Source organism: Symbioplanes lichenis (genome assembly GCF_030709675.1).
Classification (GTDB): domain Bacteria; phylum Actinomycetota; class Actinomycetes; order Mycobacteriales; family Micromonosporaceae; genus Actinoplanes; species Actinoplanes lichenis.
Window position 1 is genome coordinate 1 of sequence record NZ_JAUZQD010000007.1, and the last position, 115,343, is coordinate 115,343.

Annotated in this window: 99 protein-coding genes (1 of these 99 running past the window's edge); 63 read left to right on the plus strand and 36 right to left on the minus strand. The window is 71.8% G+C overall.

All coding sequences use genetic code 11. The features are described 5' to 3' along the window. The 3 genes from RAN62_RS17645 to RAN62_RS17655 form a co-directional block, all read right to left on the minus strand. The coding region (locus RAN62_RS17645) for a WXG100-like domain-containing protein (RefSeq protein WP_305785764.1) at positions 1–558 on the minus strand (558 nt) is incomplete at its 3' end. A gap of 9 nt (positions 559–567) precedes the next feature. After that, a complete protein-coding gene (locus RAN62_RS17650; RefSeq protein ID WP_305785765.1) occupies positions 568–1,821 on the minus strand; it encodes a hypothetical protein in 1,254 nt (417 codons plus the stop codon). Continuing rightward, positions 1,818–2,234, minus strand: coding sequence for a YbaB/EbfC family nucleoid-associated protein (locus RAN62_RS17655; protein WP_305785766.1), 417 nt, complete (start codon positions 2,232–2,234; stop codon positions 1,818–1,820). Before RAN62_RS17655 ends, RAN62_RS17650 begins: the two co-directional genes overlap by 4 nt. A gap of 324 nt (positions 2,235–2,558) precedes the next feature. Between RAN62_RS17655 and RAN62_RS17660 the strand changes: the two genes are divergently transcribed. The 11 genes from RAN62_RS17660 to RAN62_RS17710 all read left to right on the plus strand — a co-directional run bounded on the left by RAN62_RS17660 (position 2,559) and on the right by RAN62_RS17710 (position 22,671). After that, the gene (locus RAN62_RS17660; protein ID WP_305785767.1) at positions 2,559–2,879 is read left to right on the plus strand and encodes a WXG100 family type VII secretion target; all 321 of its coding nucleotides are present in this window, start codon (positions 2,559–2,561) and stop codon (positions 2,877–2,879) included. An 86-nt stretch (positions 2,880–2,965) separates the two neighbouring features. Beyond that, complete coding sequence (locus RAN62_RS17665; RefSeq protein ID WP_305785768.1) at positions 2,966–3,268, plus strand: WXG100 family type VII secretion target; 303 nt, start codon at positions 2,966–2,968, stop codon at positions 3,266–3,268. Between the two features lie 281 nt (positions 3,269–3,549). Beyond that, entirely contained in the window at positions 3,550–4,371 is an 822-nt protein-coding gene (locus tag RAN62_RS17670; RefSeq protein ID WP_305785769.1) for a hypothetical protein, read from the plus strand. A 59-nt stretch (positions 4,372–4,430) separates the two neighbouring features. Beyond that, positions 4,431–8,363, plus strand: coding sequence for a hypothetical protein (locus RAN62_RS17675; protein WP_305785770.1), 3,933 nt, complete (start codon positions 4,431–4,433; stop codon positions 8,361–8,363). Next, positions 8,360–8,719 (plus strand): hypothetical protein, encoded by a 360-nt coding sequence (locus tag RAN62_RS17680; RefSeq protein ID WP_438874520.1) that lies wholly within the window; start codon positions 8,360–8,362, stop codon positions 8,717–8,719. The genes RAN62_RS17675 and RAN62_RS17680 overlap by 4 nt, the downstream gene beginning before the upstream one ends. Then, positions 8,680–12,687, plus strand: a complete 4,008-nt coding sequence (gene eccCa / locus RAN62_RS17685) for a type VII secretion protein EccCa (protein WP_438874521.1) — start codon at positions 8,680–8,682, stop codon at positions 12,685–12,687. Before RAN62_RS17680 ends, eccCa begins: the two co-directional genes overlap by 40 nt. After that, entirely contained in the window at positions 12,684–14,090 is a 1,407-nt protein-coding gene (gene eccD, locus RAN62_RS17690; protein WP_305785773.1) for a type VII secretion integral membrane protein EccD, read from the plus strand. The genes eccCa and eccD overlap by 4 nt, the downstream gene beginning before the upstream one ends. Before the next feature lie 6 nt (positions 14,091–14,096). Then, entirely contained in the window at positions 14,097–15,470 is a 1,374-nt protein-coding gene (gene eccB, locus RAN62_RS17695) for a type VII secretion protein EccB (RefSeq protein WP_305785774.1), read from the plus strand. An 8-nt stretch (positions 15,471–15,478) separates the two neighbouring features. Further along, entirely contained in the window at positions 15,479–19,021 is a 3,543-nt protein-coding gene (locus tag RAN62_RS17700; protein ID WP_305785775.1) for a hypothetical protein, read from the plus strand. Then, a complete protein-coding gene (locus RAN62_RS17705) occupies positions 19,018–22,305 on the plus strand; it encodes a right-handed parallel beta-helix repeat-containing protein (RefSeq protein ID WP_305785776.1) in 3,288 nt (1,095 codons plus the stop codon). The genes RAN62_RS17700 and RAN62_RS17705 overlap by 4 nt, the downstream gene beginning before the upstream one ends. Before the next feature lie 42 nt (positions 22,306–22,347). Then, on the plus strand, positions 22,348–22,671 hold the full coding sequence (locus RAN62_RS17710; protein WP_305785777.1) for a YbaB/EbfC family nucleoid-associated protein: 324 nt from the start codon (positions 22,348–22,350) through the stop codon (positions 22,669–22,671). On the opposite strand, the gene RAN62_RS17715 is transcribed toward RAN62_RS17710, so the two are convergent. Together RAN62_RS17715 and RAN62_RS17720 are read right to left on the minus strand one after the other, a co-directional pair. Continuing rightward, the gene (locus RAN62_RS17715; RefSeq protein ID WP_305785778.1) at positions 22,658–26,113 is read right to left on the minus strand and encodes an ATP-binding protein; all 3,456 of its coding nucleotides are present in this window, start codon (positions 26,111–26,113) and stop codon (positions 22,658–22,660) included. The two genes, RAN62_RS17710 and RAN62_RS17715, sit on opposite strands and share 14 nt — an antisense overlap. Positions 26,114–26,168: 55 nt before the next feature. After that, positions 26,169–28,436, minus strand: a complete 2,268-nt coding sequence (locus RAN62_RS17720) for an ATP-binding protein (protein WP_305785779.1) — start codon at positions 28,434–28,436, stop codon at positions 26,169–26,171. A 411-nt stretch (positions 28,437–28,847) separates the two neighbouring features. Here RAN62_RS17720 and RAN62_RS17725 point away from each other — a divergent pair, with 411 nt between their 5' ends. The 4 genes from RAN62_RS17725 to RAN62_RS17740 all read left to right on the plus strand — a co-directional run bounded on the left by RAN62_RS17725 (position 28,848) and on the right by RAN62_RS17740 (position 32,782). Further along, positions 28,848–29,177: a hypothetical protein gene (locus RAN62_RS17725; protein ID WP_305785780.1), complete on the plus strand. Its 330-nt coding sequence runs from the start codon at positions 28,848–28,850 to the stop codon at positions 29,175–29,177. Positions 29,178–29,326: 149 nt separating this feature from the next. Beyond that, positions 29,327–29,950, plus strand: coding sequence for a helix-turn-helix transcriptional regulator (locus RAN62_RS17730; RefSeq protein WP_305785781.1), 624 nt, complete (start codon positions 29,327–29,329; stop codon positions 29,948–29,950). Positions 29,951–29,954: 4 nt separating this feature from the next. After that, entirely contained in the window at positions 29,955–32,372 is a 2,418-nt protein-coding gene (locus RAN62_RS17735) for a hypothetical protein (RefSeq protein WP_305785782.1), read from the plus strand. Next, positions 32,360–32,782, plus strand: coding sequence for a CAP domain-containing protein (locus tag RAN62_RS17740; protein ID WP_305785783.1), 423 nt, complete (start codon positions 32,360–32,362; stop codon positions 32,780–32,782). The genes RAN62_RS17735 and RAN62_RS17740 overlap by 13 nt, the downstream gene beginning before the upstream one ends. A gap of 58 nt (positions 32,783–32,840) precedes the next feature. On the opposite strand, the gene RAN62_RS17745 is transcribed toward RAN62_RS17740, so the two are convergent. After that, a complete protein-coding gene (locus tag RAN62_RS17745) occupies positions 32,841–33,872 on the minus strand; it encodes a S66 family peptidase (protein WP_305785784.1) in 1,032 nt (343 codons plus the stop codon). Positions 33,873–33,927: 55 nt separating this feature from the next. After that, on the minus strand, positions 33,928–35,355 hold the full coding sequence (locus tag RAN62_RS17750) for a DHA2 family efflux MFS transporter permease subunit (protein ID WP_305785785.1): 1,428 nt from the start codon (positions 35,353–35,355) through the stop codon (positions 33,928–33,930). 210 nt (positions 35,356–35,565) lie between these two features. Here RAN62_RS17750 and RAN62_RS17755 point away from each other — a divergent pair, with 210 nt between their 5' ends. Then, a complete protein-coding gene (locus RAN62_RS17755; protein WP_305785786.1) occupies positions 35,566–36,285 on the plus strand; it encodes a TetR/AcrR family transcriptional regulator in 720 nt (239 codons plus the stop codon). 173 nt (positions 36,286–36,458) lie between these two features. On the opposite strand, the gene RAN62_RS17760 is transcribed toward RAN62_RS17755, so the two are convergent. Next, entirely contained in the window at positions 36,459–37,967 is a 1,509-nt protein-coding gene (locus RAN62_RS17760) for a DHA2 family efflux MFS transporter permease subunit (RefSeq protein ID WP_305785787.1), read from the minus strand. Between the two features lie 54 nt (positions 37,968–38,021). Beyond that, positions 38,022–38,483, minus strand: a complete 462-nt coding sequence (locus RAN62_RS17765; protein ID WP_305785788.1) for a response regulator transcription factor — start codon at positions 38,481–38,483, stop codon at positions 38,022–38,024. An 89-nt stretch (positions 38,484–38,572) separates the two neighbouring features. On the opposite strand from RAN62_RS17765, the gene RAN62_RS17770 reads away from it, so the two are divergent. Next, positions 38,573–40,813 (plus strand): putative bifunctional diguanylate cyclase/phosphodiesterase, encoded by a 2,241-nt coding sequence (locus RAN62_RS17770; RefSeq protein ID WP_305785789.1) that lies wholly within the window; start codon positions 38,573–38,575, stop codon positions 40,811–40,813. Between the two features lie 93 nt (positions 40,814–40,906). Here the strand turns inward: RAN62_RS17770 and RAN62_RS17775 are convergent, their stop codons facing one another. The 7 genes from RAN62_RS17775 to pseB all read right to left on the minus strand — a co-directional run bounded on the left by RAN62_RS17775 (position 40,907) and on the right by pseB (position 47,710). Then, a complete protein-coding gene (locus tag RAN62_RS17775) occupies positions 40,907–41,506 on the minus strand; it encodes a hypothetical protein (RefSeq protein WP_305785790.1) in 600 nt (199 codons plus the stop codon). 120 nt (positions 41,507–41,626) lie between these two features. Further along, positions 41,627–42,664 (minus strand): PseG/SpsG family protein, encoded by a 1,038-nt coding sequence (locus RAN62_RS17780; RefSeq protein ID WP_305785791.1) that lies wholly within the window; start codon positions 42,662–42,664, stop codon positions 41,627–41,629. Continuing rightward, a complete protein-coding gene (locus RAN62_RS17785; protein ID WP_305785792.1) occupies positions 42,661–43,398 on the minus strand; it encodes a cytidylyltransferase domain-containing protein in 738 nt (245 codons plus the stop codon). The genes RAN62_RS17780 and RAN62_RS17785 overlap by 4 nt, the downstream gene beginning before the upstream one ends. Beyond that, positions 43,395–44,804 carry a class I SAM-dependent methyltransferase gene (locus tag RAN62_RS17790; protein WP_305785793.1) on the minus strand — a complete coding sequence of 470 codons (1,410 nt, stop codon included), beginning with the start codon at positions 44,802–44,804 and terminating at the stop codon, positions 43,395–43,397. Before RAN62_RS17790 ends, RAN62_RS17785 begins: the two co-directional genes overlap by 4 nt. Further along, positions 44,801–45,607: a hypothetical protein gene (locus tag RAN62_RS17795; protein WP_305785794.1), complete on the minus strand. Its 807-nt coding sequence runs from the start codon at positions 45,605–45,607 to the stop codon at positions 44,801–44,803. The genes RAN62_RS17790 and RAN62_RS17795 overlap by 4 nt, the downstream gene beginning before the upstream one ends. Before the next feature lie 4 nt (positions 45,608–45,611). After that, positions 45,612–46,736: a DegT/DnrJ/EryC1/StrS family aminotransferase gene (locus RAN62_RS17800; RefSeq protein WP_305785795.1), complete on the minus strand. Its 1,125-nt coding sequence runs from the start codon at positions 46,734–46,736 to the stop codon at positions 45,612–45,614. Next, positions 46,736–47,710, minus strand: coding sequence for a UDP-N-acetylglucosamine 4,6-dehydratase (inverting) (pseB, locus tag RAN62_RS17805; RefSeq protein WP_305786181.1), 975 nt, complete (start codon positions 47,708–47,710; stop codon positions 46,736–46,738). The genes RAN62_RS17800 and pseB overlap by 1 nt, the downstream gene beginning before the upstream one ends. Positions 47,711–47,919: 209 nt before the next feature. Here pseB and RAN62_RS17810 point away from each other — a divergent pair, with 209 nt between their 5' ends. The 8 genes from RAN62_RS17810 to RAN62_RS17845 all read left to right on the plus strand — a co-directional run bounded on the left by RAN62_RS17810 (position 47,920) and on the right by RAN62_RS17845 (position 58,399). Beyond that, positions 47,920–48,162, plus strand: a complete 243-nt coding sequence (locus RAN62_RS17810; RefSeq protein WP_372338996.1) for an acyl carrier protein — start codon at positions 47,920–47,922, stop codon at positions 48,160–48,162. Beyond that, positions 48,155–48,892 (plus strand): SDR family NAD(P)-dependent oxidoreductase, encoded by a 738-nt coding sequence (locus RAN62_RS17815; RefSeq protein ID WP_305785797.1) that lies wholly within the window; start codon positions 48,155–48,157, stop codon positions 48,890–48,892. Before RAN62_RS17810 ends, RAN62_RS17815 begins: the two co-directional genes overlap by 8 nt. Then, complete coding sequence (locus RAN62_RS17820; protein WP_305785798.1) at positions 48,889–50,220, plus strand: AMP-binding protein; 1,332 nt, start codon at positions 48,889–48,891, stop codon at positions 50,218–50,220. Before RAN62_RS17815 ends, RAN62_RS17820 begins: the two co-directional genes overlap by 4 nt. Then, on the plus strand, positions 50,217–51,254 hold the full coding sequence (locus tag RAN62_RS17825) for a LuxE/PaaK family acyltransferase (protein WP_305785799.1): 1,038 nt from the start codon (positions 50,217–50,219) through the stop codon (positions 51,252–51,254). Before RAN62_RS17820 ends, RAN62_RS17825 begins: the two co-directional genes overlap by 4 nt. Before the next feature lies 1 nt (position 51,255). Next, positions 51,256–52,434: an acyl-CoA reductase gene (locus RAN62_RS17830; protein ID WP_305785800.1), complete on the plus strand. Its 1,179-nt coding sequence runs from the start codon at positions 51,256–51,258 to the stop codon at positions 52,432–52,434. Between the two features lie 10 nt (positions 52,435–52,444). Next, positions 52,445–53,446: a glycosyltransferase family 2 protein gene (locus RAN62_RS17835; RefSeq protein ID WP_305785801.1), complete on the plus strand. Its 1,002-nt coding sequence runs from the start codon at positions 52,445–52,447 to the stop codon at positions 53,444–53,446. Further along, positions 53,443–55,851, plus strand: a complete 2,409-nt coding sequence (locus RAN62_RS17840; RefSeq protein WP_305785802.1) for a hypothetical protein — start codon at positions 53,443–53,445, stop codon at positions 55,849–55,851. Before RAN62_RS17835 ends, RAN62_RS17840 begins: the two co-directional genes overlap by 4 nt. A 2,053-nt stretch (positions 55,852–57,904) precedes the next feature. After that, entirely contained in the window at positions 57,905–58,399 is a 495-nt protein-coding gene (locus RAN62_RS17845) for a MarR family winged helix-turn-helix transcriptional regulator (protein ID WP_305785803.1), read from the plus strand. Between the two features lie 140 nt (positions 58,400–58,539). On the opposite strand, the gene RAN62_RS17850 is transcribed toward RAN62_RS17845, so the two are convergent. After that, positions 58,540–59,673, minus strand: coding sequence for a serine hydrolase domain-containing protein (locus RAN62_RS17850; RefSeq protein ID WP_305785804.1), 1,134 nt, complete (start codon positions 59,671–59,673; stop codon positions 58,540–58,542). 123 nt (positions 59,674–59,796) lie between these two features. On the opposite strand from RAN62_RS17850, the gene RAN62_RS17855 reads away from it, so the two are divergent. The 3 genes from RAN62_RS17855 (at position 59,797) to RAN62_RS17865 (ending at position 64,120) form a co-directional block, all read left to right on the plus strand. Next, entirely contained in the window at positions 59,797–61,071 is a 1,275-nt protein-coding gene (locus tag RAN62_RS17855; RefSeq protein WP_305785805.1) for a sensor histidine kinase, read from the plus strand. A 148-nt stretch (positions 61,072–61,219) separates the two neighbouring features. Beyond that, positions 61,220–61,873, plus strand: coding sequence for a LuxR C-terminal-related transcriptional regulator (locus RAN62_RS17860; RefSeq protein ID WP_305785806.1), 654 nt, complete (start codon positions 61,220–61,222; stop codon positions 61,871–61,873). A gap of 72 nt (positions 61,874–61,945) precedes the next feature. Continuing rightward, positions 61,946–64,120 (plus strand): MMPL family transporter, encoded by a 2,175-nt coding sequence (locus RAN62_RS17865; RefSeq protein ID WP_305785807.1) that lies wholly within the window; start codon positions 61,946–61,948, stop codon positions 64,118–64,120. A 56-nt stretch (positions 64,121–64,176) separates the two neighbouring features. Here RAN62_RS17865 and RAN62_RS17870 read toward each other — a convergent pair whose 3' ends face one another. Beyond that, positions 64,177–64,350 (minus strand): CsbD family protein, encoded by a 174-nt coding sequence (locus RAN62_RS17870; protein ID WP_305785808.1) that lies wholly within the window; start codon positions 64,348–64,350, stop codon positions 64,177–64,179. Between the two features lie 26 nt (positions 64,351–64,376). Continuing rightward, positions 64,377–66,641, minus strand: a complete 2,265-nt coding sequence (locus tag RAN62_RS17875) for a putative bifunctional diguanylate cyclase/phosphodiesterase (protein WP_305785809.1) — start codon at positions 66,639–66,641, stop codon at positions 64,377–64,379. 120 nt (positions 66,642–66,761) lie between these two features. Between RAN62_RS17875 and RAN62_RS17880 the strand changes: the two genes are divergently transcribed. From RAN62_RS17880 to crcB, 8 genes are read left to right on the plus strand one after another with little or no spacing between them, the layout of a single operon-like run. Beyond that, positions 66,762–67,805, plus strand: coding sequence for a glycosyltransferase family 2 protein (locus tag RAN62_RS17880; protein ID WP_305785810.1), 1,044 nt, complete (start codon positions 66,762–66,764; stop codon positions 67,803–67,805). Beyond that, positions 67,802–68,278, plus strand: a complete 477-nt coding sequence (locus tag RAN62_RS17885; protein WP_438874516.1) for a GNAT family N-acetyltransferase — start codon at positions 67,802–67,804, stop codon at positions 68,276–68,278. Before RAN62_RS17880 ends, RAN62_RS17885 begins: the two co-directional genes overlap by 4 nt. Next, the gene (pseI, locus tag RAN62_RS17890) at positions 68,275–69,315 is read left to right on the plus strand and encodes a pseudaminic acid synthase (RefSeq protein ID WP_305785812.1); all 1,041 of its coding nucleotides are present in this window, start codon (positions 68,275–68,277) and stop codon (positions 69,313–69,315) included. The genes RAN62_RS17885 and pseI overlap by 4 nt, the downstream gene beginning before the upstream one ends. An 18-nt stretch (positions 69,316–69,333) precedes the next feature. After that, positions 69,334–70,917: a hypothetical protein gene (locus RAN62_RS17895; RefSeq protein ID WP_305785813.1), complete on the plus strand. Its 1,584-nt coding sequence runs from the start codon at positions 69,334–69,336 to the stop codon at positions 70,915–70,917. Beyond that, positions 70,914–71,882: a hypothetical protein gene (locus tag RAN62_RS17900; protein WP_305785814.1), complete on the plus strand. Its 969-nt coding sequence runs from the start codon at positions 70,914–70,916 to the stop codon at positions 71,880–71,882. The genes RAN62_RS17895 and RAN62_RS17900 overlap by 4 nt, the downstream gene beginning before the upstream one ends. Then, complete coding sequence (locus RAN62_RS17905) at positions 71,879–72,892, plus strand: hypothetical protein (RefSeq protein WP_305785815.1); 1,014 nt, start codon at positions 71,879–71,881, stop codon at positions 72,890–72,892. The genes RAN62_RS17900 and RAN62_RS17905 overlap by 4 nt, the downstream gene beginning before the upstream one ends. 4 nt (positions 72,893–72,896) lie before the next feature. Next, positions 72,897–73,226, plus strand: coding sequence for a fluoride efflux transporter FluC (locus RAN62_RS17910; protein WP_305785816.1), 330 nt, complete (start codon positions 72,897–72,899; stop codon positions 73,224–73,226). After that, positions 73,223–73,576: a fluoride efflux transporter CrcB gene (gene crcB, locus RAN62_RS17915; RefSeq protein ID WP_305785817.1), complete on the plus strand. Its 354-nt coding sequence runs from the start codon at positions 73,223–73,225 to the stop codon at positions 73,574–73,576. The genes RAN62_RS17910 and crcB overlap by 4 nt, the downstream gene beginning before the upstream one ends. A 2-nt stretch (positions 73,577–73,578) precedes the next feature. Here the strand turns inward: crcB and RAN62_RS17920 are convergent, their stop codons facing one another. Next, a complete protein-coding gene (locus RAN62_RS17920; protein WP_305785818.1) occupies positions 73,579–74,340 on the minus strand; it encodes a class I SAM-dependent methyltransferase in 762 nt (253 codons plus the stop codon). A 225-nt stretch (positions 74,341–74,565) separates the two neighbouring features. Here RAN62_RS17920 and RAN62_RS17925 point away from each other — a divergent pair, with 225 nt between their 5' ends. After that, positions 74,566–75,567: a hypothetical protein gene (locus RAN62_RS17925; protein ID WP_305785819.1), complete on the plus strand. Its 1,002-nt coding sequence runs from the start codon at positions 74,566–74,568 to the stop codon at positions 75,565–75,567. On the opposite strand, the gene RAN62_RS17930 is transcribed toward RAN62_RS17925, so the two are convergent. Then, complete coding sequence (locus tag RAN62_RS17930) at positions 75,551–77,797, minus strand: putative bifunctional diguanylate cyclase/phosphodiesterase (RefSeq protein WP_305785820.1); 2,247 nt, start codon at positions 77,795–77,797, stop codon at positions 75,551–75,553. The genes RAN62_RS17925 and RAN62_RS17930 overlap by 17 nt on opposite strands. 337 nt (positions 77,798–78,134) lie before the next feature. Between RAN62_RS17930 and RAN62_RS17935 the strand changes: the two genes are divergently transcribed. The 5 genes from RAN62_RS17935 to RAN62_RS17955 all read left to right on the plus strand — a co-directional run bounded on the left by RAN62_RS17935 (position 78,135) and on the right by RAN62_RS17955 (position 83,146). Continuing rightward, positions 78,135–78,896: a DeoR/GlpR family DNA-binding transcription regulator gene (locus RAN62_RS17935; RefSeq protein ID WP_305785821.1), complete on the plus strand. Its 762-nt coding sequence runs from the start codon at positions 78,135–78,137 to the stop codon at positions 78,894–78,896. 76 nt (positions 78,897–78,972) lie between these two features. Then, positions 78,973–80,337 (plus strand): ABC transporter substrate-binding protein, encoded by a 1,365-nt coding sequence (locus tag RAN62_RS17940; RefSeq protein ID WP_305785822.1) that lies wholly within the window; start codon positions 78,973–78,975, stop codon positions 80,335–80,337. Between the two features lie 54 nt (positions 80,338–80,391). Next, on the plus strand, positions 80,392–81,321 hold the full coding sequence (locus RAN62_RS17945; protein WP_305785823.1) for a carbohydrate ABC transporter permease: 930 nt from the start codon (positions 80,392–80,394) through the stop codon (positions 81,319–81,321). Continuing rightward, positions 81,318–82,160, plus strand: a complete 843-nt coding sequence (locus RAN62_RS17950; RefSeq protein ID WP_305785824.1) for a carbohydrate ABC transporter permease — start codon at positions 81,318–81,320, stop codon at positions 82,158–82,160. The genes RAN62_RS17945 and RAN62_RS17950 overlap by 4 nt, the downstream gene beginning before the upstream one ends. Positions 82,161–82,204: 44 nt before the next feature. Continuing rightward, positions 82,205–83,146, plus strand: a complete 942-nt coding sequence (locus RAN62_RS17955) for a zinc-dependent alcohol dehydrogenase family protein (RefSeq protein WP_305785825.1) — start codon at positions 82,205–82,207, stop codon at positions 83,144–83,146. Between the two features lie 106 nt (positions 83,147–83,252). Here the strand turns inward: RAN62_RS17955 and RAN62_RS17960 are convergent, their stop codons facing one another. From RAN62_RS17960 to RAN62_RS17970, 3 genes are all read right to left on the minus strand, one after another. Beyond that, positions 83,253–83,402 (minus strand): hypothetical protein, encoded by a 150-nt coding sequence (locus RAN62_RS17960; RefSeq protein WP_305785826.1) that lies wholly within the window; start codon positions 83,400–83,402, stop codon positions 83,253–83,255. Positions 83,403–83,606: 204 nt separating this feature from the next. Beyond that, positions 83,607–84,308 carry a DUF3800 domain-containing protein gene (locus RAN62_RS17965; RefSeq protein ID WP_305785827.1) on the minus strand — a complete coding sequence of 234 codons (702 nt, stop codon included), beginning with the start codon at positions 84,306–84,308 and terminating at the stop codon, positions 83,607–83,609. A gap of 51 nt (positions 84,309–84,359) precedes the next feature. Next, the gene (locus RAN62_RS17970) at positions 84,360–84,797 is read right to left on the minus strand and encodes a MerR family transcriptional regulator (RefSeq protein WP_305785828.1); all 438 of its coding nucleotides are present in this window, start codon (positions 84,795–84,797) and stop codon (positions 84,360–84,362) included. 58 nt (positions 84,798–84,855) lie between these two features. Here RAN62_RS17970 and RAN62_RS17975 point away from each other — a divergent pair, with 58 nt between their 5' ends. Next, positions 84,856–85,683 carry an SDR family oxidoreductase gene (locus RAN62_RS17975; protein WP_305785829.1) on the plus strand — a complete coding sequence of 276 codons (828 nt, stop codon included), beginning with the start codon at positions 84,856–84,858 and terminating at the stop codon, positions 85,681–85,683. A 63-nt stretch (positions 85,684–85,746) separates the two neighbouring features. Beyond that, a complete protein-coding gene (locus RAN62_RS17980; RefSeq protein WP_305785830.1) occupies positions 85,747–87,033 on the plus strand; it encodes an APC family permease in 1,287 nt (428 codons plus the stop codon). Here RAN62_RS17980 and RAN62_RS17985 read toward each other — a convergent pair. Further along, entirely contained in the window at positions 86,990–87,481 is a 492-nt protein-coding gene (locus tag RAN62_RS17985) for a hypothetical protein (protein WP_305785831.1), read from the minus strand. The genes RAN62_RS17980 and RAN62_RS17985 overlap by 44 nt on opposite strands. 71 nt (positions 87,482–87,552) lie before the next feature. After that, complete coding sequence (locus RAN62_RS17990; RefSeq protein WP_305785832.1) at positions 87,553–88,125, minus strand: TetR/AcrR family transcriptional regulator; 573 nt, start codon at positions 88,123–88,125, stop codon at positions 87,553–87,555. 82 nt (positions 88,126–88,207) lie between these two features. Between RAN62_RS17990 and RAN62_RS17995 the strand changes: the two genes are divergently transcribed. Together RAN62_RS17995 and RAN62_RS18000 are read left to right on the plus strand one after the other, a co-directional pair. Further along, a complete protein-coding gene (locus RAN62_RS17995) occupies positions 88,208–89,410 on the plus strand; it encodes an MFS transporter (RefSeq protein ID WP_305785833.1) in 1,203 nt (400 codons plus the stop codon). 97 nt (positions 89,411–89,507) lie between these two features. Next, a complete protein-coding gene (locus RAN62_RS18000) occupies positions 89,508–91,067 on the plus strand; it encodes an alpha/beta hydrolase (protein WP_305785834.1) in 1,560 nt (519 codons plus the stop codon). Positions 91,068–91,122: 55 nt separating this feature from the next. Here the strand turns inward: RAN62_RS18000 and RAN62_RS18005 are convergent, their stop codons facing one another. The 3 genes from RAN62_RS18005 to RAN62_RS18015 are packed head-to-tail and all read right to left on the minus strand — an operon-like array spanning position 91,123 to position 92,573. After that, positions 91,123–91,455 (minus strand): type II toxin-antitoxin system PemK/MazF family toxin, encoded by a 333-nt coding sequence (locus RAN62_RS18005; protein WP_305785835.1) that lies wholly within the window; start codon positions 91,453–91,455, stop codon positions 91,123–91,125. After that, positions 91,452–91,844, minus strand: a complete 393-nt coding sequence (locus tag RAN62_RS18010; RefSeq protein WP_305785836.1) for a hypothetical protein — start codon at positions 91,842–91,844, stop codon at positions 91,452–91,454. Before RAN62_RS18010 ends, RAN62_RS18005 begins: the two co-directional genes overlap by 4 nt. Before the next feature lie 33 nt (positions 91,845–91,877). Continuing rightward, positions 91,878–92,573, minus strand: a complete 696-nt coding sequence (locus RAN62_RS18015) for an NAD(+)/NADH kinase (protein ID WP_305785837.1) — start codon at positions 92,571–92,573, stop codon at positions 91,878–91,880. A 352-nt stretch (positions 92,574–92,925) separates the two neighbouring features. Between RAN62_RS18015 and RAN62_RS18020 the strand changes: the two genes are divergently transcribed. The 3 genes from RAN62_RS18020 to RAN62_RS18030 all read left to right on the plus strand — a co-directional run bounded on the left by RAN62_RS18020 (position 92,926) and on the right by RAN62_RS18030 (position 95,281). Then, positions 92,926–93,513: a TMEM165/GDT1 family protein gene (locus RAN62_RS18020; RefSeq protein WP_305785838.1), complete on the plus strand. Its 588-nt coding sequence runs from the start codon at positions 92,926–92,928 to the stop codon at positions 93,511–93,513. A 14-nt stretch (positions 93,514–93,527) separates the two neighbouring features. Continuing rightward, positions 93,528–94,484 carry a cyclase family protein gene (locus tag RAN62_RS18025; protein WP_305785839.1) on the plus strand — a complete coding sequence of 319 codons (957 nt, stop codon included), beginning with the start codon at positions 93,528–93,530 and terminating at the stop codon, positions 94,482–94,484. Positions 94,485–94,567: 83 nt separating this feature from the next. Then, positions 94,568–95,281: a tetratricopeptide repeat protein gene (locus RAN62_RS18030; protein WP_305785840.1), complete on the plus strand. Its 714-nt coding sequence runs from the start codon at positions 94,568–94,570 to the stop codon at positions 95,279–95,281. On the opposite strand, the gene RAN62_RS18035 is transcribed toward RAN62_RS18030, so the two are convergent. Beyond that, positions 95,178–96,251: a lysylphosphatidylglycerol synthase transmembrane domain-containing protein gene (locus RAN62_RS18035; RefSeq protein ID WP_305785841.1), complete on the minus strand. Its 1,074-nt coding sequence runs from the start codon at positions 96,249–96,251 to the stop codon at positions 95,178–95,180. The two genes, RAN62_RS18030 and RAN62_RS18035, sit on opposite strands and share 104 nt — an antisense overlap. Positions 96,252–96,357: 106 nt before the next feature. Between RAN62_RS18035 and RAN62_RS18040 the strand changes: the two genes are divergently transcribed. The 6 genes from RAN62_RS18040 to RAN62_RS18065 all read left to right on the plus strand — a co-directional run bounded on the left by RAN62_RS18040 (position 96,358) and on the right by RAN62_RS18065 (position 100,959). Beyond that, positions 96,358–97,425: a PTS transporter subunit EIIC gene (locus tag RAN62_RS18040; protein WP_305785842.1), complete on the plus strand. Its 1,068-nt coding sequence runs from the start codon at positions 96,358–96,360 to the stop codon at positions 97,423–97,425. Between the two features lies 1 nt (position 97,426). Then, positions 97,427–97,747, plus strand: coding sequence for a PTS lactose transporter subunit IIB (locus tag RAN62_RS18045; protein WP_305786182.1), 321 nt, complete (start codon positions 97,427–97,429; stop codon positions 97,745–97,747). A 14-nt stretch (positions 97,748–97,761) separates the two neighbouring features. After that, positions 97,762–98,496, plus strand: coding sequence for a magnesium transporter MgtE N-terminal domain-containing protein (locus RAN62_RS18050; protein WP_305785843.1), 735 nt, complete (start codon positions 97,762–97,764; stop codon positions 98,494–98,496). Next, on the plus strand, positions 98,493–98,942 hold the full coding sequence (locus tag RAN62_RS18055; RefSeq protein ID WP_305785844.1) for a PTS mannitol transporter subunit IIA: 450 nt from the start codon (positions 98,493–98,495) through the stop codon (positions 98,940–98,942). Before RAN62_RS18050 ends, RAN62_RS18055 begins: the two co-directional genes overlap by 4 nt. Further along, on the plus strand, positions 98,939–99,211 hold the full coding sequence (locus tag RAN62_RS18060; RefSeq protein WP_305785845.1) for an HPr family phosphocarrier protein: 273 nt from the start codon (positions 98,939–98,941) through the stop codon (positions 99,209–99,211). Before RAN62_RS18055 ends, RAN62_RS18060 begins: the two co-directional genes overlap by 4 nt. A 131-nt stretch (positions 99,212–99,342) precedes the next feature. Then, complete coding sequence (locus tag RAN62_RS18065; RefSeq protein WP_305786183.1) at positions 99,343–100,959, plus strand: putative PEP-binding protein; 1,617 nt, start codon at positions 99,343–99,345, stop codon at positions 100,957–100,959. A gap of 284 nt (positions 100,960–101,243) precedes the next feature. Here the strand turns inward: RAN62_RS18065 and RAN62_RS18070 are convergent, their stop codons facing one another. The 3 genes from RAN62_RS18070 to RAN62_RS18080 are packed head-to-tail and all read right to left on the minus strand — an operon-like array spanning position 101,244 to position 103,087. Beyond that, positions 101,244–101,450 (minus strand): tautomerase family protein, encoded by a 207-nt coding sequence (locus tag RAN62_RS18070; protein ID WP_305785846.1) that lies wholly within the window; start codon positions 101,448–101,450, stop codon positions 101,244–101,246. Between the two features lie 15 nt (positions 101,451–101,465). Beyond that, positions 101,466–102,362 carry an SDR family oxidoreductase gene (locus RAN62_RS18075; RefSeq protein WP_305785847.1) on the minus strand — a complete coding sequence of 299 codons (897 nt, stop codon included), beginning with the start codon at positions 102,360–102,362 and terminating at the stop codon, positions 101,466–101,468. Continuing rightward, positions 102,362–103,087, minus strand: a complete 726-nt coding sequence (locus RAN62_RS18080) for an SDR family oxidoreductase (RefSeq protein WP_305785848.1) — start codon at positions 103,085–103,087, stop codon at positions 102,362–102,364. The genes RAN62_RS18075 and RAN62_RS18080 overlap by 1 nt, the downstream gene beginning before the upstream one ends. A gap of 80 nt (positions 103,088–103,167) precedes the next feature. Between RAN62_RS18080 and RAN62_RS18085 the strand changes: the two genes are divergently transcribed. The 3 genes from RAN62_RS18085 to RAN62_RS18095 are packed head-to-tail and all read left to right on the plus strand — an operon-like array spanning position 103,168 to position 106,333. Next, positions 103,168–103,875, plus strand: coding sequence for a TetR/AcrR family transcriptional regulator (locus RAN62_RS18085; protein WP_305785849.1), 708 nt, complete (start codon positions 103,168–103,170; stop codon positions 103,873–103,875). A gap of 9 nt (positions 103,876–103,884) precedes the next feature. Then, the gene (locus RAN62_RS18090) at positions 103,885–105,198 is read left to right on the plus strand and encodes a hemolysin family protein (RefSeq protein WP_305785850.1); all 1,314 of its coding nucleotides are present in this window, start codon (positions 103,885–103,887) and stop codon (positions 105,196–105,198) included. 10 nt (positions 105,199–105,208) lie between these two features. Beyond that, complete coding sequence (locus RAN62_RS18095) at positions 105,209–106,333, plus strand: sporulation protein (protein ID WP_305785851.1); 1,125 nt, start codon at positions 105,209–105,211, stop codon at positions 106,331–106,333. 646 nt (positions 106,334–106,979) lie between these two features. On the opposite strand, the gene RAN62_RS18100 is transcribed toward RAN62_RS18095, so the two are convergent. Further along, positions 106,980–107,867, minus strand: coding sequence for a CPBP family intramembrane glutamic endopeptidase (locus RAN62_RS18100; RefSeq protein WP_305785852.1), 888 nt, complete (start codon positions 107,865–107,867; stop codon positions 106,980–106,982). Positions 107,868–108,068: 201 nt separating this feature from the next. Between RAN62_RS18100 and RAN62_RS18105 the strand changes: the two genes are divergently transcribed. The 3 genes from RAN62_RS18105 to RAN62_RS18115 all read left to right on the plus strand — a co-directional run bounded on the left by RAN62_RS18105 (position 108,069) and on the right by RAN62_RS18115 (position 112,099). Continuing rightward, the gene (locus tag RAN62_RS18105) at positions 108,069–109,403 is read left to right on the plus strand and encodes an NAD(P)/FAD-dependent oxidoreductase (protein WP_305785853.1); all 1,335 of its coding nucleotides are present in this window, start codon (positions 108,069–108,071) and stop codon (positions 109,401–109,403) included. Between the two features lie 110 nt (positions 109,404–109,513). Continuing rightward, on the plus strand, positions 109,514–111,016 hold the full coding sequence (locus tag RAN62_RS18110) for a DHA2 family efflux MFS transporter permease subunit (RefSeq protein WP_305785854.1): 1,503 nt from the start codon (positions 109,514–109,516) through the stop codon (positions 111,014–111,016). A 51-nt stretch (positions 111,017–111,067) separates the two neighbouring features. Continuing rightward, complete coding sequence (locus RAN62_RS18115; protein ID WP_305785855.1) at positions 111,068–112,099, plus strand: LamG-like jellyroll fold domain-containing protein; 1,032 nt, start codon at positions 111,068–111,070, stop codon at positions 112,097–112,099. 190 nt (positions 112,100–112,289) lie between these two features. Here the strand turns inward: RAN62_RS18115 and RAN62_RS18120 are convergent, their stop codons facing one another. Together RAN62_RS18120 and RAN62_RS18125 are read right to left on the minus strand one after the other, a co-directional pair. Further along, the gene (locus tag RAN62_RS18120) at positions 112,290–112,991 is read right to left on the minus strand and encodes a hypothetical protein (protein ID WP_305785856.1); all 702 of its coding nucleotides are present in this window, start codon (positions 112,989–112,991) and stop codon (positions 112,290–112,292) included. Positions 112,992–113,064: 73 nt separating this feature from the next. After that, the gene (locus tag RAN62_RS18125) at positions 113,065–114,027 is read right to left on the minus strand and encodes a Dyp-type peroxidase (RefSeq protein ID WP_305785857.1); all 963 of its coding nucleotides are present in this window, start codon (positions 114,025–114,027) and stop codon (positions 113,065–113,067) included. A gap of 117 nt (positions 114,028–114,144) precedes the next feature. On the opposite strand from RAN62_RS18125, the gene RAN62_RS18130 reads away from it, so the two are divergent. Further along, on the plus strand, positions 114,145–115,101 hold the full coding sequence (locus RAN62_RS18130; RefSeq protein ID WP_305785858.1) for an ATP-binding cassette domain-containing protein: 957 nt from the start codon (positions 114,145–114,147) through the stop codon (positions 115,099–115,101). Positions 115,102–115,205: 104 nt separating this feature from the next. Continuing rightward, on the plus strand, positions 115,206–115,343 hold the start of the coding sequence (locus RAN62_RS18135; RefSeq protein WP_305785859.1) for an ABC transporter permease. 588 nt of this gene lie beyond the right edge of the window; only the first 138 of its 726 coding nucleotides appear in the window; it begins with the start codon at positions 115,206–115,208; its stop codon lies beyond the right edge, outside the window.

Genomic DNA, 115,343 nt, shown 5'->3' on the forward strand with positions numbered 1-115,343 from the left:
TTGGGCGGCGGCGCTTTGCCAGAGTTCTTCCAGGCCTTCCTGGATGCCTTCCCACATCAGCCGCATCAGTTGGTTACGCAGGCGTTGGCGCAGGAAGTCGATGAGGGCTTTGACGATCTCCTGACCGATTTTGATGAGTCCTGGGACCGCGGCCGCGCCGAAGCCGGTGGACAGGGCGATGGCGATTTCGACGACCTGGGTGAACGCCGCGATGACGATGTTGTACTGCGTGTTCTCCGAGTCCAGGGCGAAGTTGTACGCCGCGTCACCCAGGGCGTTGGAGATCGTGCCGCCGTCAGGCAGGGGGCGGGTGATGATCTGCTGGAACTCGTTGAACGCGTCAGCCGCCGGGCCTTGCAGGTGCCCGGACAGGGCGAAACCCAGGTTCTGCGTCGAGGCCTGACCGTTGAGCAGCGTACTGGTCAGGGTGTAGAGCTCGTCGCCCATCGCGCGCAGGGCGGTCGGGTCGGCCTCCGGGAAGTCTTCACCCGTGGTGTAGAGGATGGCGTCGTACGCCCACTGCCATTCGGGGTCGTTGGGGATATGGAAATCGACCATGAAGGAGGCTCAGAACAGCGGATTGGGCGTGCCGTCCGCCGTGTACGACAGGATGAGCGGCTGGTATCCGGGCGCGGTGGCGTCGGCGGCGGGGTTCTCCTTGACCACGAAGAAGTGCCGGCCCTCGGGGTCGAGGGGCGTGCCGTCGGCGGCGGTGACCGGGGTGCCGGCCAGCGGGGTGATGGACTCGTAGAGGTTGGCGTCGACCCGGCTGGTGCCGTCCTCGAAGGTGTTGAGCGCCTCCAGCCGATAGCCCTCGGGCAGCGGCTGGCCGCCCACGTACGCCGTGGCGTACTCGGGCTTCATCATGTACGACGAGATCGCGGGCATCGCCGGGGTGGCCGCACTGAACTGCGCGGGGATGCCGGGCTCGACCGGCGACGCGGGCACGCCCGGGATGGTCGGCTGCAGCGCCTCCATGGGCTCGATCGTGCGGCCCTGGGCGAGGCGGCCGCGCAGCATCGGCGTGGCCTCCTCGGTCGGGATGCCCGGCTCGGCCTCGATCAGCTTGCCCATGCGCCGCTCGGCCCGGACGAAGGTCTGCGGCTCGGTGGTCTCGCCTTCGGTCACGCGGGCGTTGGCGAGCTGGCGGGTCATGAGCGGCTCGGTGACCTCGCCCTCGACCGGACGGGCGTTGGCGAGGCGGCCGGCCACGAGCGGCTCGGTGACTTCGCCCTCGACCGGACGGGCGACGGCCAGGCGGCGAGCCATGAGAGGCTGCATGGGCTCGATCGGCTCGCCCTCGGCCCGTACGCGGCTGGCGGTGAACCCCGTCGGCTCCAGGCGCTTGCCCTCGACGGCCATGGCGCGCCGCAGCTTGGGCGTGCCCTCCTCGGCCGGGAGCAGCGGGCTGAAGGCCGCCTCCTGCGCGGGCTCCGTGACCCGGGCGGCCGCGCGGGTGCGGGCCAGCGGCATCTGGGACAGGTTCTCGTCGAAGTCGCGCGACATCTTCTCGCCGACCTCGTGCGCCTCGTCGTCGACCTGGCGGTAGAGCAGGCCGCTCTCGCGCAGGCCCTCGGAGGTGTACTTGAGGGTGCCGCGGACGCTGCCGATCAGGGACTCGAGGTTGTCCATGCCCTGGAGGAACTTCTCGGAGAACTCCTTGCCCATGTCGTCGTCGCCCCAGGCGGCCTGGCCGCGCGCGCGGAGCGAGGCGAGCTGGCTGAGGTACTGGTCGTAGAGGGCCATTTCTTGCGCGTACGCGTCGCCGACCGAGACGACGCCCTCGGGGTTGACCCAGAGCTGCCCGCCGGGGTTGGTCACTGCTCGGCCCGCCCCATCTTGAGGATCTCGCGGACGCTCGTGGCCATCCGCGGCTCCTTGGGCAGGAAGGCGTCGGTGCCCGCCGTGCCGCGCACCAGGGCCTGCGCGTCCATGCCGTCCGGCAGCATCGGGGCGAGCGTGGCGGCGGCCTGCTGGGTGACGTCCTCCTTGGCCTCGTTGTACGTGGCCAGGATGAGCTCGGTGAGGTCGGCGGGCGTGAGCCGCTTGTGCGCGCCGGACGGGAACTTGATGTCGGTCAGGACGCCGTTCTGGCCGACCGTGACGGTGACTTCACGCCTCGGAGAGGTGGCGGAGGCCGTGAGCGACCGCATCTTCTCCTGCATCTCGGTCAGGCTGTTGCGCTGCCGCTGATATTCCTCGAAGAGGCTCTCGATGCGTTCGTTGAAGTTCATCCGGGCTTTCCCTCCGCGTCGATGGACCAGTAAAAGGCCCCGCATTGCCGACGGAAAGAGCCACCGGCATTCCGGGGCAGAAACGTGCAGCGAGTTTTCCCCTGTCCCCTCGCGGTCGGGGTCCGTGGGGCGCGCCGATCGGGAAGCCCGTGCACTCTTGGCCCGACATTCGGACATCCGCGCCGATTCGAGTGAGCCGGAACGGTCGTCGTCCTCGAAACTTTTCTCGGCCCGCCGTAGCCGGTTCCACGCCCGCCGGCGGCACACGACAGCGCCGGACGGCATCGGCCGAGCCGGCGGCAACCCGACGTGAGGAGTACCGCAATGACGATGCCCCAAGTGCAAACCAGCGAAGAGGGCATGCAGCGTGCTGGTCAGGAGTTCTCCGACAAGGCGACGGAGTTCACCGGTCAGCTTCAGGCCGTGAACAGCCAGATGGCCACCCTCCAGGCGTCCTGGACCGGTCAGGCCTCGGCCGGCTTCAACCAGGCCATGGACAGCTGGGAGGCCTCCTTCCAGACCGTCATCAACGAGCTGATCAACATGCTCGAGGTCATGGGCGTGACCACCAAGGGCTACACCGCGGCCGAGGACGACGCCGCCAGCACCGCCGCCTCCTTCGGCTCGGCGCTCCCGGGTATCTGATCCGTCCCGGTCAGGTCGCCTGACCGTTCCCTTCGCCCGGTGGCACCCTCCGTCGCCGGCGATCCCTCTGGCAGGAAAGGGCTGAAGTGTCCAACTACACGTTCAACTTCCAGCAGGCCGATGCCGTGCTGCACGACATGAACTCCATCAACGGCAAGATCAAGGCCGCGCTGGAGCAGATGGAGCACACCGTCGAGGCCAGCCTCGCGGACTGGACCGGTGCGGCCCAGCAGCAGTACTACGTCTCGAAGGCGGCCTGGAACAACTCGGCCAACAACATGACGGTCTACCTGGAGCAGGCCCGGCTCACGCTGCTGCAGATCTCCGACAACTACGGCACCACCGAGCAGCGCCACGCGCAGATCTGGAACGACGTCCGCGGCGGCTGACCAACCTAGGGCGCGTCTGGTGGGTCACGACGGCCTGCGGCGGGCCCAGCTTCCGCCTCGCTGCGCGGGGCGAACGGACGAATACCAACCCGGTATTCGACCGTCCGCCCCGCTTGCGACGCGAAACCTGGACCTCGCCTCGGCGGCGCCGTGACCCACCAGACCCGCCCTGGCCGGCTGCCGTGTCCTGCGACGACGCGGTGGCCGGCTGCTGTGCGTCCCGGCCCGGATCATCCCGCCGGGACGGATGAGTTTCCCGACCCGGTGAGGAGTAGGACGTCATGGCCATCAGCTACGACTACCCGAACAAGGAAGCCATCGACGCGATGGGCATCCTGACGAAGTACGACAAGGACCACGGCGAGGAGAGCGGCTGGGCCCGCTCGGTGATCGACAAGATCCAGAACGACATCTCCAGCCACACCAACCCGCGTACCGGCATGTCGACCTGGGACCGCGGCGACTACAGCAAGGAAGAGCTCGCGGTCTACGACTGGTACAAGAGCGACGTCATCGAGAAGGACCACTGGGACAAGCTCGTCGAGAACTACCAGGGCGAGCACAAGCCGGAGGATGTCCACTACAAGGAGGCGCCGCCCAGCTACACGCCTCCCAAGGACTCGGACTTCAAGGCGCCGGAGACGTCGACCTACACCGGTGGCGACAACAACCCGAACAATGAGATGGCGATCAGCACCGAGGCGATCGATCACCTGATCAAGCAGATCGACACGCACATCGTCACCGGCGAGCACGACGGCATCCTGCTCAAGGTGGCCAAGGAGCTCGAGGGCAAGCACATGAAGCCGGGCGGCTTCGCCAAGGCCGAGATCATGCGGCAGAAGATCGACGGGGTCAACGGCCAGGACGCCGGTCTGCGCGGCGACGCCATCGGCCTGCTCGGTACCTTGCACGCGGCTCTCTTCGAGATCCGCGAGGGCCTGAGCAACATGAAAGAGGAATACAAGAAGGCCGAGGACTTCAACGCGATGACCAGCGAGCAGCTGGCGAAGACGCTGGAGGACGCGTGGTCGGAGATCAACGCGCTCGGCAACTACGGCAAGACCAGTGGCACGAACACCGGCGGGGCCAACACCGCCTGAGCCGACCCGCGGATCCGGGCGAGGCAGGCGCTGTTCAGGGGTAGGGAAAGGGCCACGGCATGGCGGATTGGAAGAACCCGGTCGAGAAGGACGCCACCTTCATTCCCTCGACCATCGACACCTCCGACCCGCTCGACTACCAGAAGTGGGTCGAGGAGGACCGCGGCTGGCGCAAGCTGCGGGCCGCGGTGCTGGGCGGCTCCGCGCTGGCCACCGACGCGGGCCGGGCGGAGGCGGCGAAGCTCGTCAACGCGCAGTCCGTGATGGACTCCGCCGGCGCCTTCCACCAGGTCGTGGAGAGCCTGAACTGGCTGAAGGACTTCGTCCGCCTGCAGTCCCAGGCGATCGCCGGCCCCGACCGGGCCTGGCAGGGCAAGGCAGCCGATGCCTTCCTGGCCAAGATGGAGCATCTCGCCGACTACATCGGCAAGCACGCCGAGCGCATCAACGGCGGCGAGAGCGCGGGCCCGCACTCCATCCCCAACCAGCTGTACACCAGCGCCTACTACCTGCAGTGGGCGCAGGAGCAGATGCAATACCTCGACACGTCGTGGGCCGCGATCGCCCGGGCGAACGGTGTCGGTGAGCCCGAGGGCAACGTCCCGATCAGCGGCACCGAGTACGAGAAGCCGATGGCCCGCCAGATGGGCCAGGTCCTCGACACCCTCGCCACGCAGTACAACTTCACGTACGACGCGGTGAAGCCGCCGCCGGGCAACGGTGCTCCGCCCACGCCCGACCCCAACGTCCCGAAGCCGCCGCCCAACAACCCGACGCCGCCGCCGAACCCCAATCCGACGCCGCCACCCAACCCGAACCCCACGCCGCCTCCCGTCACGACGCCGCCGCCCACGACGACGCCGCCTCCGACCACGACACCCCCGCCGACGAGCACGCCGCCGCCGGCGTTCAAGTCGACCCCGCCGCCGACCACCACGCCGCCTCCGAACAACGCCAAGGTGCCGGAGGTCAGCAACCCCAACTTCAACCCGTCGGGCGCCGGCGGGAACGGTCCCAGCGCGAAGAGCTTCGAACAGCCGAACGTGACGCCCCCGACCAGCGGTCCGGGCCTGGGCGGCGGTCCGACCGGCGCCGGTGGGGGACTGCCCGGCCTGAACGGTCCGACGGCGGGCACCAACGGACCGGGCACAGGGGTCAAGTCGGTCGTGCCCCCGGCGCTCAGCAACCCTCCGGCCGGCGCTGGTGGCTTCGGCGGCAACACGCCGGGCGTCGTGCCGCCCACCGTCGGCAACGCCCCGGGCGCGAACGGCGGGCTGGGCACCGGCGGCAAGACCGGCAGCGTGACCCCGCCGTCGATCAAGAGCCCGACCGGTGGGGCCGGTGGGCTCGGCGCCGGCAACGGGACCGGACTGGACACCAAGAAGCCCGGCTTCACCGCACCCTCCATCACTCCGCCCACCGCGGGCGCGGGCGGCGGCCTGGGTACGGGCACCGGCGGCATCGACGTCCCCGGCCTGACCGGTCCCAGCGCCAACGGCGGTCTCGGCACGGGCGGCAGCGGCTCCGGCATGCCGATGATGCCGGGTTCGCCCGGCTCGGGCGGTGGCCTGGGCGGTGGCGCCGGCGGTGCCGGGATCCCCGACGCGCCCGACGCGGGCGGCCTGCTCGAGGGCGACCAGGACGACTGGAAGTCGCCGGCCATCGGCGGCCTCGACGTGCCCGGCGCCCCCGGTGGTGCCAACCCCGGCGGCAGTGGCTTGACCTCGCCCATGATGCCGGGCATGCCCGGTGGCGGTGGTGGCTTGGGCAGCGGCGGCGCCGGTGCCGGGATCCCCGACGCGCCCGACGCCGGTGGCCTGGTCGCCGGTGACCTCGATGACTGGCAGTCGCCGGGCATCGGCGGCATCGACGGTCCGAGTGCCCCCGGTGGTGCCAACCCCGGCGGCAGTGGTTTGACTTCGCCGATGATGCCGGGCATGCCCGGTGGCGGCGGTGGTTTGGGCAATGGTGCGGGCGGTGCCGGGATTCCCGAGGCGCCCGACGCCGGTGGCCTGGTCGAAGGCGACGCGAGCGATTGGCAGGCCCCCGGCATCGGTGACGTGGACGGTCCGAGTGCCCCCGGTGGTGCCAACCCCGGCGGCTCCGGTCTGACCTCGCCGATGATGCCCGGCATGCCCGGCAGCGGCGGCGGTCTCGGCAACGGCGCCGGTGGCTCCGGCAACCCGGAGGCCCCGGACTCGCAGGGTCTCGTCGTCGGCGACCCGGACGCCTGGCAGCCGAGCGGCCTCGACTACGAGATGCCCGGTGCGCCGGGCGGTGCGTCGGCGGGCGGCGCGGGCCTGACGGTCCCCGGCGCGGGTGCCGGCGTCACCGCTCCCGAGCTGGGTGCCGGCCTCACGGTGCCCGACGTGGAGATGCCCGAGACGCCGGGTACGAGCACCGAGCAGCCGGGCGCCACCGCGGGCACCGGTGTGCCCGCCACCGGCATGCCGCCCATGATGCCGGGCGGTGGACAGGGTGCCGGGCAGCCGGGTGCCGGCAGCGGCATCCCGGAAGCTCCCGACGCGCAGGGCCTGGTCGACGCGGACATCGCCGACTGGCAGCCCTCCGGCGGCACCCCGGGCGACCCGAGCGCGCCGCTGGGCACCAACCCGGGCGGCGCGGGCCTGGAGACGGGACCCGGCACGACGGCGGAAGCCGGGACGACCACCCCGGCCGCCCTGCCGGGCGCGATGCCGATGATGCCGGGCATGCCGGGCAGCACGGCCGCGCCGGGCGACGCGTCCACCCCGGACGCCACCGACGCGTCCAGCCTGATCGACCCGGAGACCGCCGACTGGCAACCCTCCGAGACCCCGACCATGCCGTACGCCCCGGACGGCGCCTCCGCGGGCGGTGCGGGCCTGCAGACCGCCGACGTGCCGTCCCCGCCTGCCGCGGTCCCGGTGGAATCGGTGGTCGGCTTCCCGGGCGGGGAGACGATCGAAGGACCGGGCACCTCCACGAGTACGGACCCCAGCCCCGCCCCGGCCGTCCCCGCGGACGTGGAAGCCCCGGCCACCCCCGTCGACGTGGAGCCGCCGACGGCCCCTGTCGACGTGGAGCCACCGACGGCCCCCGTAGACGTGGACGCACCGACGGCGCCCGTGGACGTGGAAGCCCCGACGGCCCCCGTCGACGTGGAGCCGCCGGTCGAGACTCCGACGGCCGAGGTTCCGGCTGTCGAGGCCCCGACGGCCGAGGTTCCGGCTGTCGAGGCCCCGACGGTCGAGGTCCCGGTCGCCGAGGTCCCGCCGGTCGAGCCGCCGGCAACCGAGGTCCCGGTGGACGAGCCGCCGACGGCCGAAATCCCGGTGGACGAGGCTCCCACGGCCGACGTTCCGGCGGTCGAGACACCGGCCGCCGAGACGCCGGCCACCGCCGAAGGCGTCGCGGCCCCGGTCGCGCCGCCGATGGTCGACGCGGTCGTCCCGGCGCACAACAACGGCGTGCCCGGCACCCCGGTCGACGCCCCGCAGCACCGCCGCCCCGGCGCGCCCCTGGCGGGCGACCTTGCCGGGGACGCCGGCGCCGACCCGGGTCAGGCGGGCGGCGAGGCACTCCAGCCCTCCGAGCCGGGCGCCGCCACGGAGGACGCGGTGCAGCAGGCCGCCCCTCCGGTCGTACTCAGCATGCCCTCGGCCCCGACGGTGCCGGCGGCGCCGTCCGCAGCTCCTGTCCCGGCGCGCGACGCGGTTCTTTCCGGTACGGTCGCTGCCGATCCGCGCGCCGCAGCCGATCCGCGGACGGCCGGTGCGGTGACGGGACACGTGCCGGACCCGGAGGAGCGGGAGGCGGCGGAGCGTCCGGAGTCGGCCGAGCTGCTCGAGGAGCGGACCGGTGCCTGGGACGCCGCGGCGCCGCCGCCGGAGGCCCCTCCGGGGGAGGACTTCGTGCCGGTGGTGTCGCCGGACGACGAGGACGACACGTCCGGCTGGGACGACCTCGACGGGTCGTCGTGGCTGACGGAGACGAGCGGGACGGGACGATGACCATGCCGGAGATGCCCCGGGCGGTGTGGCGCCGGGCGGCGGCCGCGGAGCCGCGGGAGTCCGCCGTGGACGCCGAGCCGGCGGTGTGCGGCGGCCGGGAGCTGAGCGTGGACGAGCGCTACGAGCTCATGAAGGAGCGCCGCCGCCTGCGCAAGGAGGCGGAGGCGAAGGAGCGCGAGGAGGCGGAGGCCAAGGAGTCGGGCCGCCACCGGTCCCGGCAGTCCTCCCCGGACGACGACGAGGACGAGGACAAGGCGGCCGAGCGGTTCCGCAACGACCGCTACTCCGTCAAATTGCTCAAGCAGGACACGTCCGCCTGGGGTGGCGGCGGGGCCGGGTCGGGAGACATCGGATGAGCACGGTCACCGTCAAGCGGCCGCCCCGCGCGGCGGGCCCCGAGGCGCCCGAGGGGCAGATCGAGCTGCAGGAGCCGCCGCTGATGGCGGAGGAGGCGCCGCTCGACTTCCGGTCCTTCGCGATGATCGTGCCGATGGGCCTGGGCATGGGCGCCATGATGGCGATGTTCGGCCTCTACAGCCGGGCCCCGATCATGTACGTCATGGGCGGCGCGATGGCCGGCGGCATGCTGCTCATGGGCGTCATGCAGATCGGCAAGGCGGCCTCGGAGCGCAAGCGCAAGATGCGGGGCGAGCGCCGCGACTTCCTGCGCTACATCGCCCAGCTGCGCAAGCAGGCCCGCAAGGCGGCGGACGACCAGCGGCAGTTCGTGCTCTGGAACAACCCCCAGCCCAACTGGCTGTGGTCGGTCGCGATGGGCAGCCGGCTGTGGGAGCGCCGGCCCAGCCACGACGACTTCGGCCGGGTGCGCATCGGGCTCGGCCGGCAGAACGCCATGCTCAAGTTCACCCCGCCCTCGACCAAGCCGATCGAGGACCTGGAACCGCTGTCGTCCATCTCGCTGCGGCGCTTCTCCGAGACCTACCGTACGGTCTCGGGCATCCCGATCTCGGTCAGCCTGCGCAGCTTCACCAGCGTCGAGTTCGAGGGCCCGGCCGACCCGGCCATCGATCTGGCCCGGGCGATGGTCGCGCAGCTGGTCACCTTTCACGCGCCGGACGAGCTGCGGGTCGCCGTGCTCGCCGCCGAGGTGCACCGCGGCCCGTGGGACTGGGTCAAGTGGCTGCCGCACAACGCGCACCCGACCGCCGTCGACGGCGCCGGTCCGGTGCGCCTCTTCGCGGGTACGCACGACGACCTGATGGACCTGCTCGGCTCGGAGGTCACCGACCGCGGCGACCACGACCGCAACTCCCGGCCCTCGGCCACCGAGCCGCTGATCGTCGTCGTCGCGCACCTGGTCGACCTGCCGGACAGCTCCCGGCTGCTCGGCGCCGGCATGCGCAACGTGGTGCTGCTCGACCTGACCGGCAACATGCCCGGTGGCCCGAAGGTGCTGCGCCTGACGGTCAAGGACGACGTCGTCGAGTTCCCGGCCAACGAGGCCGTCGGCACGGCCACCCGCGACGCCCTCGACGGGGTGCAGGCCGAGGCGCTGGCGCGGGTCATCGCCCCCAAGCGGACCTCGGGCACGCTCGACGTGGTCGAGGAGCCGATGGAGTCGAGCTTCGAGCTGACCACGCTGCTGGGCATCCGGGACGCGCACACGTTCGACGTACAGAATCTGTGGCGGTCGCGTCAGCCGCAGCGCAACCGGCTCACCGTGCCGATCGGTGTCACCGAGGACGGCGAGGTCATCGAGCTGGACCTCAAGGAGTCGGCGCAGGGCGGCATGGGCCCGCACGGCCTGCTCATCGGTGCGACCGGCTCCGGCAAATCAGAGCTTCTGCGTACGCTCGTCTGCGCGCTCGCGGCGACGCACAGCTCCGAGATCCTCAACCTGGTGCTGGTCGACTTCAAGGGCGGCGCGACCTTCATCGGCATGGAGAAGCTGCCTCACACGTCGGCGGTCATCACCAACCTGGCCGACGAGCTGCCCCTGGTCGACCGCATGCAGGACGCGCTCAACGGCGAGATGACCCGGCGCCAGGAGATGCTGCGCGCCTCGGGCTACGCGAGCCTGTTCGACTACGAGAAGGCGCGGGCGGCCGGTGCCCAGCTGGTGCCGTTCCCGGTGCTGCTCATCATCGTCGACGAGTTCAGCGAGCTGCTGTCGAGCAAGGCCGAGTTCATGGACCTGTTCGTCTCGATCGGTCGCCTGGGCCGGTCGCTCGGCGTGCACCTGCTGCTCGCGTCGCAACGCCTCGACGAGGGCCGGATCAACCGGGTCGAGGGCCACCTGTCGTACCGGATCGCCCTGCGCACCTTCTCGTCGATGGAGTCGCGCTCGGTCATCGGTGTCGGCAAGGCCTACGAGCTGCCGTCCGAGCCCGGCAACGGCTACCTGAAGCTGGACACCACCAACCTGGTGCGCTTCAAGTCCGCGTACGTGTCCGGGGCCTACAGCGGCCGCGGCCCGGTGGCCGTGGAGTACGACGAGCTGCCCACCGAGCACGACATCGTCCCGTTCATCACCAAGCAGGTCGCCGCCCGCACCGATCCGGGCCGGGACCGCGCCGCCGAGGTGCTCGCGGCCGTCACGCCCGAGGAACCCGAGACCGCGACCGGGCCCAGCCTCGCCGACGTGCTGCTCGACCGGCTGGCCGGCTCCGGCCCGCCGGCACGCCAGGTGTGGCTGCCGCCGCTGTCCACCGCCCCCAGCCTCGACTCGCTGCTGCCCAGCGTGGTGCCGGACCCGATCCGCGGCATGACCGTGGACGACCCGGCGGCGCAGGGCCGGCTGCGGGTGCCCGTCGGCATCGTGGACCGCCCGGCCGAGCAGCTGCGCGAGCTCCTCATCGCCGACCTCGGCGGCGCGGACGGCCACGTCGGCATCGCCGGCGCCCCGCAGAGCGGCAAGTCGACCCTGCTGCGCAGCCTGATCCTCGGGCTCGCCCTGGCCAACACCCCGGAGGAGGTCCAGTTCTACGGGCTGGACTTCGGCGGCGGCGGTCTGAGCTCGATCGCCGGGCTCCCGCACATCGGCTCGATCGCCACCCGCATGGAGCGCGACCGGGTCACCCGCACCATCCAGGAGATCGTCGGCATCATGGAGCGGCGCGAGGCGATCTTCGCCGAGCGCGGGCTCGACTCGATGACGTCCTACCTGGCGGCCCGCCGGCGCGGCGAGATCGACGACCCGTTCGGGCACGTGTTCCTGGTCATCGACGGCTGGTACACGATGAAGAACGACTTCACCGAGCTGGAGACCCGGTTCCAGGAGCTGGCCTCGCGCGGTCTGTCGTTCGGCATCCACGTGATCGCCACGGCGACCCGCTGGTCGGAGATGCGCACCTGGCTGCGCGACCTGCTCGGCACCAAGCTGGAGCTGCGGCTGGGCGACTCGATGGAGTCCGAGGTCGGCTCGCGCAAGGCGGCCACCGTGCCCAACCAGATCGGCCGCGGCCTCACCTCCGACGGGCTGCACTTCCTCGGGGCGCTGCCCCGGATGGACGGCAGCTCCGAGGTGGAGGATCTCGCCGAGGCGACCAAGGCGGCGACCGAGGAGATCAGCACCTTCTGGACCGGGCCGATCGCGCCGGCCGTACGGATGCTGCCGACCGTGCTGCCGGTCACCCAGCTGCCGGAGCCGGAGCCGGAGTTCAAGGTCTGCCTCGGCCAGGACGAGCAGCGCCTCGCCCCGGTCTGGCACGACTTCATGGCGACCCCGCACCTGCTGGTGCTGGGCGACAACGAGACCGGCAAGTCGAACGTGCTGCGCCTGGTGCTGCGGGCCATCCAGCAGCGCTACACCTCCGACCAGGCCAAGGTCGTGCTCGGCGACTCGCGGCGCGACCTGGACACCGCGCTGCCGCCGGAGTACCAGGTCGGCTTCGGCTTCACCGGCGACAAGCTCTACGAGCTGGCCGGCCAGGCCTCGGTCTCGATGAACCGCCGGGTGCCCGGCCCGGAGATCTCGTCGGAGCGGATGCGCCGCCGCGACTGGTGGGAGGGCCCGGAGCTGTTCGTCGTGGTCGACGACTACGACCTGATGACCCGCGGCGGCATGGGCTCCACGCTGGACCCGCTGCTGCCGCTGCTGGCCCAGGGCGCCTCGATCGGCCTGCACGTGATCATCGCGCGCAGCACCTCGGGCGCCATGCGGGCGATGATGGAGCCGGTGATCCGCCGGATGTGGGAGCTGGGCACGCCCGCGACGCTCCTGTCGTACCCGAAGGAAGAGGGCAAGTTCCTCGGTGAGGCCGCGCCGCGGCGCCTCCCGGCGGGACGGGCCCAGTTGGTGACCCGGCGTGGCGTCTCCCTGATGCAGACCGGATTCGTGGCGCCGAAGGGAGACCGCGGATGAGCACCGCGTTGGACAGAGAGCTGTGCCGGATCACCGTGATCGGCCCGGACCGCAAGATCGACCTGGCCGTGCCGTCGGCGACGCCGGTGGCCAACCTGCTGCCGGTGCTGCTGCAGCACACCTCGTCGGGGCGCCGGCTGGAGGGCGACGACCCGGAGGGCGCCTGGGTGCTCCAGCGCCTGGGCCAGCATCCCTTCGAGCTCTCCGGCACGCCCGAGACCCTGGACTGGCTCGAGGGCGAGGAGCTCTATCTGCGCCGGGCCGAGGACCCGCTGCCCGAGCTGGACTTCGACGACGTCGCCGAGGGCATCGCCACCATCGTCAACCGGCGCTCGGACCGGTGGCAGCCGGAGTACCGGCGGGTGATGTTCCTGGTCCTGTCGATCGTGGCGATGGGCGCGCTCGCCGCGGTGCTCACCGACCGGGGCCCGGTGCTGCCGCAGGTCGTCGGGGCCGGGGTGCTGGCCGCCGCGTTCTTCAGCGCCGCCCTGGTCTATGCCCGCCGGGTCACCGACGGGGCGTTCTCCCTGCTCTTCGGCTGCGGCGCGGCGGCCTTCGCGGCGCTCGCCGCCGCCAGTGCGGTCGACGGCGACCCGGAAAGCATCGTGCTCAACGGGCCGGCGATGCTCGCGGGCGCGGTCGGCATCGCGGTGGTCGCCGCGATCCTGCTGATCCTGCAGCGCACGGTCACCCCGCACCTGCCCTTCGCCCCGATGCTGGTCATCGGCGTGACGGCGCTGGTCGCGGCCTGCATCCTGCTCATGCAGAGCGGCTCCGGCATGACGAGCCAGCGGGCCGCGGCGACCGCCGTGGCGCTCCTCCTCGCCGTGATCATCGTGGCCCCCCGGGCGGCGGTGAAGTTCGCCCGGCTGCGCGGGCCGCAGCTGCCCAAGACGGGCGCCGACATGTCGTACGACATCGAGCCCGCCCCCTCCGACGAGGTGCGCGACCGCGCCGGTCTCGCCGACACCTACCTGACCGTGGCGATGGTCACGTCCGCGCTGGTGCTGCCGGTGCTGTTCCACTACACGATCCAGACCCCCGGCTGGGCGGGCTGGACCTTCGTGGCCGTGGTTGCCAGTGCAATCCTGTTGCGCGCCCGTACCTTCTTCGGCGTCTGGCAGCGGGTCGCGCTCGCCGCCGCCGGTACCGTCGGCTACCTCATGGTCATCATGCGGCTCTCCCAGATGCTCCCCGCCGGTGGGCGGTGGGTGCTGCTCAGCGGCCTGCTGGCGCTGGTCGTGCCGTTGGTCATGGCCGCGATGCGGCCCTGGCCCCGGCGCATGCTGCCCTTCTGGGAATACGCCGCCACCTTCCTCGACGTCGCCACCGGCGTGGCCGTGCTGCCCCTGCTCGGGCAGATCCTCGGCCTCTACGTGTGGGCGCGCGGGCTCTTCGGGTAGGCAACCGTGCAGACTCAGCGGGACCACGTCCACGCCCACACCTTCATGATGGGCCGGCTCAGCTCGGCCCTGGTCGAGGGCGACCCGACCGGGGCCGAGATCCCCGGCCACCGGGCCCAGACCGGGCTCCTGGTCGGCGTCCTGCTGTCGATCCTGGTGGTGGGCGGCTTCGCGGTGTACGGCTGGATCGTCCCCGGCGGCAGCAAGGCCTACAAGCAGGCCGGCACGATCATCGTCGAGAAGGAGAGCGGCAACCGCTTCGTCTACATCGACGGGGCGCTGCACCCGGTGCCCGACCTCACCTCGGCCATGCTGATCCAGGGCGGCAAGTCGACCGTCAAGCTGGTGTCGCGCAACTCGCTCAAGGACGTGCCGCGCGGCATCCCGCTCGGGGTCGCCGGGGCGCCGCAGCAGCTGCCCACCGCCGACGCGCTCACCGACGGCCCGTGGCTGACCTGCCTGCCCGGCTCGGTGGCGACCGGCCGCAAGGTGTCGGGCCTGGGCGTCAACCTCGAGCCGGACGTCCCGGTCACACTGCTCCCGGAGAAGAAGTTCCTCGTCGTGGAGGACGAGCAGGGGCAGCCCTATCTGCTCGCCAACTACGTGAAATACAAGATCACCGACGAGTCGGTCCTGGTGGCCCTCGGCGCGGCCGCGACCCGGCCCGCCCCGGCGCCGGACATGTGGCTCGGCTGGCTCGGCGACGGCGTGGACCTCGGACCGGCGAAGATCCCGGGTGAGGGCTCGACCGGGCCGCGCGTCGGCGGGCGTACGCACAAGGTGGGCACGCTCTTCCGCCAGGGCGAGGACCAGCTCTTCGTGCTGCGCAAGGACGGGCTCGCGCCGGTCAGCCGCACCGAGTTCCTGATCCTGGACGCGGCGGACCGCCGGGCCCCGGTCGACCTCGACCCGGCCGACCTGGTGGCCGCCGAGCGCTCCACCGACCGGACGCTGCTCGACCGGCTGCCCGACCTCGCCTCGCTCCAGCTGCAGGACACCAGCGGCCAGGCCGTGTGCCAGCAGCAGCGGCCGGTCGATCCGGAAAATTACACCAGCGTCGTCGCGCTGGCTCCACAGTGGGCCTCCGGGGTCTATGCCGACGGCAAGACGACCGTCATCGTCCGACAGGGCTCCGGCATGGCCGTGACCCCGGTGGCGTCCGTCACCGACGCGTCGGCGGCCACGTCCGCGTCGGCCGCCAAGAAGGTCGCCTTCGTCTCCGACGAGGGCATGGCCTACAACCTGGCCGACACGACGACGGTGGCCTCGCTGAAGCTCAACACCGTGACACCCGTACCGTTCCCGAGGGAGTTGCTGGCGGCGCTGCCGCAGGGTCCCGTGTTGAGCCGCAAAGCCGTCACCAGCCTGGCGAGAGGGTAGGAGTACGCATGGCATCCGTGATCCGCAGCATGCTGCGTGGCCGGCCGGAGGGTCCCGGCGGGGTCGTCCAGCACACCGTGGGTAACGCGCTGGTCCTGCATGCCGCGGACTCGATCAGTGCCGAGGCGCAGTCCCTGGCGCTGACCGTCGTCGAGGACGCCGAGAACGACGTCGTGGTGCTCGACCTGGGCGAGGGCATGCCGATCGGCTCGTGGGAGTCCATGGCCGGCGTGCTGCCCCGCCGCCGCCGGGGCATCCGGCTGATGGCCTGCGGGGACCACCGCAACGCCGCGGCCATGGCCGGTCAGTGGCTGTCCGAGCGCCTCAACCGTACGGTCATCGCGCCCGACGGCGACCTCATCCGCGGCGCCGCCGGAGGCTTGTTCGTCCACTCCGTGCCGGGCAGCGGCTGGGTGCGCTTCCGCCCCGGCAAGCCGCCGACGTGGGACGCCAAGCGCTACCCGACCCCGCTGTGGGACAAGGCCGTCACCGACAAGCGCCCCTCCAGCTCGACCGGCGAGATCGAGCCCCTGCCGGGTGGCGTGTGGATCCATGACGTACGCCAGCCGGAGATCGTCGCCGAGCACCGCGAACGCCTCGTGGCCGACGTGCCGTGCCAGCCCGAGGTGATGACGGTGCTGCTCGGCTGTCCCGGCACCGCGCCGCTGTCGCTCGACGACGTCGTCCGCTTCTGGCGCGAGCTCGACGCGGAGAGCCGCATGCGGGCCCGCTTCGTGCAGTACGGCGACATCCGCCTGCCCGAGGGCGAGGCCTTCGGTCAAGCCCTCGCCGACCTGCTCGGCACCGGCGTCGTCTGCTACTCCGGCGTGCCGGTGGGCGCCCCCGCCAAGTACGAGATCCGCACCGTCCGCGGCGACGGCGTGCTCGGCTGGCCCCCGTTCGCCCTGGAGCTCGGCTACGCCCCGCGCGCCCACCCCAACTCGAAGGCCCGCCGCCCCGCCGTCCTCAGCCACCGCGGCCCGCTGCGGGGCCCGGAGGAGGTCGCGCCGCGCGTCTACTGGTACGCCCCCGACGCCGTCGTCGAAGTCGTCCAGGCCGGCCTCTGGGTCCGCCCGGCCGAGGAGCCCCCGAACGCCGAACGGGTCCGCGCGACGCCGCTCGACCCCGAGGGCAGCACGCTCATCTTCGACGACACCGTCGCCGAGCGGACCGAGCGCATGCGCGAGCTGGCCGAGGACCTCGCCGCCCGCGTCGACCCCAGTGTCGGTCAGGACACCGCTCTGTTCCCGGCCTCGGTGCTGGTGCCCGGGCAGAAGCCGGCCGGTCGCGCCGAGGCTGTGCTGCGGGCGTCGGAGCCTTCGCAGGCGCCCGCCCCGGCTCCGGAGGTGCAGACGGCCGTCGAGGCGCCCGCGCCGGCTGCCTTCATGCCGCCGGCCGCCTACATGCCGCCGGCCGTCGAAGCCGTCGTCGTGGAGCCGGTCGTTGCCCAGCCGGTCACCCAGCGCGCTGTGCCGGCGGAGCCCTTTGCCCAGCGTGCGGAGCCGTTTGCTCCGCGTGCCGTTCCGGCGCCGCCCACGGGGGAGCCGTTCGCCCAGCGCGGGATCCCGGTGCAGCCGTTCGGCCCACCGGCCGTCCCGGCGCCACCGGCCGCCGTCGAGCCCGCCGTGCCGCAGGACCGGCTGGCGGACCGGGTGACCAGGGCGTACTCGCGGGCCGAGCTGTTCCCGTCGCCGGCCGAGCCCGTGGTCGCCAAGTCCCCGGTCGTCCCGGCACCCGCTGCCCCGACGGCTCCGACGGCCCCGGTCGACCAGGTGGCTCCGGTCGCGCCGCCCGCTGCCCCGATCGCCGCCGCGCCGATCGCCGCCGCGCCGATCGCCGCCGCGCCGATCGCCGCTTCGCCTTTCGCGGAGCCGGTTGCGCCGCCCGCCGCGCCGCCCGCCGCGCCGCCCGCTGCGTCGTCCTTCGTCACTTCGTCCTTCGCCGAGCCCGTGGCGCCCGCGCCCGTGCCCGTACCCGCGGAGTTGGTCGATCCGGTCGCTCCCATCGAGATCGCCGCTTCCGCCGGTCCGGTGGACATCGCCGCTTCCGCCGGCCCGGTGGACATCACCACGCCGACGGACGACACCGCGCCTACCGAGCCGGTCGAGATCGCCCCGCCGGTGGAGATCGGGCAGCCGGTGGAGATCGCGCCGCCGGTCGAGCCTGTCGCTCCGCCCGTCGAGCCGGTGGCCGCCCCGGTCGAGCCCGTCGAGATGCCCGCCCCGGTCGAGTCCATCGCGTCCGCGCTGATGGGCAACGTCGGCCCGGTCACCCCCTTCGCCCCGGCGCCCACCCCGCCGGTCGAGCCGGTGACCGCGTCGATCGAGCCTGCCGACGTGGCCGCGCCGGTCGAGCCCACCGATGTGACCGCGCCGGTCGAGCCCACCGATGTGACCGCGCCGGTCGAGCCGGCGACCGTGGCGCTGCCCGTGGAGAGCGCCGAGCCCGCCGCCGCGATGGCGCCGCCCGTCGAGTTCGTCGGGGCCGTCGAGATCCCCGAGCCGGTCGCCCCGACGGCCGCGCCAGGAGAGGCGGTCCACCCGGTGGAAGCCCAGCCGGCGGAGGTTCAGCCGGTGGAGGCACACCGAGCGGCGGAGGCACAGCAGCCGATCGAGGCGTACCAGCCGGCGGCTACGGCCCAGCCCGTGACCGAGCGGGAGACGCGGCAGAAGGCCGAGGACACGCGCCTCCAGCCGATCCCCTCGGCGGCCGCCTCGGCGCTCCTGCCCCGCAAGCGCTCGCTCGACGACGAGCGGGCCTGGCTGCGCCGTACGCTCAGCCGGGATTTCGACACCATGGCCAGCTCGGTCTCGCGAATCATGTCCGAGCACCCGGGTCTGCAGAGCGCCGGTGGCGTCAGCGCGGCCGACATCCTCGCCGACTCGGTGGCCGTACGCCTGTATCTGTCCGGCCGGGGCACCGGGATCGACGCCGGGCTGCGGTCCGGGGCGACGGGCCCGCACGTGCCGTTCGCGCGATGCGCGGTCTCGGGGCTGTCGCGGCTGCCGTCGTTCCGGGGGACCACGATCTACCGGACGACGCCGACCGAGGCGGAGTGGGCGCACTACCGGGACCGCCGGCTGGTGACCGACTGGTCGTTCGTCAACGTGCTGACCGGCCCGTGCGAGACCCAGGACGGCGACACCGACGTGCTGGTCTGGTCGATGACCGCGCGGCGGACCAACCTGCTCGAGCCGGAGGGCGACGAGCGCGTGGACGACCGGGTGCTGTTCCTGCCCGGTACCCACTACAAGATCCTGGAGCTGCGGGAGCCGTCCGGCTCGGAGCGCGGCGCGATTCTGATGCGTGAGATCGGGGCGAACGAGGTCGGTACGGACGGCCGCGTCGACTCGAACCGGGTGTCGCTGGACGAGCTGGCGGTGACGTCGCTGCGCCGCAGCACCGAGCGGTGGGCGGGCGCGGACCCCCGCCGGCGCATCGGCAAGGGCGCCGCGGGCCGCTTCGGCGTGCTCCCGGGCCTCGACCGGCGGCTGGCGGGAGAAGCCGGCGGCACCGGAGAAGCGGAGAAGGCGGAGGTGAGCGGCCGATGACCAGGCAGGTTCTGACGGTCGGCGGCGGGAAGCCCGGCGCGTACCCGACGATCGGCGCCGCGCTGGCCCGGGCGGAGGCGGGGGCGACGATCACCGTCCACCCCGGCCGGTACGTCGAGAAGCTCGTCGTCGGCAACCGCATCACGATCAGCGCCGCCGAGGGCGGGCCGGTCGAGGTGCGGGTCGAGGAGGGCAGCGTCCTGGTCGTGCAGGGCGAGGGCGCGCAGCTGCGAGGGATCACCCTGGCCAGCGCCGACCCGAAGCTCGCCGCCGTGGACGTCTACTCGGGCGAGGTGGCGCTGGACAACTGCGTGATCTCCGGCGCCTCGTGGGTGACGTTGCTGTCCCGGCTGCAGGGCTCGCTGGCCCTGCGCGGCTGCACCGTGCACAACTCGGTGGGCGCCGGGATCGTGGTCACCTCGGCCGCCCCGAGCACCATCGAGGACACGAAGATCACGGACGTGGCGACCTCGGGCATCGTGGTCGCCGATCAGGGCGTACTGACGCTGCGGCGCTGCCAGGTCCGGGACACCGGGGCGAACAGCCTCTGCGTCAACGGCGACGGCCGGTTGACCGTCGAGCAGGTCGAGATCGACAAGGCCGGCAAGCCCGCCGTCGTGGTGGAGCAGCGCGGCTGGGCCCGAATGCAGCGGCTGACCGTCAGCGACAGCGGCAACGTGGACCTCTTCCTGCGCGGCGAGATCGACGTCGTGATCAGTGACTCACGCTTCTCCGGGGCGGCACTGCAGGCGGCGCACGTCGCCGACCGGGCCGCTCCGCGCTTCGAGCGCTGCACCTTCTCCGGTGCCGGGCACACCGCGGCGCACGTGACCGGCGGCGCCCGGCCCACCTTCGCCGACTGCACCTTCGCCGACTCCCCGGTGGGCGTCACGGTCGAGGCCGAGTCGGCGCCCCGGCTCGAGGGCGCCACGATCCGCGGCACCCGGGACCACCTGGTCGTCGTCGGCGGGTCCGGCTCGGCGGTGGTCGAGCGGCTGCGCGCGTCGGTCGGCACCGGCGCCGGCCTGCTGGTCAAGGGCGGATCGACGCTGGACGGCACCGACCTGGCGGTGGAGGCCGGTGCCCTCGTCGCGCTCGAGCTCGCCGAGGGCTCACGCGGCACGGTCCGGGAGGCCCGCTTCACCGGTACGGCCCCCGCGACGGTCGTGGTCGGCGGCGGCTCGGACCTCGAGCTCAACTCGTCGCTCCTGCGCGGCACGGGCGTGACCGTGGGCGAGGGGCAGCTGCGCCTGCGCGACAGCGAGATCGTCGAGGCCCCTGGCGACGGTGTGGCGATCGGCACCGGTGGCAGCGCCACGGCCACGCAGACCCGGGTCCGCCGGGCCCGCCGCCACGGCATCGCGCTGTCGCCGGGCAGCCGGGGCGACTTCACCGAGTGCGAGGTGCTCGGCAGCGGTTCGGCCGGCTTCGACGTGGACACCTCCGAGCCCGTGTCGATCGTCCGGTGCACCGTGCAGGAAAGCGGCGGCGAGGACATTCGCAAGACCGGTGACGCGCAGCTGACCGTCGAGTCGCTGAGCTCCGGACGTCCGGCGCAGCCGGTTTCGCCCGCGCCCGCGTACTCGGCAAGCCCGGTCTCGCCCGCACCAGCCGGCAGCGAGCCGGTGGAGGAGCCGGAGGGCGAGCTGAGCGGCCCGCTGCGCGAGCTGAACAGCCTGATCGGTCTGCGCGGGGTGAAGCAGGAGGTCACCGCGCTCATCAACCTGATCAAGATGAGCCAGGTACGCCTCCAGATGGGCCTGCCGATGCCCCCGATGAGCCGTCACCTCGTCTTCGCCGGCCCGCCCGGCACGGGTAAGACGACGGTGGCCCGGCTCTACGGCTCGGTGCTCAAGGAGCTCGGCATCCTGAGCAAGGGCCACATGATCGAGGCCGCCCGCGCGGATCTCGTCGGCCAGTACATCGGTGCGACCGCCATCAAGACCACCGAGCTGGTCACCAAGGCGATCGGCGGGGTGCTCTTCATCGACGAGGCGTACACGCTGTCGGCCGGGTCCGGTGGCTCGGGGCCCGACTTCGGTCAGGAGGCCATCGACGCGCTGATGAAGATGATGGAGGACCACCGCGACGAGCTCGTGGTGATCGTCGCCGGGTATTCGGAGCTGATGGAGCAGTTCCTCGCCTCGAACCCCGGTATGGCCTCCCGCTTCACGCGCACGATCGAGTTCCCGAACTACTCGGTCGAGGAGCTCGTGACGATCACCTCGAACCTGTGCAGCAAGCACTACTACGAGCTGACCGACGACGCGGTGGACGCGCTGGGCACGTACTTCACGCGGGTGCCGAAGAACTCGACGTTCGGTAACGGTCGTGTCGCCCGCAAGCTCTTCGAGGCGATGATCAACAACCAGGCGTCGCGCCTGGCCACGACCCCGCCGACCAAGGACACCGAGCTCAACCGGCTGACCGCCCTGGACCTGGCGCCCGAGCTGGATCTGCTGGAGGACCTGCCGGTCGAGCAGACCACGGCGCCGGACGCGGCGAGCAACCCGGCCGGGGCCATCAACGCGACCCGCAGCTGGCAGCGCGTCTGCGGGCTGGTCGGCGCCACGCCGGTCCGCGAGGCGATCGGGTCGACGCTGCTGCAGCTGTGCGAGCTGCGCAACCGCCGCCGGGCGTACGGGAAACACGCCAACGTGATGATCACGGGCCCCGCCGGCAGTGGCCGCAGCGAGTTCGCCCGTCTCTACGCCGCCGGCCTGTCCGAATTGGATCTCGTGCCGGTGGGGCAGCTGATCCGGGTGAGCACCGGCCAGGAGCTGGCGCCGCAGTGGGAGGGCCAGGCGGGCAGTCTCGTGCGGGCCGCGCTGTCCGACGCCGAGGGCGGTGTGCTGCTGGTCGACTACGCCGAGGACGCCGCCGGGGCCGGGCTGGAGATCGTGCAGCAGCTGGTCGCCGAGATGCGCCGCTCGCCGGCCGACCCGGTGGTGGTGCTGACCAGTGAGCAGCCGGTCCCGGGCCTGGCCGAGGTCTTCGGCCAGCACTGGGCGATGCCCGCCTACGCCACGAACGAGCTGGCCGAGATCGTGGTGCGGCACCTGGTGCGGCGCGGCCACGAGGTGCCCGACGAGGTCCGGGCGGCGCTCGTCGACCTGGCCGCCGGGCTGCCCGAGCGTACGGTCCGGGCGGCGCACCTCTTCTCGTGGGGGCTGACCCGCACGGCCGCCTCCCGCACCCTCGCCCTCGCCGACCTCAACGGGCTGGCGGACCGCACCACGGCCCGCACCGGGGCCCGCACCGGTGGCTTCGCCGCCGTCGGCTGAGCAAGCCGCCGGCTGACCAGAACCAACGACAGGAGCAGGTCGATGACCCAGGGACCCATGGACATGGGCAAGCTGAACTTCGCGGAGTTCCTCGACAGCGCGGAAGCCTTCGAGACGTCGATGCGCAACGCGCAGTCCGACCTCGAGAAGGCCATCGTCACCGGCCGCTCCGCCGACAACACCGTCGTGGTGATGGCCAGCGGGCTGGGCAAGCTCAAGGCCGTCCGGGTGGACCCGAAGGTGTTCGACGCGCGCGACGCCGAGGGCCTGCAGACCGCGATCGCCCAGGCCATCCAGGCCGCGGCGGACAACGCCGGCAAGCTGGCTCAGCAGAAGATGGGCCCGATCGAGATCACGCTTCACTGAGGATCTGGGCGGGGCTGCCCGCGCGGGCGGGCTCGACGCCGTACTCAGCGAGGCGGGACCGTAGCCGCCGCAGGTCCCAGCGGGCGCCGAGCACCGTGTAGAGCTCGGCGGCCGCGCCTCCCTCGCGAGCGGCCTCGTGCGGGCGCCTGTTCGCGGCGAGGAGCACGGCGGCGTCCTCCAGGGCGGCGGCCAGCTCGGGGACGCGGCCGACCGAGCGGTAGTGCGCGGCGGCGGCCAGTGCCGGTGCGGGGTCCCCGGTGATCAGCGCGCGGCAGCGCTCGGCGGCGGCGTAGGCGCGGGCCGGGCGTACCTCCTTCTCGGCCTCGCCGGCGCAGATGGCCGCGGCCCGCTCGGCCAGCTCGCGCCGGTCCTGGCTCAGCGCGAGCCGGACGGCGTCCGGGAGCCACTGATGGCGCAGCATGAGCGGGGCGTACTCCGGGACGAGCAGCGGCTCGAGCAGCTCCAGCGCCTCGCCCGGGCGGTCCTGCTGCTCGGCGACCAGCGCCCGCGCCACCAGCAGGAAGTCGCAGCTCTCCCGTTCGGCGTCGGTGGCCGGCAGGATCTCCGAGGCGTCCAGATGACCGGTCGCCAGCGCCGGGTCGTCGCGGTGGGCGGCGATCAGGGCGGCGACGCCGTGCAGCAGCATCGACACCGCGCCCGGCTCGCGGGTGCCCAGGAAGGTGATGCCCGGGGCGTCGTCGGTGACCGAGCTGATCTCGGCCAGGGCGTCGTCCCAGCGGCCCAGCCAGTAATACTGCACAGCCGACGCGACTTGCAGCCCGGACGGCAGCCGATGCCGGATGGCGAAGAGGGCGGCCTCGCGCAGGGTCCGCTCGGCCTCGTCGAGCCGGTCGAGGTTCTGCAGCGTGAACATGCGGTTGTCGAGCAGGTCGAAGTACATGCCCGCGAAGCCCGGGTTGTCGCGCATGATGTCCAGCGCGCGGTCGACGTACTCCAGGGCGCGCTCGTGGTCACGGCGGATCGAGTGCGTCAGCCAGACGGTCTGCAGGGCGAAGGCCGCCTCGTACGGCTGCCCGGCCGCGATGGCCTCGTCGTGCACCTCCGCGGCCGTACGGTCGGCGCGGTCCAGGTCGTCCAGGCTCCCGCGCCGGAAGTTCGCCAGCAGCACCCGGTGCCGCGTCCGCCAGATCTCCGGGACGTCCGGGTCGTCGACCGAGTCGCGCAGCGTGCGGATCGCGGTCTCGGCGTCGCCGCGGCGGAACGTCATCGCGGCGAAGAGCTGGCGCATCTCGGCCCGGTCGGCCGGGTCGGCGGCCAGGGTGGCGGCCTCCCGCGCCTCCTCGATCGGCCAGCGCTCGTGCCGGAAGTCGAGTTTGACCAGGGCGACGAGCAGGGCGGCGCGCCGGTCGGGGTCCGGCAGCTCCGACTCGAGGACCAGGCGCAGCAGCCGGCCGGTGATCTCGGGCACCCGCCGCGCCGCCTCGGAGTGGTGCCGGCTCAGCCAGGACACCACCCACGCGTCGATCACCGGGGTCTCCGCCGCGAGCTGCTCGGCCACCCGGGTCACCGAGCTGCCGCCGCGGTCGAGCACCTCGGCGGTGTGCCGGTGCAGGGCGGCGCGGGCCGGCGCCGGGATGCTCTCGTAGAGCGCCTGCCGCAGGAACGGATGCCGGAACGCCAGATCCTTGCCGGCGTCCACGACGACGTTCGCGCTCAGGGCCTCCTCCAGGTTGGCGACCAGGTCGAACGGCGAGCGCCCGGTGACCGCCACCACGTCGTCGACCGCGAACTGCGCCCCGAGCAGCGCGGCCATCCGCAGCACCTCCTGGGTGTCCGCGGAGAGGAAGTCCAGAGTGGCCCGTACGACGGCCAGCAGCGACCGTGGCGCCTCGACCGGCACCGACGCGTCGATGTCGGCCCGGCCGTCCACCGTCCGGACGGCTCCCTGCCGGATCAGCGCGGTCGTCATCTCCCGGGCGCACAGCGGGTTGCCGCCGGAGCGGGGCACGACCTGCGCCAGGTACGGCCCGATCGGCGCCCCGACCAGCCGCGTGACCAGCTCCCGGATGGCCTCGTCGGGCAGCCCGCGCAGCAGGAGCAGGTGACCCTGCCGGGCTTGCACGCCGCGGCGCAGCTGGGCCAGCGACCGGCCGTTGGGCTCGGGCCGCGCCGCGGCGACCAGCAGCAGCGGCATCCGGCGCGTGGCGGCCACCAGCCGGTCCCAGAAGAGCACACTGGACTCGTCGGCCCACTGCAGGTCGTCGACGACCAGGATCAGCGGCGCGATCGACGTGGCGGCCCGGACATAGGCGAGCACCCGGTCGGCTACGGCGGCCGGCCCGTCCTCGTTGCGGGCGCTGCCGTGCAGCTTGGCGGCGACCGAGGCCACCCGGGCGTCGGCCGACGTGGTCTCCAGCCCCAGCGCCCGCGTCACCACCTGCAGCGGCACGTGCTGGTCGAGCTCGTCCGCGACGCCCCACGCCACCTGACAGCCCTGCTCGCCCGCGTCGGCGAGGGCGGCCGTGAGCAGCTCGCTCTTGCCGATGCCGGGCTCGCCCTCGATCCAGACGGCGGCCCCGCGCCCGCCGGCGACCGCCCGGACCAGGCCGCGCAGCAGGGCGAGGTCGTCGTCCCGCCCCACGAGCACCCGGCTCTCCAGCCCGTCGTGCAGGGCCCGGGCCACCTGCGGCGGCAGCACCGGCGGCACCGGCAGCTCGGTGGGCGCGCTGCCCTCGGCCGTTCCGGCCTGCACCCGCTCGTAGAGGGTGGTCAGGGCGGGCCCGGGCTCCACGCCCAGCTCGGTGAGGAAGGTGCGGCGGGCGGCCCGGTAGACGTCGAGGGCCTCGGCGCGGCGGCCGGTGCGGTGCAGGGCGAGCATCAGCAACTCGTGCAGGGGCTCGTGCAGCGGGTGGTCGCGGACGAGCCCGGCCAGCTCCGCCACGACGCCGTCGTCGCCCAGGTCCAGCACGATGCGGGCGCGCTGCTCGATGGCGGTGAGCCGGCGCTCGGCCAGGTGGGTGCGCTCGACCTCCAGGCGGTGCCCGCTCAGTCCCGCGTACGCCTCCCCGTGCCACAACCGCAGCGCCGCCTCGAACCGCGCCGCGGCGGCCACCGGCTCCCCGGCCTCACGCAACTGAGCGGCCTCGTCGCAGAGCGTGGCGAACCGGGTGCTGTCCAGCTCCTGCGGGTCGAGCCGCAACGCGTAGCCGGCCGGACCGGAGGTCAGCAGCTCATGCCCGAGCACGCGCCGCAGCCCCGAGATGTAGGTGTAGACGCTGCCCGCGGCCGTGGCGGGCGGGTTCGCGCCCCAGACGCCCTCGATCAGCTCGTCGCGGGCGACCACCCGGCCCCCGGCGGCGGCTAGCACGGCGAACAGGGCCCGTTGCCGGGCGGGCCCGAGCGTCAGCTCCCGGTCACCCCGCCAGGCCCGGACCGGGCCCAGCACCTCGACGCGCAAGCGGTCCTCCGGTGTCGTCGACACGTTTCCTCCGTTGTCGCAGGTGCAGTGACCCCCGGTGAGGAGACCGGCATGCGGGTCAGCGAATAACGGAAACCTCTGTATTGATCATGGCCGAGCGGCTGAGATGCGGCATGGTCGGGTTGCCCGGCAGGTGCGGACGGATCCGGCTGAGCAGGGTACGGAACCGATCCGACCAGGTCAGCGTGATGCGCTGCTCCCGCAGGGCCGCCCGGGCGATCTCGGCGGCGGCCTCGTACTCGCCCCGGATCTCGTGCGAGGTCGCGGCCAGCCAGCGCATCTCGCCCTCGAGGTCGGGGTCGGTGGTGCGGGCCGCGACCCAGCCGGCCTCCGCCGCGGCGTTGCGGCCCTGCCCCGCCAGCAGCCGGGCCAGCCAGGCGGTGAGGATCAGCCGCCGGGCCGGGTCGAGGTCGTACTGGGCGCGGGCCCGCTGCAACACGGTGACCGCGATCTGCGGTGCGCGACCGGCCAGTTGCTCGGCGTGCTCGGCGAGCCAGGCGCCGATGCTGCCGCCCAGCGGGACGTCGCCCGCGAGCAGCTGCGCCACGACCTGCTCGGGCGGCCCGCCCGTCGCGGCGATCCGCTCGGCGAACGACCGGTGCAGCGTGGTCCGGAGCCCGGCGGGCGTGCTCTCGTGCAGGACGCGCGCGACGACCCGGTGCCGGAAGGCGACGTGCACGTCAGCGGCCACCAGCAGCCCGCCCGCCAGGGCCGGGGCGAGCGCCCGGACGAGGTCGGCCGGCGGCCGGTCGGTCACCGCGGCGAGCTCGGAGATCGTGCAGCCGGGCGGCCGCTCGCCGGGGGCGTGGAGCTCGTGGGCGCTCAGGAAGGCGACCGCGCGCAGGATCTGCCGGGTCTCCTCGGACAAGGGCGCGAGGTGCGCCCCGACCGCCGTGCTGAGACTCGCTCCCGGCTCCGCGGCGGCGAGATGCCGGAGATAGTACGGATTGCCGCCCGCCTCGGCGAGCATGCGCTGCAGGGCCCGGGGGTCGGGCGGCTCGGGTGCCACGGCCCGGACCAGCGCGGCCGACGCGTCGCCGGACAGCGGGCGCAGCTCGATCAGCTCGTCGGCGGGCAGCCCGCGCACCTGCTCCGAGCCATGCCGGGTGGCCGCGACGAGCAGCAGGGGCAGCCGGGTGGCCTGGCGGCTCAGCTCGGCCCAGACGCCCAGGGTGATCGGGTCGGCCCACTGCAGGTCATCCGCGACCAGGATCAGCGGCGCCCGGTCGGCGGCCTGATGGACCAGCTCGGCGGCCCGCGCGACGGTGTCGCCGGTGGGCCCGTCCAGGGCGTCGGCGGCGATCGCGAAGAGCTGTGTGACCAGGGCGCGGGAGGCGTCGTCGGCCATCGCGGACTCGATGCACTCCAGCAGGACCCCGAGCGGCATGCGCTGGGAGACCTCGTCGCCCACGGCCCAGCCGATGCGGCAGCCGGCCGGGGCCGCGCCGCGCAGGGCCACCGTGAGCAGGGCGGACCGGCCCAGGCCCGGAGTGCCCTCGATCCGGATGCTGCGGCCGTGCCCGATCGCCGCCTCGGCCGCGGCCCGGCGCAGCAGGCGGATCTCGCCCTCCCGCCCGATGAGCGCGGCGCGGTCGGCCGGTCGGGGACGCTCCGGTGCGGGCGCCGGCGGTGCCGGCTCGGCCGTGGCGCGTACGCCCGCCGCCTCGGCGCCCCGGCCCGCGGCGGCCAGGGCGGTGGCCAGCATGTGGCGCAGATTCTCCTGCAGCGGATAGGTCGTCACCAGGCCGCGCAGCACGTGCACCGCCTCCTCGTGCCGGCCGGTCTCGACCAGCAGGGCGGCGTGCCGCTCGGCCGTCGCCAGCCGCAGCTCGGTCAGCCGCAGCCGCTGGGCCTCGGCGAACGGGCCCGGCACGCCGGCCAGAGCGTCGCCGTGCCAGAGCCGCAGGGCCGACTCGAGGGCGGCCAGCTCGGCGGCGGGATGCCCGGCCGCCCGGTGCCGCCGGCTCTCCTCGCGCAGCGCCTCGAAGCGGAAGACGTCCACATCGGCCGGGGCGACGTGCAGCTGATAGGTGCCGCCGCCGGAGGTGAGCAGCTGCCCGGCCGCCCAGCGGTCGCGGGCCGGCTCCAGCAGCTGGCGCAGGGCGGAGACATAGGTGTAGACGTTGCCGGTGGCGCTGGCCGGGGCGTCGTCACCCCAGACCGCGGCGACCAGCTGCTCGCGGGACACCGGGTGACCGGCGTGCAGGGCGAGGACGCAGAAGACCGCGGTGCGGCGCGCGGAGCCCAGCGTCAGCTCGGCCCCGTCCCGCCAGGCCCGCACCGGGCCCAGCAGCCGGAGGTCGATCCCCGCGTGCACTGCCGGCATGGCTCCCAACCTCGTCGTCGTGGGATTGCTCCCGCTGTAGGCGGTTGAACTTGCAAGCTTTCGCCCGCCGCCCCTCGACCCCCGTGTCAGGTGCTGATGCTCGTTTCCGCCACTTTGTGTAATGGCGTCGTCGCTATTCTCCGGCTGCCCCGGTCACGCGCGCGAAAGCGTCCGGGGCACCACCATAGCGCTGCCCCGCATCATTTTTACCGGGCTCGTTCATGTTTGCCAGCCGGGCCCGGCCGACCGTCATCGAGTTGCCGCCTGGAATTCGCCTGAACGCCGCCGGAGGTGCCCGGACGCAGGCAGGGGCAAACAAGACGGCCAGCGGGGCAGCGAAGGGGTGCAAGTCTTCCCGCGCTCCGGCCGCTCTGCTGGACTCGACGCGTGCCGGCCCAACCCGATGCCTCCGTGAGCCCGTTCGCCGGCGAGCTGTTCCTGCGGCTCGCCTCCGAGGGCCGGCTGGTCGTGGAGGAGACCCGGGCCGACGAGGTCATCGCGGGCCTGGAGCGCACCTTGTCCTCGGTGCGGGCCCGCTTGCGGCTCATCCGGCTCTGGCAGCAGGACCCTACGCCGCGGGTCGGCGAGCTGCCCGAGGAGCTGGCCCGCGACGTGGTCGACGCCGTCTTCGCCGACCAGCTCGCCCCGGGGCGGCTGGAGCAGGCCGCGGCCGACCTGCCCAAGTACATCGAGGCGATGCGGCTGGCCCGGGCCGCGCACACCCGGCCACCGGCCGCCTGAAAATGTGAAGATCTTTTGCCTATTGGCAATTGCCTGCGTCGATGTGTGAACCTTCACGCCGCGTCCGGAGGGCGTGAAGACGGCATGGAGATTTTCTGAAGACCCTTTCTCCACACTTGCCGCGTCCCGACGACAAGGCGGAGGTTTCAGTGGAACAGGTTCGGGTGGTCCTGCAGGCGTCGGATCCGCTCAGCCACGCGGGACTCGCGGCCTTCCTGCAGGCGAGTCCCGACGTGACGCTGCTGCGCGGAGCCGACCGGGCCGGGGCCAAGGTCCTGGTGGTCTCCTGCGAGCGGCTCACCACCGACGTGGTCGCGATGCTGCGCCGCTCGGCGGCCGAGTCCGGCATCCCGGTCGTGCTCGTCGTCGGCGAGATCACCGAGACCGAGCTGCTGACCGCCGTGGAGTGCCGGGTCGTCGCGATCCTGCCGCGCGCCGCCGTCACCGGCGACCGGCTCATGCACAGCGTGCTCGCCGCGGCCAACGGCGGCGGGGTCATGCCGCCCAACCTGGTCGGCGAGCTCCTCAAGCACATCGAGCGGCTGCAGCGCGACGTGCTCACCCCGAACGGGCTCAACGCCTCCGGGCTCACCCCGCGCGAGATCGACGTGCTGCGCCTGATGGCCGACGGCATGGACACCAACGAGATCGCCGGCGAGCTCTGCTACTCCGAGCGGACCGTGAAGAACGTCATCTACGGCGTCACGCACCGGCTCAAGCTGCGCAACCGCTCGCACGCGGTCGCGTACGCGCTGCGCGCCGGCATGATCTGAGCGCATGCGCAGCTCCGCGCCCACCCCGGTGATGGGCCGGCACACCATCGGCAACGCGCTGGTCGTGCACGCCCGGGACCGGATCAGCTCCGAGGCGCAGGCCCTGGCGCTGGCCGTGGCCGAGGACGGCGACAACGACATCGTCGTCCTCGACCTGCACGACGGCCTGCCGATGGGCTCGTGGGAAGCGGTGGCGGGGGCGCTGCCGCGGAGCCGCCGGGGCATCCGGCTGCTCGTCTGCGGCGCCGGGCTCGACATCGCGACCCTGGCCGGCCAGTGGCTGTCGGACCGGCTCGGGCGCTCGGTGGTGGTCCCGTACGGGCACCTGCTGCGCGGCGCGTCGGGTGCCCTCTTCGTCCACGCCGAGCACGACAGCGGCTGGGTGCGGCACCGCCCCGGCCGCGGCCCGGCGTGGGACGGCAAGCGCTGGCCCCGCCCGGCCTGGGACGGCGCCGCCGCCGAATACCTGCCGACCAGCGCGTTCGGGGTGGCGGAGCCGTTGCCGGGCGGCGTCTGGATCCGCGACACCCGCGACGACGCGGCGGTCACCGAACACTGGCAGTGGCTCGCGTCGGCCGTACCGTGTCAGCCGCAGGCCTTCACGATCGTGCTCGGCTGTCCCGGCACCGCGCCGCTGCCGCTCGACGACGTCGCCCGCTTCTGGCGCGACCTCGGCGACGACGGCCGGCAGCACGCGCGCTTCGTCCACTACGGACCCGTCCGCGTGCCCGAGGGCGAGACGGTCGGCCAGGCGCTGGCCGACGTCCTCGAGAGCCCGGTCGTCTGCTTCACGGGCGTGCCCGTCGGCCGGCCCGACCGGCCTCGCATGCACACGGTCGCCCCGGACGGGCGGCTCGGCTGGCAGGTGTACGCCCGGGAGCTCGCCTATCAGCCCCGGCCCCGCCCCACCGTGCGCGCCGAGGTCCCGCGCATCCTCAGCTACCGGGCGCCCATGGTCCTCGGCGAGATGGTCGCGCCCATGGTCTACCGCTACGCCGACGACGCGGTCGTGGAGATCGTCCAGTCCGGCCTCTGGATCCGCCCGCCCGAGCCACCCCGCCACGCCGAGCGCATCCGGGCCCGCGCCGCCGACCCGGCCGGCCACGCCGTCGTGGTGGACGACACCGAGCCCGCCCTCGTCCCGCGTCTCCGCGAGCTCGCCGACGACCTGGTCGCCCGGCTCGACGACGCGACCAAGGAGCGGAGCACGCTGCAGCTGGCCTCCGCGGTCGCCGTCTCGGGCAACCGGGTGCCGCAGCCGGCCGGGGGAGTGCTGCCGGACGGGCTGACCTACCGCTTCACCGCCGCCGACCTGATGCTCGACGCGCTGATCGAGGAGGTGCCGGCGGCCGCCGAGCTGGCGGGGCTGGCCGTGCCGGCGGTGCCCGCGGTGCTCGGTTCGGGTCGCCCCGGCGTCGCCGGCGGCGATCTGACGAAGGAGCCTGTGGCCGCCCCGGCGCCGTCCCGGGCCTTTGTCGCGCCGCCCCCCGTTGCTCTCGCTGCGACGTCTTTGCCCGAGGCGCCGATCGTCGAGCTGCCGTCGCGGGTGGACAGTCCGCGGCTCATTCACACGCCGGCGCGGGCCGAGGCGGCGCTCACCGAGGAGGACGCCGCGCGGGTGCTGGAGTCGTTGCGGCGGGCGGAGGGCGTACGTTTCTCCCGGGTGCCGCCGCCCGAAGCGCAAGGTGTTCCCGGGCCGGGCGGTCTCACGGCCGAGCGGGAATGGTTGCGCGACACGCTGTCCCGGGAGTTCGACGCGGCGGCCAGCTCGGTGTCGCGGATCCTGGCCGAGCACCCCGGCTTCCACGCCGGGCCGGACACGATGACCGACGCCGTGGCGGTGCGGCTCTACCTGTCGCCGGTGGGTGACGGGCTGGACGAGGCGCTGCGGACGGGCAACCGGGGCCCGCAGGTGCCGTTCGCCCGGTGCGTGACCGCCGGCCTGACCCGGCTGCCGTCCCACCGTGGCCTGGCCCTGCTGCGCGCCGACCTGACCGGCGCCGATCTGCGCGCCGTCGAGGAGCAGCGCGTGCTGACCGAGTGGTCCTTCACCAACGCGCTGACCGAGCCGGTGGGCGGGCTGCCCGGGACGGTCGACGTGCTTGTGTGGTCGATGACCGGGCGGCGTACGCGTCTGCTGGAGCTGGAGGACGGCACCGGCGTCCCCGCGCGTGTGCTCTTCCGGCCCGGCACCTCGTTCAAGGTCCTCGAGACGATGCCGCCGGTGGGTGAACGGCGCGGGCGACTGTTGTTGCGCGAGCTGCCGCCGGACGAGCCCGACCGGGGCCACGTACCCTTCGACGACCTGGCCCTCTCCTCCCTGCACCGCGCGGCCGAGCAGTGGGCCGTCGCCGGCCCGCCCGCGATGGCGCTGCCCGCGGCCGCCGTGCCCCGCTTCGCCCGGGTGCCGTGCCTCGGCTGACGATGCGGCCACTCGTCCAGGCCAACCTCGAGAAGCGGGTGCTCAGCCTGGTCAACGAGGAGCGCCGCCGCGCGGGGCAGTCCCGGCTGGACACCGATCCGCTGCTCGGCGAGGCGGCCCGGGCGCACTCGGCGGACATGGCGAAGCGCAACTACTACAGCCACGTGTCCCCGGAGGGCACGACGGTCGGGGACCGGGTGGTCGTGGTGGCGGGCGACGCCTTCGCGGCCGTGGGGGAGAACATCGCCTGGGGCCAGGAGAACCCGATCCAGGTGGTGACCGCCTGGATGCGCAGCCCCGGTCACCGGGCGAACATCCTCCACACCAGCTACACCCACCTGGGCGTGGGCGTCGCCACCGCCCGGCGCGGTGCCCTCGTCTGGACCCAGAACTTCGGCATCCGTCACTAGCGCTGCCCGGTCTCGGCAGTGCGCCGCCCCTTGGCGCTTCTTGTCCCGGCGTTCGGTCTCAGTAGTGCGCCGTTATCCGCCGAGCGGGCCCGTCGACCGTGATGCGGCCGCCGTACGGCAGGATCCACTGCGGCGACGTGTGTCCGAAATCGACACCGAAAACGATCATCGCCTCGGGGTGGTAGGTGGCGAACGCCTTCAGCACTGCTTCGCGCTGCTGCTCGCGATATTCCGTACGGGCGGGCACCGGCCGCTCGTCGCCGATCGCGGTGCCTTTGGCCTGCGCGAACAGCACGGCCGGGAACTGCTCGAGCAGCCCGCGCTCCCCGAAGTTGCGCAGAATCCGGAAGACCTTCTCCGCCGACGGCAGCTCCTCGGAGGTCTCCAGCAGCAGCACACACCCCGAGTAGTCCTCGACCGGCCGCACCCACCGGCTCACGGCCGCCGTCCAGCTCAGGATCTCGAGGCTGCCGCCCCAGGCCGGGGCGCTGACGACCCGGTCCGGCTGGTGCCAGGTCCAGCCCGGGCTCGCGTACGGGGGAACCGAGCGCTCCAGCGACGCCGGATCGGCCCAGTTCAACTCCTCGTCGCTGAACTCCGCAACCGGATGAACCTCCACATCGCCCCCGGTGAACAGGGCCGCCCGCAACGACTTCTCGTGCACCGGATCGATCCCGCCGCCCTGCGCGAGATACACCATCGTCGACCCGCCGTGATACCCGGCGACGCCGTGGTACCACAGCCAATTGAGCAGGTTCGTGTTGTCCGAGTAGCCGAAGAAAGGCTTCGGATCGGCCCGGAAAACCTCGGGGTCAAGATGCCGTAGCACCGTGATCTGATCGTCCCCGCCGATCGTGGCCATGACCGCCCGAATGCCCGGATCTCCCCACGCCGCCATCAGATCCCGGGCCCGCTCCGCAGCCGACCCGCCCCGCCGCGTCGTCGGAAACTCCACCGGCACCAGCCCGATCTGCTCCCGTAGCCGCCGCAACCCCAGCTCATGCACCGCCGGAAACACGGCCGGCGCCGGAGCCGCGAGCGAAAGAACAGCCACCCGATCCCCGGGCACCACCTTGGGCGGAATCCTCATCCGCGCATTGAACCAAAGCCCCGCCCCCGAGTCGCCCCGTTTCCCGGCCGGGGTGTCAGTGCGCCGGCGCGGCCTCCTCGTTCAGGTCGATGGTGCCGGATCGGAAGGTGGCGGCGGTGATGACTGCTCCGACGACGAAGACGCCGATGGCAACCCAGAACACGGCGTGGTAGCTCGCCAGCGCGGCGAGCGCTTGCGCCTGCTGGCCGCCGTGGCCGGAGAGATATCGGTCGGTCGCGGTCGCGCTGACATAGGTGAACAGCGCCAGGCCGATCGCGCCTCCCACCTGTTGCATCGTGTTGACCAGGGCGGACGCCACACCCGAGCGGGAGCTGGCGACCCCCGAGGTGGCGACGTTCTGAGCGGATCCGAAGATCAGGCCGGTGCCGAACCCGGCGAGGAGGATGGCGGGGAGCACGCCGGTCACGTACTCGGTGTCGAGGTTGATGCGGGTGAGCAGCAGCAAGGACGCGGCACTGGCCAGGCAGCCCGCGGGGATGATCGGGCGCGGCCCGAAGCGGGGTAGCAGCGCGGACCCGGAGATTCCCGCGCCGATGACCAATGCTCCGGCGAAGGGCAGGAACGCGAAGCCTGCGGCTGTGGCGGAGTAGCCCAGCGCCTGCTGAAGGAAGTACGACAAGTAGAGGAAGACGGCGAACGAGCCGACACCCGAGATCGCGATGCCCAGGTAGGCGGCGCCGCGGTTGCGGTCCAGGATCACCGAGAGCGGCATGAGTGGGTGCTCGGCCCGCATCTCGCGGGCCACGAACGCGGCGATGAGCAGGCCTCCTCCGAGCACCGGCAGCCAGGTGGCCGGTGCCTCCCATCCGTCGACGGCGGAGTTGCCCAGGCCGAAGACAATGCCTCCGAGCCCTCCGGCGATGAGCACAGCCCCGGCAAAGTCGATCGACCTGGACGACGAGTCGCCCGGCACACCCCCGCGGTCTCGGACGAACAGCAGTGTGCCCAGAACGGCCACGGCCGCGATGGCGACGTTGATGTACAGGCACCAGCGCCAGGACAGCTGGTCGGTGAGCACGCCGCCCGCGGTCAACCCGATCGCTCCGCCCATCCCGGAGACTGCTCCGAAGACCGCGAACGCCTTACCCCGCTCCGACGGGTTGTTCGCGAAGGTCACCGAGACCAAGGACAACGCCGCGGGCGCCAGCGCTGCTGCGAACAGGCCCTGACCGATCCGAGCCGACAACAGCATCTCGAAGCTGGTAGCCGCGCCACCGACGGCAGAGGACACGGCGAAGCCGGTAAGGCCGACGAAGAGAAGTCTCAGCCGGCCGAAGCGGTCGGCCAGGCGGCCGCCGAAGAGAAGGAGGCTGCCGTAGGTGAGGGCATACCCGGTGACCAGCCACTCGCGGTTGTCCTGGGTGAAACCCAGCTCGGCCTGGGCGCTCGGCAGGGCGATGTTGATGATCGTCCCGTCGAGGACGTCCATCAGCTGAACGAGGCTCAGCACGAGCAGAGCCACCCATCGGCTCTTGTCTGTCCTCCTGTCAGGGGGGCTCAAGACAGGGTCGGTCATCTCGCACACTCCGGGCTCGAGTTGTCGTTGTCGGGCGGTCCGGGGCTCGATCGACCCGCCCGGCAGAACATTACACTCGGTGTAAGAATTTTCCTACACTGAATGTAAGTTATCGTCGTCATCACGCCGATCGACCGATGAGGTGACGACCGAACGATGAGCGGTGACGAGCAGCGCCCGGCCGGGACACGTGAGCGCAAGCGACAAGCGCTCCGGCGCAGGCTGTCCGACACGGCTACGGCGATGTTCCTGGCCGACGGGTTCGATGCGGTCCGGGTGTCGGACATCGCCGAGGCGTGCGGAGTGTCGACCAAGACCGTCTGGAATCATTTCCCCACCAAGGAATCGCTCATCCACGACAGAGGCGAGCGGCTTGCCATCGAGCTCGACAAGGCGGCGGAGGATCGGCGGGAGCCGATCGGCGGGCTGCACGTCCTCGACGTCGTCGTGTCCTGCATCAAGAGCGAGCTCGCGCTGCTCGAGGACGAACCGGCCGAGGCCGGCCGCGACAGTGAGGTCGTCGGGGCGGTCCGTGCGTTCGCGCTGCTCGTAGGGGCGAACCCCGGCCTCCGTGCCGCTACCGCCGAGCGCCAGGAGTCCCTTACGAACTCAGCGATGAGGGCGGTCGCGCACCAGGCTCGGCTGCCTGTCGACTCGCCCCACGTCCACATCCTCGCAGGGGCGCTGATCAGCCTCTGGCGACTTCACTTGAGCGGGCTCCTGCGGCTGGCCGACGGCATCCGGACCACGCACGACATTCGCGAGCACGTCCTCCGGGACCTCGAGGCCGGCGCGTCCCTCGTGCGCAGCCTCTTCCGGGAGACTGCGCTCGCTGACCCGACGGCGCCCGATCCACGCCCCTCCACCGGCCGATGACCCGCGCGTGCGGCTCGGCGGATGGAACGCCGAGAGGTCGTGGGGCGCATTCGGGGCGCCGGTGAGGTCGAGGTGGTGCAGGGGCGTCGACGTCTCCAGCAATAGCACGGCGAGCAGGGTGCGCACCTTGGTGCCCCGGCGCTCGGCGGCGGAGCGTGACCTCGGCGCGGGGGTCAGGCGGGTGTGCCGGCGGCACCGGTTTCTTGGCGGGCCGCGTCGGTGCGGGCGCGGACGGGTGGGCCTGCCACGTCGCAGAAGGAGCGTTTTTCGGGCTGGTGGGCCGGCAGGCGCGTCGGGATGAGGAGGAAGGCGAGCAGGCCGCCGGCTGCCATCAGGGCGGCGCAGATGAGCATCGAGCCGCGGTAGGTCGGGGCGAGGTCGGCCGGGTCGGTCAGGCTGCCCGCTCCGATGCCGGCCGCGAGGGGCAGGACGGCCACGGACAGCAGGCCCGCCGCCCGGGCCACGGCATTGTTGACGCCGCTGGCCACGCCGGCGTAGGCGTCGTCGAGGGCGCCCAGGGCCGTGGCCGTCAGGGGCGCGACGAGGAGGGACAGGCCGAGACCGAAGAGGATCACGGGGGGCAGGACGTCGGCCGCGTAGGAGGCGCCGGGGCCGATGCGGGAGAACCAGACGAGGGCGGCGGCGCAGACGATCGGGCCGGCGGTCATCGGGATGCGGGGGCCGATCCGCTGCGCCAGCGCCCCGGCCCGCGCGGACAGCAGGAGCATGAGCCCGGTCACCGGCAGCAGGGCCAGCCCGCCGGTCAGGGGGCTGAAGCCCGAGACCACCTGCAGGTTGAGGACCACCAGGAAGAACACGCCGCCGTTGGCCGCATAGACCAGGAAGGTCACGACGTTGGCGCCGCTGAACGCCCGCGCGCGGAAGATCTCCAGCGGCAGCATGGGGTGCCGCGCCCGGCGCTGCCGCACGACGAAGCCGGCCAGCCCGAGCACGCCGACCGCGAGCGACGCCAGCACCACGGGGCTGCCGGGGCCGGCGTCGGGCCAGGCGGTGAACCCGTACGTGAGCCCGCCCAGCCCGATCGCCCCGGTCAGCACCCCGGTCACGTCGATGCCCGGGGCGGAGGCGGCCCGGGACTCCGGCACGTGGCGCAGGGTCACGGCCAGCACGATCGCGGCCAGCGGCACGTTGATGAGGAAGATCAGGCGCCAGTCGGCCAGCTCCACGAGCCAGCCGCCGAGGAACGGGCCGAGCGCGCCGCCGATGCCCCCGAGCCCGGACCACGCACCGATGGCCCGGGACCTGTCCTCCCGCGCGAACGACGCCTCGAGGATCGCCAGCGCGCCGGGCGTCAGCAGGGCACCGCCGACGCCCTGGATCACGCGCGCGGCGACGAGCAGCTCGATCGACGGCGCCAGGCCGCAGAGCAGCGACGCGACGGCGAACCAGGCGACCCCGATGGCGAACACCCGGCGGCGGCCGAACCGGTCGCCGAGCGAGCCGCCCACCAGCACCAGGGCGGCGAGGCTCAGGGCATAGCCGTTGACGGTCCACTGCAGGCCGGCGGCGTCGGCGCCGAGGTCGCGCCCGATGGCGGGCAGGGCGATGTTGACCACCGTCGAGTCGATGAACGCCAGCGCCGAGCCCAGCACCGTGGCGAGCAGCACCCAGCGCCCGGTGGCGGACTGGTAGCGCACGGGCGAGCCGGCCGAAAGATCCATGCCGCTGACGCTACGCGCGGCGGGCCCGTCCGGCATACGTCGGGTGACTGCCCATCACGCCGTACGTCTGCCTGAAACAGAAGTGACAACCGGACGCGGCACAGCGGCCCGCGCAGCAAGCAACGCCGCGTCAGAAGCCCGCCGAGTCGCGGCCCGAGCCCGCCGGAGCAGCAGCGCCTCCACCCGCGCTCCCAGCTCCGCCCGATGGAACGGCTTCGTCAGATAGTCATCGGCCCCGGCCGCCATCGCCTCGGTGATCCGCTGCCCGCTCACGTCGGCGCTGACCACCATGATCGGCAACTGCGCGGTCCGCCCGGCGGCGCGCAGCTCCCGGCACACCTCGACGCCGGACAGATCGGGCATGCGCAGATCCACCAGCGCGGCGTCGAAGTCCCCGGCCGCCGCGAGCCGCAGCGCGCTCCGGGCGTCGGGGGCGGCCTCGACCTCGTACCCGACCCGGAGCAGGGCCAGCGTCATCAGCTCCCGATGATCCGCATCGTCATCGGCGATCAACACGGTAGGCACACCATTCTGTTCGGCGCCCCACGCCCGGCAACTTAGGGTGACGTACTCATGACTGAGCGTTCGTCGCCGATGAGGCAGCCGTGAACTCGTACCGTGTTCTCGGCGTGCTGGCCGGGGTGTGGGCTGTCAGCATGGCGACGCTCCTCGTGCTGCCGCACGTCGCGGTCGGCGCGACGGCCGTCCTCGTGCTGTGCGCGATCGGATTCGGCGCCGCGTTGCGGGCCGCCCGCATCTCCGGGTCGGGAACGATGGCCCGGCGCGCGTGGCGAGCCTTCGCGGCGGTGTTCCCGCTGGAGCTCGTGACTCTGGCGCTGTTCCTCGTGCCGGGGTCCGATCGGCAGTTTCCCGCCCCCGCCGACCTGGCCCGGCTGGCGATCGTCGGCGTGCTGCTGCTCGCGGCGTACTCCTTCCCGATGCGGGCCGTGTCCGCGCTGGAGCGGCGCAAGTCGGTGCTGGACGTCCTGCTCGCGGGGGCCGCTGCGGCGATGGCCGTGTGGTACCTCGTGGTCGGCCCGTACGTGGGGGAGCGGCCGGGCGTCGTCGCCGCGGCGGCCGCGTTCCCGGTGCTCGACGTGCTCCTGGTGCTCGGGTTCACCCGGCTGCTGCGGCGCGGGACCATCGCGGCCGGGTCGGTGACGGTCACGGCGCTCGCGGCGGCGGTGCTGTTCATGTTCTGCTTCGACGCCTGGACCGGCTACCTGGCCTCGCACGGCGGCGACACTGCCCGGGACGACCGCTACCAGGTGATGTGCGTCTTGACGTGGCTCACGCTGCTGGCCGCCGCGCCGGTGCTGCGCTGCGGCGAGCCGGAGGACGCCTCCGCGCTGGCCGAGCGGTGCGTGTTCCGTCCCGCGGTGCCCTACATTGCGATCACTGTCGGTTTCGGCCTCATGATCTATGCCGCGACGCGGGAGCAGAGTGCCTTCCCGTGGAGCGGCCTGACCCTCGGCGGCCTGGCCATCACCGGGCTCGTGGTGCTGCGCCAGCTGGCCGTGCAGCGGGAGAGCGACCAGGCGGCGGCGACCGACGGGCTCACTGGGCTCGCGAACCGCTCCCACCTGCGGGACCGGCTCATCCAGGGGCTGGAGCGGGACAGCCGCGGCGGCCGGGCCACGGCCGTGCTGCTGGTCGACATGAACGGCTTCAAGCAGGTCAACGACACGCAGGGCCACAAGGCCGGCGACCAGCTGCTGATCGGGGTGGCCCGCGTGCTGCGCGAGGCGATCCTCGGCGCGGACGTGGCGGGGCGGCTGGGCGGCGACGAGTTCGCGGTGGTGCTGCACGACATCGGCAGCGAGGCGAACGCGGAGGCGGTCGCGCGCCGGATCGTGGCCGCCACCGGCGAGCCGGTCATGATCGACGGCCGGCCTGTACGCCCGTCGGTGAGCATCGGCATCGCGCTGTCCGGCCCCGGCGAGTTCACCGCGGACGAGCTGCTGCACCGGGCCGACGTGGCGATGTACCACGCGAAGCGGCGCCGGGGGGACGGCGGGGGCGAGAGCCGCTGGGCGTGCTTCGCCGACACCATGGGCAGCGGGGACGGCCCGTCACTGGAGGACGAGCTGCGCGCCGCGACCGCCGTCGGCCAGCTGCGGCTCGTGTTCCAGCCGATCGTCGGTCTGCCGGACGAGGAGCTGGCCGGGGTTGAGGCGCTGGCCCGATGGGAGCACCCCCGGCTGGGGCTGCTGGAGGCCGACGCGTTCATCCCGCTGGCCGAGCGGATCGGCGTGATCGACGACATCGGCCGCTGGGTGCTGCGGGAGGCCTGCTCCTATGCCCGCCGCTGGCCGCAGATCCCGCTGCACGTCAACGTCTCGGCCCGGCAGCTGGAGGAGGACGGCTTCAGTGCCGAGGTACGGGCCATCGTGCGCGCGACTGGCATGAACGCCGCCCACCTGGTGCTGGAGGTGACTGAGAGCCAGCTGATCGTGGACGAGGTGCCCCGCGCCCACCTGCAGATCCTCGCCGACGAGGGGATTCGGATCGCGCTGGACGACTTCGGCACCGGCTACTCGTCGCTGAGCAACCTGACCACGCTCCCGATCGACATGCTGAAGCTGGACCGGGTGTTCGTCGCCACGCTGGACAACTCGGCTGAGGGGGCCGCGGTGGCGCAGGCAGTGCTGCGGCTGGGCCGGGTGCTGGGCATGGACCTTGTTGCCGAGGGCGTGGAGACGGCGGCGCAGGCCCGCGAGCTCACGTTGCTCGGGGCGACCAAGGCGCAGGGGCACTATTTCGCCCGCCCGCTGCCGGCGTCGGAGATCGACGGGCGAATCGCGGCCTGGTCGGACAACAGATATGGCCGTTCGTTGCGGGCTTGACCCCATTTGTGGGAATAGTCACGCAAAGAGGAAGAAAAAGAAAACTGCGGGCGGGAGCCGAAGCTCCCGCCCGCAGCGGTGTATCAGGAAAGGTCAGCCGGCGTTGATGCGGAGCGCCTCGAGCCGCTTGCTCTGGCCCTCGGTGCCCGCCACGGCCGGACCCCGGCCCCGGTTGGTGCTCCAGCGCTGCCAGCCGATGTCCTGGACGTGGCCCTGCAGCGCGATGTCGCTCCGGCTGTCGACGCGGACGGCCTCGAGGCGCTTGTCGCCCCGGAGGTCGCCCACGGTGACCCACTGGCCGTCGCGGGCGCGCTCGGTGCGCTCCCAGCCACGGTCCTGCACGTGACCCTGGATCGTCAGGCCGCCGAGGCGGATCGGCATGATCCGGAGGGCCTCGATGCCCTGGCTGCGGCCGGTGGTGCCGACCTCGACCTCGTCGCCGCACTCGACGCGCGACCAGCCGCGCTGGCCGTCGATGAGCGCCTGCACGCAGACACCCTCGTTGCGGCGGTTCGCCATGAAGCGCTTCACGGCGAAGTCGGACGCCTGGGAGGCGCCGTGGTTGTTGCGGTCCCGGTCCGGGCCCTTGTCGGCGGGGGCGGCCGACGCGACGGAGGCCAGGGCGGGGACGGTGACGGCGGCGGCGGCGATGCTCGCCACGGCCGCCTTGCGGAGGAATTTGATGCTGAACATGTCGCTATTTTTACCGGTAAATCGGGCGGAAAACCCCTTGGCTCGCCGAAAAGCCGGAAAAGCAACTTCTGGGTGATAGACGTTCGGACGAATAGTTTGTCGGCTTTTCGGGCAAGGGCATTAGTGGATCAAGTGCAGCAATGCCCCGGCGACTCGGGAACAGCCGTTTCCGTCCACTGCTGACCAGGCAATATTGGCCAATGTGCCCCGCGCCGCCGGATCCGTGAGCAGATTTCGGAGCAGCCCGGTCGCCGCCGACACGTCCGGGCCCGCGACACGCAGGGCCGGCAGGTGGCCCAGTCCCGCCGCGAGTCCACGGGCGGTCGCCCGGCCGTACCCGATGATCTGGTTGTCCACGACCCACACCAGCGCGGCCGGCAGCCCGAGGCAGAGCAGCTCCCACGTCGACGTGCCGCTGGCGCTGACCACGAGATCCGCCTCGGCGAGGAGTTTGGGCAGCTCATCGGTGGGGTCGATGATGTCGAGCCGCTGCCCGGGACCGGGCGTACGGGCGCTCAGCTCGGCGCGCAGCCCCGCATCGGCGGCCACCACCGTGGCCGTGAACGCGGCGCCCGTACCGATGAGCAGGTCCGCCACGACCGGCGCGGCGCGGTAGGCGTCCGTACCCCCGAAGAAGGCCACGACCCGCGGCGCGCCGTCCGCGCGCGGCACCGGGGGTGCGGGCGGACGCAGGTCGCGGATGGCCCGGCGCAGGAGCGCGTAGTCGAGCCCGGCCAGCCGGACCGAGCCCGGCGGCAGGGGCGGCGTGGCCAGCTCGGCGTCGAGGTTCTGGTCGACGTAGACGTCGGCGGGCAGGTCCCGCAGGTCGCCGTCGACGATGGCCAGCACGGGCCGGCCCGACTCGCGCACGGCGTGGGCATGGGCGGGCGGGATCTCGTACGAATCAATGATCACCGCGTCGAGCCGCAGCTCGTCCGCCGCGGCGACCAGGCCCGCGGCGTCGAGCGGGGCCGGGTGCCACGGCAGCCCGCGGGAGAGCAGCTGCTGCTCCGCCCACGGGACGCCGCCGAGATCACTGAGGAAGTGCACCGCCACACCGCGCGAGGTCAGCTCCTCCGCGAGCGCCACGCACCGGACGAGATGCCCGACACCGCGCTTGGGCCCGGCGTCGCACCGGATCCCGACCGTCACCGTCATGCCTGAGCGAGTTCCTTCTGCCGCACGTGCGCGTTCAGCCCGGCCAGCTCCGGCCGGTCGGCCAGCCACGACGCCAGCGTACGCACGGGCACCGGCCGGTCCCCGAAGTGCGCCACGATCGCCTCGATCAGCCGCCAGTCGTCCTCGGTGTCCAGCGTCAGGCGCAGGTGCGACAGGTCCGGCTGCAGCGTGAGCCCGAGCACGTTGTAGTCGTACGGGTGCGAGTAGACGTACGACGTCACGTGCGTCCGGTGGTGATCGGTCGCCAGCTTGTCGATCTCGCGCAGTACCTCGGTGCGGACGATCTCGACGTCCAGCCCCCGCGGCAGCGTCCGCGCGATCGACGTGGTCAGGTAGTCGAGGTTCGGGGTCGCCGCGAACACCCCGGTGGCCAGCATGATCAGCTCCGGGTCGAGCAGCGGGCAGTCGGCGGTGAAGCGGAGCACGGCGTCGGAGTCGTCGTCGCGCTCGTCGAGGACCCGCAGGAAGCGGGTCAGCACGTCGTCGACCGGTCCCCGGTGGACCTCGACGCCGATCTTCTCGCACTCGGCCACGACCGCGTCGTCGCGATCCTCGGTGGTGGTGGCGACGACCAGGTCGTCCAGCACGCCCGAGTCGCGGGCCGCGCCGACGACGCGCTCGAGCACCGTGCGGCCGTGGAGCCGGCGCAGCACCTTGCCGGGCAGGCGGGTGGAGCCCATCCGGGCCTGGACGATTCCCAACGTACGCATCATTTGTCCTTCGGGAAAGCGAGGCGGACGGCCTTCCGGGCGGCGCGGGCGCCGAGCTTGGAGATCCGGTAAGTGGCCTTGCCGCTGAACAGGTCGATCTGGAGCTGGGCCTTGCGCAGGGCGCCCTCGCGCTTGGCCAGCTCGGCCTCGGTGTGCCGGATGCGCTCGCCCGCGTCGGCCAGTTGTTCCTCGAGCCGGCGTACGCGCTCCTCGTGCTCGCGCAGCGAATCGGGCGGAGGCAGAGCGTCACCCGACGGCAGCGGACCGGGTTCGAGCCCCGCCGCGGTGCGCAGGATCGCGCTGAGCGTGTCCACATCACCGGCCGCCGGCCAGGGATGGTCGTAGCCGCCGCCGAGCACCACCGCGGCGAATCGCCGGATGACGTCCGATTCGTCCGGCGCGGCGAACAGCGGCACGAGCGAAGAGCCGTCGACCAGCACGTTGTCCGCGGTCTGGCCCGGCAGCTGGGTGACCCACGCGCTCAGCAGCCGCCGCAACGCGGGCAGATCGTGCCGCAGGCAAGCGGCGAGCAACAGCTCTTCCAGCAGCCGCCCGTCCGGCAGCGGCGGCATCGGCCCGTCACCCAGCACCGCCGCCGGCAAGCTCACCTGCGGAGCCGTGCCCTCGAAGGCCAGCACCAGCCACACGGGCGCCAGTTCCGGGCCCAGCCCGGCCCGGACGGCGGTGGCGGCGAGCCGGCGCGGATCGCTGAGCACCGGCTTCGCCGCGTAGGCGGTGGCGACAGCCGAAGCGATCGCCGCGGAGAGCGCCCCGGCCGGCCCGTACCGCAGCCGCGACTCGTCGGCGATCAGCGTCGGCGCGGCGGGCAGCGGCCAGGCGGTCGCCGACCAGGCCACGGACAGGCCGTTCGCGCCGAGCTGCTCGCGCAGCCGGGCAGGCGTGCCGGGCCGGGACTCGTCGTATTCGCCGACCGGCTGCCAGTCGGCATCGGTGTGTCCCGCGGTCGCCGTGGTGCGGTCGACCAGGCGGTGCACGCCCAGCTCGTTCTCCACGGCGAGCAGCAGCGCGCCACCGGGACGCAGGGCGCGGCGCAGGGCCTGCACGCTGCCGGCCCAGTCGTACTGCGGGCTCTCGACCGAGCACAGCCGCCGGGTGCCGTCGAGGGCGACGACGAGGTCGTACTGATCATCGGGCAGTTTGGCGATGTCGCCGCAGAGCACCGAGACCCCGGTCGCGCTGAGTGCCTCGGCGTCCGGCTGGCTGCGCACCAGGCACGTCACCTCCGAGTACGCCCGGAGCGCCTCGATGACGTCACCGGAGTGCGGCCCCGCCACGAGCACCCGGCCGCCCGTCGGCAGCGCACTCATCAGGAAGGAGTAGGCCGGACCACCGGCCGGGTCCGCGTCGGACCAGTCGGCCATCTCGCCGCCCAGCATGCGCACGGTCACGCGGCCCATCCCAGGGTCAGGGCCAGCTCGGCCGGCGAGGCGATGATGTCCGCGCCCAGCTCGGCGCGCGCCGAGGCGATCGCCGTCCCCGGCTCGGGGAACTTGCCGTGCAGCTCCGGCCAGGTCCGGCGGATGCGCTCGGCGATGGTGGTGACCTCGCCACCCAGGTGCATGGGATCTCCGTAGACGGCCGGCTCGCAGCCCACCGCGGCGCCGTAGAGCACGGCACTGCTCAGCCGGTTGGAGGCCACCCGGCGGTGTCGGCGCAGCTCGGCGAGCTGGTTGTGCAGGAAGCGCGGGTCGGTGTCGCGCCACATGAAACCGCGGTAGCCGTGGCAGATGACCCGGCCGGCCTGCTCGTAGCGGCGGCGTACCCGGTCGTCGCGGTACTCGTGCCAGTACAGGCAGAAGGTGACCGGGCCGTCCTCGGTCGCGATGATCTCGTCGATCAGCCGCTGGTGGTCGCCGGCGATGTGCTGACCCTCCCAGCCGTGGAACGGGTACCAGATCGTGCCCTCCCGCTGCTCCGGCGCGTCGGGTCCGGCCAGCGCCAGGAGGTAGAGGAAGGGCGCGCCGATCGTCGTGGCGTACCGGCGGCCCATCGACCACGCCCGCCGCCGGGTCCGCTCGGACCAGACGAAGATGGGCCGCCCCGACACGTACGGCGTCCCGACGCCCAGCCCGTCCACCACGTTCCAGCCGTGCTGCACGTACCCGTTGATCCGCGGCGGATTCTCGGGGTCGAGCCCGCAGTACTCCGCGAGCACGTGGGCGTGCCCGTAGAAGTGGTTGGCGTGGTGCACTCGGTCAGCTCTCCAGCACGGTCCGCAGCGTGTCGACGACGCGGTCCTGGTCGGCGTCGGTCAGGTCGTAGAACAGCGGCAGTGAGATCTCCTCGGCGTAGAAGGCCTCCGCGTTGGGGCACATGCCGCGCTTGTAGCCGAGGTCCTCGTAGACCGGGTGCCAGTACGCCGGGATGTAGTTGACCTGCACCCCGATGCCCGCCGCCCGCAGCCGCTCGAACACCTCGCGCCGCCGCCCGCCGAGGACGCGCACCGGGTAGAGGTGGCGCATCGGGTCGACGTACTCGCGGGTGGTGGGCAGGCGCAGCCCGTCGACGTCGGCCAGCAGCTCGTCGTAGCGCGCGGCGAGGGCCACCCGCCGGGCCTTGAACGCGCCCAGCCGGCGCAGTTGCGAGCTGCCCAGGGCGGCCAGCACGTCGGGCAGCCGGTAGTTGAGCCCGAACTCGTGGACCTCGTGGAACCACGGGCCCTCGTCCTGGCGCCGCAGCTTCTCCTTGTCCCGCACCAGGCCGACCGTGCGGAAGACGCGCGCCCGCTCCAGCAGCCCGGAGTCGGTCGACGCGACCGCGCCACCCTCGCCCGTCGTGAGGTTCTTGGTGGGGAAGAAGGAGTACGTGGTCAGGTCGGCGAGCGTCCCGACCGGCCGGCCCTTGTACGTCGAGCCGATCGCGTGCGCCGCGTCGGCGAGCAGCACGGCGTCCGCGCTGTCCGCCACCTTGCGCAGCTCGTCGTACTCGGCGGGGTGCCCGGCGTAGTCCACGGCCGCGATGACCTTGGTCCGCGCGGTGACCGCCGCCCCGGCCGCGATCGGGTCGAGGTTGACGGTGTCCTCCTCGACGTCCGCGAAGACGACGGTGGCACCGAGCATCGAGGCCGTGCCCGCCGTCGCGTAGAACGTCATGGGCGTGGTGATGACCTCGTCACCCGGACCGACCCCGGCCGCCGCGTACGCCGTGTGCAGCGCCGCGGTGCCGTTGGTGACCGACACGCACGGGGCGCCGGCGATCCGCTCGAGGTCGGACTCGAACAGCTCGACCCGCGGGCCCGTCGTCAGCCAGTCGCTGCGCAAGGCGGCCGCGACCGCGTCGATGTCGTCCTCGGTGACGTTCTGCCGTCCGTACGGCAGCATCAGTTGTCCTTGATGAGGTCGCGCATCTCCTCGACCTCGAGCCACAGGTCGTTGTTGTCCGACCGGTAGTTGAAGCCGTCCGGCACCGGCTCGCCGCCCTCGGGGGTCTTGTAGCCCCAGCTGGCCACGACCGGCTGGACCACGTAACGGTCGGGGAAGCGCAGGGTGCGGCGGCTGTCGTCGGAGGCGATCATCTCCTCGTGCAGCTTCTCGCCCGGGCGCAGGCCGGCCTCGTGTGTGGGCGCGTCCGGCGCGACGGCCTCGACCAGGTCGAGGATGCGCATGCTCGGGATGCGCGGCACGAAGAGCTCGCCGCCCTGCATCACGTCGAACGAGTCGACGACGAACTTGACGGCCTGGTCGAGGGTGATCCAGAAGCGCGTCATCCGCTTGTCGGTGATCGGCAGGCTCTTGCCCTCGGCGTTGAGCTTGCGGAAGAACGGCACCACCGAGCCGCGGCTGCCCATCACGTTGCCGTAGCGCACGACCGAGAGGCGGGTCGGGTGCGTGGCGGCGTAGTGGTTGCCCGCGATGACCAGCTTGTCGGCGACGAGCTTGGTCGCGCCGTAGAGGTTGATCGGGCTCGAGGCCTTGTCCGTGGAGAGCGCGACGACCCGCTGGACGCCGGCGTTGATCGCGGCGTCGACCACGTTCTGTGATCCGTTGATGTTGGTCGCGATGAACTCGGAGGGGTTGTACTCCGCGGTGTCGACCTGCTTGAGTGCGGCCGCGTGGACGACGTGGTCGACGCCGTGCATGGCCCGGCCCAGACGCTCCTTGTCCCGGATGTCGCCGAGGAAGAAGCGCAGGCGGGGGTCGTCGCCGAACATCTGGCGGACCTCGTACTGCTTGAGCTCGTCGCGGCTGAAGACCACGATCCGCTGCGGGTCCAGGTTGGCCAGCGCGTAGCCCAGGAATGCCTTCCCGAACGAACCGGTACCACCGGTGACCAGGATGGACGAACCGCTCAACACACTCATGAAATTGCTCCCGGGGGTGGGCACGAACCTACGGCACAGCGTCTGAGATTCGGAAGCATAATCACGAGATCCAGCATTTCCAGGGGCTGCGGAAGATGCCCGTCGCTATTCATGCCGAGTTCATTTGCGCGTGGTCGTGACGTTGCGGGACCTGCGGCATGGTTGACCTCCTCTGAACAACCCCCATTGGAGTCGAACCCGTGATCGAGCTGCAGAGACTGCGTGAAGTGTTCCGGACCGCCCTGGACCTGGAGCCGGACGCGCCCGTCGACGATCTGCACTACCAGGACAACGAGAAGTGGGACTCGCTCGCGCACATGTCGCTGGTGGCCGCGCTCGAAGATGAATTCTCGGTGATGATCGACACCGATGACGTCATCAACATGTCCTCTTTTGCGGAGGCAATGCGAATCCTCGGTAAATACGGGGTGGACTTCAATGAGTGAGCGGGTGGCGCTGGTTACCGGCGCCTCCCGGGGGATCGGCTACGCCACGGCGGCCCGGCTCGCCGAGCAGGGCTACGACCTCGTCGTGCACGGGCTGCGGGCCGAGGCGGCCGAGCTTGCCGCCGAGGAGCTCGCCGGCAAGCACGGCGTCACGGTCGTGCCTACGCACGGTGACGTTGCCGACCCGGCGACGAGCAAGGCGATGATGCGGACGGCGTTCGAGACGTTCAAGCGCCTGGACGCGCTCGTCGTCAACGCCGGCCTGCACGCGGCGGGCGTGCTCGGGATGACCCCCGACGCGTCGATCGAGCGCCTGTTCGCCGTCAACGCGGCCGGGGCGGCGTACACCCTGCAGAATGCCGTCCGGTTGCTCGGCCGCGGCACCGACCCGGCCGTGGTGCTGCTCTCCTCGGTGACCGGGGAGCAGGGCATCGCCGGGCAGGCCGTCTATGCCGCCTCCAAGGCCGCGGTGAGCGGCCTGACGAAGTCGGCCGCCAAGGAGCTCGGACCCCGCGGGATCCGGGTCAACGCCGTGGCGCCCGGCTTCATCGCCACCGACATGCTGGACACCCTCGACGAGGCCGGCCGGGCCGAGCGCATCGCGGGCACCGCGCTGCGCCGCCTGGGCGAGGCCGGCGAGGTGGCCGACGTGATCGCATTCCTGCTCTCCGCCCAGGCCCGGTTCGTCACCGGGCAGGTGCTGGGGGTCGACGGAGGAATCTCGCTGTGAATCTGCTCCAGCCCGGGGCGCGGGTCGTCGACGCCGCGACCGGGGAGTCCCTGGACTCCGCCGACGTCTCGTCCGCGGCGACATACTTCGATTCCCGGCCGCCCGGCGTGGTGTTCGCGCTGTTCGCGACCACTGTGCCCGCTGTCGCGCGCTATCTCGGCGCGTTGGCGGCCGGGCGGCCGATCGCCTTGCTCGATCCCGGTCTGCATGAAGACGCCCTGCACGACTATGTCGCCCGCTTCGAGCCGGCCCTGGTCACCGGCGTCTCCTCGGCGCCGCCCGCGGGTTACACCGCCGACGGGGACGTGTGGGTCCGCGAAACGCCGGCCGCCCCGGTGCACCCCGATCTCGCGCTGCTGCTCACGACCAGCGGCTCGACGGGCAACCCGAAGCTGGTCCGGCTCAGCCGCGCCGCGCTGCTCGCGAACACGTCCGGGATCGTGGCCAGCCTCGGGATCACCCCGGACGAGGTCGCCGTGACGACGTTGCCGCTCTTCTACTCGTACGGGATGTCGGTGCTGAACAGCCATCTGCTGGCCGGCGCCACCGTGGTCCTCGAGCGGGGCGGCCTGCTGCAGCGCGACTTCTGGACCGTCGTCACCGATCACAAGGTGACGTCGCTCGCCGCGGTCCCGTACCAGTACGAGATGCTCCGCCGGCTCAAGTTCGACCCGGCCAAGTACCCGGCGCTGCGCACGATGACCCAGGCCGGCGGGCGGCTGCGCACCGAGCTGGTCACCGACTTCGCGGCGCGCATGGCCACCGTGGGCGGGCGCCTGGTCGTCATGTACGGCCAGACCGAGGCCGGCCCGCGCATGTCCGCCCTGCCCGCCGACCGGCTCGCCGACAAGCTCGGCTCCGCCGGTCTGCCGTTGCCCGGCGGCTCCTTCACCATCGAGGACGACCAGGTCGTCTATCGGGGACCCAACGTCATGATGGGGTACGCGTCCACGGCCGCCGATCTGGCCCGCGGCGACGACCAGAACGGCGTCCTGCCCACCGGGGACCTGGGACATCTGGACGACGAGGGTTTCCTCTTCCTCACCGGTCGCCTCAAACGGATCGGCAAGGTCTTCGGCGTACGCGTGAACCTCGACGACATCGAGAAGAAGCTGGCCGCGCACGGGGCCGTCGCGGCGGTGGCCGGGGACGACAAGCTGCACGTCTTCGTCGAGGGCGCCGACTCCGCTCTCTCCCGTGCCGTGCGCGGAGAGCTGGCCGAGTTCCTCGGCACCCACTCGTCGGGGATCGACGTGCGCGGGATCGAGGCCCTGCCGCTGCTGCCGACCGGCAAGATCGACTATCGCTCGCTGGAGGCCCTGGTATGAGCGTCTTCACCATGGACGCCGCGACTCGTTCATCCCTGCTGCTCGAGGAACTGTCTTCGCTCACGGACTTCCACCGCTCGCACTCGGTGGAGTATGACCGCATTTTGACCGCTTCCGGCTTCACCTCCGCCTCATCGGTGGCGGACCTGCCGTGGCTGCCCGTGCGGCTCTTCAAGAACCTGACGCTGAAGAGCATCCCGGACGACGAGGTCTTCAAGGTCCTCACGTCCAGCGGCACCACGGGCGAGGTCAGCAAGATCTACCTCGACAAGCACGCCGCCGCCGAGCAGACCCGCCGCCTGGGCGCGACCCTGCAGACCGTGCTCGGCCCGTCCCGGCTGCCGATGATCCTGGTCGACTCGAAGGGCATCCTCAAGGATCGCCGCTCGTTCAGCGCGCGGGGGGCCGGGGTGCTCGGCATGGCCACCTTCGGCCGTGACCACGCCTGGGCCCTCGACCCGTCGGGTGCGCCGGACCTCGAGGCGCTGCGCGGCTTCCTGGCCAAGCACGGGGACAAGCCGTTCCTCATCTTCGGCTTCACGTACCTGGTGTGGCTGCACCTCTACGAGGTCGCGCGGGACAACGGGCTCGACCTGAGCAATGGCATCCTGATCCACTCGGGCGGCTGGAAGAAGCTCGTCGACCAGGCCGTGTCGCCCGCGGAGTTCCGGCGCCGGCTCCAGGCGGACACCGGGCTGACGCACGTGCACAACTACTACGGCATGGTCGAGCAGATCGGGACGATCTTTCTCGAGGGGCCGTCCGGCGGGTCGCTCTACTGCCCCGACTTCGCCGACGTCATCATCCGCAACCCCACGACGTGGGAGGAACAGCCCGTCGGTGAGCCCGGCCTGATCGAGGTGGTGAGCACGCTGCCGACCTCGTACCCGGGGCACATTTTGCTCACCGAGGACCTGGGCGTGCTTGACGGCATCGACGACGGGGACTGGCCGGGGAAGCGCTTCTCCGTGCTGGGCCGGTTGCCGCGAGCCGAGGCCCGGGGCTGCAGCGACACGTACCGAGAGGCCGCCTGACATGCAGATTCGCTTCGGTTCCGCGGAGCTCTCGGACGAGCGTCTGGCCGTCGGCGACCCGCGCGTGGTCGACTTCCTCGGCAAGTTCTCCCGCAAGCTCCTGGCCGTCTCGCGCCGGCACCCCGAGCTCGGCTCGCTGGGCTTCTTCCTGCGCCCGGCCGAGCTGCAGCGCGCGGTGGCCCGCATGGCGTCGACCGACAACACCTATGTCTTCCCGCGCGGCAACGTCTTCCACGTGCCGCCGGCCAACGTGGACACCATCTTCGTCTACTCGTGGGCGCTGTCCGCGCTCGCCGGCAACCACAACGTCGTGCGCATCTCGTCGCGGTCGGCGGGCGCGGCGGAGACCGTGCTCGAGGCGCTCAACGCCACGCTGCCCGAGGCCGATCCGATCATCGGACGGACCCAGAGCATGATCACGTACGGGCGGGACGACGCGATCACGGCACGGTTCTCCGCGTGGTGCGACCTGCGCGTCATCTGGGGCGGGGACGCGGCCGTGGACGCGCTGCGGCGGCACCCGTTGCGGCCGTCCGCCCGGGACTTGACGTTCCCCGACCGTACGTCGTGGGCTGCTCTTTCCGTGCCCGGCTGGCTCGCCTCCTCCGCCGAAGCGCGGCGCGGTGCCGTGGTCGGGTTCGCGAACGACGCCTACTGGTTCGACCAGGCCGCGTGCTCGTCGCCGCGGACGGTGTTCCTGGTCGGCGGATCGCCGTCGCAGGCCGAGGCGGTTCAAGCGGAGTTCCTGCCCGCGCTCGGTGAGGTCGTGGCCAAGCGCGGCTGGGTCGTCGACGCCGCGATGGCCGTGGAGAAGCGGGTCAACGCGTACGGGCTGGCCGCCTCGGGCGCCGTCTCGGCGATCGCCTTCCCGGAGAACGCCGTCACCTCGCTCGCGCTGGCCGACCCGTCGGACGCGCCGCGCCGCTGGATCGGGGCGGGCGCCTTCCCGTTCGCGCACGTGGCCTCGCTGGCCGAGCTCGTGCCCGCGATGAACCGCCAGGACCAGACGTTCAGCCACTTCGGCTTCGCGCCCGCGGAGCTGCGCTCGTTCGCCGGGGCCCTGGCCGGCCGCGGCGTCGACCGCATCGTCCCCTTCGGCTCGGCGCTGACGTTCAGCTCGGTCTGGGACGGCTACGACCTGCCGCGCGAGTTCACGCGGCTGACCACGCTCGAGACGTAGGGAAGACCCCTTGCAGAGCATCGTGCTGTCGGTCGTCGTACCGATGTACAACGAGGAAGCCGTGATCCCGGCCCTCGTCGACCGCCTGCGCCCGGCCCTCGACGGCCTCGGCGTCGCGTACGAGGTGGTCGCGGTGGACGACGGCAGCGCCGACCGGACCGCCGAGCTGGTGCTCTCCCGGGGTGCCGAGTGGCACGAGCTCCGCCTGGTGCAGCTGCGCCGCAACAGTGGTCACCAGGCGGCGCTCACCGCGGGCCTGCACCGCGCCCGGGGCCAGTGGGTCGTCAGCATCGACGCCGACCTGCAGGATCCGCCCGAGACCATCGCGGAGATGTTGCGCACCGCGCGGGACGAGGGCGTCGACGTCGTGTACGGAGTCCGCTCCGACCGCAGCACCGACACGCCCTTCAAGCGGCACACCGCGGGCGCCTACTACCGCGTCATGCGCCGCCTGGTCGGGGGCGACGTGCCCGCTCAGGCCGGCGACTTCCGGCTGCTCAGCCGCGAGGTGGTCGACGTGCTGAAGGCGCTGCCGGAGCGGGCGCCGGTCTATCGGCTGCTCGTACCGTCGCTCGGCTTCGCCTCGGCCACCGTGCCCTACGCCCGCGAGAAACGGGCCGCCGGCGAGACCAAATATCCGCTGCGCAAGATGGTCGCCCTGGCCTGGGACAGCGCGGCCAACTTCTCGGCGGCGCCGCTGCGGCTGGCCACCTGGCTCGGGGTGACGGCGTTCCTGGCCTGCCTCGCCCTCATGGTCTTCGGCGTGATCGTCTGGTCGAACGGCACGGTGATCCCGGGCTGGACGTCGCTGTTCCTGGCCGTGCTGCTGCTCTCGGCCGTGCAGCTGATCTGCCTCGGGTTGCTGGGGGAGTACGTCGCGCGGATCTACCGGACCGTGCAGAGCCGTCCGACATTCCACATCGGATTCGACTCGGCCTCCGCTCCCTCCGCTTCCTCCGCTCCCTCCGCTTCCGGGATCCCGCAGCAGCGTTCGCCCGCGGCGGTGCGGTGACAGTCGTTCTCCTCCGACGCCTGCCCTGGCTGTTGTTCGGCGCCGTCTTCGTTGTCGCGCTGCTCCTCAACGATGTGGGGCCGGCTGCCGTAGCCCTATACTCGGCCTACTTCGCGATCGGTGTCGTGCTGCCCGGCACGCTCGTGTACCGGGCGTTTCGGGGCTCCTTCGACGTGGGCTTGGGCGCCGCCACCGGGCTGCTCGTGCAGATCGTGGGGTGGGCGCTGGCCGCTGCCACGGGGCTGCAGCAGCTGCTGTGGTGCTGGCCGCTGCTCGTGATCGGGGCGTTCGTGGCCGTACCGTCGCTGCGCCGGAACTGGCGCCGCCCGCCCGGCCCCGGCCTGCCGCTGCGGTGGCACTGGGCGATGAGCGCGGTGCTGTTGCTCACGGTCGGCTGGGCCGCCTCCTCGTGGGTGCTGATCCCGGTCCCGCCCGCGGACGCCTCCTACTATCCGGACCTCATGTACCACCTCGCGCTCGTGCACGAGATGACGCGCTCGATGCCGTTCGAGGTGCCGCAGCTCGCCGGCGACACGCTGCGCTACCACTATCTGTCCGACGCCGACATGGCCGCCGCGAGCATGATCACCGGCCTGCCGGCAGAGCTCGTCCTGACCCGGCTGTGGATGGTGCCGATCGCCGCCACGGCCGCGCTGGTGGTCGCCGCGCTCGCCCGCGAGGTGAGCGGACGGTGGTGGGCGGGCCCACTGGCGGCGGCGGTCGCGCTGATCGGCGCGCCGCTCACGCTGGGCGGCGAACTCGTGCCGTACGGGAACAGCCCGCTTGTGTTCGCCAGCCCCTCGCAGACGTACGCGATCCCGCTCCTGGGTCTGCTGACCCTGATCGCCGTCGACCTGCTGCGGGGCGGGCGCCTCGGACCGGTCTGGTTCCTCGTTCCGGTGCTGGCGCTGGCCTGCGCGGGGGCCAAGTCCAGCGCGCTGCCGCCCCTGGTCGCCGGCGTCGCCCTGTGTTTCCTCGTCAAACGCCGGTCGTGGGCGGTCTTCGGCTTTCTGGTCGCGCTCTTGATTCCCATGTACGTGGGTACGCGGCTCTTCGCGGGCGGCGGTGCCGGCACTTTGGGCGTGCAACCGCTCAGCGTCCTGCGCTGGATGCCGCCCTATGCCGAGACACTCGGCGTGAACGACGGCGTGTCGGCCGGTGGCCTGCTGCCCCCGGGATTGCAGGGCGCGAGCGGCCCGGCGTGGGCCTTCGTCGCCGGGATCATCGTGTGGTGGCTGCTCATGGAGTCGCCGCGCTGGCTCGGTGTCTTCCATGTGTCCGCGCGCCAAGACCCGGCGTACTGGCTGCTGAGCGGCATGATCCTGGCCGGCCTGGGCGCGATGTGGCTGCTGTGGCATCCGTCGGCGAGTCAGCTCTATTTCTTTTTGTGCGCCTTGCCGGCCGGCGCCATCGTGACCACGTGGCTCCTCGCCGATCAGGTGCGCCGGTGGTGGATTCCGGTGGTCGGGCTCGTCGCCGGGGCGGCGTGGTCGGTCCTGGCCCCGAACGTCTTCACGCCGGCCGCCCGGAACTCCTGGCACGACTGGTCGTGGACCATGGCGACGCCGGTGTTGCGGGCTCTTTTGGCGGTTGGTGCCGGGCTGGTGCTGGTGCTCGTGGTGGTGCTGCGCAAGAGGGTGCGGCCCTCAACGGTGGCGGTGGCCGCCGCCCCGGCTTCTGCTTCGCTGGCTGGCCCGGGTTCTGCTTCGCTGGCCGCTTCGGGTTCTGCTTCGCTGGCTGGCCCGGGTTCTGCTCCGCTGGCCGCTCCGCGCTCTGCTCCGCTCGGCGCCCCGCGTTCAGCTCGGCCCGCCTCTTTGCCCGCCTCTTTGCCCGCCGCTTTGCTCGCCTCTTCGCTCGCCGCTTTGCTCTCTGCTCTGCTCGGAGCGAGCGTGGCCGGAGGCGTGGAAACCCAGGCCCGCACGTTGTGGGCGGCGGCCTTCAACGATCCCGCGCCTCTCCCCATCACGCGCACCGTCTTCCGCGAGGAGATGAGCGCCGCCCTCTGGGTCAACGCCAACACTCCCACCAACGACGTGATCGCCACCAACGTCCACTGCATGCCCATGAACCGCTACAAGCCCTGCGACGCCCGAGCCTTCTGGGTCTCCGGCCTCACCGGCCGCCGAGTCCTCGTCGAAAGCTGGGCCTACTCCGACGCCACCGTAGCCGCCAACGGCAAAGACGGCCTCAAATACGTCCTCCAACCCGCTCCCGACCCCATCGCCTTCGACCTCAACCAAAGAATCTTCACCGCCCCCACCCCCACCGACCTCAACACCCTCCGAACCCAATACGGCGTCAAATGGCTGATCGCCGACCTCCGAGCCGGCAAAATCTCCCCCGCCCTAGCCACCCTCACCAAACTCCGCCGAACCGAAGGCCCCATAACCATCTACGAACTCTGACCACCCACCCCACCTCCCCCGCTCCCGTCTCATCCCATCCCGTCCCACCCGTCCGTCCCGTCCCACCCGTCCGTCCTGTCCCACCCGTCCGTCCCGTCCCACCCGTCCGTCCCGTCCCGTCCCACCCGTCCGTCCCGTCCCACCCGTCCGTCCCGTCCCGTCCCGTCCCGTCCGACCCAAGCTCGCCCGCCTCAAGCCCCGCCTCGCCCCAACCCAAACCCATCCCAACCGCCACCCACCGCAAGCCCAACCCCGCACCCCAAGCTCGACCCCGCGTCTTGGGCCCGGCCCGTGCCTGAAGTGCCGCCCCGCACCTCAAGCCCGACCTCCTGCCAGGCAAGATCATGTGAGCGACTGCTGCAGCTGGGGTCAAGGCGGGCGTTGCCCTCACGCGGAGCGTCAACGTGGAAGATGCAGTGTTGGCCGAAGCCGGTGTGTGCGCTCTCGCCGAGACCCGTACTGTCGGTGAGCTCGCGGTCAAGGCATGAGCACCTATCGCGCTGCACGTCGAAGCGGGAAGTGCCATAGTGTCCGGCGCTGAAATGCGAGCGACAACTGCGGCCGGAACCAAAGCACTGCGTCCCGCGGCACCCGAAGTCGAAGCCGAACCGGCCTCTGCCCTCGGAGCCGGGCTGGGCGCCGCGCTTGGAGCTGGACCGGCCTTTGCGCTCGGAGCTGGACCGGATTTTGCGCTTGGAGCCGGGCTGGGCGCCGCGCTCGAAGCTGGACCGGATTTTGCGCTCGGAGCTGGACCGGCCTTTGCGCTTGTAGCTAGACCGGATTTTGCGCTCGGAGCCGGGCTGGGCACCGCGCTCGAAGCCGAACCGGACTTTGCGCTCGGAGCCGGGCTGGGCGCCCCGCTCGAAGCCGGACCGAACTCTGCCCTCGGAGCCGGGATGGGCGCCGCGCTCGAAGCTCGACTGGGTACCGCGCTCGAAGTCGGACTTGGCACCGCACTCGAAGCCGACACCACAGGCTGGCGTCCAACCGGAAGCGTCGATTGCGATGACGCCTTCTCTGTCCTCGGCCGTACCGGCGGAGCCGGCACAACGAGCGTCGGCCCGCTGCCATCCTCCTTCGAGCCCACCGGCCGCGGTGCGATGCAGCCCTCGTGCAGCTGGCGCAACCGCTCGGTGTGGCGCCGGTACTTCCCCCACGCGCGGCGAACCTCATGCTCGCGACGAAAGGCATCGCGCTCGGCCGAATAATGGCGCGACCGTGTCCGATCGCGCATGTCGGCCAAGCGCTCCGCCGAGAACATGGAAAGCTGCCCCATGGCTCAAAGTATCCCGCGATCCCTGAACGAAATCGACTCGGATCAGCGCTGAAGCGTGCCACAATCCGGTACCAGCGGTGACGCTCGTCTCGCGCAATCGATTTGACAATCATCGACCATCCCACCTTCGGCCTGACGTCGTCCTGGAATGGTTGCATCAAGCAGTTGGAAATGACTTAAGTAAGAATCATCAAGCGCAGTGAAGCGTTCGGTCGCTAGTCATGCCCGCTGCCGTCCTGGTAGGAGTTGCGTCCGTCCGCTGGCCGCCGGGCGGGTACCAGTAGCCGGCGCGAACCCAGTCCGTCGGGGCTCGCCGAGGCACGGTACGCAAGTTATCCACAGGGCTGTGGACAACTTGTCGACCGTGCCGCCGAGGCTGTTTAAGGTGGTGGCCCCCGGGTGGGTGGGCTACGTCAGGGGCGCAACGTCGATGCCGCTGCCCCGGCGCCGCCATGTCGGTGCCGCTGCGTCAGCGTCGCTACGTCAGGGGTGGTGCGTCAGGGGTGGTGCGTCGGGAGTGGCGCCTCGGGGGCGGGGCGTCAGGGCGCTGGGGTGAGGGAGTCGCGCCGGGACGGTGGGGAAGGGCGTGGTGCGGGCGACCTGCGCCGCTGCTGTCCATGGCGCCAGGATGTGGGGGAGCTGCGGACCGTCGGGGGGCGGTCGCGTCAGTGGCGGACCGGAGTGGGAGGTCGATCGGCGGTTCGGTGACCCTGCGGCGCGGAGCCGAGATCGTTGCGGATTGTTCAGGTTCGAATTGGAAGCAAGTATTGTGGGGTGGTGACGCGAGGGCATGATTTGGATCCGGCGAAGCTGGCTGCCTACTTGGCGCTCAAGGAGGTTTCCAGTCTTCTTCAGGATGCGGTTGAGCAGCAGCTCAAGGCGGATGGTGGGCTTACGGGGACGCAGTTTCAGATCTTGGCCATGCTGGGTGATGCTCCTCGAAACACCATGCGGATGACTGATCTTGCGGATGGCATTGTGCACAGCCGGAGTGGGTTGACGTATCAGGCGGCGCAGTTGGAGAAGAGTGGGCTGGTTACTCGGGGGCCCAGTGCGGATGATGAGCGCAGCACGGTTGTCACGCTTACCGAGGCGGGGCGGGGGCTTCTTTTGCAGGTGCTGCCGGGGCATGTTGAGGTGGTGCAGGAGCTTCTGCTCGACACGCTCAGTGATGCTGATATTGCGGCGATCACCGACATCATGGGGCGGGTGCGGACTTCGATGCGGGCGCGGCCGCCTCGGTCGGCTCGGCGCGCCCAACCGAAGGCCTAGGAAACGAGAGACCTAGGAAACGAGAGACCTAGGAACGAGAGACCTGGGAAGCGAGAGACCTAGGAAATAAGAGACCCAGCATTAAGAGACCCAGAAACGAGAGACTCAGGAAGCGCAGCCAATACCTGGGAGGACCAGACCTAGGAGACAGCCTGAGCGTGCGTCACCGCCCGCTGTTCGGCCGCCGCGGAGTGGATCATGGCGGCGATGGCCTCCATCGGGTCGTCGTCCGTGGTGCCCAGGTAGTTCTTGGTGATGGCGATGGCGAGCTTCAACTCGGGGTAGAAGCCGGCCAGGCTGCCCCCGTTGCCGCTCCAGCCGAAGCGGGCCCCGCCCAGCTGGGAGACGTACCCCAGGGTCTTGGGCAGGTCGCCGTTGAAGGCCCAGTCCGGGCCGCTGGTCAGCACCGTGGTGACATCCTGGAGGTGGCCCTGCGAGATCAGGCGGACGCCGTCGACGTGGCCCATGAGGGCGGCGTACATGCGAGCCATGGCGCGGGCGCTGACCGTGGCCACCGCGGGGATGTCGGTCTGCATGATGTCGCGGCGGTTGGCGAGGGCGGCTTCCGGGCGTACGCCGGGGGGTGCGATGTCGTCGAAATGCTCGATGTTCGCGCTGAGCTGGTCCAGGGCCATGCGCCAGTTGCGGTCCTTGAGGCGGGCGCAGCGGTTGAGTTCCTGGGGCGGGACGCCGAAGAAGAGCTCGCGGTCCGCGCCCAGGGGGCGGGCGATGTCCTCGGCGACCACCCAGGCGATCGGGCGCTGGGTGGCGCGGCGGACGACCTCGCCGATCAGCCAGCCCCAGGTCCACTCGTGGAAGCCGTGCCGGGTGCCCGGGGCCCAGGACGGGGTGGAGCCCGCGATAGTGCGGCACATGCGGTCCCAGTCCAGAAAATCTTCAGGCGTCGTGTACGACGGGAGCGCCGGCACCCCGGCCGAGTGCGTCAGGGCGTGGCGCAGCGTCGTCGCGCCCTTGTCGTGCCGTGCGTACTCGGGCCAGACGTCGGCGATGCGCAGGTCATAGCTGATCTTGCCCTTCTCCGCCAGGACGTGGACCGCCGTGGCGGTGAGTCCCTTGCCGGTGGAGAAGCTGAAGAACGGGGTGTCCGGGGTGACCCGGGCGCCCGTCGACTCGTCGGCGAGCCCGGAGACCGCGTTGACGATGAGCTCGCCGTCGAGGTACGCGGCGACCTGCACGCCGATCTCGCGGCCCGCGAACACCAGCGAGTCGATCTGCCGCTGCACGGCGGCCTGGAGGTTCATCCAGCTGGTCACCGGATCAGCATCGCGCAGTGAGCAACCTGTCATGGGGAAAATACCCAAGGTAGGGCCAGCACTACCTCGAAGTGGGCAGCGAGCGGTATCGGCACAGCTGCCCCGGCCGCATAGATTCGCCTCATGAATTCCACCCGCCGGGTGTTCCGCCAGGTCGGCCTCGACACCCAGTACGTTCTTCTCGGCTTCCCGCTGGGCCTCGTGACCCTGGTGCTCACCCTGACCGGGCTGGGCCTGGGCATCGGTCTCGGTGTCCTGTGGTTCGGTGTGCCGCTCCTCGCCGGCACGCTCATGGTCTCGCGCGGCTTCGCCACGATCGAGCGGCACCGGCTCGGTCCGGTGCTCGGGCGGCAGCTGCCCCACCCCTATTACAAGAAGACCGCGCCCGGGCAGCCGTGGGTGCGCAAGCTGATCACCCCGATCACCGACGGCCAGTCGTGGCTCGACTGGGTGCACGGCCTGTTGCGGTTCATCCCGAGCACGATCGCGTTCTGTTTCACCGTCGTCTGGTGGGCGGGGCTGCTGGCCGGCTTCACCTACTGGGCCTGGGGCTGGACGGTTCCCAACGGTCCCGACGACCAGCAGCTGCCCGAGCTGCTGGGCATGGGCGACTCCTTCGGCGTGGCCGCCGTCTTCTATCTGGCGCTCGGCATCTTCTTCCTCGGCACGCTCTATCCGGTTATGCGGGGGGTGGCGATCATGGAGGCCGCGTTCGCCCGGGGCCTGCTGACCGGGGTGAGCGAGCTGCGGGAGCAGGTCGCCGAGGCCACCGCCGCCCGCGACACCGCCCAGGCGCAGAAGGCGGCCGCGGTCTCGGCCGAGGCCACCGCGCTGCGCCGGCTCGAGCGGGACATCCACGACGGCCCGCAGCAGCGGCTGGTCCGGCTGGCGATGGATCTGGGCCGGGCCGAGCAGCAGTTCGCCACGAATCCCGAGGCGGCCCGCGCGACCGTCGCCGAGGCGCTGGCGCAGACCCGCGAGACGCTGGACGAGTTGCGGGCGCTCTCCCGCGGCATCGCCCCGCCGATCCTGGTCGACCGGGGTCTCCAGGCGGCGCTCACCGCCCTGGCCGGCCGGTGCACCGTGCCGGTGGACCTGGACGCGCCCGTCGCCGAGCGGCTGGACCCGGCCGTCGAGAGCACCGCCTACTTCGTGGTCGCCGAGGCGCTCACCAACGTCGCCAAGCACAGCCACGCGGCCGAGGTCCAGGTGACGGTCCGGCGTGAGGTCACCGGCCTGATGATCACCGTGGCGGACGACGGGGTCGGCGGCGCCAGCGCGGCCAAGGGGCACGGGCTGGCCGGCCTCGGCGACCGGGTGGAGGCCGCGGGCGGCGTGCTGAGCGTCACCAGCCCGGCCGGCGGCGGCACCACCCTGACAGTCGCCTTGCCCCTGTAAGCGGCCGGCAAGACGGAAGCCCCGGGCGGGAACGGAAGCGGCCGGGCAAGACGGAAGCGGCCGGGTAAAGACGGGAGCGCCGGGTAAGAGGGGGAGCGGACGAGAGCGGTGAGGCAAGCACAGCCCGGCAGCGGTTACGCTGCCGGGCATGCGCGTGGTAATTGCCGATGACGCCGTCCTCTTGCGCGAAGGGCTCGTCCGCCTCGTCCAGGAGAACGGCTGGACGGTCGAGGCGGCGGTCGGCGACGGGCCGTCCCTGGTGGTGGCGATCGAGAAGCACCGCCCCGACATCTCCATCGTGGACGTGCGCATGCCGCCCACCCACACCGACGAGGGCCTGCGCGCCGCCGTCGAGGCGCGGTCGCGCGTGCCCGGGTCGCCGATCCTGGTGCTGTCGCAGTACGTCGAGGTGGCCTACGCCGACGACCTGCTCGCCGATCGCCGGGGCGCGGTCGGCTATCTGCTCAAGGATCGGGTCGCCGAGGTCGCCGACTTCCTCGACGCGCTGCGCCAGGTCTCCGGCGGCGCCACGATCCTCGACCCTGAGGTCATCAGCCAGCTGCTGGTCCGCCGGCGCCGCGACGACCCCCTGCGTACGCTGACGCCGCGCGAGCGGGAGGTCCTGAGCCTCATGGCCGAGGGCCGCTCGAACACCGCCATCGCCCGGAAGATGGTCGTCACCGAGGGCGCGGTCGAGAAGCACGTCCGCAACATCTTCACGAAGCTCAGCCTGCACCAGGACGAGGAGCAACACCGCCGCGTCCTGGCAGTGTTGACCTACCTGCAGGGGGAAAAAGGGTAGGGCTGGCACCACCCCGGACCGGGGTGCTGAGGGGATCGTTGCCGATCGCCGTTCTCCCTAGCGTTTCTGGGCATGGAGAACGGACGGAAAGTCACGGGGATCGCGGCACGGGCCGCGATGTGGAGCGCCCGCCACCGGGCGCTCGCGATATTCGGCTGGGTGGCGTTCGTCGCGGCGATGGTCGTCCTCAGTGGACTGATTGGCACCACCGAGGCCGACGGCGTGCAGACCGGCCACGGCGAGTCGAAGCGCGCGGACCAGATCGTCGCCGACGCCGGCTTCCCGGAGCAGCCGGCCGGTGAGATGGTGCTGGTGCAGGGCGACAAGCGGGAAGCCGCGGTCGCCGAAGTCACCAAGGCTCTCCGGGCCCGGCCCGAGGTCACCGATCTCGGCGAGCCGCTGACGTCGCAGGACGGCCGGTCGACGCTGGTGAACTTCAGCATCGTGGGCGACCCGGAGACCGCCGAGGACCGCGTGCAGCCGGTGCTCGACACCGTGGCGGCGGTCCAGGCGAAGCACGCGGATCTCTACATCGCCGAGGCCGGGTCGGCCAGCGGCGACAAGATGATCGGCGGCGAGCTGGACGCGGGGCTGTCCCGGCTGTCGATGCTGTCCATCCCGATCACGATCGGCATCCTGCTGGTCGCCTTCGGGGCCGTCGTGGCGGCGCTGCTGCCGGTGGGGCTGGCCGTCACCGCGGTGGTGGCGGCGACGGGCCTGCTCGCCGCGGCGAGCCGCCTGGTGCCCACGGTCGACACGACGATGCACGTGATGCTGCTGGTCGGGCTCGCGGTGGGCGTCGACTACTGCCTCTTCTACATCCGGCGTGAGCGGGACGAACGGCGGCGGGGTGCCGACGCGCACCGGGCGCTGGTGGTGGCCGCGCAGACGTCGGGCCGGTCGATCTGGGTGTCCGGGCTGACCGTGATCGCCGCGATGGCCGGCATGTTCCTGACCCAGGACGCGGTGTTCAGCAGCTTCGCCGTGGCGACCATCCTGGTGGTGGCGACCGCGGTGCTGGGCTCCCTGACGGTGCTGCCCGCCATGCTGTCCGCGCTGGGCGAACGGGTGGACGCGATCAAGATCCCGGGCCTTTACCGCCGCCGTACGGACAGCCGCGTCTGGAACCTCGTCCTGCGCGCGGTGCTGGCCAAGCCGCTGCTCTCGGCCTTCGCGGCGGTGGCGATCCTCGGCGTGCTCGCGGCGCCGGTGCTCGGCATGAAGACCAAGGGCGAGGAGCTGACGGACTTCTCGCCGGGCATCCCGACCGTGCAGGCGCTGACCCGGATCGCCGAGGCGTTCCCGGGCGAGGGCAGCCCGGCCGAGGTGGTCGTGAAAGCCGACGACGTCACCGGCCCGGCCTTCGACTCGGCGGTGGCCGGCTTCAAGAAGTCAGCGCTGGCGAGCGGCCGGCTGGCGGAGCCGGTCGACGTGCGGGTCAACCCGGCCGGAACGGTCGCCGTGGTCTCCGTGGTCCTCACAGGCGACGATCGTGCCGCCCTCACGACCCTGCGCGAGCAGGTGGCCCCGGCGTCGTTCGGGAAGTTGCCGGGCGCGACCGTGGCGGTCACCGGCGACACGGCCGAGACAGTCGACTTCGGCAACCGGCTCAGCGCGTCGCTGCCGTGGGTCTTCGCCTTCGTCCTGGGACTGGCGTTCCTGCTGCTGCTCGTGTCGTTCCGCTCGGTCGTGGTCGCCGCCACCGGCGTGGTGCTCAACCTGCTGTCGGTCGCCGCCGCGTACGGGATGCTGGTCTTCGTCTTCCAGGACGGCCACTTCGAGAACCTGCTCGACTTCCAGTCCGGCGGCGGGATCACCAACTGGATGCCCCTGTTCCTCTTCACGATCCTGTTCGGGCTCTCGATGGACTACCACGTGTTCGTGCTGAGTCGCATCCGGGAGGGCCACGACCAGGGCCTGCCCACCCGCGAGGCGGTCGCCCGGGGCATCGGCGGCACGGCCGGCGTCATCACCAGCGCGGCCGTGGTCATGGTGGCGGTCTCCGCCCTCTTCGCCACGCTGCCGCTGCTCAGCACCAAGGAGCTCGGCGTCGGTCTCGCCGCGGCCGTCCTGCTCGACGCCACGCTGATCCGCGCGGTGCTGCTGCCCGCGGTGATGGTGCTGCTCGGCGAGCGCAACTGGTGGCTGCCGCGCTGGCTGAACTGGCTGCCGCAGGTCGCCCACGACACGACCCCGGCCGTCCAGGAGCCCGTGGGCAGGCATCGGGAGCTGGCCTCGACACACTGAAACTGAAAAACGGAAGGGCCCGGCGCGAGGCGCCGGGCCCGGAAAACCGCGAAACGTCACTTCTTGAAGACGTCCTTGATGTTCTCGCCGGCCTGCTTGAGCTTCGAGCTCTTCTGGTCGGCCTTGCCCTCGGCCTCGAGCTGCTCGTCGTCGGTGGCCCGGCCGATGCCTTCCTTGGCCTTGCCGCCGAGTTCCTCGGCCTTGTTGTCGATCTTGTCGTCGGCACCCATGACAAACCTCCAGGGAGAGCGGAGTTCTACGCCCTGGACATACCCACTGGCGTGCCCGGCAATCCCGCCCCGCTGCGCAGCAGGTCACCGAGCATCTCCGGGGTCATCGGCCGGGCGAAGTGGTAGCCCTGGGCGGCGATGTAGCCCTGTGCGAGCAGCATCTCGGCCTGCTCCGCCGTCTCGACCCCCTCGGCCACCGCGTGCAGGCCGAGGACCTGGGCGAGGTGGATGACGGCGGCCGACATCGGGACGCGGTCGTCCGGCTCCGCCTGGGTGAACGAGCGGTCCAGCTTGATCTCGTCGATCGGGCACTCGTGCAGCATCGACAGCGTGGAGTGGCCGGTGCCGAAATCGTCCAGGCTGATGCGTACGCCCAACGCCCGCAACCGGTGCAGATTGGTGACCGACAGTCCGGGCTCGAGCGCCATCGTCTCGGTGATCTCGAGAACCACCCGGTCGGCGGGGAGGTCGTGCTCGGCCAGCAGCGCGGCGACGGTCTCCGCGAAGCCGGGTTCACGCAGGTCACGGGCCGACACGTTGACGTTGAGCGAGCGCGGGGCGGCGTCGCCGTGCTCGGCGATCCACGCGGCGAGCTGGGCGAACGCCGTCCGCATGACCAGCGCCCCGAGCGGCACGATGAGCCCGGTGCGCTCGGCGACCGGGATGAAGGCGTCGGGGGCCAGCGTTCCCCGGACCGGGTGGGCCCAGCGGACCAGCGCCTCGGTGCCGGTGACGCGGCCGTCGACCAGGTCGACGATCGGCTGGTAGAGCAGGAAGAACTCGCCGGCGGCCAAGGCGTCGCGCAGCTCGGCGCCGAGGTGGGCGTGGGCAGTGCCGGTGTTGGCCATGCCCGCCTCGTAGTGCAGGTACGCGGTGCCCGCGAGCTTCTTGGCCGCGTACATCGCGATGTCGGCGTGCCGGAGCAGCACCGAGGCCTCGTCGCCGCTGCGGCCGTCGGCGATGCCGATGCTGGCGCGGATCGGCAGCTCGTGCCCGTCGGCGTAGACCGGCTGCCGCAGCGCGTTGGACATGCGCTCCGCGGCCAGGTCCGCCGCCTGCGGATCGGCGTCGTCGAGCACGACCACGAACTCGTCGCCGCCCAGCCGCGCCACGGTGTCCTCGGCCCGGATGCAGCCCTCGAGCCGCTGGGCGACGCCGATGAGCAGCTGGTCGCCGACCTCGTGCCCGAGGGTGTCGTTGACCTCCTTGAAGTCGTCGAGGTCGATCAGCGCCACGGCCACCGGGCGGTCGCCGGGGGCGGTCAGGGCCTTCTGCAGCCGGGTCTGGAAGAGGGCCCGGTTGGGGAGCTGGGTGAGGGCGTCGTGGGTGGCGCCGTGGTCGAGCCGCTGCAACAGGCGGTTGTTGTCACGGAAGGCGATGAGCTGCCGCAGGACGACGATGGCGGTCAGGGTCACGGCAGCGGCCACGACGATCGTCTCGTCGGCCGCCTCGCCCAGGGTCACGTGCACCAGCAGCGCGTCGACGGCGGCCACGGCCACGTACGGGAGGGCGCTGAAGGACCGGCGGCGAGCCGGCTGCACGCCGCGGCGCCGCGCGGGCACGGCCTCGGCGCGCTGGTGCTCGGCGGCCCAGGCGGCGCAGAGGAAGATCGCCGGGTAGACGACCATGCCCGGGAACAGCGTCGGGTCGATGCGCTCGAGCACCGGCCGGACGAGCGGCGCGAGCGCCCCGACGAAGATCGCCGCCGCGAGCAGGCGCAGCGCGGGCCCGCTGACGTGCATGTGGCTGGAGAGGATGACCTTCGACACGGCGAAGAGCGCCAGCAGCGACAACACCGTCAGCAACAACGACACCGCGGTGCCGACCCCGCTGCCCAGGGTGGGGGAGAAGTGCCAGATGAACAGCGTGGCCGAGAGGGCGACCGTACCGGCGTCCAGCACGACGCGGGTCACCTCGCCGGGCGTCCGCGGGTCCAGCGGCAGCCGGTAGAGCGCGTAGATGATGATCAGCACGGCCGGGCCGCTCAGCGACAGCATGAGGTTGCCGGTGTGGGACCCGCGCGGGTCGGCGGCGGTGAGGACGTCGGCGGCCTGCACCGAGACGGCGAGCGTGATCAGGGCGACCACGGCGGTCATGTGCCACCAGAAGCGCCGGGTCGGGGCGGGCAGGGCCGGCAGGGACGCGGTCCGCCGCAGGGCGAGCAGGCTCACGACCCCGGCGGCGACGGTGGGCAGCCACAGCAGGACCCGCGGGCCGACGGGCACCAGCAGGTTGACCGCGAACCAGACGAGCGCGGCCACCGCGATGCCCGCCGAGGTCCGCAGCATCATGCTCCCCCGATGAGTCGTCACCCAGGACCCATCGGCTGTCCGGCGGGCCGCTCAAGTAATTCGCGAGGTGTCCAACCGGGGTTACGACTTTCGTCACTATGGGGGCGAAACCTGTCGGACATGAATCCGGTACTGCTGTCGGTTGTCGTCCCGGTGTACGCGGTGGAGGGCTACCTCCATCAGTGCCTGGAGTCCCTCCGCGCCGGCCTGACGCCCGGGGAGTCGGCGTCGGTCGAGGTCATCGCGGTGGACGACGCCTCGCCGGACAGCTGCGGGGCGATGCTCGACGACTACGCGGCGCGGCACGGCGACCTACGGGTGGTGCACCTGAGCAGCAATGTCGGCCTGGGCCTGGCGCGGAACGCCGGGCTGGCGGAGGCGCGCGGCGACTACGTCTGGTTCGTCGACAGCGACGACTGGCTGCCCGCCGGCGCCATGCGCGCGGTGCTGGCCAAGCTGCGTGCCGAGCGCCCGGACGTGCTGCTCATCGACCACCTGCGCGCGCACGAGGACGGCCGGCTGGAGCCCGATGCGAGCAGCGGCGTGCTCAAGGACCCCCGGCTGCCGAGCCTGCTGAGGCTCCAGCACACCGCCTGGAACAGGATCGTCCGGCGCGGCCATCTGCGGGAGATCGACCTGCGGTTCCAGCCCGGCTGGTACGAGGACGTGCCGTTCAGCAACCCTGTCCTGATCGCCGCCCGTACGGTCGGGGTCCTCGACGAGGTCTGCTACCACTACCGCGTCGGCCGCGCCGGGGCCATCACCGCGACCCGCAGCGAGCGGCACTTCGAGGCCTTCGACCAGTACGACCGGATGCTCGCCTGGGTCGGGCACCGTGAACCCGAGCCGTGGCTGCGCAACCTGCTGTTCACCTTGATGGTCAACCACTTGCTGGTGGTCCTGGGCAACGCCGGCCGGCTCCACCCCCGGCACCGCCGCGCCTACTTCCGGCGGCTGGCCCGGCACTACCGCCGGCACCTTCCCGCTGGTTACGACGGGTCGCCGGGCATCAAGCACCGGCTCGTCCAGCTCAACAACTACGCGCTGTACGCGGGGCTTCGCCAGGCGTACCGGATGACGCGCCGTGACCCCGAGCCGTCACCTGCGGTTCGTCCCGCCCTTGCCTCCGCGACACAGCAGGCTCAGGCGGCCTCCATACGGTGACGCCGGTGTTGCGAGACGCCGTCGATGCCGACCGAGATGTGGTGCTCACCTGGCGGAACCACCCGGACGTCCGGGCGGTGAGCCTGTCCACCCACGTGATCTCCCCGGAGGAGCACGCCAAGTGGTGGGAAAGCGCCATGAACGACCCGCGGCGGCACATCCTGATCCATGACGACTGCGGCGTCGTGATCTTCGACCTGCGGGAGGATCCGCCCAGCTGGAGCTTCTACCTGGACGTGGCCGGGCTCGAGGGCAGACTGCTGCCCGCTTGGCTGCGCCTGGAGCAGGCCGCGGTCGACCACGCGTTCGGGCCGCTGGGCCTGACCCGGCTCGGCGGCGAGCAGCTGGCGAGCAACAAGCAGGTGATCGCCCTGCACCGGCGCTTCGGCTTCCGGGAGACCAAGCGCTACGAGCGGCTGATCGACGGCGTGCCGCAGACCGTGGTGTGGACCGAGAGAGGGATCGACAAGTGATCGTGAACGACGTGGAGATCGGTGCGGGCAAGCGGCCGTACATCGTGGCCGAGATGTCCGGCAACCACAACGGCGAGCTGGACCGGGCGCTCGCGCTCGTGGACGCGGCCGCCGACGCCGGCGCCCACGCCATCAAGATCCAGACCTATACGGCCGACACCATGACCGTGGACGTCAAGCACCCCCGCTTTCAGATCTCCGAAGGTCACGAGCTGTGGGGCAACGAGTACCTCTACCAGCTCTACGAGCGCGCGCACACGCCGTGGGAGTGGCACCAGGCGATCTTCGAGCGGGCGCGGGAACGCGGGCTGACGCCGTTCTCCAGCCCCTTCGACCGGACGGCGATCGACCTGCTCGAGAGCCTGGACGCCCCGCTCTACAAGATCGCGTCGTCGGAGATCACCGACCTGCCGCTGGTCCGGGGCTGCGCGAGCACGGGCAAGCCCGTCATCATCTCGACCGGCATGGCGACCCTGCAGGAGATCGCCGCCGCGGTCGACGCCGCCCGGGGCGCCGGCGCGAAGGACATCGTCGTGCTGTCCTGCACCGCGTCCTACCCGGCGCCGCCGGAGCACACCAACCTGCGCCGCATCCCGGTGCTCGCCGAGGCCCTGCAGCTGCCGATCGGCCTGAGCGACCACACCCTGGGCATCGGGGTGCCGATCGCGAGCGTGGCGTTCGGCGCCTGCCTGATCGAGAAGCACCTGACCATGGACCGGGCGGACGGCGGCGTCGACTCGGCGTTCTCACTGACCCCGGACGAGCTCACGGCGCTCGTCGTGGAGTCGGAGCGCGCGTGGCAGGCGCTCGGCACCACCTCGATCGGCCCGACCGAGGCCGAGAAGGAGGGCCTGCGGTTCCGCCGGTCCCTCTACGTGGTGGAGGACGTCCGCGCCGGCGACGCCGTCACCGAGCAGAACGTCCGGTCGATCCGCCCGACCGGCGGCCTGGCCCCCGACGCCATCGGCATGGTGCTCGGACGCACCTTCCAGCAGGACGCGGCCAAGGGCACGCCGCTGTCCTGGGACCTGATCTGAGAGGCACGGAACAACACGGTGTGGCTCAACGCGAACAGCAAGGAGCTTCAGGTCTTCCTGGAGTCCGCGTCGGTCTTCTGGGAGAAGAACCTCCCGAAGCCGGCTGACGACGCGGTGATCGTGGTGGAGGCGTTCCACCAGGACATTCGGGTCAACCTGCGCAACTTCGCGGTCGCCAACGCGATCCGCAAGCTGCAGCCGGCGCGGATGGTGGTGCTGACCGGCGTCGAGGACGCGTGGATGGCGACGCTCTGGAGCGGCTTCGACATCAACATCGTGCGCCGGGTCGCCCAGTCCTATGCGGCGGACGAGGTGGTGGACGTCTGGGACCTGGTCCGCAAGTCCACCACGCCCGCCCGGTCCGAGGAGCCGATCGTCGCGTACACCGACGCGACCTACTGCCGCCTCGCCAAGCTGCCGCGCCTCCCGCAGGGTTACCAGTCGCTGCCCGACTACCAACTGCGGCACGCGTACGCCACCCGCCTGCACGACCACTACCAGCAGCTCTTCTCGGGCGGCAACGTCGTCGCGCTCGTCACGAGCCACGTCGACTACGACCAGTGGGGGCTCGCGTCCGAGGCGGCGCGGCAGGCGGCCGTGCCCGTGATCCACACGCAGCAGACCGGCTGCCTGAAGGTCTACGGCCTGTTCCCCGAGAACGACACCCACACGGGTACGTTCCGGGAGGAGCTCACCAAGCAGATCGGCGACGTGTTCGAGACGCAGCTCTGGCCGCGCAAGGACGAGCTGCGCTCCTCGGCCGAGCTCGTCGCCTGGCGCGCCAAGGTCAACCTGGGCCGCCCGAGCTGGTGGCGCGGCGGCGTGACCGCCTCGGTCGACCTCAACAACCCGGCCGAGCGGGCCCGGCTGCGCAGCCACGTCGTCGACCGGCTGGGCTTCGACGCCGAGCGGCCGATCGTGACCGTTTACAACCATGCCGTCTCCGACGCGCTGGGCACCAATCGCGAGCTGTTCCCGAGCCTCGCCGACTGGTTCGCCGACACGGCGGCCTACGCGGCCGAGCACACCGAGGCGCAGTGGCTGTTCCTCGACCACCCGAGCCAGGCGCTCTACGACTCGACCGGCTTCTTCGACTCGCTCGCCGAGCAGTACAAGCGGGTCAAGCACATGGCGTTCCGGCCCAGTGCCACGCTCAGCAAGAACGCGCTGTGGAGCCTCACCGACCTCGGCGTCACGGTGCGGGGGAGCGTCAGCAACGAGCTGCCCGCGTACGGGATCCCGGTCATCCAGGCCGGCTGGTCCGAGTGGAGCTCGTGCGGGCTGTCGACGGTGGTGGACGACCAGGAGGCGTACTGGAAGACCCTCGGCGAGAGCATCCAGGCCGTCCGCGACGGCGTCGAGCTCGTGACCGAGGAGCAGGTGCGCCGCGCCCGGCTGTGGCTCTGGCTCTACCGCAGCGGCGCCGACGTGGTCACCCCGCAGGTCCCGCAGTGGGAGGTGTGGCCGGCCGACACCCTGCTCAAGACCATGCGCGCCACGTTCCGGCACATCGAGATGGACGCCGACCCGCTGTTCAGCCGGGTCGAGCGGATGTGGACGCACCGCGAGCCGATGCTCACCCGGACGGACTTCACCGCATGATCGGCAGCTGGTTCGCCACCGATTACGACGAGACGCCGGTCGTCCTCGACGGCCTGCCGCTGGAGGTGACGGGCGGGCAGAGTGGCGGCGTGGCCATCGTCGACCAGGTCGTCCGCGGCCGGCAGATCGTCGGCCGGATCACCGGCGACTACGGCGCGGTCGGCCTCAAGTGGAGCGGCGCCGGGCAGGCGGTCCGGGTCTCCGTGCTCGTGCACCTCGACGAGATGGGCACCCGCTGGTGGTCCGACCGGGTGCGCCCGTCGCGGCTCGCGCCCGAGCTGCCCCGGCTGGTGCTGGTGCGCGCGCAGGGCAAGCTGCGCGGCGCCGCTGTGCTGGCCCGGCGGCAGGGGCTGCGCAAGGCCGGCGGGGCCAAGGTGACGGTCGAGTTCGACCTGCCCGCCGAGGACCTGGACGCCAACGGCCTGCTGATGGTCGAGCTCGCCGAGCCCCCGCGGCCCGAGTGGCTGGCCGGGCGGGTTGCCGCGCGGGCCGCCCTGGGGGTGCGCATCGACAAGATTTCCGTACGCCCGAAGCCCGCCAACGCGACCCCGCTCGAGCTGCCCGGCGGCTCCGGCTGCGACCTGGCCGTCGTCACGCCGGACGCACCGGAGACGTTCCGCCTGCAGGTGACCCCGGTGACCCCGCCGCCCCCGCTGCCGGTGTCGCCGACGCACAAGTGGAGCCGGAAGAAGCCGGCGCGGGCCGGGTTCAAGGCGCTACGCATCGCCCGCCGGGCCGGCAACCGGGTGCTGGCCGAGGTCAACAAGGCGCGCCCCGCCGACGGGTTCGGCGTGCACGCGACGGCGCTACTGACGGGCGTACCCGTGGAATTGGAGATCGTGAAGCGCGGCGCCGCCACCCTGACGCTGCGCCGCCCGCCCGGGGTCGAGGGTCCGATTCTGATCGGGCTGAACCCGGCCGACCGGGGCCTGTCCTGCCGCATCCAGCCGGGCACCGGCCGATGATCCACCGCCCGGGCCTGACCGCGGACGCCGGCCGCAACCGCCGCGTGCTGCAGGAGATCCTCGACACCGTGCCGGCCGGCAAGCTGGAGCTGCCGCCGGGCGAGCACACGATCGCCGACGGCCTGCGCGTCCCCGGCGGCTGGACCATCCGCGGCTCGGAAGTGGCCGGCGCGGGCGGCGGCCGGCCGGGCACCTGGCTGACCTCGACCGGCACGACCGGGCACCCGGTGCTGCACGTCCTCGGCTCCGACGTGGCGGTGAGCGACCTCGGCCTGCGCCCGCCGCCCGCCGACCCGGGCGAGCACGGCGGCGACCGCGGCACGGCGATCACCGTGGGCGACTATCTGTACGAGTCGACGCCCTCGTGGATCGGCCGGGTCGACATCCGCCGCGTGCAGATCGAGCGGCCGTCGGAGAAGCACGCCAACTGCATCGCGCTCATGGGCGCGGTGCGCGACATCACGCTGCACGACGTGACCGTGCACGGCGGCTACACGGCCGTCGCGGTGCACTGGGGGGCCGTGGGCGCCGACGTCGCCTCCATCGAGGGCCCGACCTACCACCCGCACCGCCTCACCATCACCGACCTGCGGGTCCGCGACGCGCTCGAAGGCTTCTACCTCAGCTCGGTGCACGACGTCCGCGTCGACGGCGCGTGCCTGCGCGACGTGGAGATGGCCTTCCGCCTGCTCCCGGGCGACAACACCGACCGCTTCGTCACCTCGGACGTGGTCGGCTCGACGATCGAGATCAGCAACGTGTGCGCGCAGTGGAACGGGCCCCGCTACGCGGTCCGCGCCGCCGGCTGGGGCAAGAGCGAGGTCGACGGCCTGGTCTCGACCCTCGCCTACCGCGACGCCGTCATCCACGACTGCACCCTGCGCGGCGCGGGCACCGGCACCTCGTGGTCGCCCGTGCTGATGGAACAGGCCGAGGGCGTCACCCTGCACGACATCACCTTCACCACCGCTTCCGTTCCCGACGGCGAGGCCTGCTGCCCGCTATCGTGACCGGGTGCGCCCGATCTTGACCGTAGCGGCCGGCGGCCTGCTGGGGGCCGTCGCCCGCTACGGGATCGGGGTGGCGTGGCACCACTCCTTGTGGTCCACGCTGGTCATCAACATCACCGGTTGCTTCCTGATCGGCGTCCTCTACACGCTCGTGTCCCGGCCCGCCGTGCGCCTCTTCCTGGGCACCGGCTTCCTGGGCGGCTACACCACCTTCTCCACCGCGACGGTCGACGTCCTGCTGGCCCGGCCCCCGGTCGCCCTCGCCTATCTGGCTGCCACACTCGTCGGGTCGCTGGCCGCGGCGTGGGCCGGTGCGTCGTTGGTACGCCGGTGACCGTCCTTCTCGTCGCCCTGGGCGCGGCGGTCGGCGCCCCCCTTCGGTGGTGGGCCGACCGTTGCATCCCCAAGCGCGACGGCTTCCCGTGGGGCACGCTCACGGTCAACGTGGCCGGATCATTGATCCTCGGCGTCGTGCTCGTCCTGCCTCTGGCCCCGTGGCTCGTCTCACTGCTGGGAACGGGCTTCTGCGGCGCGCTGACGACCTACTCGACGTTCAGCTTCGAGACGGTGACGCTGGCGCGTTCCGGGAAGCGGTTCCTCGCCGGGGCGTACGCGATCGGCAGCGTCCTGGCCGGTCTCGGCGCCGCCACCCTCGGTCTCCTGATCGCCGCCGCCCTCGGCTGAGCTCAGCGAGCCAGCCGGCCGCTCGTCTGGACGAAGAGGAAGCCGTTGACGCTGTTCCGGGGGTTGGCCAGCGCCTTGACCGTGGCGGTCAGCTCCGCCTCGGTCAGCCCGTCCTCCAGCAGAGCGGCGCGCAGCTGCGGGATGCCCGCCAGGAGCAGCCGGCAGCCGGGACTGCCGCCGGCCCAGCTGCCGCCGTGCACCCGGAAGCCGACCTGCTCGAGACCGGCGGCGGTGAAAGCGGCAGGGGAACGGTAGGGCCATCCGGGATCGTTGCCGCGGTTCTCCAGGACTCGCACGTGCGTCTTCAGGTAACGGGTCAGGATCCCGGCGTCCGGCCCGTACGCCGTGAAGGGGCCGGGCGCGAGCGCGAAGTCCCCGGTCAGCAGGACGCCGCCCGGCGCCAGAGCCTCGGTCAGCCGGCGCAGGGCGTGCTCGCGCCGGGGCAGATGCGCCAGCAGCAGGCGCGCGTGGACGAGATCGAAGCCGGTCGGCGGCTGGTCCTCGAGAATGTCGTGCCGCCGCACGGTCAGGCCGGGCCGGGACGGGACGTGCTGCGGTGCGATGTCGGTGGCCACCACCTCCACCGCCCGCCCGGCCAGCCAGGTGGCGACGCTGCCCGCCCCGGCGCCGACGTCGAGACAGCGCTTGCCGCGCACATCGATCAGCTCGTCGACGAAGGCCCTGGTGGCGGTGTCGAGCAGATCGGCCAGGGCGGCATGATGCTCGGTCGCCTGATCACTCGCATTGTCGAACGCGTACCCCATGCGGACCGTCCTCTCTCGACCGATGATCAAGGTCTACCAGCTCCGGCGGCCGGGCTTTGTCGGACACTTGTCGTATCAGGGCGAACCTCCCGTACCGGAGCTGCAATGGGGCGATGACCGGGCTTCTGGCGGCCGTTGCCGCGCGGCTGATCCGCGCGGCCGGCCACGTCTATTGGCACACCTGGCGCCGCCACCGCGGTTGACACCGTGAGGGATCCTCGCGGGGTGCGACTGATCTCTCTCGCGGTGGTCACGGGTGTGGGTGTCCTCGCGGCGTTCGGCGGTGTGGCGCTGGCTCAGCGATCCGGCGGAGAATGCACGGTGGAGCCCTTGGCGCAGCCGGCACCCGGCGCGTACAGCCTCGTCCTCGCCATGGATCCGGGCGGGCGCCACATCGCCGGCCGGACCGGCCGGCCCGGTGACGTCGATCTCGATCTGGTGCTCTGGACCGACGGCCGGCCGAGCGTGGCCGACCTGCCGGGCGAGAACCAGGTGCCGCATGCCGTCAACGCCAGCGGTGTCGCGGTCGGTTCCACGATCTTCGGGTCGCTGGGCGGTCTGCAGGAGCTACGGGCGTGGATCTATCGGGACGGCGCCGTGGCGACCCTGCCCGGCGAGGGGAGCTCCGAAGCGTTCGCGGTCAGCGACGACGGCGCAGTGGCCGGAACGCTCGCCGGCCGTCCGGTGGTCTGGCGGCCGGCGGCGGCGGCACCCACCGTGCTGGCCCCGGACGGCCGCGCGCTCGGCATCTCGGCCGACGGGCGGACGATCGTGGGTCAGACGGGTGTCGGCGGGCAGACCAGACCGTACGTCTGGACGGACGGCGGCACTCCCCGGGAGCTGCCCCTGCCGACGATCGACGGCGAGACCGCGATGACGGCGATCGCGCAGTCGATCACCGGGGACTGGATCGTCGGCATGGCCACCACACGGGACGACGACCGCGGTGTGCCCGCGCGGTGGAACCTGCGTACGGGCGACGTGGTGGCCTTTCCCGGGCACAGCCTGGCCGGCGGCTCGATCAGCGCCGACGGCCGGTTCACCGCCCAGGACGACAGGCGGGCGACGGTGTCGGGTGGACCGGAAACGCTGACATTGCCCCGGCTCGACGGCAACGCCGGCCTGCGCGACAGCCCCTCCGCGATCAGCCTCGACGGGAGGGTCGTCGCGGGCAACGCCGGGAACGCCCCGGTCGTCTGGCGGTGCGGCGCTACGGGGTCGAGTTGAAGAGCAGCTCGGCGGTGGCCTGTTCGGTGAGCGGCTCGGCGAAGAGGTAGCCCTGGCCCATCTCGCAGTTGCCGCCCGTCAGCTCGGCCAGCTGCACCTTGTCCTCGATGCCCTCCGCCACCGTCGACAGCTGGAGCGCCTGGCCCAGCTGGATGATGCCGAGGGTGAGGGCGGCCGCGTTCGGGTGGTCGCCGACGTCGTCCACGAAGCTCTTGTCGATCTTGATGATGTCGATCGGGAAGCGGCGCAGGTAGGCCAGCGACGAGTAGCCCGTACCGAAGTCGTCGATCGCCAGGCGTACGCCCAGTTCCTTGATCTGTTCCAGCCGCTGGAGCGTCTGATCGCGATGGTCGATGAGCACCGACTCGGTCAGCTCGAGGACCAGGCTGGTGGGCGGCAGGCCGCTGTTGTTCAGGGCCGAGGCCACGACGGCCGGGAGCGTCGGCTGTTCGAGCTGGACGGCGGAGAGGTTGACGCTCAGGGTGAGCGGGGTCTCCCGGCGGGCGTTCCACGCGGCGGCCTGGCGGCAGGCCTCGCGGAGGACCCACTCGCCGAGGGGGACAATCATGCCGGTCTCCTCGGCCAGCGGGATGAAGTCGAGGGGCGGGATCGTGCCGCGCTCGGGGTGCTGCCAGCGGACGAGGGCCTCGATGCCGGTGATCTCGTTGGTCTGCAGGTGCACGATGGGCTGGTAACGCAGCTCGAACTCGTGGCGCACGATGGCGCGGCGCAGGTCGGACTCCATGCGCAGCGCCGCTTCGAAGGCCTCCTGGAGCTCCGGGGCGAAGACGGTGCAGCGGTCCTTGCCGTCCTTCTTGGCCTGGTACATCGCGAGGTCGGCCTGGACCATGAGGTCCTGCGGGCCGATCTTGTCGTCGCTGTGGGCGATGCCGACGCTGGCGCTGATGAAGACCTCCTTGCCGGCCAGGTCGAAGGGCTCGCGGAGGGCTTCGAGGATGCGCCTGGCCACGGGGACGGCCTCGTCGACGCTGCCGGCCCGGGCGAGGAGGACGGCGAACTCGTCACCGCCGAGGCGGGCCGCCGTGTCGCCCGTACGCAGGCAGCCGCCGATCCGTTCCGCCACGCCCTGCAGCAGCAGGTCGCCCGCGGCATGCCCGAGCGAGTCGTTGACCACCTTGAAGCGGTCGAGGTCGACGAAGAGGACGCCGACACCGCCCGCGGGCGCGGCGGCGAAGGCCCGCTCGAGCCGCGTGAGGAAGAGCGACCGGCTGGCGAGCCCGGTGAGCGAGTCGTGGAACGCTTGGTTCATGGCCTCGAGCGTCTGCGCGTCGGTCAGGGCCAGGCTGACGTGCTCGGCGAAGGCGTGCAGGATGTCCTGCGCCCCCTTGTCCCACTCGCGCGGGCCGGCGTACGTGCCGACGGCCAGGCAGCCGACCACGTCGCCGTTCTCGTGCACCGGGACCGCCATGATCGCGCGCATGCCGCTGCCGACGACCTCGGAGAGCGCCAGCGGCCAGTTCGCGTAGTCCTCGACGCTGACGAGCTCGTTGCCCAGGATGGCCAGGCCGGACACGCCGCCGGACAGCAGCGGGATGCGCCGCGCCTGGGCGGAGAGGTCCGGCGCGAGGCCGACGCCGGAGACCAGCGCGCCGACCGTACGGTCCTCGGCGTCGATCATGTTGAGGGCGGCCATCTCGACGCCGAGCAGGTCGGCGGCGCTCGCGGTGATGGCGTCGAGCACCTGCTGCAGCGGGGCGCGCCGGGCGATGAGCCGCTGCACGCGCGTGAGGTGGTCGAAGAAGCGCTGCCGCTCCTGCAGCGAGCCGGTCAGCCGGTCGTTCTCCTGGGCCTGGCGCCGCTCGGCCGCCATGACGTGCAGGGCCTGCAGGCTCAGCTCCAGCACCCGGGCCATGCCCCGGAGCAGGCAGATCTCCTCGTCGGAGAAGGGCGCGGCGCCGAGGCGGCCGAGGACGAGGAAGCCCGCCGCCGGGCCGTTGACCGGCGCGTGCGTGACCGCGTACGTGGTCCCGCCGAGCAGGAGCGAGTCGCGGCGCCCGGCGGCGACGTCGGTCACGCCGGCCAGCGGGACCTGCTCGGCGGGCAGCCCGACGGAAGCGACCACGCCGCCGTCGATCACCAGGACGGCGACGTCCGCGGCGAGGGCGCGGGCCGCGCATTCCACCGCCGCGTACTGAGCCGCCGGTCCGTCGGGCCGGTCGGCCACCGCGGAGAGGAACTCGGTGAGCTGCTGGGTTGCGAGCATGGCCATGACCACGCTTGTCGGCTCCTTCGCGGCCGACTTGAGCCGAAGGCCGTGACCGTTTCGGTCAAGAGGTGCGCGGTTGAGGATCGGTAACGATCCCTCGTGGGGGCCGGGAAGCCCTTGATCGAGCCCGACTCCACACCCTCGGGCACGCTTCGGGCGGTACAAATGGGCAAACGGGCAGGAGATACCTCCCGCTTAGATGCGGTTACGGGCAGTATCGACCGTGTCATGCTGACCGGGAAACGGGCAGAGACAGGCTCAATCAGCTTAGGTTGTGATGGGGGCCACACGTTTCCCCGGTGTTACAAATAGCGGACCAGGAGCCGTGGGGAGGTGCGAGATGAACGCGGACGAGCGGCAACACCAGATAGTCGGCCTGGCCCGCCGGCAGGGTGAGGTGGACGTGGCCAAGCTCGCGGCCGAGCTCTCCGTCTCCGCCGAGACCATCCGGCGCGACCTGCGGCTGCTGGAGAAGCACGGCCTGCTCCGCCGGACGCACGGCGGGGCGTACCCGGTCGAGACGGCCAAGTTCGAGACCGACCTCGCCATGCGCACCATGCGCGGGGTCCCCGAGAAGAGGCGCATCGCCGCCGCGGCCGTCGGCCTGATCGGCGACGCGGAGACGATCTTCGTCGACGAGGGCTTCACGCCGCAGCTGATCGCCGAGGCGCTGCCCACCGACCGCCCGCTGACCGTGGTGACCGCGTCGCTCAACACCGCGGCGTGGCTGTCCACCAACACCCCGGCGACCGTGCTGCTGCTCGGCGGCCGGGTCCGGGGCCGCACGCTCGCCACCGTCGACCACTGGGCCAGCGGCATGCTGGCCGGCTTCGTGCTCGACCTCGCCTTCGTCGGCGCCAACGGCATCTCCCGGGAAGTGGGTCTGACCACCCCCGACCCGGCCGTCGCGGACGTGAAGTCGCAGGCCGTGCGCGCGGCCCGGCGGCGGATCTTCGTCGGCATGCACACCAAGTTCGGCGTCCGGACCTTCTGCCGGTTCGCCGAGATCTCCGATTTCGAATCCCTGGTCACGGACACCGGGCTCCCGGCGTCCGAGGCCCATCGCTATTCCCGGCTCGGCCCCCAGGTCATCCGAGTCTGACCCCTCACCACATACGACGAGCCGGCTCATCTGGTGACCGGCGCGGTTCCGCCTGTCTGCAAACGGAGGATCTGCAGTGACAACATCACGACGAAAGCTCTCCATACTCCTCGCGGGGGCGACCGCGGGAGCGCTGGTGCTCTCGGGCTGTTCCGGCGCCGGCTCGACCGCGGGCGGCGGCTCCGGCGACGACAACACCATCACCGCGCTGATGGTCGGCAACCCGCAGATGGAGGACATCCAGAAGCTGACCGCCGACAACTTCACCAAGCAGACCGGCATCACGGTCAAGTTCACGATCCTCCCGGAGAACGAGCTGCGCGACAAGGTCACGCAGGACGTCGCCAACCAGGGCGGCCAGTACGACGTCGCGACCGTCGGCGCGTACGAGACCGGCATCTGGGCCAAGAACGGCTGGCTGCACGAGCTGTCGACGCAGGCGGCCGCGGACACCGCCTACGACCAGGCCGACCTGCTCAAGCCGATGGTGCAGTCGCTGACCGGCGAGGACGGCAAGATGTACGCGGCGCCGTTCTACGGCGAGTCGTCGTTCCTCATGTACAACAAGGACATGTTCACGGCCGCCGGCCTCACCATGCCCGAGAAGCCGACGTGGGCGCAGGTCGCCGAGTTCGCCAAGAAGCTCGACGACAAGCAGAAGGGCGTCGCCGGGATCTGCCTGCGCGGGCTGCCCGGCTGGGGTGAGCTGTTCGCGCCGCTGACCACGGTCGTCAACACGTACGGGGGCACCTGGTTCGAGAAGGACTGGACGCCGAAGGTGAACTCGCCCGAGTTCAAGGAAGCCACCAACTTCTACGTCAACCTCGTCAAGCAGTACGGCGAGTCGGGCGCCCCGCAGGCCGGCTTCACCGAGTGCGCCAACACGTTCGGCCAGGGCAAGGCGGCCATGTGGTACGACGCCACGTCCGCGGCGGGCACGCTGGAGGACCCGAAGGCGTCGAAGGTCGCTGGCAAGGTCGGCTACGCGTACGCGCCGGTGAACAAGACCGAGTACTCCGGCTGGCTGTGGACCTGGGCCTGGGCCATGCCCAAGACGACGAAGAAGGCGGACGCCGCCTGGAAGTTCATCTCCTGGGCCACCAGCAAGGAGTACGAGCAGATCGTCGGCAAGAACCTCGGCTGGTCGCGCATCCCGTCCGGCAAGCGCACCTCCACCTACTCGATCCCCGAGTACAAGGAGTCGGCCAAGGCCTTCGCCGACGTGACCCTGGGCTCGATCGAGAACGCCAACCCGCAGAACCCCGGCCTGCAGCCCCGGCCGGCGCTGGGCGTGCAGTTCGTGACCATCCCGGAGTTCGCCGACCTCGGCACCAAGGTGTCGCAGGAGGTCAGCGCGGCCATCGCCGGCTCCGGCACGGTCGACAAGGCGCTCGATGACGGTCAGAAGCTCGCCGAAGACGTGGCGAAGAACTACAAGTAGTGCTCCCGGGGGCGTCGCAGGCGCGGCGCCCCCGTCCCAATGGGAAGGCCGACCATGACCGATGTCATCACCCGCGCCGATCCGAAGCCGGATCTGCCCGTGGCGCCGAAGAGGGGCAGCTCCAAGGAGCGGTGGATCCGCCGGGCACCCCTGCTGCCGGGTCTCATCTTCGCCCTGATCATCACCCAGGTGCCGTTCCTCTTCACGCTGGTGCTGTCCACCCTGGACTGGAACGCGCTGCGCCCGGGTGACCGCTCCTTCATCGGCATCGACAACTACATCACCGTGCTCAGCGACTCGCGGCTGCGCTCCGCGCTGGTCAACACGGTGCTGCTCACCGCGGGCGCGGTCATCTTCTCGATGATCCTGGGCCTGCTGCTGGCGATCCTGCTGGACCGCAAGTTCTTCGGCCGGTCGGTCGTCCGTACCCTACTGATCACGCCCTTCCTCGTGATGCCGATCGCCGCCGCGCTGGTGTGGAAGCACGCGCTCTACAACCCGGCCTACGGCCTCATCAACGGCATCTTCGGCGGCTCCACGGACTGGGTGTCCTCCTATCCGAAGGCCGCCGTCATCGCCACGCTGGTCTGGCAGTGGACGCCGTTCATGATGCTCATCCTGCTCGCGGGCCTGCAGTCGCAGAGCGAGGAGATCCTCGAGGCGGCCCGGGTCGACGGCGCCAACGCCTGGCACATCTTCACCCGGATGACCATCCCGCACCTGCGGCAGTACCTCGAGCTCGGCGCGCTGCTCGGCTCGATCTACCTGGTCAACACGTTCGACGCGATCTTCAGCATCACCCAGGGCGGTCCGGGCCAGGCCACCACCAACTTGCCGTACGAGATCTATCTGACCACCTTCCGCAAGTTCGAGTACGGCGAGGCGTCGGCCGCCGGCGTCATCGTGGTGATCCTGACGATCATCGTGGCGACGTTCGCGCTGCGGGTCATCTCGAGCCTGTTCCGCATGGAGGAGAACCGATGACCGCCCTTGCCGCACCGGCTCGGAACAAGCGCCGGTTGGTCAACTCCGTCTGGGGCATCGTCGCCTGGGTCGCCGGGATCATCTTCGTCTTTCCGGTCATCTGGATGGTGCTGACCAGCTTCAAGCAGGAACAGGACGCCGCCAGCAACCCGCCCTCCTGGGTGTTCACGCCCACGCTCGACCAGTACGTCACCGTGTTCGACCGGAACATCACGCCGTTCCTGCTCAACTCGCTGATGGCCAGCGTCTTTTCCACGCTGCTGGTCGTGGTGCTGGCCACCCCGGCGGCGTACGCGCTGTCGCTGCGCCCGGTCGACAAGTGGACCGACGTCCTCTTCTTCTTCATCAGCACCAAGATGATGCCCGCCGTCGCCGCGCTGCTGCCGATCTATCTGCTCACCAAGAACCTCGGCATGCTGGACAACATCTGGACGATGGTCATCCTCTACACCTCCATGAACCTGCCGCTCGCGGTGTGGATGATGCGCTCCTTCCTGCTGGAGGTCCCGCGCGAGGTGCTGGAGGCGGGCGAGGTCGACGGCGCCGGCCTGCTCACCTCGATCCGCAAGATCATCCTGCCGATCGTGTCGCCCGGCCTCGCCGCCACGGCGCTGATCTGCTTCATCTTCGCCTGGAACGAGTTCTTCCTGGCCGTGAACCTGACCGCCACGAACGCGGGCACCGCCCCGATCTTCCTGGTCGGCTTCATCTCCTCCGAGGGCCTCTTCCTCGCCCGCCTCTGCGCGGCCGCCACGCTGGTCTCGCTGCCGGTGCTCATCGCCGGCTGGCTGGCCCAGAACAAGCTCGTCCGCGGCCTCTCCATGGGCGCGGTCAAGTGAAAGCCGCTGTTGTCGTCACGCCCGGCACGCTTTCGATCGAGAGCGTGCCGGACCCGGCCCCCGGCCCCACGGACGTCGTGGTCAAGCCGGCCGCGGTCGGCATCTGCGGCACCGATCTGCACATCATGGACGGCGAGTTCGCGCCCGCCTTCCCGATCGTCCCCGGCCACGAGTTCGCCGGCGAGATCGTGGAGGTCGGCGCGGCCGTCACGGACTACCGGGTCGGCGACCAGGTCGCGGTCGACCCGTCGCTCTACTGCGGCTACTGCTACCAGTGCAAGCGCGCCCGCGGCAACCAGTGTGAGAACTGGGGAGCGATCGGCGTCACGCGCTCGGGTGCCGCAGCTTCCTTCGTTGCGGCCCCGATGGCCAATCTCTACGCCCTCCCGCCCGGCCTCGAGGCGCGCGACGCGGCCCTCATCGAGCCGCTCTCCTGCGCGATCCGCGGCTTCGACGTCCTCCCGCGCCGCATGGCCGACACGTTCCTGATCTACGGCTCCGGCACGATGGGCCTGATGATGCTGGAACTGGCCAAGCGTGCCGGCGCCGCCACGGTCTCCGTCGTCGACCTCAACGCCTCCCGCCTGGAAACCGCCCGCCAGTTGGGTTGCACCGCCGCCGTCACAAACGCCGGCGAGCTGGACGCCCCGCGCGGCTTCGACGTGGTCGTCGACTGCACCGGCGTCCCGGCCGCCATCCGCGACGGTCTCTCCCGCGTCGCCCGGGGCGGCACGTTCCTCCAGTTCGGGGTGGCCGCCTACGACGCCCGGGTCGAGATCGAGCCCTACGAGATCTACCGCCGCGAGATCACCATCACCGGCTCGATGGCCGTCCTCCACAGCTTCGACCGCGCCGGCGACATGCTGGCCGCCGGCGTCCTCGACCCGGAGGTCTTCATCAGCCACCGCCGTCCCCTCGACGACTACGCCGCCGCCCTGGCCGACTTCCGCGCCGGCGTCGGCCGCAAGACCGTCATCGAGCCCTGAGCATCCCGGCGGCCCGCGTCCGCACCAGCCACCGCAGAGGATCGAAGGCGTCAGAGTCGGGTGGCGGCGCGGATGAGCCCGGCGGGCGGGACGTGCTGTGCGGGGTTCAGGCGATGACCGTGGTCACGCGGCGGGCGGCGGCGTCGACCGCGTCCAGGGCGGCCCGGCCCTCACGCAGGAGCACCGTGCCGGCCTCGGTCAGGGCGACCGCGCGGCTCGTACGCTCCACCAGCTGGGGTGCCGAGGCGACGCTCAAGCTGCTGGATCGCGCGGGACAGCGGGAGTGGCTTCGTTGGTGCATGTGGGGTGCGCGGGGCTACACTCGTACCCAGGAAGCCACGGTTTCCGAACCAGCCTTGGGCCCCGCCGAGTGCGGGGCCTTTGTGCGTCCGGATCAGGAACGCGCCGAACCAGGAACGCGTGTGAACCAGGACGCGTCCGGATCAGAGACGCGGATGGCTCAGGACTGCGGGTACCAGCACAGCCGATGCACGATGAGCGGCTCGATGCGTGCCCACAGCGCCTGATTCGCGCGCTTGGCCCGCTCGTCGCTCTCGGTGTGCGTCTCGATGCGGCGGTACAGGAAAGTCACCAGGTCGATGGCCTGGATGAGCCGCGAAGCGTCGGACGGGGCGAAGTGCAACGTGTCGACGACTTGTGTCAGCCGGCGGGATCTGTAGCCGCCTGTCCGGTGCTTGCGATAGTGCGCGACGTCCTGGCGGTGGACCGACTGCTCCCCGACCTCGTCGGCTATCGCCAGGACATGCTGATTCTGTGATCGGCAATAGTCGTCGATCCGTTCGAGCAGGTGCCCGAGCACCACGGTGTGCGGCGGCTTCACGACGGCGTAGCGTTGGCGCTGACCCGCGGAATCCATGCCCCGGAGGATCAGCGCGTTGCCGTGATCCGCAATGGCTTGGAAGGCTCGGTTGTACACACCGATGCGGGCCCGGGGAGGGACGCCGCGCCACCACCCTTCGCCCTGGAAGAGCTCATAACCGTGCAGTTCGGCATCCTCAGCCACGCCATGAGCAGCAACCGCCTTCTCGACGATCTCGTCCAAGGCCTTGCTGAGGGCCTGCGCCCCGGCGCCGTCACACAGCAGGGCAGCCATGAAATACCAGTCTTTGCTGTACGACTCATCGAGATAAGCGAGCAACACGGCGAAAGATTAGTACCCATCCCGCGTCACGCCATTTCGATCGGTTTCTCCTCAGCCGTTTGCTGACTCGTCGCATTCGGGGCCGTTGCGCCACAGGGTTTCGGCGGTGCCGGCGGCCATGCGGCGGGCGTAGAAGTCGACCTTGTGGTCGATGACGTCGAGGGCCGACTGGAGCTCGGCCACTTGTGCTCGCACCCGCTCCTGGTGGGCGCGCAGCAGGTCGAAGCGGGCCTGCACGGTCTGCGGCCCCTCGCGGAAGAGCTCGACGTAGCGGCGGATGTCGGGCAGCGGCATGCCGGAGGAGCGGAGCTTGGTGCAGACGCGGAGCCACTCGACATCCTGCTCGGTGAAGAGGCGCCGGCCCGCGGAGTCGCGCTCGACCGGGTCGACGAGGAGTTGCTCCTGCTCGTAGAAGCGGAGCGTGTGGGTGGTCAGCCCGGTGCGCTCGCTGACTTCTCCGATGCTGAGCCGCGGCGTGGTCGTGGTCATGAGACCCAAGACTACGAGCTTGACTTCGAGTCGGCTCGAACTCCTAACGTGCGGCGACATGACGAAGAGCTGGTTCATCACGGGTACGTCGTCGGGCTTCGGGCGCATCATGACCGAGCGGTTGCTGGAGCGCGGCGACCGCGTCGCGGCGACCGTGCGGCGGCCCGAGGTGCTCGACGACCTGCGGGACAAGTACGGCGACCGGCTGTGGGTCGCTCGGCTGGACGTGACCGACGCCACGGCCGTGCACCGGGTCGTGGGTGAGGCGTTCGCGGCGTTCGGGACGATCGACGTGGTGGTCAACAACGCCGGGTACGGGGTGTTCGCGGCGGTGGAGGAGGCGACGGACGAGCAGGTGCGGCAGGTGGTCGAGACCAATCTGCTCGGCTCGATCTGGGTGATCCGGGCCGCCCTGCCGCATCTGCGCGCCCAGCACGGGGGCCGCATCCTGCAGGTGTCGACGGCGGGCGGGCAGACGACCTATCCGAACTTCGGGTACTACCACGCCTCGAAGTGGGGGATCGAGGGCTTCTGCGAGACGGTCGCCCAGGAGATCGCGCCGTTCGGGATCGGGCTGACCATCGCCGAGCCGGGGGCCTCGGCGACCGGGTTCGGGCCCGGCCTGGCGACGGCGCCGATCATGCCGGAGTACGACGCCACGCCCGCCGGGGACGTGCGGCGGGCGCTCGCCGACGGGTCGTTCCCGCTGGTCAACGATCCGGAGAAGATCGCGGCGGCGATGATCGGGATCGCCGACGGGCCGGAGGCGCCGCTGCGGGTGCCGCTGGGCGAGGACACCTTCCGGGATGTGCGCGCCTCGCTCGTCGCCCGGCTGGAGAACCATGACGCCCACCGCGCCATCGCCCACTCCGTGCCAATTAATTAACCATAGGTGTCCAATCGATCACGAGCGGTTGCCTAACGGCGGCGGACGGGTCTCAATGGAGCGATGTCCGCGCCGATCAATGGGCTGGCCCTGACCGTCGCCGCCGTGGCCGTGGCAAGTCCGCAGGCCACGGCGAGAGAACCCGTCATCGTCGCCGCGGCCGGGCTTCTGCTGCTGGTCTTCGCGTCGGCCTGCACCGGCCTGGTGCGCCGCGTCCCCGATGCCGGTGGGCTCTACGCGCCGATCGCGCAGGGGCTGGGCCGCCCGGCCGGGCTCGGGGCGGCGTGGCTCGCGCTCGCTGCCTACCACTCCGTCCAGGCCGGCCTGTACGGCATGACGGGCGCCGTGGCAGCCCCGCTGCTCGACGCGCCGTGGTGGGCGGTGGCGAGCGCCTGCTGGCTGGTCGTCACGATCGCCGGCCAGGTGCCCGTACGCGTCGCCGTGGTCCTGATCGTCCTGGCGGTCCTGGGCCAGGTTGTCGTCATCGCCCTCCGGGCCACGATGGACATCGGCGGCGCCGGCGTGACGGTCGACCGGGCCGCCCTCGGGACGATGCTGCTCGCCGGGGTGCTCGCCTTCACCGGCTTCGAGACCACCGCGGCGTTCGGCCGGGGATCAAGCGGCGCAGTCCTGCTCCTCATCGTGCTGTTCGGCGCCCTGAGTCTGGGCACCGGCCCGCTTCCGGCGTGGGCGGTCGTCCCGGCCGGCTGGACGACCGTGGCCGGGCTGACGGCCGGCGCGCTCGCCCTGCAGCTGACCGTCGCCCGCTACCTGGCGGCGCTCGGGCGCGAGCACGTCTTCCCGGCCGGCCTGACCCGCCCGCGGGCCGGGGCCCTGACGCAGAGTGTGGCGGCGGGGCTGATCCTCGGCGCGTTCGTTGCCCTCCGGATCGACCCGGCGGGCGGCTGGGCGGCGCGGCTCGCTCTCACGGGCAGCCTGGGTGTGCTGCTCCTGCTCCTGGGTGCGGCCCTCGCGGCCCTGTTCCTGCTCAATCGCCGCCCGGCCGGGGAGGGGCTGTGGCGCCGGCTGGTCGCGCCGGTCGTCGCGGTGGTCGGGCTCGGGACGCTGGTGTGGCTCGCGTACGTGCACCACGGCTATCTCCTGGCGGCCGCCTCGGCCCCGATCCTCGTCGGCCTCGCGCACGCCCTCGCGCTGCGGATCACGCAGCCCGTCGTCTATGCCGGGGTGGGACTGGGCGGCCGGGTGGTCGTGGTGGCGCCCGACCCGGCCCAGCTGGAGGCGCCGCGACCGAGGGCGGCGATCGGCCCGGGTGCGCACCGCCCCGAAAGGGTCCGGCGCCGGGAACTCATCGGCCCGGTGGCTCGCCGAAGAACTCCTGGATCTGGCTGAGCGCCCCCTCGTCCGGCATCGGGCGGCAGGTCACCTCGATCTCGGCGGCCTGTTCCGGCGGCTCGGACAACGGCGGCAGCGGCGGCAGCGGACCGAGCCCGAGCACCTGCCGGATCACCTCGAACATGCCGGTCACCTCGCGGGCCGCGAGCGGGAGAAGATCGGCGTCCTCGGGGGCCGCGCAGGTGAAGTTGGCCCGGATCGCCCCGGGGACCGTACGGATATCGGCGCTGGGCCGCAGCAGGTCAGGGTGCCCTTCCGCGACGATGCCCAGCTCGCACAGGGGCACGCCGGAGGCCTCCCACCAGCGCTGCCAGCCGGGGTCGTCGTCCAGGGTCGTCGCCACGTGCTGCAACGCCACCATGTACGCGTGCGGGGGGCGGCCCTCGATCGCCGTCGTCCCCAGGTGGGGCTGCAGCCAGCAGGAATGTCGGCCGAGCAGATCCATCACGGCATGGTGACATCCCGGGCATTCCCGGCGGTTTTGCCACGGCGGGCGCGATCGGGTGGTCGCGCGGGTTACGGCAGGAGGGTCGCGGCGATCGAGCGGGCGGTGAACACCGGGCCGGGGCCCTGCTCCATGCGGGTGCCGTAGAGGGCGCCGCTGTAGAGCACGACCAACTGGGCGGCCAGCGCGCCGGGATCGGCGGCGCCGGCGTCGCGGGCGAGCCGGGTGAAGAGCTCGCGGGTCCAGCGCCGGCCGACCGCCACGGCCTCGGCCGGCTCGCCGTCGCGGGCGCCCTCGGCCACCGCGTTGTAGAACGCGCACCCGCGGAACCCGGGCCCGGCGGCCTGCTCGGCCAGCAGGTCGAAGACGCCCAGCACCTTGTCGCGGGGGGTGTCGTAGCGCTCCAGCCCGGCGGTGATCCGGCGGCGGCGCTTCTGGTCGTAGTCCTCGATGTAGGCCTTGACCAGGCCTTCCTTGTTGCCGAAGCAGCTGTAGAGCGACGCCTTGGCCACGCCGGCGTGCTCGATGACCCGGTCGATGCCGACCGTGTGCACGCCCTCGGCGTAGAAGAGCTCGCCGGCGGAGGCGAGGAGGCGGTCCCGGGCGGTCGGCTTGCGCCCGGTGACGGGTGATGCAGCGGACATGCGGTTGACGATAGCAGACAGATCTGTCTAGTGTCGGGTCCGCTAGACAGACCTGTCTGTTCGGGGAACCGGGAGAAGAAAGATGACCACCACCCTCGCCGTACGCCAAAGATCGCGGCTCTCGCATCCGGTGGCGTTCGTGGCCATCGCCGTGATCTTCCTGACCTTCACCGCGGCCAGCAGCGCGCCGTCCCCGCTCTATGTCGTCTACCAGGAGCTCTGGGGCTTCTCCGCGGTCACGCTGACCGTGATCTTCGCCGTCTACGTGGTCGGCCTGATCGGCTCGCTGCTCGTGCTCGGCGCCCTCTCCGACCACGTCGGCCGGCGCCCGGTGATGGCCGCGGCGGTCGTGCTCGAGGTGGCCGCGCTGATCGTCTTCGTGACCGCGGGCAACGTGACCATGCTGCTGGTCGCCCGGTTCGTGCAGGGCGTCGCGACCGGCATGGCCTTCACCACGCTCGGCGCCGCGCTGGTCGACCTCAACCCGCCGCACGCCCCGGGCCGGGCCGGCCTGCTCAACAGCCTGGTCCCGCCGATCGGCCTCTCCGTCGGCTCGCTGGGCGCGGGCGCGCTCGTGCAGTTCGCCCCCGGCCCGACCCATCTGGTCTGGGCGATCCTGCTCGCGGCCATGGTCGTCGCCGCGGCCATCGTGCTGCTGATGCCCGAGACCTCCGCCCGGCGCCCCGGCGGCGTGGCGTCGCTGCTGCCCAAGCTCGGGGTGCCGCAGCGGCTGCGGGTGGACTTCTTCGCGATCATCCCGATCATCCTGGCCAGCTGGGCGCTCGCCGGGCTCTACATGTCGCTCGGGCCGTCCATCGCTGTCGGCGTCTTCGGCCTGCACAGTCACCTGGTCGGCGGGCTCGTGGTGGCCCTGCTCTGCGGCACCGGAGCCGTGACGGCGTTCAGCCTGCGGGGCTTCCCGACCCCGCGTAACCTGATGATCGCCGGCGTCATGCTGACCGTCGGCACCGCGGTCACCCTGGTCGGCATCGAGACCGAGTCGATCGTCGTGGCGGCTGTGGGCACGGTGCTGGCCGGGATCGGCTTCGGTGCCTCGTCGCTGGCCTCCTTCGGCACGCTGGCGCTGCTGGCCGCCCCGGACGAGCGCGGCGAGCTGTTCGCGGTCGCGCTGACCATCTCGTACGTGGCCTTCAGCATCCCGGCCGTGATCGCCGGCCTGGCCGCCAACACCTTCGACCTGCGCGCCACCGGCCTGGTCTACGGCCTCGTCGTGGTTGCCCTGGGCGGCACCGCGGTGATCCTCCAAAAGGTCCGGAAGGCCTGACAAGACGGCTCTTTCGCGGGAGCGCCCCGGCGTGGACGGCCGCACGACGGTCGCCCCCGTCGCACCATATGGGGCGAAAACCGACGAAGGGCTACTTATGCGAAGAATCCTCGCGACGGGCGTGCTGCTCGGGCTGGTGATGTCCGGCGGGAACGCGGCGGTCGCCGCCCCGAGCGCCGCCCCGGCTGCCGCGAAACCGGCGATCAAGTGGGGTGCCTGCAGTCAGCCCGCCCTCAAGAGCCGGGCGGAGTGCGGCTTCCTCAGCGTCCCGCTCGACCACGCGCGCCCGAAGGGCCCCAAGATCCAGCTCGCGGTCTCCCGGGTCAAGCACACCGTGCCCGAGGCGAAGTACCAGGGCGTGATGCTGGTCAACCCGGGTGGCCCCGGCGGCTCGGGTCTCGCCCTGTCGCCGCTCGGCGGTCAGGTGCCGAACCAGGCCGGAGCCGCGTACGACTGGATCGGTTTCGACCCGCGCGGCGTGGGCGCCAGCCGTCCCGCCCTCAGTTGCGACCCGTCCTACCAGCGCTACGGCCGCCCGCAGTACGTGCCCGCCAGCGCCGCGATCGAGAAGGACTGGCGCAAGCGGGCCGCCAAGTACGCCGCCGCGTGTGACCGGGCCGGGGGAGCGCTGCTCGACCACCTCAAGACCACCGACACCGTGCGCGACATGGATCTGCTGCGCGCCGCGCTCGGCGCCGAGAAGATCAACTTCTACGGCTACTCGTACGGCACCTATCTGGGCCAGGTCTACGCCACGCTCTTCCCGCAGCGGGTGCGCCGCATGGTGCTCGACGGCGTCGTGAACCCCGCGCGCGTCTGGTACGACGCCAACCTCGACCAGGACGTCGCCTTCGACCGCAACATGAAGCGCTACTTCGCGTGGATCGCCAAGAACGACGCGATCTACCACCTCGGGCGTACGGGGCCCGCGGTCGAGAAGATCTTCTACGCCCAGCAGGCGCGGCTCACCCGCAAGCCGGCCGTCGGCGCCTTCGGCGGCAACGAGCTGACCGACGTCTTCCTCCAGGCCGGCTACTACGTGTTCGGCTGGGACATCGTGGCGACGGCGTTCGCGACGCTCGTGCACGACCGGGACCCGGCCGCGCTGCGCAAGCTCTTCGAGGAGGCCAACCCGGGCACGGCCGGATCCGACAACGGGTACGCCGTCTACCTCGCCACCCAGTGCACCGACGTCCAGTGGCCCCTGTCGTGGTCCAAGTGGCGGGCCGACAACTGGCGCGTGCACGCCTCGGCGCCGTTCGAGACGTGGGGCAACGCCTGGTTCAACGCGCCGTGCCTGACGTGGGGTGCGAAGGCGGGCCGGCCGGTGAAGGTCGACGGGCGCCAGGCCCCGCCGATCCTGCTGGTCAGCGAGACCTTCGACGCGGCCACTCCGTACTCCGGGGCCCTGGCCGCCCGGCGGCTCTTCCCGCGCTCGGCCCTGGTCGAGGGGGTCGGCGGCACGACCCACTCCGGCTCGCTCTTCGGCGGCACGTGCGTCGACGGGACGGTCGCCGCCTATCTCGCCACCGGGAAGCTCCCGCGCCGGGTGAAGGCCGACATGTCCGACAAGAAGTGCGCGCCTGTCCCGCAGCCGGCACCGGTCAAGGTGAGCGTCCCGAAGAAGGAGCTCCTCGAGCTGCTCCGCATCCGATAGCCCAGTCCGGCGACCAGGTTCCGCCCCGGCGAGGCGGAACCTGGGGCGGCCGCGATCAGAGGCCGAGGTACGTCCGGACCAGCCCCTCGACGCGAGTGAGTTCGCTCGGCGGATCGAGCCGGCCTCTGTACTTGCGGGCGCGTTGCTTGTCCACGGAGTGGATGTCGGTGACATTGACGAACGACTCGTCGTACATTGCCACGCCGGCTTCGGGCCCGATGCTGATGTACGTCTCCGGCGGCCCCTTGGTTCCAGTGACAAGCAGTACCGCGACCGAGCCGATCTGACTGTTCATCCGGTTGATGCTGAGAACCACTGCGGGGTGCCGGCCGATCGGCGCCGGAAACACGACGTCCCAGACCTCGCCCCGCATCGGCTCTCGGCTCACTCGTCGTCGTCCTCAATCTCGCTGGGATCGAACGGTATGACGCCGGTCGGCAGGGGTGGCGTCTGCCCACCGTAATAAATCCGGACCCCCTCGGCCATGCGGATCTCGGCGGCATGCCGGTGCAACAGCTCCAATGCCGTCCTGACGGCCTCGGTCTTGTTGTCCAGACCCAGCACGGCCATGTCCTCGACCAACTTGGCGCTGAGTTCATGGGTGACCCGTGCCTGCCACACCTCAGAAGCGGATGTTTCTCGCGCCGTGACGGTGGACTCGCTCCCGCGCTGAGGCTTTCCTTTGAGTCCGCTGCCCGTTCTCGGTTCGCTGCGGCTCTTACGCTGTGAGCGCTTGGCCGGCAGTGGTGTGCCCTCGCTCGTGATCCCGGTCGCCATCTGTATACGATCCGTCTACAGGGGGGGTGGACGTCAACCTGTGCGGCCACATCGCGCGGAATACGAGTGCTCAAGACCTCCGCAGAGCTCCGTGACCTCGCGCCTTCGGCAGCCGGTGTCGGCACTGCCAGTGGACGGCCGCCGGGCGAAGATCTGAACCTTTGGGTCGTGGGCGGTATGTGTGGAGCCCAGGGACTTGAACCCCTGATCCCCGGCCGCCGCGCCCCTGTTGCGCACGCTTTCCGGGACCAGCTCCAGCAGCTGGTCCCGGCGCAGCGGGAGGTCGAGCAGGCTCAGTTTGACCTGGCTGCGGGCCTGGTGCAGACCGGCGGCCAGGCGCACCACCCGCCCGGCGTCCTCGCGCATGCGAGTGGTCAGCACGTCACCGGGGCCGAGTTCGGCGGCGGGCGTGCCGTCCACATCGACAGCGACTGGTGCACTGTCTTCCGCCACGGTCAGTTCCACGACGTCGCCGGCGGCCAGCACCACAGCTCGTCCGATGCCCGCCATCGGGGCGACGGGAGTGACGACGCAGACGCCCGCGGACGGTGAGAGAATCGGGCCGCCCGCCGCATAGTTGTAGGCTGTCGACCCGTTCGGGGTGGCGACGATCACCGCGTCGGCCTTGTAGTAGCCGTAGCGCTGGCCATTGACCCGCTCGAGGAACGTCGCTTCGTCGGCCACCTCGGCGCCGGTCACCCGGCTGGCGTCGGACGAGCGGACCAGCACGGTGCCGTCGTGGGCGCCGGCCCACGCCACGAGGGCCGCGACCGAGTCGGCGATCGGCTTGCTGGGTGCACGACCAGGCCGATCGTCTTGACCGCTGTTTCCAGGCTCACAGCGCCCAGACTGGCCATGATCCGGCCCCGTACCTGTAGGCTTGCGGGCGCGAAGGGGAGTAGCTCCCAACGTCGCGGTCGACATGCTGACGCGCCTGTCCGGGCGTCCGGCCGCACGGCCTCGGTCCGCCGGGGCGAGCGAGACCTTCGGCTTGGCACACGTCTCTTGTCACGTGGCCGGGTCGAGGTCGCCCCGCGTCTTCCCCCCGGCCCGCCCTTTGAGCACCGGGAGTTTCTTTTTCATGGACGGCTTCCTCGTCGCCCTCGGCGTCAGCTTCGCCGTGATCTTCGTGGCCGAGCTCGGCGACAAGTCACAGCTCATGGCGCTGACCTTCGCCACCCGCTTCAAGACCCTGCCGGTGCTGATCGGCATCACGGTCGCCACGGCCGTCGTACACCTGGTGTCCGTGGGCGTGGGTTACGGCCTCGGTGTCGCGCTGCCCACCGGCTGGATCTCGCTGATCGCGGCCGTCGCCTTCCTCGCCTTCGGCGCCTGGACCCTGCGCGGCGACAAGCTCACCGACGACGAGAAGACCAAGGCCGAGCGCAGCACCGGCTCGGCGATCCTGGCCGTGGGCGGCGCGTTCTTCCTGGCCGAGCTGGGTGACAAGACCATGCTGGCCACCATCACGCTGGCCACCCAGTACGGCTGGTTCGGCACCTGGCTCGGCTCCACGATCGGCATGGTCGCCGCGGACGCGCTCGCCATCCTGGTGGGCCGGTTGCTCGGCCGCCACCTGCCCGAGAAGGCAATCCGGTACGGCGCCGCCGTCCTCTTCGTTATCTTCGGCGTCTGGCTGCTCGTCGAGGCGATCATCGAGCTCACCTGACCCGGGAGGCAATCGTGGCCCTGCAGTACCGCGCCGAGTTCGACGCCGATGTGACGTTCGAGGCCGGGGGCACCATGCGGGTGCGCGCCTTCAGCGTGGACGTCCCGCACGAGGAGGCCTCGGAGGCCGAGATCGTGGCGTCCTTCGCCGCGGCCTGCCGGCTTCCTCACATCGCCGAGATCACATTGACGGGTGTCCGGGTCTTCGCCGAGCCGCACCTGGACACCCCGGGCGGCCCGTGGGACGGGCGGCACCGGCGCCGCTGGGTCGAGCTCAGCCACGTGATCAGCGAGGGCCTGATCACGTACCCGGGGCTGCCCGCGCCCGTCTTCACGCCGCACCTGACGCGCGCGGACTCCCGGTCGCGCTATGCCGAGGGCACCGAGTTCGCGATGGACCTGATCACGATGCTCGGCAACACCGGCACCTACCTCGACAGCCCCTTCCACCGGTACGCGGACGGCAGCGACCTGGCCGGGATCCCGCTCGAGCGGCTGGCGGACCTGCCGGCCGTGGTCGTCCGGGCGGTGGGCCGGGCCGTCGACGCGCCCGACCTCGACGGCCTGGAGATCGCCGGGCACGCGGTGCTGCTGCACACCGGGGGCGACAAGCACTGGTCCACCCCGGCGTACGCGGAGGACGCCCCCTACCTCACGGAAGCCGGCGCCCGCCTGCTGGTGGAGCGGGGCGCCGCGCTCGTCGGCATCGACGCGATCAACATCGACGACGCCTCGCCGGCCTCGGGCGGCACCCGGCCGGCCCACACGCTGCTCCTGGCCGCCGGGATCCCGGTCGTCGAGCACCTGACCGGCCTGGGGGACCTGCCGCCGACCGGCGCGCGGTTCACGGCGGCGCCGCCCCGGGTCGCGGCGTTCGGCACGTTCCCGGTGCGGGCCTACGCGTCCGTGCCCGACCCCGAGCCGCACGACCACAGCCGGTCCGCCGGGTGGCAGCCTGCCCCGGCCGAGTGATCATCGGGCGGAAATCCTCGGATCGCGGCCCGGCCCGCCGAAGATGACCGGGTGACCTTCATCTTCCGGGCCGGGGTGCGTCCATGAGCAACGTGCAGGCGTCCGCGGCACCGGGTGCTCCGCGGATCGGGTCACCGGGGTTGAGCACGCCCACCGAGATCGGCATCGCCCGGGCCGCCGCGCTGTTCGAGCGGGTCGACCCGGCCGCCGCGGCGCAGCACCTGGAGCCGATCCTCGCCGCCGACCCGCAGAGCGCGGCCGGCTGGATCCTGCTCGCCCGCATCCGGCTCGCGCTGGACGAGGTCGACAAGGCACTCGACGCGGCCAACCGCGCGATCGAGCTGGCGCCCGAGGACCCGCGGCCGCTGGCGATCGCGAGCCGGGCGTTCACCCTGCAGGGCCGGCACGAGGACGCTGTCACCATGGCCTACCGAGCGGTCATCGTCGAGCCGCGGAACCCGCTGTGGCACGACCGGGTGGCCTGGGCGCTGCTCGCCGCCGACCGGCAGTACGCGGACGCCGAGCAGGCCGCCCGTACGGCCGTGGGGCTGGACCCCAACGAGGCGCACTACTACTTCACGCACGGCGTGACGCTCAACGCGCTCGGCCACGTCGACCAGGCGCGGCAGGCGTTCCTCGTGTCGCTGCAGCTGGAGCCGGAGAACCCGGTCGCCCAGCACCGGCTCGCGCTGCTCAACGGCGAGGCAGCCCCGGCCCCGGAGAAGAAGAAGCGGGGCTGGAAGCTGTTCGGGCGGAAGTCCGGGGACCCGGCTCGTCCGGAGGAGTTCCTGCCCTGAGCCGCAGGGCCAGCCACACGAGCCAGCCCAGCCCGATGACGAAGGCCAGGCTGATCAGCCGGTAGAGCACCACGACCGCGACGGCGGAGCTCATGCCCAGGCCGCCGGCGACCAGGCCGAGGATCAGCGCGCCGTCGACCACGCCGAGCCCGCCGGGGACGATCGGCACGCTCGCCGCCGCCATGCCCGCGCAGTAGGCGATCACGAGCTGCACCGGCCGGATCCCCTCCGCGTCCAGGGCGATGCAGCACATCCAGAGACACAACGCGTCGAGCAGCCAGTTCGCCACGGCGAGCAGGCCGGCGTACGCGAAGGAAGCGGGCCGGATCCGCACCGAGCGCAACTGGTCGATCATGCCGGTGAGCTGCGCGTGCCCGGTGTCGGCGGGCCGGCGCCGCCAGCGGTTGACCCGGCGGAGCAGCGCCCGGGCCGGGTTGACCAGCCATTCGGGGTGCCGGGCCAGGAACCGCACCGCGACCGCCACGAGCAGCGCCCCGCCCGCGTAGCCCAGCAGCGTGTGCCAGCTGCCAGTGCTGCGCGTGAGGATGCCGAAGACCGCGCCGATGACGATCAGGGCGCCCGCCGACAGCACCCCGCTCAGCGCGATGCACCAGGACGCGACCGCTGCCGAGGCGCCGAAGCCGCGCAGGTGCTTGAAGCTGTAGGCGGTGGAGAACACCGGGCCGCCGGGCAGGGTCACGCTCAGCGAGTGCGCCGCCCAGGCCAGGGCCACGTGCTTCTTGATGCCCGTCTCGGTGCCGGCCCCGCGGAGCAGGGCGCGCTGCATGCGGGCGTACGTGCCCATGGACGCGATCTCCGCGACCAGCCCGCCGGCGACCCAGTTCCAGTGCGGCGTCCGCAGCTCGTGCAGCGCCCCGGTCAGCGACCCCCAGCCGAGGACGAGCTCCACGACCAGGATCGCGACGACGGCCACGGCCAGCATCGGGCCGCGCCGCCACGAGGAAGCCACCTGAATGATCGTCGCACCAGGTCACGGTGCGATGCAGACAGATAGACAACCTTGACAGCACGTGATCGGCGTCGGTACAAACACATCCACCGAAAGGAGCCACGCCGTGGCGGAGCTGTACGCGCCCCCTGACCAGGGTGCCGGGATCAAGGCGCGAGTCCAGCGCTTCGGTGGTCATCTCTCCGGCATGGTCATGCCCAACATCGCGGCGTTCATCGCGTGGGGCCTGATCACCGCCCTGTTCTTCGAGCACGGCTGGTTGCCCGACGAGCGCTTCGCCGCGCTCATCGACCCCATGTCGCACGTGCTGCTGCCGGTCCTCATCGGATACACCGGCGGCCGCATGGTGCACGGGCAGCGCGGCGCCGTGGTGGGCGCGGTCGCCACGATGGGGCTGGTCGTCGGGGCGGACACCCCGATGTTCTTCGGCGCGATGCTCGTGGGGCCCCTGGCCGCGTACCTGCTGAAGCTCCTCGACGGTCTGCTGGACGGCCGGATCCGGCCCGGCTTCGAGATGCTGGTCGACAACTTCGGCGCCGGCATCGTCGGCGCCGCGGTCGCGCTGGCCGGGGTGGTCGCGATCGGCCCGGTCGTGCGGATCTTCACCGACGCGGCCGGCTCCGGCGTACGGTTCCTGGTCGAGCACAGCCTGCTGCCCGCCGCCGCCGTGCTGATCGAGCCGGCCAAGGTGCTCTTCCTCAACAACGCGGTGAACCACGGCGTGCTCGGGCCGCTGGGCATCGCCGAGGCGTCCGACAACGGCAAGTCGATCCTGTTCATGCTGGAGACCAATCCCGGCCCGGGCTTCGGCATCCTGCTCGCCTACCTGGTCTTCGGGCCGGCGGCGCTGCGGCCGAGCGTGCCCGCCGCCATGGCGATCCAGTTCCTCGGCGGCATCCACGAGATCTATTTCCCGTACGTGCTGATGAAGCCCACGATGGTGCTGGCCGCCATCGCCGGGGGCGCCGCGGGCATCGTCACGTTCATGGTCACCGGCGTCGGCCTGATCGCCACTCCCTCGCCGGGCAGCATCTTCGCCTATCTCGCCGAGACCCCGCGGGGCGACTACTTCGGGGTGCTCGCCGGGGTCGTCATCTCCGCGATCGTCTCGTTCGTCGTCGGCTCCTTGCTGCTCGGCTTCGGCCGGTTGACCCGCGGCGATGAGGATCTCTGAGGTGGACGGCATCCCCGGCGACAGCATCCGGAAGGTGGTCGTGGCCTGCGACGCGGGCATGGGCAGCAGCGTCCTGCTGGCCGGGCAGCTCCGCCGCGAGCTGCGCAACCTGCCGGTGACGGTCGAGCACCACCCGATCGCCGCCATCCCGGCCGACGCCGACGTGGTGCTGTGCCAGCTCGGCCTGGCCGAACGGGCCCGCGCCGGCGCGCCCGGCAAGGTCGTGGTCGGCTTCCGGCTCTTCCTCGGCGACCCGGCGGTGGCCCGCGTCGTCGCGGCCGTCAAGCAGGGCGGCGTCGTCTTCGGTACGCCGGGGAGCTGACCGTGCTCGGCTCCATGCCGACGGATCACGTCGTCACCATGCTCCGCGCCGCCCCGCCCCACCGGGCCGTGAACGCGCTGCTCGCCATGCCCCGCGATCGGGTCGAGCGGCTGCTCGGGGCCATGGACGGCCGGCTCATCGCCCGGCTCCTGACCGCCGCCGACCCCGCCCGCCGGGCCACGCTCGCCGGGCACCTCGGCGACGTCCGGCTGGGCGGGGAGCTCGCGTTGCTGCCCCCGGCCGAGGCGGCGGCGGTGCTGGCCGTGCTGCCGGACACGCGGGCGGTCCCGTTGCTCGGCCGGTTCGGGCCCGATCAGCTCGGCGAGGTGCTCGACGCGATGCCCGGGGCGGCCCGGGAACGGCTGGCGGCGGCGCTCGATCCGCTCCGCGGGGCCGAGCTGCGCCGGACGGCGTACGAGAAAAGGGTGATCGAAACCCTGCGCCGCACCGGCGCCGGCCTGCAATGGGTGCCCGGCGACGAGGGCAGTCACCTGCTCACCCGGGCCCTGCACCGGCTCTTCGGCATCTCGATCTGTCACGTCGAGGTGCCGGTCCTGCCGGTCACGGCGCTCGACGCCGCCCGCCGCGCCTTCGCCGGCCACGGGGTGCGCGGCCTGCTCGTGGTCACGAACGCGGGGGCCGGTGGGCACACCGTGGCGGCCGGTGGGGCACCGGCTCTGGTGGTCACCTGGAATCCCGGCGACAATGACGGCGTGCTGGGACGCTCGCTCGTGAGGCTGGCCGGATGACCACGAACGTCCGGCCGGTCCTCGAGCCGTGCGGTGTCCGCGTGCACGAGACGGCCCCGAGCCGGGAAGCCGCCGTCCACCGCTGCGCGGACGTGCTCGAAGAGATCGGCGCGGTCCATCCGTCCTATCGTGACGCGATGCTCGACCGCGAGTGGGCGATGTCCACCTATGTCGGCGAGGGCGTCGCGATCCCGCACGGCCTCGACATGTCCCGCGCCCTGGTCCGCCGCGACTCGCTGGCGGTGCTGCGCTTCCCCGAGGGCGTCGACTGGGACGGCGAGACCGTCCACGTGTGCGTCGCCATCGCGGCCCGCGGCGACGGTCACGTGGCCCTGCTGTCGGCGCTCGCCCGGATCCTGCTCGACCCCGGCCGGGCCCGGGCCCTGCGCGAGTCCGCCGACCCGGAGGAGATCGTGGCCATGCTGCACCTGGACGACGAGCCGTGATCCGCACCGTCCTCCTCGCCGGGCGCGCCGGGCTGCACTTGCGGGTCGCCGCCCGCATCGCCGAAGCCGCCGCCCGCCTGCCCACCCCGATCACCGTACGCACGCAGGATCGGGCCGCCGTGCCCGCCGACAGCACGCTGGCGCTGGTCAGCCTGGGTGCGCTGTGCGGGAGCGAGCTGATTCTGGAGGCGTACGGGCCCTTCGCCCCGGGCGCGCTGAACGAGCTGGCCGACCTGTTCGCCACCGACCTGGACGCCGCCGATGCGTGAGTTCCTGTGTCTTGGCCTTGATCTCGGTCTTGGCGCGCGGGGCGTTGCTCGTGTTCTTCCCGGGCGGGGCGTTGCCTACGTTCTTCCCCGGCGGGGCGTTGCTCGCGTGCTTCACAAGCGGGGCGTGGCTCGTGGCTGATCTGCTTCGCGGCTTGGGGGCCAGTCAGGGCACGGCCACCGGGCCCGCCTATCGCCTCGCCGATCCGCCCCGGCTGCCGGCGCCGCGCCCGGTGACCGATCCGGACGCCGAGGTGGACCGGGCCTTCGCCGCGATCGACGCCGCCCACGACGACATCGCCCGCCGGGCCGCCGCAGCCGTCGATCCCACCACCGCCGAGATCCTGCGCGCCCAGGCCGCCCTGGCCGCCGACCGCACCTTGCGCGACGGCGTCGCCCTCGCCGTCCGCGCCGGCCACGAGGCACCGCACGCCGTCGCCGCCGTCCTCGGTGAGCACCGCGAAGCCCTCATAGCGGCGGGCGGCCTACTCGCGGCGCGCACCGCGGATCTCGACGACCTGCGCGACCGCGTGATCGCCCACTGCCTCGGGCTGCGGATGCCGGCGCTGCCCGAGCCCGGCTGCCCGTACATCCTGGTCGCCGTCGACCTGGCCCCGGCCGACGCCGCGCTGCTCGACCCGGCGCGCGTGCTCGCGGTCGTCACCTCGGCGGGCAGCTTCCTGAGCCACACCGCGATTCTCGCCCGCGCCCGGGGCCTCCCCACGGTGGTGGCGTGCGGCGGAGCGCTGGACATCGCCGACGGCACGGTGATCACGGTGGACGGAACCGCCGGCCGAGTCACCACGGGGTCCTCCCACGTGCCGGTCGATGCCCCGCGCCCGGTCGACTTCTCGTCCGCGCGAGGAAGCACGGCCGACGGTCACCCCGTCGCCCTCCTGGCGAACATCGGCGGCGCCGCCGAGCTGTCCGGAGCCCCGGTCGAGGGCGTCGGCCTCTTCCGCACCGAGCTGCTCTTCCAGCACCACGTGGACCCGCCCGGCCTGGCCGAACAGGTGGCCGCCTACGGCGAGGTCTTCGCCGCGCTGCCCGGCCGCCGAGTCGTGGTGCGAACACTCGACGCCGGCTCCGACAAGCCGCTCCCCTTCCTGCACGACGGCGACGAACCCAACCCCGCCCTGGGCATTCGCGGCCTGCGCGTGGCCCGCCGCCGAGGCGAAATCCTGCGCACCCAGATCGCAGCAATCGCCGCGGCAGCCCGCGACTCGACCGCCCGCGTCGAAGTGATGGCCCCCATGGTGACCACGGTTGCCGAGGCCGCCCAGTTCGCCGCCCTGTGCCGGGACGCCGGCCTGCCCACGGTCGGCGTCATGGTCGAGGTCCCCGCCGCAGCCGTCCGAGCGGCCGAATTCCTGGGCGCCGTCGACTTCCTCAGCGTCGGCACCAACGACCTGAGCCAGTACACCTTCGCCGCCGACCGCCGCAGCGGCGAACTGGCCGACCTCCTCGACCCATGGCAGCCCGCCCTGCTCTCCCTGGTCGCCTTGTGCGCGGCAGCCGGAACAGCCCTGGGCCGCCCGGTCGGCGTGTGCGGCGAGTCAGCAGCCGACCCGGCCTTCGCCGTGGTCCTCGCCGGCCTGGGCATCACCAGCCTGTCCATGGCCCCGGCCGCAATCCCAGCCGTCCGCGCGGCCCTCCAAGCACACACCCTGGACGAATGCCGAACCGCAGCCCAACAAGCCCTGGCCGCCGCCGACCCAGCAACCGCCCGCGCCGCCGTCACCCGCGTGTAACCGCCCGGGTCGCTGTCGCCCCGGATGTGACGCTTGCGGCGTGCCGGTGGTCGTCGTACCGCTATCGGCAGGTGTGGCCGTCCGTGCCGCCGTCGCCCGGGTGTGACGCTCACGGCGTGCCGGTGACCGTCGGCCGCTGTCGGGCAGGTGTGGCCGCCCGCGCCGCCGTCGCCCCGGCGTGACCGTCCCGGCCGCTGTCATCGGGATGTGGCCGCCCGCGTTGCGTCGGTCGGGCTCGATCGCCCGGGCTGCCGTCGCTCGGGTTGCCGTCGCTCGGATGACGGTCAGGACTTGCCGAGCATTTCGGCGGTCAGGACGGTGCCGCCGAGTCCCCAGCCGCCCTCGGCGACCTCCTCGACGAGGACCAGGGTGGTGGCGCGGGCCCGTTCGCCGTACACGCCGGCGTAGGCGTCTGTCACGGCGTCGATGAGCTTCTGCTTGGACTCGGGCGTCAGGGTGTCGGCCGGGACCTTGAGGTTGGCGAAAGGCATGGTGTCTCTCCTTAGTCAGAGTGCGTCGTGCTGGGGCAAGAGGTCGGCGAGGCCGGCTCGGTGGTAGAACTCGTGGCGGATGCGGTCGGCGACCACCGAGACGACTTCGCTGCCGTCCTTGCTGGGGTCGACGTGGGTGCGGAAGGGGCGCTCGCCCGCGGGCAGTCCGACCACGCGCACGATCTCGTCGGCGACGCTCTGGGCTTCGCTGCCGGGTGGGACGAGCGCGGCCAGGCGGTCGCCGATGCCCGCGCGCAGCTCGCCGTAGAGCTCGTCGTAGGCGCCCTCGACCGCCTTGTCGTCCGGCGTGCCCGCGTGGGCGAAGTGGTTGGTGCCCGAAGTGAAGGCGCCCGGGACGACGATCGAGGTGTCGATGCCGAAGCGGATCAGCTCGGCGGCGTAGCTCTCGGCGAGGGCGTCCATGCCGGCCTTCGCGGCGAAGTAGGGCGCCAGGAACGGCGGGTGGCCACCCCGTGTCGAGGAGCTGCCGACCCAGACCAGCAGGCCGGACCGCTGCTCGCGCAGGTGGGGCAGGGCGGCGCGGTTGACCCGCTGGGCGCCCAGCACATTCACGTCGTAGACGGCGGCGAGCTGTTCGGGGGTGAACGCCTCGGCCGGCCCGAGCACCATGTGCCCGGCGTTGTGCACCACCACGTCGAGCCGGCCGTGCCGGTTGAGCAGGTTATGGACGGCGACGTGGGTGGACTCCTGCGACTGCACGTCGAGCTCGGCGGCGTCGAGGTCGATGCCGTCGTCGTTGGCCAGGGCACGCAGGGCGGCGGCGGCCTCGGCGTTGCGGCCCTCGATCGCGCGCATGCCGGCGACGACGGTGTGCCCGGCGCGGGCCAGCGCGATCGCGGTGAGCCGGCCGAAGCCGCTGGACGCGCCGGTGACCAGGATCGTGGCGGGCATCAGATGATCCCTCCGTTGGCGCGGACGGTCTGGCCGTTGACCCAGTGGCCCTCGGGGCCGGCCAGGAAGGCGACGACGCGCGCCATGTCGACGGGCTCGCCGAGCCGCTCGAGCGGCGGCTGCTTCGCCATCCGGTCGATCGTGGCCTCGTCCTTGCCGTCGAGGAAGAACTCGGTGGCGGTCGGGCCGGGGGCCACGGCGTTGACGGTGATGTCGCGGCCGCGCAGCTCCCGGGCGAGGATCAGGACCATCGCCTCCACCGCGCCCTTGCTCGCCGCGTAGCCGCCATAGGTGGGCAGCTGGAGGCCGACGATCGAGGTGGAGAGGCCGATGATCGCGCCGCCGTCGCGGACCCGGCGGGCGGCCTCGCGGGCCACGACGAACGTGCCGCGGATGTTGGTGCGGTGCATCCGGTCGAGATCGTCGAGGTCGAGCTCGGCGATCGGTGACAGCGCCATGATGCCGGCCGAGTTGACGACCACATCAATTCCGCCGTACGTCTGCTCGGCCGTGTCGAAGAGAGCGGCGATCTGCTGCTCGTCCGCGACGTCGGCCTGGAAGGCGACGGCCTGCCCGCCGGCGGCGGTGATCTCGTCGACCACCTCGTGGGCGGCCTTTTCGTTGCCCGCGTAGTTCACGACCACGGCGTGCCCGTCGGCGGCCAGCTTGACGGCGACGGCCCGGCCGATGCCGCGGGAGGCACCGGTGACGACGGCGACCTTCATGACGTCCTCCTCGTATCGCTGAAATTAGCGGTGATACGACGACCGTAGCACGGCTATCGGGATGGCGTAACATTGATTTTGTGACGAGGGACATTCGGGCCGAGATGATCGAGGCGGCCGAGGAGCTGCTGACGCTGTCGCCGGACAACGACATCGCCACCCGGGCCGTCTGCGAGGCGGTCGGGGTGACGCAGCCCGTGCTCTACCGGCTCTTCGGCGACAAGAACGGGCTGCTGGACGCGCTCGCCGACGACGGGCTGCGCCGCTATGCCGAGCAGAAGGCGGCCCTCCCCGAGACCGGCGACGTGCTCGAGGACCTCCGCATCGGCTGGGACGACCACATGGGCTTCGCGCTCGCCAATCCGGCGCTCTACCAGCTGATGTTCGCGCCCCGGCCGCAGTCGCACTCGGTGGCCCGGCGCAAGATCTTCGAGCTGCTCGTGGCGACCCTCGTCCGGGTGTCGGCGGCCGGCGCCCTCAAGGTTCCCCCGGTGGCGGCGGCGCAGCTGATCCTGCCCGCCAATGTCGGCCTGGCCCTGACCCTCATCGCGCAGCCGGAGCTCTTCGAGCATCCCGCGCTGTCCCATCGGATGCGCGACGCCGTGTTCGCCGCCGTGCTGGTGGCGCCGGACGCTGCGCCGGTGACCGCGGGGGGCGTACCCGATGCCGCGCAGCGACTCCGCTCCCAGCTGGCGGTCTCGGCGACCGACGCCCTCGAGCCGGTGGAGGCCGCGCTGCTCGATCGCTGGCTCGAGCGGATGAGTGTCCCGCGTTCCCCCGCTGGGTAATCGCACGGGATGGGTGGATACGGCGGCCAGGTCGCCCTCGTCATTGTGCTGGTGCTCCTGAACGCCGTCTTCGCCGGCAGTGAGATGGCTCTCGTCTCGCTGCGCGACAGCCAGCTGCAACGGCTCGAACAGCAGAGCCGTTCCGGCGCCGTGCTGGCCCGGCTGGCGCGTGACCCCAACCGCTTCCTCGCGACCATCCAGATCGGCATCACGCTGGCCGGCTTCCTCGCCTCGGCCGCTGCGGCGGTGTCGCTCGCCCAGCCGCTGATCGAGCCGCTCGGCTTCCTGGGCGCCGCCGCCAGTCCCGCCGCGATCGTGCTGGTCACGCTCGTACTCACCTTCCTGACGCTGGTCGTCGGCGAGCTGGCGCCGAAACGGATCGCCATGCAGCGCGCCGAGGGCTGGGCGCTCGCCGTGGCCCGGCCGCTCGACCTGCTCGCCACGCTGACCCGGCCCGCCGTCTGGCTGCTCGGCAAGGCCAGCGACCTAATCGTCCGGATGTCGGGCGCGGATCCCGGGGCGGCCCGCGAGGAGGTGACGAGCGAGGAGATCCGCGACATCGTGGCGGGACAGGAGGACTTCACCGCCGAGCAGCGGACGATCATCAGCGGGGCGTTCGAGATTGCCGACCGTACCCTCCGGGAGATCTTTGTCCCTCGCCGTGACGTCTTCGTGCTCTCCGCGGTGCTGCGCGCGGACGACGCGCTGCGGCAGCTGATCGACGCCGGACACTCCCGGGCGCCGGTCACCGGCCCGCTCGGCCTGGACGACGTGGTCGGCATGGTGCACCTGCGCGACCTGGTCGGCGTCGAGGGGCCGGTGCTGACCGCGGCGTCGGAGGCGCTCTTCCTGCCGCAGACGCTCAAGATCGCGGACGCCATGCGCCAGCTCCGCCAGCAGCGCAAACAGGTCGCCCTCGTCGTCGACGAGCACGGCGCGGTCGGCGGCATGGTCACGATGGAGGACCTGGTCGAGGAGGTCGTCGGCGAGATCTACGACGAGAGCGACCGGGACGTCGAATCGGTGGTGCGCGAGCCGGACGGGGCGATGCTGCTGCCCGGCACCTTCCCGCTGCACAACCTGCCGGATCTCGGCGTCGAGGTCGAACCGCCGGTGGGCGACTACACGACTGTGGCGGGTCTCCTGCTGTCGCGTCTCGGACACATTCCCTCCGAGGCGGGCGAGGTCGTCGCGCTGGACCACCACTCCGCCGAGGTCACGGAGGTCACCGGACGGGCGATCACGGGGGTGCGGCTGCGGCTGCTTTCAGCGGACGCTCAGCCTGAATTGCTAGCTTCTGCCGGACCTGAAAGTCCTGTGTAGGGGGATGTCCGTGGGTTTCAAGAAGATGCTGGGCGCCTTCGGGGTGGGCGGCCCGAGTGTCGACACCGTCCTGGCCGATCCGAACACGCGACCCGGAGGCCTGCTCGCGGGCCAGGTGAACCTGACCGGCGGCAGCCACGACGTCGAGATCGAGCACATCACGCTCGGCCTCGTCACCCGCATCGAGGTCGAGGGCGGCAGCGGTGAGTTCGCCGCCAACGGCGAGTTCCACCGCGTGGCGGTCAGCGGCCCGCTGCGCCTGGCCGAGGGGCAGCACCTGTCGCTGCCGTTCCAGATCAGCGTGCCGTGGGAGACGCCGATCACCGCGGTCTACGGTCAGCACCTGCGCGGCATGACCATGGGCGTGCGCACCGAGGTGGCCATCGCCAAGGCCGTCGACAAGGGCGACCTCGACCCGATCGCCGTCCACCCGCTGCCCATCCAGGAGCGCATCCTGGAGGCCTTCGCCCGGCTCGGCTTCCAGTTCAAGAGCGCCGACCTCGAGCACGGCCAGATCTACGGCGTGCAGCAGACGCTGCCGTTCTACCAGGAGATCGAGTACTTCCCGCCGGCGCAGTACGCGCACGGCATCAACGAGGTCGAGCTGACCTTCGTCACCAGCCCGCACGCGGTCGAGGTGGTGCTCGAGTTCGACAAGCGCGGCGGCATGTTCAGCGGCGGCCACGACTCCTACGGGCGCTACACCGTCCCGCACAGCGACGCCGACTCGGCGGACTGGGCGCAGGTCGTCGACGGCTGGGTGCAGCAGGCCGTGAGCCACCGGCAGAGCATGCCCGGCTTCGGCGCCCCCGGTTACGGCGGCCAGCCCGGTTACGGTGCTCAGCCCGGCTATGGCGCGCAGCCTGGCTATGGTGCGCCGGGCTACGGCGGGCAGCCCGGTTACGGCGGGCAGCCAGGTTACGGGGCCCCGGGTTACGGGCACGCGGCCTACGGCGGCGGGCACGGCGGGGGCTACCACGGGCACTACCGGCACGGCGGCGGTCACGGGCACGGCGGCGGCATGGGCGTCGGCGGGGTCGTGGCGGGTGTCGCGGGCGGCATGGTGGCCGGTTACGTGGCCGGCGAGATGATGGACGAGATCTTCGAGGGCGACGACGAGGGCGGCGAGGAGTGAGTCACGGGTCGGGGGCTGCCGGCTGACGGTGGCCCCTGGCCTTCCCGGGCGGCGTTCGGCTCGTCGGGCGCGGCGCTCGCTTGGGCGGGCGGGGATCCGGCGGCTCGGGCGGCGGTCGATTTCTCGGGCGCGGCCTTGGCCTTCTCGGGCGGCGATCGGCTCTTCGGCTGTGGCGCGCCGACGCCCGCCCCCCACTCTCACTCGAGCCATCGTGAGGGTCGGGCGGGGCTTGGTTCGCTGGGCGCGGCGTTTGAGTTGCTCGGGCGGGGCTTGACCTGCTGGGAGCGGCGTTCGCTGGACGGGCGGGGCTCGGACGGCGGTTGGCTTGGGGCGCTTGACGCAGCGGGAATCCGGGGGCTCGGGCGGCGGTTGGCTTGGGGCGCTTTTGACGCAGCGAGGCCCCGGCTTGTGCCGGGGCCTTTCGCTTTCTGGTTCTTGGCGCCTGTGCGTGGCGGTCAGGTGTGCGCGCGGTCCGGGGGGGTGCGGCTTTCTCGCGTACGTGCGGGGTGGTCGCGTTTCGGGCGGCGGTGCGGCCTTCTTGCGTACGTGGAAGGTGGTCGGGGTTTTTGGGTCAGGTGCGGCCTTCTTGCGTACGCGCGAGGGGGTCGAGTGTTCGCAGAAGGCGTGGCGCTTGCTTGCGGGGTGGTCAGGCGTGCTTGCGGGCCGGGCGGAGGGTGCCGCGGCGGAACTCGCCTCGGCGGGCGGCTGAGCGGATCATGATGGCCGTCGGGATGGCGCAGATCAGGAGGGCGACCAGGCTGGCCTCGGGGCCGAAGCCGCCGCCCGTGAGGAGCGACGGGCCGGAGAGCTGGAAGTGGAAGACGCTGTCGGTCTGCTCGGTGCCCGAGGTCGTGGTGCCGAAGAAGCCGGCCTGGACGAAGTTCCAGCCGAAGTGGATGCCGATCGGCAGCCAGAGCGAGCGGGTCAGGACATAGGCGGCGGCCACCATCGTGCCGCCCTCGATGGCGATCGCGAGGGTGCCCCACACCGTGGCGCCGGGGTTGAACAGGTGGGTCAGGCCGAAGAGGATCGAGGAGACCACCAGGGCGACGACCGTGCCGGCCCGCTCCTCGAGGATGCGGAAGATGATGCCGCGGAAGAGGATCTCCTCGTTGACCGCGACGCTGGTCATGATGCCCAGGGTGATCAGGAGGCCGCCGATGCTGCCGCCGCCGACGTGCTCCCAGCCGCCGAACATCCCGATGATCAGCATGGTCGCCGTGAAGGCCAGGCCGCCGATCGTGGCGCCGCGGCGGAGGTTCTTCCAGCGGTCGGTCCTGGTGACTTCGGAGACGTTCTCGCGGCCCTCGACCTTGCGCGCCAGCCACTTGTAGGCGAAGACGGCGGCGACGGCGAGGGCCGGGCCGATCAGCAGGCCGGTGACGGCGTTGAGGCTGGTCAGACCATCCAGCGCCCGGGCGGCGACCAGCACCACGGCCATGCCGGCGATGAGCACCGGCGTCCGGAAGCGGCGGAGGCGCTGCTGGGTGGTCGAGAGGGCCGGGGCGGTGGTGTCCTGCGTCGTGATCTCCATGGGTAAGACGCTAGAAAAATCGGACTCCCGGCCCATCCCGCCACGGAGGACACTTTCCGGTAGCTCGCAAGGGGGACAGGGCCATCGGGCTGTCACAGCGACCCCTGCGACGTCGTCCTGGTGACGGAGGAGACAGGCCCCGGGCGGTTCCACTAGCGTCGAGCGGGCATGGTCGTGGTCGCGTCGACGGAAGGACCAAGCATGGCTCGCCCTCGGATTGTCATCGTCGGTGCGGGGTTCGCCGGCTTCGAGACAGCTCGCACGCTCAGCCGGCTCGCCCGCGGCGGCGCCGACATCGTGCTGCTCAATCCCACCGACTACTTCCTCTATCTGCCGCTGCTGCCCGAGGTGGCGGCCGGGATCCTCGAGCCGCGCCGGGTGTCGGTGTCGCTGGCCGGGGCGCTGCCCGACGTGCAGGTGATTCTCGGCGAGGCGGACGGCTTCGACTTCACCGAGCGCCGGGTCTCCTATGTCGACCCGGACGGGGAGAAGCGCAGCCTCGGCTATCACCGGCTGGTGATCGCCGCGGGCAGCGTCAACAAGCTGCTGCCCGTGCCCGGCGTCACCGAGAACGCGCACGGGTTCCGGGGCATCCCCGAGGCGCTCTACCTGCGGGATCACATCACCCGGCAGATCGAGATGGCCGACACCGCGAGCAGCCCCGCCGAGCAGGCGGCCCGGACAACGTTCGTGGTGGTGGGCGCGGGCTACACCGGTACGGAGGTCGCGGCCCAAGGCGTGCTGTTCACCGAGCAGCTGACGCGGCACCGGCCCCAGCTGCGCGGGATGCCCCGATGGCTCTTGATCGACACTGCCGAGCGGGTGCTGCCGTCGCTCGACCAGCGGCTCGCCGCCGCGGCGGACGACGTGCTGCGCCGGCGGGGCATCGAGGTGCTGCTGCAGACGTCGGTCAAGGAGGCCGGGGCCGAGGGCGTGCGGCTGAGCAACGGCGAGTTCGTGGCGACCCGGTCGCTGATCTGGTGCGTCGGCGTACGCCCCGATCCGCTGGTGGCCGACATCGGGCTCGAGGTCAAGCAGGGCCGGCTGGTCGTCGACGAGTTCCTCAACGTGCCCGGGCTGCCTGACGTCTACGCGGCCGGCGACGCGGCGGCCGTGCCCGACCTGACCCGGCCCGGCGAGATCACGGGCATGACCGCGCAGCACGCCACGCGGCAGGGCAAGACCGTGGCGCAGAACATCGCCGCCTCGTACGGGCAGGGGCGGCGCCGGCCGTACAAGCATCACGACCTGGGTTTCGTCGTGGACCTGGGCGGGCTCGACTCGGCGGCGAACCCGGTGGGCGTACCGCTGAAGGGTCTGCCGGCCAAGGTCGTGACCCGGGGTTACCACCTGCTGTCGATGCCGGGGAACCGGATCCGGGTGGCGGCCGACTGGCTGCTCGACGCCGTGCTGCCGCGGCAGGGGGTGCAGCTCGGGCTCGTGCCACCGACGGCCGTGCCGCTGGACAGTGCCGTTCCGGGTAAGCCGCTCGATAGCGACATGCCGGGCACGGCCGGGGGTAAACCGGAAAGCTGACACTGCGAGCACCGTCTCATTCCGCCACTTCAGGGGGCGGACGGCGATGATCGGAACCTACGATCGCGGTCCGGGGGCCTGACGCCTCCGGATCCGTCGGAAGGACCGTCATGTCCGCAGCCCCCGAAGCCGCCGAGCACTCCGCGCCCGGCCGCCCTCACCCGCGCCGCTGGGCCGCGCTCGGCGTGATCGCGATCTCCCAGCTGATGGTGGTGCTCGACGCGACCATCGTGAACATCGCCCTGCCCAGCGCCCGGGCGGATCTCGGCATCACCGAGGCCGACCAGCAGTGGGTGGTCACGGCGTACACGCTGGCCTTCGGCGGGTTGCTCCTGCTCGGCGGCCGGATCGCCGACTACTGGGGCCGCAAGCGGACGTTCCTGGTCGGCGCGATCGGTTTCGCCGCGGCGTCGGCGCTGGGCGGCCTGGCGACCACCGGCCCGATGCTCTTCGGGGCGCGCGCGTTGCAGGGTGCCTTCGGCGCGCTGCTCGCCCCCGCGTCGCTGGCCCTGCTCACGGTGCTCTTCACCGAGGCGCGCGAGCGGGCGAAGGCCTTCGCGGTCTACGGCGCGATCGCCGGCGGCGGCTCGGCGGTCGGCCTGCTGCTCGGTGGCGTGCTCACCGAGTACGCGAACTGGCGCTGGTGCCTGCTCGTCAACATCCCCATCGCGCTGGTCGCCCTGGCCCTGGCCGTCCCGATCGTGCCGGAGAGCCGCGCCGACGGGGACACCTCCTACGACGTGCCCGGTGCGATCGTCGTCACGCTCGGCCTCGCGTCGCTGGTCTACGGCTTCACCGAGGCCGCCAAGGAGGACAAGGGCTGGGACTCGGGCACGACCTGGGGCTTCATCGCGGCGGGCATCGTGCTGCTGATCGTCTTCGTCGTGATCGAGCAGCGCACCCGGAACCCGCTGTTGCCGCTGCGCATCGTGCTGGACCGCAACCGCGGCGGCGCGTACCTGACGTCGATGCTGGTGGGCGCCGGCTTGTTCGGCGCGTTCCTGTTCCTGGCGCTCTATCTGCAGGGCGTGCTCGGTTACACCCCGCTGCACACCGGCTTCGCGTCGCTGCCGGTCACGCTCGGCGTGCTGATCTCGGCCACCGCCGCGTCCAACCTCCTGCCCCGGATCGGCCCCAAGCCGCTCATGATCGTCGGGCCGGTGCTGGCCGCGGCGGGCATGTTCTCGCTGCGCTTCATCGACCTGGACACCTCGTTCTGGGCCCACCTCTTCCCCGCGCAGATCCTGCTCGGCCTGGGCCTGGGCTTCACGTTCGTCCCGCTGTCGAGCCTGGCCCTGGTCGGCGTCCCCGGTCACGACGCGGGCGCGGCGAGCGCGGCGCTCAACGCGACCCAGCAGGTCGGCGGCTCGCTGGGCACCGCGCTGCTCAACACGATCGCGACCGGCGCCATCACGGCCTACCTGACGGCGCACCCGCCGGCGAGCCCGGAGGACGGTCAGCGGGCGGGGCTGCTCGCGCAGGTGGACGGCTACACCGACGCTTTCACCTGGGCGGCGGCGATCATCCTGGTCGCTGCGGTCATCTCGGCCACCATGATTCGCGTACGCAAGGAGGAGCTCGGCCCCGCGGACGGTCCCGCCCACATCGGCTGACGAGGCCGCCCGGAATGCGTAAAAACCGGCGTAGTGGTCAATAATTCGGACATGACCACTCGCCGTGTTCTCGCGATCGCCGCTCTGACCGGACTGTTGTGCGCGCCGACCGTAGCCGCCCCGGCCACGGCGGCCACCGGCGGCCGGGCGGACGTGCTCACTGTGCCGGCCGTGGCGGTCACCGGCGGCTGGGCGGACGCGCTCACCGTGCCAGCCATGGCGGTCGCCAGTGGCCGGGTGCATGTGCAAGCTGTGGCGATGGCGGGCGGGCGGGCGGCGGCGTTGGCCGCGAGTGCTGTGGTGCCGGTGTCGGCCGCGGGCGCCGTGGTGCCGGTGCTGGACGCGCGAGCCAGGGTGGCGATCAGCGCCCGGGTGGAGGCGTTGACCGCGCGAGCCGTGGCCGCCGCCGAGGTCGCCCACGCAGCCGTCTCCCGGGCGACCGCCGGCTCGCTGGTGGCCCAGTTCCGCTTTGACGGCGGCCGTGCGACCGGCATCGCCGACGAGTCGGGGCTCGGGCACACGTTGCGGCTTGTGACCGGCAACGGCGGCGTGGTGCGGGCGGTGCCGCACAATCGGGGCCAGGCGTTGCGCTTCCCGGCGAAGTGCACGGGCAAGCCGCGCACCTGCGCCCACGCCGCGCTGCAGAGTCCGAGCACGGCGACGCTCAACCCGGGGACGCGCAACATCTCGTACGGTGCCTCGGTCCTCCTGCCCCGTGACCAGACCACCAAGGGGCAGAACGTTGTGCAGAAGGGCTACTCGACGAGCACCAGCCAGTGGAAGCTGCAGGTCGACGGGGCCGCCGGACGCCCGAGCTGTGTTCTCGTCGGGGCCAAGCCGGGGATAAAGATCGTCCGCAGCACCGTCTCGGTCGCCGACGGGCGCTGGCACGACATCGAGTGCCGCCGCCGGGGCACCGCGCTCACCGTCCTCGTCGACGGCGCGGTGCGCGGCAACCGGCTCATCGCGGCGGACCTGTCGATCACCAACAACCGGCCGTTGAGCGTGGGCGGCAAAGGCTCGTACGCCGACAACGACCAGTTCCACGGCACGGTCGACGACGTCTGGGTGCGCGTCGGCTGAGGGGTGCGCGCCGGCCAAGGCGAGGGGTGTGCGCCGGCCAAAGGCGAGGGGTGTGCGCCGGCCAAAGGCGAGGGGTGCGCGCCGGCCAAAGGCGAGCGGCACGGTATCTCCACGGGCGCGAGCACGCCGACGCCGGCGTTGTTGACCAGCGCTTGGAGCGGCCGCCCGGCCGGGTCGCCGTCGATGTTGCCTACGCGGTCGTCCCGTCCTGCGTGCCGCTCTGCTGCGTGCCGCCCTGGGTTCCGTCCTGCTGCGTGCCGTCCTGCTGCGAAGTGCCGTCCTGCTGCTGAGTGCCGTCAGGAAGCTGCCCGCCCTGCATCGGGCCGCCGCCGGGAAAACCGCCCTGCTGGCCGGTGCCACCCTGCTGCCCGGTGCCGCCCTGAGGGCCGAACCCGCCCTGCTGGCTGGTGCCACCTTGCTGCCCGGTGCCGGTCGTGCCGTCGGAGCTCTTGACGATGCCCGTGGTGATCGCGGCGGTGGCGATGATGGCGGCGACGAAGGCCCCGGCCACGGCGATTTTCGCGCGGTGCTTGCCGATGCCCGGACGGCTGCTCCCGGCCACCGGCGGCGCCCACTCCGGCGGCTGCCCGGCGCCATCCGCACCCCCGGCCGACGCCCCGACCGGCACAGGCCCGACGGGAGAAGAGCCCGGGAAAGAAGACGAGGCCGGGGAAGAGGCAGGAGAAGAGGCCGGCGGCGCGCCGGCCCACGGCACCGACGGCGGCTGCGGCATTCCGGACCAGCCGGTCCCCGACACCAGAGGCGGCTGGACCAATGTCCCGTCCGGGGCCACAGCCGGCCGGTTGACCGCGGTGCCGAAGGTCGGGCGCGGATCGATCGGGTACGCGTCGATCACCGTACGGTCGTCGGCAGGGCGTTCGTTGACGGTCATTCGCGGCTCTCCTCGGTTCGGCTGACCTGCTCCGAACAGTGGACGGCCCGGCTGTGCGGGACCTGTGCCGCCGTTAGGCCACGGATGTGGGTGCGGGCGGCAGGTCGTCGAGGAAGTCGCCGGTCGGGGCGAAGAACAGCGACCCGGTGCGCGGCGTCGAGAAGTCGAGGATCCGGTCGTACGTGCCGTAGGGCTGGCCCAGGAACATGCGGCGCAGCATCAGCTCGGGGACGTCGGGCGTGGCCGCGTACGCGATGTAGTAGGTCCCGAACTCGCCCTGCGCGACCGAGCCGAACGGCATGTTGTCGCGCAGGATCTTGAGCTCGTTGCCCTCGTGGTCCTCGACGACGTTGAGGGCCAGGTGCGAGTCGGGCGCCTTGTCCTCGATCTCCATGTTGTCGGCCTTGGTGCGGCCGATGACCGCTTCCTGCTGCTCGGTCGTGAGCTTGTTCCAGGCGGCCATGTCGTGCACGTACTTCTGCACCATGACGTAGCTGCCGCCCGCGAACGAAGGGTCCTCGTCGCCGACCAGCACGGCCCGCTCGGCGATCACGCCGGTCGGGTTCTCGGTGCCGTCGACGAAGCCGAGCAGGTCGCGCTCGTCGAAGTACTTGAAGCCGTGGGTCTCGTCGACGATGTCGGCGGCGCCGGCGAGCCGCTGGCCGATCTTGGTGGCCAGCTCGAAGCAGACGTCCTGCTGCCCGGCGCGCAGGTGGAAGAGCAGGTCGCCGGGGGTGGCGATCGCCGTGTGCACCGGGCCCTTCCACTGGCGGAAGCGGTGCAGCTGCGCCGGGCGGGGGCCGGCGAAGAGCCTGTCCCACAGCTCGGAGCCGATGCCGGTCACGCAGGAGAGCTGGGCGGCGGGGACGCGGAAGCCGACCGAGCGCTGCAGACCGCTGAGGTCCTCCAGCAAGCCGCGGACGGCCTCCTCCCCGCCCTCGCGCACGGTGGCCACCAGGAAGATCGCGGCGTCGGTGAGCGGCGCGAGCACGGCCTGGGAGACGACGGTCGGAGCAACTGATCGAGGCGCTGTCACACGCCGCAGCCTACAAAGATCCTCGTGCGCATGGGCGTGACGATGTCCGCGAGGGCAGAGAGGCCGTGTCGGTGGAATGTCGGCGCCGTGTCAGCGGGGGAGCGCACCCTGGTCCGCATGACAGCAGATCTGATCATCGAGGCCGAGGGTCTCGTCAAGCGCTTCGGCAAGACCGAGGCGCTGCGCGGCGTCGACCTCGCCGTGCCGCGCGGCACCGTGCTCGGCGTGCTCGGCCCCAACGGCGCCGGGAAGACCACGACCGTCAACATCCTCTCCACCCTGCTCGCCCCGGACGGCGGCAGCGCCCGGATCGGCGGCTTCGACGTCGTCAAGGACGCGGCCCGGGTGCGCCGCACGATCGGCCTCACCGGCCAGTACGCGTCGGTCGACGAGGACCTCACCGGCCGGCAGAACCTCGAACTCTTCGGCACGCTGCTCGACCTGGGCCGCGCGGGGGCGCGGAAACGGGCCGCCGAGCTGCTGGAGTGGTTCGACCTCACGGACGCCGCGGACCGGATGGCCAAGACCTACTCGGGCGGCATGCGGCGGCGCCTCGACCTGGCCGCGAGCCTGGTCGGGTCGCCCGAGGTGATCTTCCTCGACGAGCCGACGACGGGGCTCGACCCGGCCAAGCGCGAGGAGATGTGGGACGTCGTCCGCATGCTCGTCGCGGGCGGCTCGACCGTGCTGCTCACCACGCAATATCTGGAGGAGGCGGACGCGCTGGCCGACGCGATCACCGTGATCGACCACGGCCGGGTGATCGCGCACGACACCCCGGACGGGCTCAAGCGCGTGGTCGGCGGTCAGACCCTGGAGGTACGCCCAGCCGCCGCGAGTGACCTGCCTCGGGCCGCCGCGATCCTCGCCGAGGTCTCCGCCGGTGACACCGCCGAGGAGATCCGCAAGGGGGTGCTCGCCGTGCCCGTGAAGGACGACGCCGCGCTCACCACGGCGGTCGCCCGGCTCGCCGCCGCGAACGTGACCGTCACCGAGCTGTCCCTGCACCTGCCCAGCCTCGACGAGGTCTTCTTCACCCTGACCGGCCAGCCCCAGGAAGAGGTAGCAGCATGACCACTCTCATCTCCCCGCAGCGCGCCGGTGGCAAGCCCGTCCCCGTGGCGGCGGCGCAGCCGAACCCACGCCCGCTCCGGCTCATACGCCATTCCCTCGCGCTCATGAAACGCAGCTTGATCAAGACCTGGCGCACGCCGGAGGCGCTGATCGACGTCACGCTGCAGCCGGCGCTGTTCCTGGTCATCTTCGTCTACATCTTCGGCGGGGCGATCTCCGGCAGCACCCACGACTACCTGCAG

Excerpts from the sequence above, each read along its gene's own strand:
- RAN62_RS17655 (WP_305785766.1), bottom strand. The coding sequence starts at position 2,234 with ATGAACTTCAACGAACGCATCGAGAGCCTCTTCGAGGAATATCAGCGG.
- RAN62_RS17660 (WP_305785767.1), top strand. The coding sequence starts at position 2,559 with ATGACGATGCCCCAAGTGCAAACCAGCGAAGAGGGCATGCAGCGTGCT.
- RAN62_RS17670 (WP_305785769.1), top strand. The coding sequence starts at position 3,550 with ATGGCCATCAGCTACGACTACCCGAACAAGGAAGCCATCGACGCGATG.
- RAN62_RS17675 (WP_305785770.1), top strand. The coding sequence starts at position 4,431 with ATGGCGGATTGGAAGAACCCGGTCGAGAAGGACGCCACCTTCATTCCC.
- RAN62_RS17680 (WP_438874520.1), top strand. The coding sequence starts at position 8,360 with ATGACCATGCCGGAGATGCCCCGGGCGGTGTGGCGCCGGGCGGCGGCC.
- eccD (WP_305785773.1), top strand. The coding sequence starts at position 12,684 with ATGAGCACCGCGTTGGACAGAGAGCTGTGCCGGATCACCGTGATCGGC.
- RAN62_RS17700 (WP_305785775.1), top strand. The coding sequence starts at position 15,479 with ATGGCATCCGTGATCCGCAGCATGCTGCGTGGCCGGCCGGAGGGTCCC.
- RAN62_RS17705 (WP_305785776.1), top strand. The coding sequence starts at position 19,018 with ATGACCAGGCAGGTTCTGACGGTCGGCGGCGGGAAGCCCGGCGCGTAC.
- RAN62_RS17710 (WP_305785777.1), top strand. The coding sequence starts at position 22,348 with ATGACCCAGGGACCCATGGACATGGGCAAGCTGAACTTCGCGGAGTTC.
- RAN62_RS17720 (WP_305785779.1), bottom strand. The coding sequence starts at position 28,436 with ATGCCGGCAGTGCACGCGGGGATCGACCTCCGGCTGCTGGGCCCGGTG.
- RAN62_RS17735 (WP_305785782.1), top strand. The coding sequence starts at position 29,955 with ATGCGCAGCTCCGCGCCCACCCCGGTGATGGGCCGGCACACCATCGGC.
- RAN62_RS17745 (WP_305785784.1), bottom strand. The coding sequence starts at position 33,872 with ATGAGGATTCCGCCCAAGGTGGTGCCCGGGGATCGGGTGGCTGTTCTT.
- RAN62_RS17755 (WP_305785786.1), top strand. The coding sequence starts at position 35,566 with ATGAGCGGTGACGAGCAGCGCCCGGCCGGGACACGTGAGCGCAAGCGA.
- RAN62_RS17760 (WP_305785787.1), bottom strand. The coding sequence starts at position 37,967 with ATGGATCTTTCGGCCGGCTCGCCCGTGCGCTACCAGTCCGCCACCGGG.
- RAN62_RS17775 (WP_305785790.1), bottom strand. The coding sequence starts at position 41,506 with ATGTTCAGCATCAAATTCCTCCGCAAGGCGGCCGTGGCGAGCATCGCC.
- RAN62_RS17780 (WP_305785791.1), bottom strand. The coding sequence starts at position 42,664 with ATGACGGTGACGGTCGGGATCCGGTGCGACGCCGGGCCCAAGCGCGGT.
- RAN62_RS17785 (WP_305785792.1), bottom strand. The coding sequence starts at position 43,398 with ATGATGCGTACGTTGGGAATCGTCCAGGCCCGGATGGGCTCCACCCGC.
- RAN62_RS17800 (WP_305785795.1), bottom strand. The coding sequence starts at position 46,736 with ATGCTGCCGTACGGACGGCAGAACGTCACCGAGGACGACATCGACGCG.
- RAN62_RS17815 (WP_305785797.1), top strand. The coding sequence starts at position 48,155 with ATGAGTGAGCGGGTGGCGCTGGTTACCGGCGCCTCCCGGGGGATCGGC.
- RAN62_RS17825 (WP_305785799.1), top strand. The coding sequence starts at position 50,217 with ATGAGCGTCTTCACCATGGACGCCGCGACTCGTTCATCCCTGCTGCTC.
- RAN62_RS17830 (WP_305785800.1), top strand. The coding sequence starts at position 51,256 with ATGCAGATTCGCTTCGGTTCCGCGGAGCTCTCGGACGAGCGTCTGGCC.
- RAN62_RS17855 (WP_305785805.1), top strand. The coding sequence starts at position 59,797 with ATGAATTCCACCCGCCGGGTGTTCCGCCAGGTCGGCCTCGACACCCAG.
- RAN62_RS17860 (WP_305785806.1), top strand. The coding sequence starts at position 61,220 with ATGCGCGTGGTAATTGCCGATGACGCCGTCCTCTTGCGCGAAGGGCTC.
- RAN62_RS17865 (WP_305785807.1), top strand. The coding sequence starts at position 61,946 with ATGGAGAACGGACGGAAAGTCACGGGGATCGCGGCACGGGCCGCGATG.
- RAN62_RS17870 (WP_305785808.1), bottom strand. The coding sequence starts at position 64,350 with ATGGGTGCCGACGACAAGATCGACAACAAGGCCGAGGAACTCGGCGGC.
- RAN62_RS17875 (WP_305785809.1), bottom strand. The coding sequence starts at position 66,641 with ATGATGCTGCGGACCTCGGCGGGCATCGCGGTGGCCGCGCTCGTCTGG.
- RAN62_RS17880 (WP_305785810.1), top strand. The coding sequence starts at position 66,762 with ATGAATCCGGTACTGCTGTCGGTTGTCGTCCCGGTGTACGCGGTGGAG.
- RAN62_RS17900 (WP_305785814.1), top strand. The coding sequence starts at position 70,914 with ATGATCGGCAGCTGGTTCGCCACCGATTACGACGAGACGCCGGTCGTC.
- RAN62_RS17905 (WP_305785815.1), top strand. The coding sequence starts at position 71,879 with ATGATCCACCGCCCGGGCCTGACCGCGGACGCCGGCCGCAACCGCCGC.
- RAN62_RS17920 (WP_305785818.1), bottom strand. The coding sequence starts at position 74,340 with ATGGGGTACGCGTTCGACAATGCGAGTGATCAGGCGACCGAGCATCAT.
- RAN62_RS17930 (WP_305785820.1), bottom strand. The coding sequence starts at position 77,797 with ATGGCCATGCTCGCAACCCAGCAGCTCACCGAGTTCCTCTCCGCGGTG.
- RAN62_RS17935 (WP_305785821.1), top strand. The coding sequence starts at position 78,135 with ATGAACGCGGACGAGCGGCAACACCAGATAGTCGGCCTGGCCCGCCGG.
- RAN62_RS17945 (WP_305785823.1), top strand. The coding sequence starts at position 80,392 with ATGACCGATGTCATCACCCGCGCCGATCCGAAGCCGGATCTGCCCGTG.
- RAN62_RS17950 (WP_305785824.1), top strand. The coding sequence starts at position 81,318 with ATGACCGCCCTTGCCGCACCGGCTCGGAACAAGCGCCGGTTGGTCAAC.
- RAN62_RS17970 (WP_305785828.1), bottom strand. The coding sequence starts at position 84,797 with ATGACCACGACCACGCCGCGGCTCAGCATCGGAGAAGTCAGCGAGCGC.
- RAN62_RS17975 (WP_305785829.1), top strand. The coding sequence starts at position 84,856 with ATGACGAAGAGCTGGTTCATCACGGGTACGTCGTCGGGCTTCGGGCGC.
- RAN62_RS17980 (WP_305785830.1), top strand. The coding sequence starts at position 85,747 with ATGTCCGCGCCGATCAATGGGCTGGCCCTGACCGTCGCCGCCGTGGCC.
- RAN62_RS17985 (WP_305785831.1), bottom strand. The coding sequence starts at position 87,481 with ATGGATCTGCTCGGCCGACATTCCTGCTGGCTGCAGCCCCACCTGGGG.
- RAN62_RS17990 (WP_305785832.1), bottom strand. The coding sequence starts at position 88,125 with ATGTCCGCTGCATCACCCGTCACCGGGCGCAAGCCGACCGCCCGGGAC.
- RAN62_RS17995 (WP_305785833.1), top strand. The coding sequence starts at position 88,208 with ATGACCACCACCCTCGCCGTACGCCAAAGATCGCGGCTCTCGCATCCG.
- RAN62_RS18000 (WP_305785834.1), top strand. The coding sequence starts at position 89,508 with ATGCGAAGAATCCTCGCGACGGGCGTGCTGCTCGGGCTGGTGATGTCC.
- RAN62_RS18010 (WP_305785836.1), bottom strand. The coding sequence starts at position 91,844 with ATGGCGACCGGGATCACGAGCGAGGGCACACCACTGCCGGCCAAGCGC.
- RAN62_RS18020 (WP_305785838.1), top strand. The coding sequence starts at position 92,926 with ATGGACGGCTTCCTCGTCGCCCTCGGCGTCAGCTTCGCCGTGATCTTC.
- RAN62_RS18030 (WP_305785840.1), top strand. The coding sequence starts at position 94,568 with ATGAGCAACGTGCAGGCGTCCGCGGCACCGGGTGCTCCGCGGATCGGG.
- RAN62_RS18050 (WP_305785843.1), top strand. The coding sequence starts at position 97,762 with ATGCCGACGGATCACGTCGTCACCATGCTCCGCGCCGCCCCGCCCCAC.
- RAN62_RS18055 (WP_305785844.1), top strand. The coding sequence starts at position 98,493 with ATGACCACGAACGTCCGGCCGGTCCTCGAGCCGTGCGGTGTCCGCGTG.
- RAN62_RS18070 (WP_305785846.1), bottom strand. The coding sequence starts at position 101,450 with ATGCCTTTCGCCAACCTCAAGGTCCCGGCCGACACCCTGACGCCCGAG.
- RAN62_RS18075 (WP_305785847.1), bottom strand. The coding sequence starts at position 102,362 with ATGCCCGCCACGATCCTGGTCACCGGCGCGTCCAGCGGCTTCGGCCGG.
- RAN62_RS18080 (WP_305785848.1), bottom strand. The coding sequence starts at position 103,087 with ATGAAGGTCGCCGTCGTCACCGGTGCCTCCCGCGGCATCGGCCGGGCC.
- RAN62_RS18090 (WP_305785850.1), top strand. The coding sequence starts at position 103,885 with ATGGGTGGATACGGCGGCCAGGTCGCCCTCGTCATTGTGCTGGTGCTC.
- RAN62_RS18100 (WP_305785852.1), bottom strand. The coding sequence starts at position 107,867 with ATGGAGATCACGACGCAGGACACCACCGCCCCGGCCCTCTCGACCACC.
- RAN62_RS18105 (WP_305785853.1), top strand. The coding sequence starts at position 108,069 with ATGGCTCGCCCTCGGATTGTCATCGTCGGTGCGGGGTTCGCCGGCTTC.
- RAN62_RS18110 (WP_305785854.1), top strand. The coding sequence starts at position 109,514 with ATGTCCGCAGCCCCCGAAGCCGCCGAGCACTCCGCGCCCGGCCGCCCT.
- RAN62_RS18115 (WP_305785855.1), top strand. The coding sequence starts at position 111,068 with ATGACCACTCGCCGTGTTCTCGCGATCGCCGCTCTGACCGGACTGTTG.
- RAN62_RS18120 (WP_305785856.1), bottom strand. The coding sequence starts at position 112,991 with ATGACCGTCAACGAACGCCCTGCCGACGACCGTACGGTGATCGACGCG.
- RAN62_RS18130 (WP_305785858.1), top strand. The coding sequence starts at position 114,145 with ATGACAGCAGATCTGATCATCGAGGCCGAGGGTCTCGTCAAGCGCTTC.